This is a genomic window from Jannaschia sp. 2305UL9-9, from assembly GCF_041403465.1.
Classification (GTDB): Bacteria; Pseudomonadota; Alphaproteobacteria; order Rhodobacterales; family Rhodobacteraceae; genus Jannaschia.
In genome coordinates this window covers 1,468,157-1,578,165 of sequence record NZ_JBGEHM010000001.1, presented here as the reverse complement: position 1 = coordinate 1,578,165, position 110,009 = coordinate 1,468,157, and the positions used below count along the sequence as shown (strand labels likewise).

The following is a 110,009-nucleotide window of genomic DNA, read 5'->3' as shown; positions in this document are numbered from 1 at the left end:
TCTGCACCTGCGGCGGATCGGCAACCCGCGTCAGCTGGCCCTGATCCTCAACCAGATTCCCGGTGTTGTCGAAAATGGCCTGTTCCTCGATATCTGTGACGTGGTCGTCGTCGGCGCGTCCGACGGATCGGTCGAGGTGCGCGACATCAACAACGGGTCGGTCACGCGCGAGCAGATCGACATCCGCGATGACGACAACATTTTCGTGAATGTCAGCGAATAACTGGCGGTGCGACGGTCACCTGCGTGCACGCACCATTCCGGCGCGGCCAGTCCGATACGCCCGCGTTGCGGCAAGGCCCCGCAGGACGTAAGTGTTCCCCGCAACACGCACGAGGGAGCATCAGATGGATTTCGACTATGACCTGTTTGTCATCGGCGGCGGATCGGGCGGAGTGCGTGCTGCGCGCTTGACGGCCATGGGCGGACAGAAGGTCGCATTGGCCGAGGAAAGCCGCATGGGCGGGACCTGCGTCATTCGCGGCTGCGTGCCCAAGAAACTGATGGTCTACGCGTCGGAATACCCCGAAGCCATCGAGATGGCGAAACAATACGGGTGGGATGCCTCGTCCGGCAGTTTCGACTGGTCGGCATTCCAATCGCATCTCGGGTCCGAATTGACACGGCTCGAAGGCGCCTACGAAGGCAATGCCGAGAAAGCCGGGGTGACCATCTACAAGCAGCGGGCCCGGCTTGCCGACCCGCATACGGTCGAACTGGCGGACGGCACGACGAAGACGGCCAAGCATATCCTGATCGCCACGGGTGGCCGCCCGGTACGCCCCGACATGCCGGGCGCGGAACATGGCATCGTGTCCGACGATCTGTTCGACATGCCGAAGCTGCCGGGCAGGATGCTGATCGTGGGGGCCGGTTACATCGGGTGTGAATTTGCCTGCATCTTCAACGGTCTGGGTGTCGACGTGTCGATGTACATCCGCAAGGCACAGATCCTGCGGGGCTTCGACGACGAGGCGCGCGGTCATGTCGCGGATTGCATGCAGCAGCGCGGCGTGACCCTGCATACAGGCTGTGCGCCCACGGCCATCGAAAAGCGGGGCGACAAGATCTGGGTCAAGGGATCGAACGGCCACGAGGAGGAGGTCGATACCCTCCTCTGGGCCATCGGTCGAAAGCCGAACACCGATGGTCTGGGACTGGAAGACCTGGGCGTGAAATTCTCGCGCGGCGGTGCGATCGAGGTCGACGAGTATGGCCAGACGGCGGTTCCGTCGATCTATGCGCTCGGCGACGTCATCGGCCGGGTCGAACTGACCCCCGTCGCGATCCGGGAGGCGGTCGCCTTCCACGAGACGGTGTTCAAGGGCAACCCGACCAAGATGGATTACGACCTGATCCCCTCGGCGACCTTCACCCAGCCGGAGCTTGCCTCCTGCGGTCTGACCGAGGAGCAGGCGGAGGAGCAGGAACCCTCGCTCGTCTATGCGACGGCTTTCCGCCCGATGCAGACTGCATTCGCCGGCGGGGCCGAACGGGTTCTGTTCAAGATGATCGTGTCCAAGGAAACCGACAAGGTTCTGGGCGCACACATCGTCGGGCCGTCGGCGGCCGAGATGATACAGTTCGTCGCAGTCGCCATGAAAATGGGGGCCACAAAGGCCGATTTCGACCGAACTTGCGCGGTCCATCCCTCCATGGCCGAAGAAATGGTGACTATGAAGGACCCGGTGCGCGTCCTTGCTTGAAGTCCCCGGTCCGCGGGCCAATGTTACGAGCAGCACAACAAGACCTAATTGAAAGGGACATTCCTGATGGCAGGAAATGGTGGCCCCTGGGGGGGCGGTGGCAACTCCGGTGGCGGACGAGGGCCAGACGATGGCTCTGATCGCGGCGTGAACAGACCGAATGGGGGGCGCAGGCCCGGCCAGCAGGGCGGGGGGAACATACCCGAGATCGACGACCTGGTCCGCAAGGGACAGGATCAGTTGCGCGTCCTGATGGGCGGTCGCGGCGGCGGTCCCCGTGGTCCGAACGGAACGGGCGGCGGTGGCGGCGGGTTCGAATTCAACCGCACCACCATCGGCATTGCCGCGGTCGTCGCCCTTGGCGCATGGCTTTATGCGTCGGCCTACACGGTCCGGCCCGAAGAGCGGTCGGTCGAGTTGTTCCTGGGCGAGTTTTCCTCGGTCGGACAGCCGGGTCTGAACTTCGCGCCATGGCCTTTGGTCACGGCAGAGGTTCTGCCGGTCACCACCGAGCGCACGATCGAGGTCGGCGCGAACCGCGGCAACCGCGGTGAGCAGGGCCTGATGCTGACCGGGGACGAGAATGTCATCGACATCGACTTCCAGGTCGTCTGGAACGTCGACCTGCTGGAGCCGCAGGAGTTCCTGTTCAACCTGCGCGACCCCGACGCGACGATCCGCGCCGTGGCCGAATCCGCCATGCGTGAAATCGTGGCCCGCAGCCAGCTTGCCCCGATCCTCAACCGTGACCGGGGGATCATCGCCGACGAGCTGCTGGAGCTGATCCAGTCGACGCTCGACAGCTATGACGCAGGCGTCAACATCCTGCGCGTCAACTTCGACCGGGCCGACCCCCCGCAGGAGGTGATCGACGCCTTCCGGAACGTCCAGGCCGCCGAGCAGCAGCGCGATCGCCTGCAATCCGAGGCCGATGCCTACGCCAACCGCGTGCTTGCCGGCGCCCGGGGTGAGGCGGCGCAGTTGCTGGAAGAGGCCGAAGGCTACCGCGCGCAAGTGGTCAACGAAGCGGAAGGTGAAGCCAGCCGTTTCAGCGCGGTTCTGACCGAATACGCCAATGCGCCGGAGGTGACGCGCAAGCGTCTCTATCTGGAAACCATGGAGCAGGTGTTGGGCGATGTGGACAAGATCATCGTCGACAACGGCCTTGGTGGCGGTGAAGGCGGCGGACAGGGCATCGTGCCTTACCTGCCCCTGAACGAGCTGCGCGGCGGTCGTACCACCCAAGGGGGGACAAACTGATGAAACGCTCCGCTTTCCTGCTGCCCATCGCGGCGGTCGTCCTCGTGCTGATCTTCTCGTCTATCTTCGTGGTCGACGAACGGCAGAAGGCACTGGTCCTGCAATTCGGTCGCGTGATCGACGTCAAGGAGGATCCCGGCATCGCCTTCAAACTGCCGCTGGTTCAGGATGTCGTCTTCTACGACGACCGGATCCTGTCGCGCGACGTGCAGGCGATCGAGGTCACGCCCGCGGATGATCGGCGTCTGGTCGTCGATGCCTTCGCGCGCTACCGGATCGCCAACGTCCGACAGTTCCGTGAAGCCGTCGGTACGGAGGGTATCCCGGGCGCCGAGAACCGCCTCGACCGCATTCTGACGGCCGAGTTGCGCGAAGTCCTGGGTTCGGTCTCGTCCAATGAGATCCTGTCCGAGGATCGTGCGGCCCTGATGATGCGCATTGCCACGGGGGCCCGCGCAGAAGCGTCCTCCATCGGTCTGCAGATCATCGATGTCCGCCTCAAGCGCACCGACCTGCCGCCGCAGAACCTTGACGCGACCTTTGCCCGGATGCGGGCCGAGCGCGAGCGGGAGGCCGCGGACGAGATCGCACGTGGTGAGGAAGCCGCACAGCGCATCCGTGCCCAGGCCGACCGGACGGTGGTCGAGTTGACCTCCGACGCGACCCGCGAAGCGGAGATCGTTCGCGGTGAGGCCGACGCCCGGCGCAACGCGATCTTCGCGTCGGCCTATGGTGCCGATCCGGAATTCTTCGAGTTCTACCGTTCGATGTCCGCCTACTCGCGGGCCTTGCAGGGATCCAACAGCACCATGGTGCTTTCGCCCGACTCGGAGTTCTTCAATTATCTCAAGGCGGACCGCCCGAACGAGTAGTCGCGGTTGTCAGCATACCGCCACGAAGGCCGCCCATTCCGGGCGGCCTTTTTCGTTAATGCCGTCGGCACGATCCGCACCGGACTGCGCCCGCGACAGAAGCGATCTATCGCCGTGGCGGCCTGTGATTTCGCGCACCCCCTTGGCCGTTTCGATGCGCGGCCCTACGTTCCCAAGGAAGGCATCTTCACGCTCAAGTGATTACCCATGTGTTGCGTCGCGCCTGACTGATGCAAACATGCAACGGACCAGCTGTCGGACCTGCCGGCATCCATAGGTATCTTAGGAGGGAACTCTTGTTCACTGACACATATTCCAATCGCGTTGTCGTCCTGCCTCGGTTGCTGACGGCGATGCTGCTGGGGCTGGCGATGGTGATCGTCTCCAGCCTTTCGGCGGTGGCACAGGGACGGCCGGGGTCCTTTGCGGACCTCGTCGATCAGGTCTCGGGCGCCGTCGTCAACATCACGACGAACACATCCGTCGCGGTCGCCGGACCGGGACCGAACCGCGGCAACCCGCTCGAGGATTTCTTCGAGGAGTTCCGCGACCGCAATGCCCCGAACCAGCCTGATCGCCCCCGCCGCCGCGGCAGCGCGCTGGGCTCCGGCTTCGTCATTTCCGAGGACGGCTATATCGTCACCAACAACCACGTCATCGAAAATGCCGACGAGATCCTGATCGAGTTCTTTTCGGGCAATGAGCTGCCTGCAGAGCTGATCGGCACCGATCCGAACACGGATATCGCCCTGTTGAAGGTCGAGAGCGACAGCCCGCTGCCCTATGTTCCGTTCGGCGACAGCAGCGCGATGCGCACGGGCGACTGGGTCATGGCGATGGGCAACCCGCTGGGGCAGGGGTTCTCGGTCTCGGCCGGTATCGTCTCGTCGCTCGGGCGGGAACTTCAGGGCGCCTATGACGACTACATCCAGACGGACGCGGCCATCAACCGGGGCAACTCGGGCGGTCCGCTGTTCAACATGTCCGGCGAAGTCATCGGCGTGAACACCGCGATCCTGTCGCCCAACGGCGGCTCCATCGGGATCGGCTTCGCGATGGCGTCGAACGTCGTGACAAACGTGGTCGACCAGCTGCAGGAGTTCGGTGAAACCCGCCGTGGTTGGCTGGGCGTGCGCATTCAGGACGTCGACCCCGAACTGGCCGAGGCGCTGGGCCTCGAGAACGCCAATGGCGCGCTGGTGACCGACGTGCCAGAGGGGCCGGCCAAGGAAGCAGGCATTCTGCCGCGGGATGTCATCCTGAACTTCGATGGCGTCGACATCGCCGACACCCGAGAGCTTGTTAAGACGGTCGGCAATGCCCCTGTCGAGAAAGCTGTTCGCGTGACCGTGTTCCGCGACGGTGACACGCAGACCCTTCTGGTGACCCTTGGTCGCCGCGAAGATGCACAAGCCGCCGTTCCGGCATCCGCAGAACGCCCCGAAGGGCCAAGCCAGGTCGAATTGATGGGCATGACCGTCAGCAACCTGACGGAGGCTCTGCGCGCGCAACTGGGCCTTGATGCGGATGCGACGGGTATCGTCGTCTCCGACATCGATCCGAACAGCTCTGCCTATGAAAAGGGTCTGCGCGCCGGCGACCTGATCGAAGAAGCGGGTCAGGTTCGGGTCGAAAGCGTCTCCGATCTCGAAGAGCGTCTGGCAGAGGCGCAGGACGCAGGACAGAAAAGCTTCCTTCTGCTGATCCGTCGTGGCGACGATCCCCGTTTCGTGGCCTTGGCGCTGAACGAGTAGGACAGGCCATCCTGACCTGAAGCGGGCGCCCGGACGGGCGCCCGTTTTGCATTGCGGGTCCGGTCCCCGGCCGCGGTCTTGCGTCCGGATTCTCAGTCCCGGATCCGCTTGCCTTCCGCGTTGCCGGGGTGGGTCGGATCGGGGCCCCAGATCGCCTCGTAGGTAGAGACGACCATCCCCCGCCGCTGAAACAACACGAAGGCGGCGGCCACGATGCACCACCAAACGGGCAGAACGATCCACATCCAGCGCGGGGCATTCGTCTGCCAAAGGCCCGACAGGACGGCGAGCATCGACAGGATGAGGGCGGCATATCCGCTGGCCTTGTGCATGGCCTCGAAGGCATGTCTGCGGGGCGTCATGTCGTAGTGGTCACCGCGCAGGCTGCGCTTGTCCGTCGGCCCGCCCTTCGATCCGCGAAACGCCCCCGAGGTCGCCTGCAGGATGCCAAGCCAAAGGACGGCCCATCCCAGTGATCGATGCAGCCAGACAGTTGAGGTCAGGGATTCCACCGTGACCGGTCGGCTCAGAACCAGCCATAGGCCGACGGACATCATGCAAAGCGCGCCGATCTGCGCCCCCAGATGCAGGCGCCACCAGACCCGGCTGTCCACCACCTCGGGGTATTTCTGCCGGGGCAGCACCTTGAAGAACCGTGCTGCGACAACGCCCAGCGGCACCAGAAACCCCCAAGCCACGACCATCAGCCGCCCGTGCCAGCTGAGGTGAAAGCCCAGGTCATGGGCGCGGCTGGCATCGATCGGGGTGAACAGCCACTCTAGCACGGGGGTCTCCGGGGGTTGGCGCCGGGCTGGGCGCGGTGGGGGGCGTCAGCCCTTGACGGCACCGGCGGTCATGCCGGTGATGATCTGGCGCGAGGCGACGAGGGTGAACAGGATCGGGGGCACGGCAAGCAGGGTGCCGGTCGCCATGATCACACCCCAGTCGATGTCGTATTCGGTCAGGCTGTTGACGATGGTGACGGGCACGGTGCGCGAAGCGCGGTCGGACAGGGCGTTGGCCAGCAGAAACTCGTTCCACCCGACCCGGAAGGTAAAGATCGCGGCGGCGGCCAGACCCGGCTTGATCAGCGGCAGTACCACGAGGAAAAACGTCCGGAACGGTCCCGCGCCATCCATGCGCGCGGCCTCCTCCAGCTGGATCGGAACCTGCACGATGAAGGACTGCAGGATCCAGATCACGAAGGGCAGGTTCATCGCGACATAGATCAGGATGATCCCCGCGCGTGTCCCGTCGATGCCGAACTGGAACGTCCAGATGCCGAACACTGGCACCAGCAGAACGGCGGGCGGCACCATCCGCACCATCAACGTCGTCAGCGATGTGACCCCCCGCCCCATGAACCGGAACCGCACCAGCGCATAGGCCGCCATGCACCCCAGGATCAGGGTGATCGCCGTCGACACCAGCGATATGATCAGCGAGTTGATCAGCGCCCGCCCGAAGGTCTTGTCGCAGCGGCGGACATGCTCCGGCTCATACCAGAGGAAATCGCACAGCGCGGTCTCGTAATTACTGATCGTCGGCATGAACAGCAACGACGCCGTGGGCGAGGTGATCTGCACGTTCAGCTTGAACGAATTGGCGATCATCAACACGATCGGCCCGAGCGCCATGAAGATCAGCACGACCAGCAGGGCATAGAATGCGGGGTTCTGGCGGGTGGTTGGAGCGGCCATGTCCTAGTCCTCCGCCGCTTGGCGGATGCGCGCCGCGCGGGCTTCCTGCAACTTGGTGTAGGCGAACATCAGGACCGTCAGGATCAGCAGCAGGATCAGGAGCAGGTTCGACATCGCGGCGGCATATCCCAACTCCCGGAACTCGCTGGCCGTGCGCGAAATCCGCAGGGCAAGGATCTCGGTCGACAGGCCCGGCCCGCCGTTGGTCATCACCAGGATGACTTCCAGCACCTTGAAGGCGTCGATCACCCGCAGCAGGGCTGTCACGATCAGTACTGGCAGCATGAGGGGCAACTTGATGTGCCAGATCAGCTGCCACCCCGTCGCGCCGTCGATCCGCGCGGCCTCCATCGCCGACCGTGGCAGGGACTGCAAAGCGGCCAATGACAGGATGAAGATGAAGGGCGTCCACTGCCAGATGTCGGCGATCACGATCGATGCGAATGCCCAGTTTCCGTCCGACAGCCATGGGACGGAAGGCAGGCCGATACTGTCGAGGAACCGGTTAAACGTGCCGACGGTCGGGTGATACATGTAGCGCCAGATCAGGCCGACCACGATGGGGGCGACCATCATCGGCAGGATGAACACCGTGCGCAGCAGGGTCATGCCCCGCAGTTCCCGATCCAGCAGAAGGGCCAGACCGACACCCAGAACCATCTCGATGCTGACCACCACGGTGGCAAACTTCAAGGTGACCCAGAAGCTCTCGATAAACGCCGCGTCCGACAGAAGGCCCGCGTAATTGCGCAGGCCGACCCAATCCGCCTCGCCGATGCGCTGGGACGGGTTCCAGTCGAGGAACGAGGCATAGATCATGTAGCCGATGGGGTAGAGCAGGGCGACCGCCATCACCAACGCCGCGGGGGCGAGGAACAGGTAGGGGGTCAATCTGTTCGCATTGGCGAGCATGGAGGTGGTTCCTCGAATACGGTCGGGCCCTTGGAAAACGGCGGGCCTCTGTCTTCCTCTGGCGAAGGATACTTCTGCCGGGGGCACTGGGCGGGGGCGGGCTCGATGCCCGTCCCCGTCCGCAATCCGGGCGCGCCGGTCACACCGGCGCGCAAGACCTTGTATCAGACGCGCCCCGAACTCCGGGACGCGCCTGTCGCGGGCCTATTGCCAGGCATAGTAGCCGGCCTCTTCCATCGTGGCGCGTGTCCGCTCCGCCACGCCATCGAGGGCTTCCTGAATATCCAGCCCCTCGGTCAGGACCTGGCTCATGGTCGTGCCGATATCGGCGTTGATCGAGCCCCATGTCGGAATGATCGGGCGCCAGTCGGGGTCCGCGAATTCCAGCGCCTCACCGAAGGTCGCGGAATAGGGAAACTTCTCGTTCAGCTCCGCATTCTGATAGGTCGAGAAGCGGGACGGGTTGCCCCCCTCCATCGCCACGGCCAGATCGCCCTCCTTCGAGGTCAGCCACTGCATCAGCAGGAACGCCGCCTCCTTGTTCTGTGCGTTCTTCGGAATGGCCAGTCCAAAGCCACCGGTCTGCGACCCGCGCCGCACGCCCATTGGATGCATGGCGTATCCGACGTTGCCCGCGACGGTCGACTGGGTCGGGTCCTCGAACCCGGCGGCAAAGGCGATGCTGTCCATGAACATGGCGGCCTGACCCTGCTTGAACGCCGCAGCCGCCTCGGCGGGGCCGAAGGTCGTGCCGCCCTCGGGGCCGCAATCGACGATGGTCTTCAGGGCCTCCGCTGCCGCGACACCGGCCTCGTTGTTGATGATCGGTTCCCAGTTGTCATCGAATACGCGGCCGCCAAGGGGCGCGAGGTGCAGCAGGAACGCATGGCTGGCCTGATGGCCGGACGCCGCGCGGGACGCCATGCCCCCCATGCCGGGCTCCAGCTCGGGGATCTGACAGGCGATTTCAAGCAGCTCGTCGTAGGTTTCCGGCGCCTCGATCCCGTGCTTCTCGAAGATGTCCTTGCGGTACGCGAGCACGCTGGTTTCCGACCCGAAGGGCACGCCGAAGGCCGAGCCCAACTGTCCGGGCAGATAGCCCTTGGCCCCGCCCGCCACGCCGATGTTCTGCACATAGCCGTCGATCAGGTCCGACTGGTCGTAGGCCGGGTTGGCCAGCGCCGGGTTCATGAAATAGCGCGCGAGGTTCTCCAGCTGATCGGCATAAACGTAGTCGGCCTTGGAAAAGACGACATAGGCGATCAGGTCGTAGTCTCCCTCGTCCTTTGTCAGCTCCAGTGTCTGACGCTCCCGCATGCGCAGGTATTGCAGCTGGTCGACCTCGACCTCGATCCCCGTTTCTTCGGTGAACTGGTCCAGCACGTTGATCGCCGCATCGTAATGCGGATGCGCGGGGAAGTTCACGACCAGCGTCGTGCCTTCATAGGGGGCGTAGGGGTTCGCGGCGGCGGCGCCCGCGATCAGCGTGGCGATGGCCGCGCCCGTGAACTTCCATTTGGTCAGCATTGTAGATCCCTCCCTGGGTGCTGTGTTTGTGGGCTCAGAGGCGTGCGCCGCTGGCCTTGTCGAAAAGCATGATGTCGTTGGTCAGCACGCCGAAACGGCGCGCCTCGCCTGACGGAATGCGGTCGGAACTTGCGATCTCCGCCAGCACATCCGTCTTGCCGCAGCGGGTCACCAGAACCGATTGCGCGCCGAGGTATTCCGATACGATCACCCGCAACTGAATGTCCGATCCGCCTTCCATCACGATGGACGATGGGCGGATGCCGACCTCCACGTCGCGCCCGGCGGCTTTCTCGGCGCGGCGGGCCAACTCGGGGGGCAGCGGCAGGTCGAAGCCGGCGCCTGCCACGCGGTCGCCCGTGATCTGTCCCATCAAAAAGTTCATCGTGGGTGACCCGATGAAGCCCGCGACAAACCGGTTCACCGGGTTCGCGAACAGGTCCTCGGCCGATCCCTGCTGCTGGATGACGCCCGCATTCATCACGACGATGCGGTCGCCGAGGGTCATCGCCTCGACCTGATCATGGGTGACGTAGACCATGTTCTTGTCGATCGTGTCGCGCATCTCGGCCAGTTCGGTGCGCATCTTGGCGCGCAGCTTGGCGTCGAGGTTCGACAACGGCTCATCGAACAGGAAGGTCGAGGCATCGCGCACCAGCGCGCGGCCCATGGCGACCCGTTGACGCTGTCCGCCGGACAGCTCTGCGGGCTTGCGATCCAGCAGGTGGCCGATGTTCAACATCTCGGCGACGCGCTTCACCTCGCTGTCGATCTCGGCCTTCGGGCGCCGGGCCAGCCGCATGGCAAAGGACATGTTCCGCGCGATGTTCATATGCGGGTAGAGGGCGTAATCCTGAAACACCATCGCGATGTCCCGTTCCTTCGGCTCCAACCCGCCGATGGGGCGATCGTCGAAATAGATTTCGCCCCCCGACAGGGTTTCCAGCCCGGCAAGCAGGCGCAGGGTCGTCGATTTGCCACAGCCCGAGGGGCCGACCAGAACCGTGAACTCCCCGTCGTTCAGCGTCAGGTCCAGGGGCGGCAGAACGCGCACGTCGCCGTAGGACTTCTCCACCTTGTCGAATGCAATGCGGGGCAACGTGGACCTCCCAACCTCGGTGCTGTGTCATCCTTTCCTGTGGACGACCACTTGGGAAGATGGCACGTTCGACCAACGGCGTTAACGTTAACGTTGGCATCAAGCCACTTTCATCCAGAGGAGCTATGCCGCGCACCCGGTCCGTCAACCGAACCAGCATCCAGGATGTGGCCGCCGCGGGCGGCGTGTCCCTGATGACCGTTTCCCGATCCCTGCGCGGCGTCGATGGCGTGTCGGAGGCGACACGCTCGCGTATCGTGGCCCTCGCGGCCGAGATGAACTATGTCCCCTCGTCCAGTGCGCGCGCCCTGTCGGGGTTGAACGCGAACCTGATCGGCATTTCGTTTCCAACCCTTTTCAACGACGTCTTTCCCGACATCCTAGAAGGCATGCGCCGGATCTTCGACGAAGCCGGCTATTCGTCGGTGATGGACACGACCGATTACGACAGGATGCGCGAACTGGCTTGGGCGGATCGGTTCCTGTCGTGGCGTCCGGCTGCGGTGATCCTGACCGGCGTAGACCATGACGACAGGTTGCGCAGGCGCCTGACGGCCAGCGCCGTGCCCACGCTGGAAATCTGGGATGTGACTCAGACGCCGATCGACATCTGCGTCGGTATCGACCATCGCGCCGGTGGGCTGGAACTGGGGCGCAGGATCGCGGCCCTCGGCTATCGCAGGCCGGCCTATGTCGGCGCCCCCGCGGGCCTTGATCCGCGGGCGGACCAACGCTTCGACGGCGTGGCCGAGGCGTTCCGGGATGTCGGCGGCACGGCCCCCACGCGCGTCGCAGGTGTTGGCGGCAACAGTTTCGTGGTCGGCGCGGAAGGTTTCGGCCGGATCGACCTGCGGACGCCGCCGGACGTGGTGTTCTTCCTGACCGACAACATGGCCTTCGGCGGGATGATGGCGGCGCAGAAGGCAGGTTTGCGTGTGCCCGAGGATATCGGGATCGTCGGTTTCAACGGATTGGACCTGACCACCGTCCTGCCGCGCCCGATCACCACGATGACTTCGCCGCGCCGTCAGATCGGCCTGACGGGTGCGCGGCACCTTCTGGCACGTCTGCACGGGGTATCACCGCCCAAAATTACCCGCCTCCCGTGCGAGTTCGTCCCGGGATCGACTGTCAGGGCGCAATGAACATTGACCTTTGCGCCCGATGCGCGACACTGCCGCAGCGCAGAAACAGGAGGCGCCCATGGCCACGGTCCTGACATTCGCCCAGCAGAAAGGCGGATCCGGCAAGACGACGCTTTGCGCGCATTTCGCGGTAGAGCTTGCCGCGCGCGGTCTGCGCGTCGCCCTTCTCGACAGTGATCCGCAGGGATCGCTCGGCCGCTGGTTCATGACCCGGTTCGACCGCGACTCCGGTCTCAAGGGGGATCTGACGTTTTCCACCGCATCCGCGTGGGGCGTCAGCTACGAGGCGTCGAAATATCGCGACAGCCACGATTTCGTCCTGATCGACACGCCGCCCAAGATCGACAGCGACCTGCGCCCCGCCCTCAAGGTGTCGGACATGATTATCGTGCCCGTCACGGCCAGTCAGGTCGATCTCTGGGCGACGGAAGGCGTTCTGGAAATGGCCGCCCGCGAAGGCAAGCGTCCCCTGGCGGTGCTGAACCGCGCACGGTCCGGCACGAAACTCACGCAATCGGTCAAGGCTGCGCTGTCCGAGTTGGAGGCCGACCCGGCCGAGGCGGTCATCGCGAACCGCGTGGCTTATGCCGAGGCGCTGGGAGTTGGCCTGGGTGTGGCCGAGTTGAGCGGTGCAGGCGTCGCCGCGCAGGAGATCGCGGCCCTCGCGGACGAAGTCCTCGGCCTGTTGGACATCTGACGGCGGCCCCCACCCAAGGTGGCCTTGCCCCTTCTAACGCCAGATCCAGCTGTGATTTGCCAGCGCACCTTGCGCCTTTGCCAGCAGGCGGTTGCCCGGGCCGGGCCTTGGCCAAGGCCCGTGGGCCAGCCGATGCACAGCCGTTTCCGGAGGGCAGCTTTGGCCGATGACGGGGTCGAAATACCGCGGGTATTCGATCAGGGCAGCATGAACCAGCGCATCCAGCGTGGGGCGCGCGGCCTGCCTGCGTGCCGGGATGCGGCCCAGGTCGCGGGTCAGGCCCCATCCGGCATAGAACGGGGCGCCCAATGTCGTGACCGGGGTATCGCGCAGCAACGCCTCGAACCCCAGAAGCGAGGTCAGCGTCCAGACAGCCGAGGCGCGGCCGATCAGCGTCAGGGGATCCGCGTCGCTTGCGACGAGGTCCGCGTCCGGGGCCTCGATGGCCCCGTCGCGGAGGCCCGCTTCGACATCCGGGTGGGGTTTGTAGACGATGAACGCGTCCGGGTTGGCTGCGCGGGCGGCGCGCAGCAGCCCGGCGTTGTCGGGCACATCCGACGTGCCCAGCCGGATGGAGGCATCGTCGGAAACCTGTCCCGGAACCAGAAGGACCGGGCCATCCGGCAGGTCCGGCATGCCACCGGACAAATTGTATTTCGTGACCTTCGCCGCAACGACGGCCGCCCGCAGGGCCCGGGCCCGCGCCAGCCGTTCCGGGGGCAGGGCGGCGGCACGGATCACCGCATCCTCGAGGTCCGACCGTCGGGTCGGGTCGTAGTAGATGCCCTGTCGGTCGAGGACGAGGGACAGGGGGGGAACAAGCTGCGCGCCGAGGCCGCGGGATCGCAGGAAACCATCCTCCACCCGCGCGGTGATCTTCGATGCCGTGCCCGGGGCGGGCTTCCGGTCGCCATGGGTGATCACACCGACGTCTTGCCCCAATGCGTGCTGCGACGCGACATGGCCGGTCCCCCATGTCAGGTGCCGGGGGCCCGGCGTCTCGGTGTAGGTTACGCGGCCTGACAGAAAGCGTTGCACGGGCCGTCGTTTCCACAGACGAAAGCCTGACGCCGTCCACCCATCGGCATCTTCGCGCCACGCGCGGGCCCGCGCCTGCAGGATGCGAACGACATCGATCGGGTCGCAAAGGCAATCACGGTGGGGGTCGTACCATTTCGGATACAGCACCATCATGGCGGCGAACAGCTGGGCGCGCGTCAGGCGGCGCTGGCGTCGGGCCAGAGGCGCGCGCGCGTCGTCGAGACCCCAGCCGGACCATGCCGGTTGGCCGAACGTCACGGGCCGGTGGCCGTGCAGGATCGCCTCCCACCCCATTTGGCTGCTGACCGCATAGACGGCGGTCGCCCCCGCCAACAGAACCGCAGGGGGCAGGGCGCGTATCTCCAGCGTGGCGCCGTGGGTGGCGTCGGCCTCCGAATAATGACCCTGCCGAAGTCCCCGGGCCGTTTCGGGATGGGTCTTGATGAGGATACGGCTGCCCGGATTTTCCTCGCGCGCCAGCATCAGCATTTCGCGGAAGGTCGTCTCGGACGCGCCGCCGTGCCGGATCGAGGCATCTCCCCGCGTCTGATCGACGACAAGGACATAACCCGGCGCAGGCGGTTCGAGGTCGGTGCGGGTCGCGGCGTATTTCGTGACACCGCTGTGGCGCATCTCCTCCATCGCGGCGCGCGCGCGGGTCATCAGGTCGCCGTCGTCGAACGGATGCGTCGCGAGCAAGGTTTCCAGATCAGAGGGCCGTGCGCTGTCGAAATGGGCGCCTTTCCGGTCGATCAGCAGGCCAAGGGTCGCCCCGCCCGCCCGACCGGGATGAAGAGAGCGCAGGAACGCGTCCTCGAACCGCAGGATCGGGGCGCGCGTGCGCGCGGACAGCCATGCGGCGCGTGTGGCGGACGGGCCGTCCATGCCCCATGCTGCGACGTGATCGCCCGCACGGGGCAAGCCGGGTCTCAGGTCGACCCCGGCCAGCCATGCGATCCTGCGAATGCGGTTGGACAGGAAACCGCCAGAGACGAAGCGGGCGGTGATCCGCCCGCCGTCGTCGGTCACGTCACTCGATCCCGAGGGTCGCCGTCGCACCGCTCAGAGAGCCGAGAGACCCGAACAGCGCCGCGACGGACCGGTTCCACGCCACGATCGGCGCCTCGGTCACATAGACGGTATCGCCCGAACGGATGATGAAATCACGGGCGTTGAACATGCCGTTCGGCTCCGTCAGGTCCAGAACATAGACCAGCCGCTGCGTGCCGATCAGGTCATCGCGGCCCAGCACCGCCTTGGCGATCGGTTCGGGTTCGTTGCGGAACACGAAGACGCCCGTGGGGTTTGCAAGGGTCGCGTTCAGGCCGCCGACCTGGGCCAGAGCCTCGATTGCCGAGATGATCTCCGACTCGAACTCCAACCGCGTCTGCGTGCCGGTCGCACCCAGCACGGTAAAGGTGCGGCTGTCCTGTTCGATGAAGATGCGGTCGCCGTCGCGCAGCGCGATATCGAGCTGCGGGTTGCGATAGAGGTCCTGAAGATAGGCGGTTTCGGTGCGGTTGCCCCGGCTGACCGACACAAGCGCCACCTCGGTCGGGATCGACACGCCGCCCGCCGCCGCGATCATCGCGGTCAGGGTGCGGGTGGGCCGTTCGATGGGATAGACGCCTTGCGCGCTTGCGCCACCGACGACGGACACGGTGGCACCGTCACCGGCGAGGCGGCGGACGAGGACCTGCGGGTCAGGGGTCTGTTCGTCCAGACGGGCGGTGATGATCCGCCGCAGGGCCTCGGGCGTGTTGCCCGCCGCACGGATGCGGCCCGCGTAGGGAATGAAGATCATCCCCGAGGCATCGACCTGCACCTCGTCGATCAGGCTGGCCGAGGCGCCGGTGTTGGTCAGCAGGCCGTCCTCGACGTTCTCGTAGATGATCAGGCCCAGCGTATCGCCGGGGCGGATGGTGTCCGCGCCGATCGGGTTGGCGTTGCGGAACGCCGAGGAAAAACCCAAGGCCTCGGTCACGGCGGTGGCCGCGGTGACGCGATCGTTGACCGAAACGATGAACGCGTCGCCTTCCTTCAGGACGGAGCCTGCAAAGATCTCGCGTTTGTTGGGACCCGACCGGGGGAGGGTGGCGCAGGAGGCCACCACCGTCACGGCCAGAAACAAGGCGATTGCTTTCGCCCCCCTGCTTGGCTGAATGCTCACGTGTTGCCCTTTCGCTCTGCCTTCGGTGCCGCGTATCGCGGGGGTTGTCCCCCGTCTGCCGATGGTTGCCCATCGCACGGCGTTGATTGTCTTTTACAGTATCCTAACCGGACACCAATTTCAAATTCTGCCTCGGGGCCAGGTTGCCGGACCGAAGGCGGTCATAGGGGTCGAGGTCGGACAGCATCATATCGACGACCTGCCGCAACAACTGCCGTCGACCGCGCGACGAATAGAAGCCGCCCGCAACCTGACTGGTTTCCAGAAGGTAGTGGCGATAATCGCGGTAGGCCCGGCTGTCGGGCCGCTGCGGGTTGGCGAAGAACGCCTCGATCGGCTGGTCGCTGACGAACTCCGGCTTGGAATAGACGGACCGGCCCAGCGCCTTCAGCGGCAGACCGCGCCAGAGCGCCTGTTGCGCCGCAGTCGAATTGACGGTGATCGCGCTGCGCGCTTCGTTCATCAGGCCGGCGAGCTTGCCGCCGCGCAGATAATGCACCCGTCCCTCGAGCCCGTGTTCCGCGACCAGTCGCTTGATGGTGGCCTTGATCGGGGCGCGACCGTCTTCGAGGGGGTGCGCCTTGAGCACGAGGTGGTGATGCGTCGGCGCGCCCTTGGCGAACCCTTCGACGACGACCTCGAGGAATTCCGTCATGCAGGTAAAAGGCGAATGCTGCCGAAAGCTGGCATCATGGGCCAGTTGCATCAAACACAGGTGATACGGAAAGCCGCCGTGGGTGATGCGATGGGTGGCGATACGCCGTTCCAGCGCCGTCAGCGGCATCGTCACCAGTCGGCGCAGATACAGCCGGAACTCATGCAGGACCGTGACGTCGCGGTGGGGGCGATAGTTCCCGTAGGCTCCGGGTCGCGACAGCACGAACCAGTGATACAGCATTCCGTAGAAGACGTGATGCCGCATGTCGCCCCAATGGGCGGGCGCATCCGGCAGTTCGAGGTCAAGCTCTTCCAGCTCGGCCTGCATTTCCGCGACAGGCTTGTCCATCAGGCGCGAGTTGCCGTTTGATCCGCCGCGCTCGTAGCTGGTCCACCATGGCCGCAGATAGCCTTCTTCGAAAACATGGACGGTGATGTTGCGGGCATTGGCGATCTTGATCGCCTGCGCATGGATCGGACGGGTATCGCCATAGAGGACAAGATCCGTGATGCCCTTGTCCGTCATCAGCGCGGCACAGGTCGCGGGCCAGTCGTCGGCGGGCTTCTGATACGGAATGTAGCTGTCGCGGTCGAACCAGAAGGCATCGTCGCCCCGGTTGAAGCCGACGCGCCATGTCTCGCATCCCGCTGCCCGGAGAAGCCCTCCGAGGCGGTGGAAGAAGGGCCCGTGCGGCCCTTGCAGAAACAGGAATCGGCGCGTTGGGCGCATGTCACCCTCCGGGTATGATTGTTCCCGGTATGGAAACGCGGCAGGGCAAGGGAAAGGCTGCTTTGTGTCACGAATGCGGCACTTGCAGGGGGGGATGTGGCGCTTTAGCTGCAGGTATCGGCAACGACAGCAGCAAGGGGCCGGCAATGTTCACCGGAATCATCACTGACATCGGCATCATCCGTGACCTTGATCGGCGCGGCGACCTGCGCGTGCGCATCGGCACCGCCTATGATCCGCAGGGTATCGACATCGGGGCAAGCATCGCCTGCGATGGCTGTTGCCTGACGGCGGTGGATCGCGGCACGGATGGCGACGGCGGCTGGTTCGACGTGGATGTCAGCGCAGAAAGCCTCGATGTCACCGCATTGGGGCGCTGGGCCGTCGGTGGCCGGATCAATCTGGAACGGTCGCTGCGTGTCGGGGACGAACTTGGCGGGCATATCGTGTCTGGTCACGTCGATGGCGTGGCGCGCATCCTGTCGATCACGCCGGAGGGCGACTCGCAGCGGTTCACATTCGAGGCGCCCGCCGCCCTGGCGAGGTTCATCGCCCCCAAGGGGTCGGTCGCGTTGAACGGCACGTCGCTGACCGTCAACGCCGTCGACGGGGCGCGGTTCGGCGTCAACATGATCCCCCACACCCAGGAGGTGACGACCTGGGGCGATGCCGCGGTCGGTGATCCCGTCAATCTGGAGATTGATACCTTGGCCCGCTACGTCGCACGTCTGGCCGAGACGAGCGCCTGAGGCCATCCCTTGCCGCCGCGCGCGCAAACGGCCGTGTCCAGACCGACGATCACCTCCATCGAAGATGCCTTCGGTGATCGCTGCGTCGATCTGATCCTTCGGGAGGGGGCGTGGTCTTGGGTCGAATGTCGGCGCGACCCCGAGGATGCGCATGGCTGGCGACACCTGCACCCGCCCCGCGCGGGGTTTGCCGACCGGCAGGCGGCCCTCGACGATGCGTGCGGTGCCGTCGGCTGGCTGGCGTCAATTCTGGCCGCTAGACGTGGCCCCACAGCCAGGCGCCAGCCGTGATAAGCGCAATCAGCACCGGCTGATGCACCAGATAGATCAGCAGCGAATGCTGACCGGGGCGTGCGACCGCGAGGTGCCAGGGACGCTTGGGCGCAGGCCAGTGGGTCAGCCAGGTCCAGACACCTGTCGCCGTTCCCAGCCGCCCCGCCGCGACGCCCAGCAGCATGGGGGCAAGCCACGGGATCAGAGGTTCGTAATCCATCATCGGCGGCGTAACGGTGCCCAGCCCGGTCCAGATCCAGGTCGGCGCATCGAAAGCCCCCGATGACAGGCTGGGCCCGAACCACAGGATGGCGCCGGCACAGATCGCGGTGATCCACCACGGCAGGCGCAGGAACGCCAAGCTGACCACTGACGACAGCGCGATGGAATGCAGGATACCGAAGCGCACCCAGATCGTGGGCATCGCCACCCATGTCACCAGCGACACGCCCGCGGCGGCGGCGACGAGCCAGCCCAGTCGTCCGAGAAAACCGCGCCACCGGATCCCGCGCCCATGCGCCAGCCACAAAGACAGACCGGCGAGGAACAGGAAGCTGCCCGCGATGGCGCGCGCCGAGATATCCCACCAGCCGCCAAAGGTGGTGCCCGGCGGAACGAGGCCCAACACCTCGAAATCCCGTCCGAAATGAAAGATCGCCATCGCCAGCAGGGCTGCGGTGCGCGCCCAGTCCACGACGATCAGGCGCGGGCGTGCAGCGGGCGACGTCATCCGTCCCGGCCCAGTTCCACAAGGCCCAGCGATTGGGCGGACGGCGTGGAAAGGGTGCCGCTCTCCAGCCCGCGGCTCGATTGGTAGGCCTGCACCGCCTTGCGCGTCGGCACGTCATAGAAGCCGTTGATATCCCCGGTATAAAGGCCCCGGACCTTCAACGCGCGCTGGATCTGTGACACGAAATCCGGGTCGCGGTCCCGCAGGGCGCAGGGCGTCTGGAACCAGTTCTCGCCACGCGGGGTGACAATTCGCGTCGAGGTCACGGTCCGGAATCGCGCCGGGGCCAGAATGGTGCCGTCCTCGGCCAGGGTTTCGGGCGCCTCCTGGATCTGGCTCGTGACTGTTTCCAGCACGGCAGGCGTGATGCCACGGGCATAGCAGGCACCCGGCAGCGGATCCTCGGGCCCGAAGTTGCGCCGCACCTCCTGAACGGACGCGCCGGTGCAGGCCGCAAGCGCCATGGACGCCAGCGACAGGCCAAGACCCGTTCGAAGAAAATGTCTGCCCATCAGCCTCTCGATGCCGGCCGTGCCGGGGTTTCCCGACCATCGCCTGTTCGCGGGCACCCTAGCGAAGCTGTCGTCCGGCTCAATCGCCACCGTGACATCCGCGCACGGGGGGCGGGGATCGGCCCGCGGACCGTTGCACAGAGGCAACCCGGAGGCTAATCCGAATCCCGACCAATCCGCGATGGAGACGAGAAATGGCCAAGATCACCTATATCGAACATGGCGGCAAAGAGCATGTCGTCGATGTGCCCACGGGCCTGACCGTCATGGAAGGCGCGCGGGACAACAACATTCCGGGCATCGAGGCCGATTGCGGCGGGGCCTGCGCCTGTTCCACCTGCCATGTCTATGTCGCGCCCGAATGGACCGACAAGCTGCCAGCCAAGGACGCGATGGAGGAGGACATGCTCGACTTCGCCTTTCAGCCAGACGCCGAGCGGTCGCGCCTGACCTGTCAGCTGAAGGTGACGGATGCGCTGGATGGTCTGGTCGTCCAGATGCCGGAAAAACAGATATGATCCTGCGCGTCGCCTGTGCCTGTCTGGTGCTGGCGGCGCCCGCCGCGGCCTGTTCCGCCCCGCCATGGGCGGACGCGGTCGAAGGGTCCCGCGTTCAAACGGCAATCGGATCGCCCGATGGCATCTCCCATGCGTGGTATGCCGATCTGACGGATGTCTACGACCACGCCATACTTGGCGACGCATTGGAGCCAACCGTCCTGCATGTCTGGGGGGCTTCGACAATCGATACCTGCGGTGCATCGATTGCCGCCGGTCGGGGGCACGTCTTCGAGGATATCGCACCGCGCCTCGTCGATCTGACCGGTGACGGTCTACCCGAAGTGATCGCCATTCGCACCAGCGTGACCGAGGGCGGTCAGCTTGCGATCTACGGCGTCGACGCAGACGGTCTGACGCTCTTGGCCACGACTCCGTACATCGGGCGCAGCCGCCGTTGGCTCGCCCCTGCGGCGGTTGCCGATCTGGACGACGACGGGCGGGTCGAGGTCGCCTATGTCGACCGTCCCCATCTGGCCAAGGTCCTGCGCATCTGGCGATTCGACACCGATGCCTTGACCGAGGTCGCCGCGATCAGCGGCGTGACCAATCATCGGATCGGAGAGGACTTCATCTCCGGCGGCCTGCGTGTCTGTGACGGGGCCCCCGAGATCATCGTCGCCTCGGCCGATTGGCAACGGATGATGGCCCTGACCTTCGATGGCGTGACAATCGACGCGGTGGATATCGGACCATGGAGCCCCGCCCGAGCCGAGGCCGCGCTGGCATGCGCAGACTGATCCTCGCAGGACTGTTCGGGGCGCTTGGCGGCGTGGTGCAGGCAGAGACGCCGTTGACACCCGATGCGCTGCTCGATCGTCTTGTCGGTGGTGCGGCAACCTTCACCAACCCCACGAGCGGTCGTCTGCTAGGAATGGAGTTCTTTCCAAGCCGGCAGCGCAGCTTCTGGCAAGGTCAGGATGGGGAATGCAGCTGGGGCGATGTCACGGTCGACGAGACGACGATCTGTTTCCGGTATGACGAGGCGCCTGACCGCCTGCATTGCTGGTTGCCTTTCACGGACGGCGACCAGATTGCCTATCGGTCCGTCGATACGGGCGAGGTGCAGACGATCGCGCCACGGCGACAGGTTGATTTTGCCTGCACTGACGACCTGACCTCGTAACAAAAACCCCCGGCGCGCATTTCTGCGGGCCGGGGGTTTGTCGCGCGGGTCTTTGGCGGGGGGAGGAGCCGCGTCAGGCCTGCGCGGGGAACGGCATCAGGGCGGGGGGGAGGACCCCGATGCCGGTCCTGTCAGGTGATCACTCGTCGTCCTGGCTCTCGGCGTCGATGCGGGCGAAGATGTCGGCACCGTAGGCCGCGTTCGCCTCCACGACGGTCGCGCCGTTCAGGCCGCGCAGGTCGTTGTTCGAATCGTAGTCGGCGTTGAAATGGGTGAAGGCCTCGCCTACCGCGCCGCTACGGGTGGAGACGGTGACGCCGTCGAACTCGGCCGCGCCGATGGCGACCTGCTGATTGTTGGAATCGATGTCCTGATTGAAGTGCGCGGCGGCGGCGGCGGCACCGGCGCCAACCTGGGCGGATGCGGCACCGGTCAGGGCGGCGGAGGCGATCAGGGCGGAGATGAGGAGCGTTTTCATGGGTCGTGTCCTTTGTGTGCGGCGCCGCGCGGTTCGGCGGCTGGCCTTGTGGGTTCGATGCGGCGGGGCGGTGTGCCCTGCTGATGGACAGGAGATGTCACTTCGAACGCTGCGCTTCAATGAACGAAGCCGTGATGCGTTCGGGATAAGCGCGCGCATATGCACACCACATCCGCCGGCCCGCACCGCCCTCACATCCCCGCGACGCCACCTCACGCGGGCGTGAAAACGGGCGGGAAACTGAAATGAAGAGGGGGTGTGAACAGGGGAACAGTCTTGAGGGTGTTGTTTAGGCGACGTGTCGTCGCAAAGAAAAAAGAGGGGACTTTCGCCCCCTCCCCTGTGTGAACACCTAACGCTTGGTCAATACTACAGCGCGCGCCAACCGATATCGCGGCGGCAGAAACCGTCGGACCAGTCGACCGCATCGACCATGGCATAGGCCTCGGCATGCGCGGCAGCCAGCGTATCGCCCCGCGCCGTCACGCCGAGAACCCGGCCCCCGGCGGCGACGATCCGGCCATCTGCCTCGGCGGTGCCGGCGTGAAACACCATGCGGCGGCTGTCACGCGGCAAACCGTCAAGCCCCCCGATCTCCGTTCCCTTGGCGTAGGCACCGGGATACCCCTTGGCCGCCATCACGACGCAAAGCGCATGATCCGCAGCCCAATGGACCTGTGCAGTGTCCAATCGTCCCTCGGCACAGGCCAGCAACAGGTCCAGCACCTGCCCCCCGAGACGCATCATCAGGCATTGGCATTCCGGATCGCCGAACCGCACGTTGTATTCCACCAGACTGGGCGCACCATCGTCGATCATCAGGCCGACGAACAGGACGCCCTGGAACGGAGTGCCGCGCCGGGCCATTTCCGCCATCGTCGGGCGCACGATCTGCGACAGGGCACGCTCCTCGACCTGCGGGGTCATGACGGGGGCGGGCGAATAGGCCCCCATGCCACCGGTATTGGGCCCCTGATCGCCGTCACCGACCCGCTTGTGGTCCTGCGCGGTGCCGAGGGGCAGGACCGTCTCGCCGTCCACAAGACAGAAGAAGGAGGCTTCCTCGCCGGACAGGAAGGCTTCGATGACCACTTCGGCGCGTCCGTGGGTGCCGTCGAAGATATCCTCCAGCGCGGCCTCGGCGTCGGCGCGGGTTTCGGCGACGGTGACGCCTTTGCCCGCGGCAAGACCATCGGCCTTGATCACGATGGGCAACGGCTGTTCACGCAGGTAGGCGCGCGCGGCGGCCACGTCGTCAAACCGGCCATAGGCCGCGGTCGGTGCGCCCACGGCGGCGCAAACCTCCTTCGTGAAGGATTTCGACGCTTCGAGGCGCGCCGCCTCGGCCGAAGGGCCGAACACCATGATACCGGCGTCCCGCAGGGCGTCGGCGACGCCTGCGGCAAGGGGGGCCTCTGGCCCGACGATGGCGAAATCGATGCTTTCGTCACAGGCAAAGGCGGCCACGGCGGCCCCGTCCAGAATGTCGAGATCCGCGCATTCCGCGATCTGCGCGATGCCTGCGTTGCCGGGGGCCACGATCAGGCGGTCGCATTTGGGGTTCTGCAGGACGGCCCAGGCGATGGCATGTTCGCGTCCACCCGATCCGAGGATGAGGATATTCATGGCGGTGCCCCCCTGTGACCTTGTGCCGGGGCGGTTTAGGCGGCGACGCGGCGGGGCACAAGATGCGGGCCTTATGGCGGCTGGTCCCCGTGCGCCCGGCCCGCTACTACGGTGGCATGATGGATCTGATCGATGACGAGGGCCCGACACGGGGCCGCAACGAAGCCGAATACACGGTATCGCAGCTGTCCAACGAGGTGAAGCGCACGTTGGAGGGGACGTTCGGCCGCATTCGCGTGAAGGGTGAGATCGGCCGCATCTTTCGCGCGCGCTCGGGTCACCTCTACTACGACGTCAAGGACGACCGGAACGTTCTGGCCTGCACGACGTGGAAGGGGCAGATCTCGCAATTGTCCGTCACCCCGGAAGAGGGGATGGAGGTCGTCGTCACCGGCAAGCTGTCGGGCTTCGGCGCGCAATCGAAATACAACCTGAACGTCGACGCGATGGAGGTGGCGGGCGCCGGTGCCCTGATGGCGATGCTGGAAAAGCGCCGCACGCAACTGGCCGCCGAAGGGTTGTTCGAGGCGTCGCGCAAGAAGCCGTTGCCGTTCCTGCCCGAGGTCATCGGCGTCATCACGTCCCCGCAGGGCGCGGTCATCCGCGATATCCTTCACCGCTTGGCGGACCGGTTTCCGCGCAATGTCCTGATCTGGCCGGTGGCCGTACAGGGGCGCGCCTGTGCGGGCGAGGTGGCGAACGCCATCCGGGGCTTCAACGCGATGGCCCCGGGCGGTGCGATCCCGCGTCCCGATCTGCTGATCGTGGCGCGCGGGGGCGGGTCGATCGAGGATCTGTGGGGCTTCAACGAGGAGGCCGTTGTCCGCGCCGCTGCCGACAGCCGCATTCCCCTGATCTCGGCCGTGGGGCACGAAACGGATACGACGTTGATCGACCATGCGTCCGATCACCGCGCGCCCACACCCACCGCCGCCGCCGAACGCGCGGTGCCGGTGCGGGCGGAATTGCTGGCCGCCGTGGCCGCGATGGGCACGCGACAGGCCCGCGCGGCCGAAGCGCACGTGCGCCGCAGGCAGCAGCGATTGGCCGACCTGTCGCGCGGCCTGCCACGCCCCGACACCTTGTTGCAGCGCCCGCGCGACCGGGTAGGGGGGCTGTCCGCCCGCTTGCCTGTGGCCTTGCAGGCGCGCAGCCAGATGGCCCGTGCGCAGCTGTCCGCGATTGCGGGGCGGCTGACCATCGGCGACCGGATGGGCGCAGAGCGGCAGCGCCTGACCGCCTTGGCGGCCCGGCTGGATGGCGGTTTGATCGCACGGCAACGGCGCGCCAGCGCCGACCTTGCGGCCCTTGGTGGCAGCTTCGACCGCCTGACCACCCGTGGCGTGGTACAGCCGCGCCGCGATCTGTCGCGCCTGGTCGCGCGTCTGACGCCCGCCACCCTGGTGCGTCGCACGGCGCGGGATCGCGACCGGTTGGCCACGACCTTGCGCGGGCTGTCCGCGATCGCCGTATCGGCCCAAAACGCGCGCGCGGCGCGCCTGACGGCCCTCGATCGTCTGCGCGAATCGCTGGGCTATGAACGCACGTTGGAGCGCGGCTTTGCCGTCGTGCGCAGCGGCGATCAGGTCATCACGGGTTCGGCCGAGGCCCGCGCCGCCCGACAGGTGACGATCCAGTTCGCGGGCGACGTTCGGGTCGAGGCGATCACCGGCGGCGGACCCGCGCCGAAGCGCCAGAAAACACCACCGCAAAAGCCTACAAAGGATCAGGGCAGCCTGTTCTGACGCCCCTTCTTTGTTCCTCTAAATATCCAAATCCGTCGCCCGCCTCAGACGCCGAGGTCGGGCAGGGGGCAGTCCAGCGCGGCTTCGTCCACGCCGGAAGTCACGAGGTCATCGGTCGAAAGCGCGCCGACGACGCGGGCGTGAAAGGCACCGTCATCCATCTCGATGAAGTGCCAGCATTGCGGGGCAGGATCATCGTCGTAGACGAAGCAGATGTCGTCATCGCGGTTGGCGAACCAGATGCCGCGCTGACACTGACCTCCTTCGAACGCCCAGATGACGCGCTTGTCCGTGAAATACTGCTCCGCGCCGAAGGGTTCGCCGTAGCGATCGAAATGCAGGGTCTTGCCGTGCACCATCTGCTCGAACTCCTGCGGGGTGACGACACGTTCGGCGGCGGCGGGCAGGGCGCCGCACAGCATCAGGATCAGGGGCAGGCTCAGACTCGGGCGCATGTGATCTCTCCTTCGGCGCCACCCTTGCCGGGGGCGTCGTCACTGTCCACCCCTTGCCCGAGGGCATGCACCAGAGGATGCATGATCCGCCGCCACCACCATGGCCAGAGGGCAAAGGTCACCATGACCGGCAGGGAATAGGGCAGCTGTGGCTGGCCCGCTTCGATGCGCAGCTCCTCCCACCCGCGGGTCGGGTGGGCATGGTGGTCGGAATGGCGCGGGGCGTGCAGCGTCAGCAAGTTGGTCACCACATGCGGCGCGTTCCACGAATGCTGCGGGCCGACGGGTTCCCATCTGTCACCGGCACGCGCGCGCCGCATCCCGTAGTGCAGGACGTAGTCGGTCACGAGCAGCTGGCTCTGCGCCAGAAGGCAGAGCGCGACATAGGCGGCAAGCCCCGCCCAGCCCAGCGTCAGCCACGCGACCCCCATCGCAAGTCCGCCACCGCCGACATACACCCAATAGGGGTTGCGCCGGTCCCAGCCGGATCGGCCGCGCGCCCGTTGGCGGCGTTTTTCCAGGGCAAGGCCCTTCCAGAACGAATGGTGCCAGGCGCGGAAGCAGAACCTCCACCAGCTTTCGCCAAAGCGGGCGGTATTGGGGTCCTCGGGCGTGGCCACGAGGCTGTGGTGGATGCCGGGATGCGCCGTCGTCTGATGACCGAACAGCAGGGTGATATACGTCCAGCGGCCCAGCGCGCGCCGGATACGGCCCGGCGCGTGGATCAACTCATGCGCGTTGGAGTTCATGATCTGGCCGAAGAACAGCCCGGCGGCCGCGAAATAGGCGATCCAGTTCAGGACCGGCCCGCCCTGTGGCAAGGCCCAGACCGAAAGCGCGAGCAGGGGGAAATGCACGATGGCCAGCCCATTGGTGATCGCCCGTGCCTGCCGGTCGGTCGGCGCGCGGTCGCCCGCGGGCATCACCTGGTCCAGCGCCGCGACGACCAGCGCCATCCAGACGAAGCTGAGGACATCCCATGCGCCATCAAGGACGGCGCCCGCAATCAGCAGGGCAACCGACAGGCCGAGGGCTGCGACGTAGGCGAGGATGGGGGGCATCGGGTCTCCGGCCAGTGGGTGTGGAATGCTGCGGGGGCGCGATTCGCGCCGTTGGACACTCTTGCCATGTTCTCGGGCAAAACGATGGCGGGCGTTGTGCCGCAGGCGGGCATCCGCCCGGACGCCGATCGGAAACCTGTGCCGACGCATGACGGCAGCGCCTGTTCCGATCCGGGCTCATCCCCGCTCGCCCGGACTTGCCCCGCGGGGGCGGGCTGCGCAAACAGGGTGGACGAGGTCGCAATCGCGCCTGTTCGGTCGGGTCACGCCGGGTATCATGGACGCAATGCAGGGGGGGGACCGCGATGCTGGACGAGACCAAGGGCAAGGGCGTGTGGAAATCCGGCAAGGGGCGTGGGCGCGCCACACCCAAGGGTCGGCAATACGACGACACCGCCCTGGCCGAGGTGCGCGCCCTGCTGGGCGACCGCCCGCGCCGCCGCGACCTGCTGATCGAGTTTCTGCACCTGATTCAGGACACCTACGGCCATCAGTCCGCCGCCCACTTGCGGGCCCTTGCCGAAGAGATGCGCCTGTCGATGGCCGAGGTCTGGGAAGTGGCGACCTTCTACGCCCATTTCGACCCGCTGCGCGAAGACGACCCAGTCCCCCCCGATCTGACCATCCGGGTCTGCGACAGCCTGTCTTGCGAGTTGGCCGGGTCAGAGGCGCTGATCACGGCACTGGACAAAGGCATGGACCCCGCGCGCGTTCGGGTGTTGCGGGCGCCCTGCATGGGCCGCTGCGACACCGCGCCCGCGCTGGAGATCGGGCACCGTCACGTCGATTATGCCACCCCCGACGCGGTTGCACGGGTACTGGCAGACGGCGATTTTCACCCCGTCATCCCCGCCTACGAGACATTCGACGACTACCGCGAAGACGGCGGTTACGACGTGCTGACCAGCTTGCGTGCAACCGGTGACTGGGCCGAGGTGCAGGACCGGATCGCGGCCAGCGGGCTGCGCGGGCTTGGCGGGGCCGGGTTTCCTTCGGGCAGGAAATGGGGCTTCGTGCGCGGCAATTCCGGCCCCCGCCTGATGGCGGTGAATGGCGACGAAGGCGAGCCGGGGACGTTCAAGGATCGCTACTACCTCGAACGGTCGCCGCACCTGTTCCTCGAAGGGATGCTGATTGCCGCCTGGGCGGTCGAGGCGAAGCGTATCTATCTGTATATGCGCGACGAATACCCGGCGGTATTGCATATTCTGGCGACCGAAATCGCCGTGCTGGAGGGGGCGGGCCTGATCCCGCCCGGGTATGTCGACCTGCGGCGCGGGGCCGGGGCCTACATCTGCGGCGAGGAATCCGCGATGATCGAAAGCATCGAGGGCAAGCGGGGCATCCCGCGCCATCGTCCGCCCTATGTCGCGCAGGTCGGCCTGTTCGGACGGCCCACGCTGGTCCACAACATCGAGACATGCCACTGGATCGCGCGCATCTGCCGCGAGGGGCCCGAGATCCTGTCCTCGGTCGAACGCAACGGGCGCGTCGGCCTGCGAAGCTATTCGGTGTCGGGCCGCGTAGCGCAGCCGGGGGTCTACCTGCTGCCCGCCGGATCGACGATCACGGATATCATCGCGGCCGCCGGCGGGATGGCCGCCGGGCATGTGTTCAAGGCCTATCAGCCGGGCGGACCGTCATCCGGGCTGTTGCCAGCCACGCTCGATGATGTGCCTCTGGATTTCGACACCCTGCAGCCGCACGGGACGTTCATCGGGTCCGCTGCCGTCGTCGTCCTGTCCGATCAGGACAGGGCGCGCGATGCGGCGCTGAACATGCTGCGGTTCTTCGAGGCCGAAAGCTGCGGCCAGTGCACGCCCTGCAGGGTCGGATGCGAGAAGGCGGTCAAATTGATGCAGGCCGACGCGTGGGACACCAACCTGCTGGAGGAGGTGAGCCAGGCCATGGTCGACGCGTCGATCTGCGGGTTGGGTCAGGCGGCCCCAAATGCGATCCGCATGACCATCCGGCATTTCGGGGAAGAGATCGGTGCGGGCGACCATTGAGGGCAAAGCCGGCCGCACCGGGCGGGATCCGGATATTTGAAGAAACAAAGAAACATGAAGGTGGCCCCGCCTCCGGGCCGATCCGAGTGCTGACCGACTGGGCGCGGGGCCTTCTTCGTTCCACGGTCATCGGCATCCCTGCCTGTACCGCCCGGTCAGGATAACGACCGATTGGTTAACAAAGGGTTGGAGCCTTCTTTGTTCCTTCAAATATCCAATCCCGACCGCCCCGCCGGACGCGTCAATTGCGATAGGCAGCGCACCGGCATCCGGCGCGCTGAACCGCCCGGCAGACGTCGGCCGCGGCGCGCTGGCTGCCTGCCGCAATGCGCAGCATGTGATAATTGCGGTTGCCCGGACCCCGCCGTGCGACGGGCACGATTTCCAGTTTCGATTGTGGTGCTGCTGCGCGGCAGGCCCCTGGCAGGCTGGCATAGGCCGCCTGGGCGGATCGCGGCGTGTCGCCGAACCCGACCTGTGCCCCCCATGCCGCAAAGCGTGGTTCTGGCGGTGGCGGCGGCGCCAGAGGAGAGACGCGCCGCTTCGCCGCCATCGCCACGCAAGCATCCTTGAACGGGGTCGCGCCGTCGAGGGCGAATGTCAGGCCGGTGGGCGGGCTGTCCCGCCACGTCTGTGCCGTGTGGCCCGTGATGATGCGCACGTAGTCGATGGTTTCGCGGGCCAATCCGCCCGTGCGGGCCTGCCAGCCTTCGGCTCGCCGCTCGCCACCGTTGTACCCGATGGCGGCCATTCCGACGTTGCCGTAGCGGCGGGTCATTTCGCCGAGGTATTCGGCAGAGCGGGCAATGGCCTCGGCGGGGTTGAACGGGTCCGACAGGCGGCGCAGACGCGCGGTGCTGTCGATGAATTGGGCAATGCCCTTTGCATTCGCCGGGCTGACGGCATTTGGATCGAACCGGCTTTCCTGCCACAGAAGGCGGGCGAAGTAGCCGGGGGGCAGGCCGTGCAGCCGCGCCTCGGCTTCGATCTGTGCGCAGACATCGGCGGCAAACGTCGCCGCGCGGATGCAATGACGTGGGGCGTCGATACCGTCGGAACAGGAAATCACAGCCGGTGGATCGGCCCGCAGGGGCGAGGCCAGCAAACACAAAAGGAAAACGACGCGCAACATGCGTCGGACGGTCAGGCGCAGGCGGGGCGCTGTCAACCGGCGCCTTGGAAACAATGCCGAAAGCCAGCGCCCGAAAGGTCGCGCGGGGGGCGGCGCGCCCTTTCGCCCGCCGCGATGGCATACTAGGTGAGGGACGAAAGGGGAGGCGCCATGTCGTTCTTCAAGAAGCTCAAGGATCGCCTGACGCGGTCATCCTCTCGCCTCGAAGAGGGGCTGGACGCGATCGTGGAAGAAGGAGCAGAGGCCGAAACGCCCAAGGCACCGCCTGCGCCCGACCCTGCGGTGCTGCCCCCCGAAGAGACCCCGCCGTCCGTCGAAACGGCACCCGATCCGGCACCTGTCCGCGCGCCGGCCCCCGAAACGCCTGCGGCCCCCGATCCCGCGCCCGCCGCACCCGCACGTCCGGGTCTGATGGGCCGCTTGATGGGGCGTGGCCCCACGCCGGATGCCCCGCGCCGCGTTCTGGATGATGAGATGCTGGAGCAGTTGGAGGAGCTGTTGATCGCCTCCGACATGGGCGTCGATACCGCCCTGCGCGTGACGGCCAATTTGGCTGAAGGGCGCATGGGGCGCCGCCTGTCCGTGCCCGAGATCAAGGGCCTTCTGGCGACCGAGATCGCCCGCATCATGGAACCTGTGGCCCGTCCGATGCCGCTGACACGCCAACGGCCTCAGGTCGTCCTCGTTGTTGGTGTCAACGGGTCCGGCAAGACGACGACGATCGGCAAGCTCGCCTCGCAGTTCCGCGCCGCCGGCAAGTCGGTCGTGATCGCGGCTGGCGATACCTTTCGCGCCGCCGCCGTGGAACAATTGCAGGTCTGGGGCACGCGCGCCGGCGTTCCGGTCATGACCGCGCCCGAAGGCTCCGACCCGGCAAGCCTTGCCTTCGACGCCATGAAACGGGCCGAGGCCGATGGCGCGGACCTGCTGTTGATCGACACGGCAGGCCGGTTGCAGAACCGTGCCGACCTGATGGAAGAACTGTCCAAGATCGTCCGTGTCATCCGCAAGAAGGACCCGAGCGCGCCGCACAATACACTTTTGGTGCTGGATGCCACGACGGGCCAGAATGCCCTGAACCAGGTCGAAGTCTTCCAGAAACTGTCTGATGTCTCGGGCCTCGTGATGACCAAGCTGGACGGGACGGCCAAGGGCGGCGTGCTGGTGGCGCTGGCCGACCGCTTCGGCCTGCCGATCCATGCGATCGGCGTGGGTGAGCAGATCGAGGATCTGGATGCCTTCGACCCCGAGGATTTTGCCGCCGCACTGGTTGGCGTGCGTGAATAGTCGTCCGGGCCTGGTCCGCGCCCCTTGCCCGACCACTGGCGCATTGCAGGCGCGGGTGATGCCGCACCTGCGATGGATGGCTCCATGATCAGCGGTCTGCTCGTCCTCGGGCCCGATCTGCATCCCGTCGACGAGGAGGAACGTGACGCATTCCTTTGCGCGGCCGGAAGCCTGCCGCGCGAAACCTGTCCTGCCGGGTTCCGGGGACATTCCGCCGTCTGGGCGCGCGACAACGACCTGCTGGTCGGACAGGCCGCCCTCGTCGTCCTGACCGACGAAAGCCTGCGGGCCCGATTGGTGCCGCGGGCCCTGCAGGGCGTGGCCGTGGGCGCGATCGATGCCTTGGCCGTGCGGGCCGAATACCGTGAAACGGGGCTGGAGGAACGGATGGTGCGACGGCTGATCCGCGATTTCGCGCGCGGCGACGAAGCCCTTGTCTTCGTGGGGGCGGCCCATGCGCCGGTCCTCGCCTCTACCCTTGAAACACTCGACGCGGTGGACGGGGTGCTGGGATGACGTGGTTGACCGCGATCGAGGGGACGCAGACGGGGCACCATCTTGCCATGGTCCTGGCGCTGTCGGCGGCGCTGCTGCATGCATTCTTCGGGGCCCTGCAAAAGGGCCGCTACGACCCCTGGACCTCGCGCGCGATCATCGATTGCAGCCTGCTGGTCCTGTCGGCACCGATCGCCCTGTTCGTCGTGCCCTGGCCGCCCCTTGACCTGTGGTGGGTGTTCGCCGGGATGGTCGTGATCCATTTCATCTACAAGGTGCTGATGGCGATGACCTATCAGCGCGGGGCCTACACCGTCGTCTACCCCGTCGTGCGCGGCACCGGGCCCCTGTTCACCGTGCTCGGGGCGGGCCTGATCTTCGGCGAGCATTTCACCGGCGTGCAATGGGCGGGCGTGGGCCTGCTGATGGCCGGTCTGTTCGGGCTGTCGGCCTATAACATGGCCAAGGTGACGGTCGCGCGCGAGACGCTCGTGCCCGCCCTTGGTCTGGCCGTCGCGGCGGGTCTGTCGGTTGCGGTCTATACCACGTGGGATGCCTGGGGCATTCGTGCGGTCGAGAACCCGTTCACCTTTCTTGCGTGGTTCTTCTTTCTGACCGCCTTCGACTTTCCCGTGATCGCGGCGGTGCGACGCCGCTGGCCGCGCCCGGATGCGGCGATGGTGCGTCTGGGCCTCTTCGGGGCCCTCATCGCGTTCGGATCCTTCGGCTGCGTGATGATGGCGACACGATTGGACAGCGTGGGCGAGGCCGCGATCCTGCGCGAGACGTCGACCGTCTTTGCGGCGCTGATAGGATGGCTTTGGCTGAAGGAGCCCGTCGGCCCACGCCGGATCATGTTGATGTCCCTGATCGCGCTTGGTGCGGTAGTGGTGGAAATCGGCGGCTGACGTTGTTACCTGCCCTTCCAGATCAGGAGGCACCGCCCATGTCCGAGAAAACGATTGCCCCATGGGTCAAGTCCACCCTGGAGCTTGGGCCCGTTCTGGGCTTCTTTGTCGGCTACCTGTGGCTGAAGGACGAAGTCTATGTCGTGAACGGCACGGAATACGGCGGCTTCATCGCCGTGACCGCGTTGTTCATTCCCGTCATCCTCGCCTCAATGGCGATCCTCTGGTGGCTGACGGGCAAGCTGTCGCCGATGCAGGTTCTGACCGCGGTGCTGGTCGTGGTGTTCGGCGGGCTGACCGTCTGGCTGAACGACGAGCGGTTCCTGAAGATCAAGCCCACCATCGTGAACCTGCTGCTGGGGGGGGCATTGTTCGCGGGCCTATGGCGCGGGCGCAGTTTCCTGTCGATCCTGCTCAGCGAAGCGATGCCGCTGGATGATGCCGGCTGGATGATCCTGACACGGCGACTGGCGTGGTTTTTCGTGGCCTCCGCCGTCGCGAACGAGATCGTCTGGAGGTTCTTCTCGACCGAGTTCTGGGTGACGTTCGAGACGTTCTTCCTGCCCGGTTCGATGTTTGCCTTCTTCATCAGCCAGGCAGGTCTCATCTCGCGCCATACCATCGCGACCGACGAGGAAAGCTGACGCCGCCAAGGGCGGCGTCTTGGCCTTACCGTTTCGGCGGCTTGGTATAGGGCTTGCCGCCGGGAGCTTTCGTCGGTTTCGAGATACCACGACCACGCTGCCCGCCCTTGCGCAGGGACACGGATGTGTCGGCCCGCATCGCGGCCTTGCGTTCGCTTTTCGACTGACGCTGTTCCGTCTTGCCCTTTGCTGCCAGACGATCGCCGCGCGGTGCACGGTCGTCGTCGCTGCGGCGACGGGGATTGGCATCGTCCTTCGGGCCCCGGCGGGGGCCACCCTGCGCGGGGCGGTCGCCGGGTTTGCCGCGCGGCGGGCGCTGGTCGTCGTTGCGGGTAAAGGGGGGCTTGGCGGTGCGCGGCTTGCCCGCCGTTGCCGACCGGTCACCGCGCGGGGCGCGGGGCGCACGGTCGTCGTCCTGTCGATTGCGCGGCTTGCCACCCTTGGGTCGGTCGGTGGGGCCGTCATCGCGGGCCGGGCGCGCGTCGCGCCGGGGGCCACCGGGTGCATCGCCCCTGGGGGCCTTGCGGCTGGGCTGAGGCTCGGCCATGTCGCGGCGGCTTTCGGCGAAGGTGCCGTCGAAGATCGTCTCAAGCTGATCGCGCAGGACGCGGGGCTTGATCTCCTCGACCTCGTCGGGCGCAAGCGTGCCCAACTGGAACGGGCCATAGCTGACGCGGATCAGGCGGTTCACATAGAGGCCCACCACCTCGGCGGCGCGGCGGATTTCACGATTGCGCCCCTCGCGCAGGCCGACAGTCAACCAGGCGTTCGCGCCCTGCTGACGGTCGAAGGTGACCTGCATGCCCTGGAATCTCTCGCCATCGACCTCGACACCATCGCGCAGCTTCTGCAGCGCGGCCTCGTCGGGGCGACCGTTGACGCGCACGCGGTAGCGGCGCAGCCATCCGGTCTCGGGCAGTTCCAGCCGACGCTTCAGGTCGCCGTCGTTGGTCAGCAGCAGCAACCCCTCGGAGGTCAGGTCAAGACGCCCGATGGACAGCACCCGGCCAAGCCGGTCGCGCAGGGCATCGAACACCGTCTCGCGGTCCTTCTCGTCGCGCTCCGTCGTCACGAGGCCGGCTGGCTTGTGATACATCCAGACGCGGGTGTCGTCCTTTTGCGGCAGGGGTTTGCCATCGACCGTGATCCTGTCCCCCGGTAGCACGTTGGTGGCGGGCGACGAAATCGTGCGTCCGTTCACCGTGACCCGCAGGTCGGCGATCATGGTTTCGGCGTCTCGTCGCGAAGCGAGGCCCGCGCGGGCGATCACTTTGGCAAGCCGGTCACCGGCGGGGGTATCTGTGCTGTCGGTCATAAGGGGCACCTATCGGCAAAGGCGGTCCGTGGGAAGCGGCTTGCGCACCGCATGGCGCGCGGGGCAGGGAGGGGGCCATGTTCCGGTCCTTCATGCCCCTTGCCCTGTCCGAGGCCCGCGCCGCCGCCGCCCGCGGCGAGGTGCCGGTGGGTGCCGTCGTGTCGCGGGGGGCGACGGTGCTGTCGCAGGCCGGCAACCGCACGAAGGAGTTGTCGGATCCCACGGCGCACGCCGAGATACTGGCCATCCGCGCCGCCTGCGCCGCGATCGGGTCCGACAGGCTGGAAGGCTGCGCCTTGTGGGTGACGCTGGAACCCTGTGCGATGTGCGCCCAAGCCATCAGTCATGCGCGGCTGGCCCGCCTGCATTTCGGCGCGGCGGACCCCAAATCGGGCGGAGTGCTGTCCGGGGCGCGCATCTTCACGCATCCGCAAACGCACCATCGTCCCGAAATCCATGACGGCATCGACGCCGACGCCTGCGCTGCGCTGTTGCGCACGTTCTTTGCCGCACGGCGTTAGCGCGTGACGGCACAGGTCCCGAATGTCGTGATGATCGTGCCGGCGGGGCATTCGCCAAAGCGGTAGTCGCCCCGGTATGCCGTGGCCCGTTCGGACGCATCGCCGTATTGCCCGCCGATCACCTGGCCGGTCACGCGGGGCGCACGCTGATAGTATGTGGGTTGTGTCGCGACGCCCGATCCGACGTTCGAGTCGGACGCCGGTGCCAGATCGATGGCCTTGTTGTCGCTGACGACGCCTTCGTTGAACTGTCGCACGGCTTCGGCTCGGGGGCTGCCAACGGGGGCGACCTGCGCGGCCAACGGCGCAGCGACGAGGGTCATCGCGATCGTAGCGGTCATGAGGCGGGGGAACATGGGTCTCTCCTGCAACTGGGGTCGGCTGATGCCGATTGCAGTCAGAACGCGCATGTTAAGGAAAAGTTCACCATGGGGTGACGGCCCAGCGTGGGGGGGGCCGGGTTGCCGGGGCACGAGGCTCCGGCAACGAAAAGCTCAGTTGTCGCTTTCGGCGGCAATGCTGGCCAGGATCATCTGAGCCTTGGAGCCATGTGTGCTCCGGTCGCTCTTGGTGGTGATCAGTTGGGTCGCGGTTGCGCTGGAGGCGTCGGCAGACTCCGCGGCCGAGACAGCAGGGACAAGCCCGGCAGTCACGGATACGGAGAGAGCGGCGACCAGCAGGGCGGAATTCACGAACTTGGTCATGTCACGTTCCTCTCTGTCTGCGGTTGCCGTCTGGGATGGCAAAGAAACCATCGAAGATCGGATGCCCGAGATGGGCGAAGGCGGCGGCGTCATGCCCCGTTCCATGGAGGGGATATGGTCCTCTTCCTGATCAACCTCAATGCACGGGTGCGTGAATGGCGGCGTATTTTTGTGCGTTTTTGCAACGCCCATCAGGCAACCGCGCACCGCCCTCGCAAAAACGCGATCAGATCGCACGGCTGCGCAGGCAATCTTTCAGCGATACCGGTCCTGCCACGTGGGAAGGGAGCTTTCGGCCGTCGCCGCATGGACGCCCCGTGCAATCGCGCGCGACAGACAGGCGGCCGCCGCATGCCCAAGCCGCAGGCCATCCCACACGGGGTCCGGCAGATCCCGTTTTCCCGTGGCCGCCGCAAAGATCAGATCCCCGTCCATCGGGGTATGACTGGGCTGGATGGCGCGGGCCATGCCGTCATGCGCAGCCGTCGCAAGGCGCGTTGCCTGTGCCTGCGTCAGCCGCGCATCCGTCGCGACGATGGCAATCGTCGTCGCCTCATGCGGGCCGGAGGTTCCGAACGGCTCCCAATCCGGTGGCAAGAGGCCCGGCGGGGCGCCGCCGAACTCCGACGCCAGTTCCCACGGCGCGGCAAAGAACCGTCCCGCGTCGTCGCAGACCCGGCCGAGGGCGTTGACCGCGACCAGGGCACCAACCGTGATCCCGTTGTCGAGAACGCAACTCGCCGATCCCAGGCCACCGCACAGGTCCATCGTCGTCGCGCCGTATCCGGCACCGTGGCTGCCGATATCGAATGTCGGACCGGCGGCGGACAGGGCCGCGCGGCCCAAGGCGGCATAGGGATTGGCCGTCCAGGTCTTGTCACCGCCATTCAGCAGGTCGAACAGGATCGCCCCCGGCACGATCGGCACGCGCTGATCGCCGACTGCGAACCCCCGGCCCATCGCGCGCAAGCCGTCGGTCACCCCGGATGCCGCATCCAGACCAAAGGCCGATCCGCCCGACAGGACCAGCGCGTCGACCTCCTGCACCGTCTTGTCAGGGGCCAGCAGGTCGGTTTCACGCGTGCCGGGGGCCCCGCCCATGACATGCACCCCCGCCGTGAACGGGGCATCCGCCAAGAGCACCGTCGCGCCGGACCGCAGGGTGGCATCATGGGCATTTCCGACCCGCAGGCCCGCGACATCGGTGATCAGGTTGCGGGCGCCCGGCGTCATGGTGTCGCCCGCGTGATCTGTCCGACATAGCGGCCGATCCGCCGCAGGCGCTTGTCGGTATCGAAGCGCCCCGTCACCAGCGCGCCGGGCAGGACAAGGATCACCGTGTCCGACACTGCCTCGGCCGCGATTTCCACGGCAGTATCCGCGTCGAAGTAACCGCGCAGACGGCGCGCGTGGGGGGACTGCACGACCTCGACGTGATCGAGATCAGGGGCAAGGCCCGTCCGTTCGGCGGCGTCGAGAAGATGGGCAAAGGCCAGCTGCTGGCTGGCGAAGGCGCCGGCCAGAACCTCGATCTCGGCTTCCAGCCTCATGTCGCAGCCGCCGCGATCCGGGCCGCGGCGTTGACGGCACGGCCCTGACCACGGATCGCGCCCGCCGCCCAGGCGATCGCGGTACCTTGCCTTGCGCCGGGGACAACCCGGTCGGGCGCCTTGCGTGCCGCGACCTGCAACCGGACGCCAGCCTGATCGATCTTCATTGCGTTTCCTTTCCTGCGCGGCCTCGCGACATCGCCTCAGATGCAGCGGCCGCCGTCAACCTCCAACCCTACACCGGTGATCATCGACGCCTCGTCCGAGCACAGGAACGTCGCCGCGGCACCCATGTCCTGCGGGGTCGAAAAGCGGCCGATGGGGATCGAGGCGAGGAACCTGCCACGGATCTCGGGGGTGTCCTCACCCATGAAGCTGGTCAGTAGGGGTGTCTCCCCTGCGACCGGGTTCAGGCAGTTGACGCGCACGCCGTCCGGCGCAAGCTCCACCGCCATGGCTTTCGTTGCCGTGATCATCCAGCCCTTGGAGGCATTGTACCAGTTCAGCCTCGGGCGCGGCGACACCCCCGCGGTCGAGGCGATGTTCAGGATTGCCCCGCGTCTGTCGGCCTTCATGATCGGAACGATGTGCCGGGCCGACAGGAAGACGGACTTGGCATTGACCGACAGGACGCGGTCGAACTCCTCCTCGGTGACGTCCTCCATGGCTTTCGGCAGGTGCGTGATGCCGGCGTTGTTCACGAGGATGTCGATACCGCCCATCATGTCCATGGCCTGCGCCGTCAGGCGGGCCCAGTCGGCGTTGCTGGACACGTCCACCTGCGCCGACAGGCCGGTAACGCTGGCCGCGACCTCGGCTGCGCCGTCCCCGTTCAGGTCGGCCACGAGGACACGCGCGCCTTCGGCGGCAAAAGCCTCGACGATGCCCTTGCCGAAGCCCGAGGCCCCGCCCGTCACGATCGCCGTCTTTCCCGCCAGTCTCATGCCCTGTCCTCCCTTTCGACAGCGGCAGGATGCCCAGAAGGGTCCGTGGGGGCCAGAGCAATTTGGACGAATCGACAGGCGTGATAGACTGCGATCCAAATAGGGAGGGTCGTGACATGGATCTTGGAAGCATCGCGCGGGAACTGGTCGCAGGATGCCGCGAGGGGCGGGAGGCCGAGAACCTCGGCAAACTCTATTCCGAACACGCGGTCAGCGTTGAGGGTGCCGATTTCGGCGGCACCGGGCGGGAGGCCGTCGGGTTGGAGGCCATTCGCGGCAAGCACGCATGGTGGGACGCGAATTTCGAGGTCCTGTCCGCCACGGTATCCGATCCCATGCTGCATGGGGATGACCGGTTTGCCGTGCTGTTCGGGGCGCGCACCCGCAACCGGGAAACCGGAGCGGAGGAAGAGATGACCGAGGTCGCCGTCTACCACGTCGCGGACGGCAGGATCGTGCGGGAGGAATTCTTCTACGCGCCCGAATGACGCACGCGCGCATCAGCCATGATGCGCGGCCACCGTCTTGAGCTGGCTGAAACCATAGAGCGCTTCGAAGCCTTTCTCCCGCCCGTGGCCGGACTTTCCGACACCGCCAAACGGAAGCTCCACCCCGCCACCGGCACCGTAGTTGTTGAGAAAGACCTGCCCCGCGCGCAGATCGCGGGCCAGCCGCATCTGACGTGCGCCGTCCCGCGTCCAGACACCTGCCACAAGGCCGTAGTCGGTGCCATTGGCGATGGCGACGGCCTCTTCCTCGGAGGTGAAGGGGATGACGACCTGCACCGGGCCGAAGATCTCGGCCCGGGCGAGGGGGTGATCGCCCGTCGCCCCGGTCAGCAGGGTCGGCGCCACGAAATGCCCCCCCGTTCCGGCCACCTGTCCCTCGGCGGCCACGGTCAGGTCGCCCGCGCGGGCAAGGAACCCTTCCACGATCTCGCGCTGCCGGGCCGAGATGAGGGGCCCGAGGTCCAGATCCTCCTGCGCGGGTCCGACGCGCAGGTCGCGGTAGCGGGCGGCCATGCGCGACACGACCGCGTCGTGGATGTCTGCGTGAACCAGGATACGGGACGCGGCGGAACACGTCTGACCCGCGTTCTGGATCCCCGCGTTCACGAGGAAGGGCAGCGCCTCTTCGAGGTCGGCGTCGTCGAACACCAGTTGCGGGGATTTGCCGCCCAGTTCCAGCGTCACCGGAACGACGTTCGTGGCGGCGGCCTGTTGCACCCGCACGCCCGTTGCGACGGATCCGGTGAAACTGATGTGATGCACGCCGGGGTGGGCTGTCAGGGCGGCGCCCGCCTCGTCCCCCAGTCCGGGAACGACGTTCAGCGCACCTGCGGGCAGGCCCGCCTCCTGCGCGATGCGGGCAAAGGCGAGGGCGGTCAGACAGGCTTCCTCGGCGGGTTTCAGAACGCCGGCATTGCCCATGGCCAGTGCCGCGCCGACGGACCGGCCGATGATCTGCATCGGGTAGTTCCACGGCACGATATGGCCGGTGACGCCATGCGGCTGTCGCAGGGTATAGACGGTATAGCCGTCGAGATAGGGGATCGTCGTGCCATGTACCTTGTCCGCCGCGCCGCCGTAGAATTCGAGATACCGCGCGAGGGCAACGGCATCGGCACGCGCCTGTGTTAAAGGCTTGCCGACATCCGTCGCCTCCAGCAGGGCGAGGTCATCGACACGCGCCAGCACCATCTGGCCCATGCGGGCCAGGATGCGCCCGCGTTCCAGTGCCGTCATGCGCCCCCATGGACCGTCAAGCGCGGCCTGTGCGGCTGTCACGGCCGCATCGATGTCACCGGCGGTGCCGCGCGCGATCCGGCCGATGGTCTGACCGGTCGACGGATCCTCGACAGGCAGCGTCGCGCCCCCCCGTCGCCAGACGCCATCGATCAGCATTTCCTCGGTGTCGAACCATGCGGTCATGTCTCTGTCCTGCCTTTTCTGCCGGGTGGCGGGGGCTGCGTGGCGGACAGCCACGCGGCCGGGATCGTCGGGGCCGCGGCGATCAGGCTGCGGGTATAGGTGTCTTCGGGCCTATCGAAGACCTGTTCGACCGGCCCGCTTTCGACGATGCGCCCATCGCGCATGACGAGCACGCGATCGCAGATGGCACGCACCACCGTCAGGTCGTGGCTGATGAACAGATAGGACAGGCCAAGCCGGTCCTGCAGATCGTCCAGCAGCGCGAGTATCCGGGCACGCACGCGCACGTCGAGGGCACTGACGGCCTCATCGAGGACCAGAACATCCGGTCGGGTGATCAAGGCACGGGCGATCGCGATGCGCTGTCTTTGCCCGCCCGAAAATTCGTGGGGGTATCGGGTCAGGTCGTCTGCCGACAGGCCGACCTGTTCCAGCGCCTGCGCGGCACGCGCCCCGGCATCGGCGGGCCGGCCGGTCAGGTGGAAGGGCTCCAGCAGGATACGACGAATGGACCAGCGGGGGTTGAAGCTGCCATAGGGGTCCTGGAACACGACGGAGATGGCGGCCCTGTCGGCACGGGTCATATCGGTCCCGCCGGGGGCGCCACGGAAAACGATCTGCCCGCCCTGCAATCCTTCCAGCCCGAGAAGGGCGCGCGTCAGGGTCGACTTGCCACAGCCGCTTTCCCCGACAAGGCCAAGGCTTTCGCCCTTGTGCAACGTCAGATCCACATCGCTGACCGCGGTTTTCGCACCATAACGGCGTGTCACGGCCCTGGCCTGCAGGATCGGGGTATCACCGCTCGGGCGGGGCAGGCGGGGGGGCGGTTGCGTGGCTGTCAGAAGGTCGGCTGTATAGGGGTGCACGTGGGCACGGAACAGGGTTTCGGTCATCCCTTCCTCGACGATCTGCCCCGCACGCATCACCGCCACATGATCAGCCATGCGCGCCACGACCCCGAGGTCATGGGTGATCAGCAAGAGGGCCATTCCGGTTTCATCCACGAGGTCGCGTAGCAGGGCGAGGATGCCCGCCTGTGTCGTCACGTCCAGCGCCGTCGTCGGCTCATCCGCGATCAGCACATCGGGCCGCAGGGCAAGCGCCATGGCGATGCAGACCCGCTGACGCTGTCCGCCCGACAACTGGTGTGGATACCGATCCAGCGACAGCGCGCCCAGCCCGACGCGGTTCAGGCAATCGCGCGCGATGTCCCGCGCTTCGGCCGCGCGGGTGCCGCGCAGGCGCAGCGTTTCGGATACCTGCGCGCCGATGGTCTGCACCGGGTTGAGTGCGGTCATAGGCTCCTGAAAGATCATTGCGACCCGCTGCCCGCGAATGGCGAGCCACTCCCCCTCGGTCAGCCCCATCAGGTCCCGGTCCCCGGCGAGGACCGCGCCATTCGGCTGCGCCCCCTGCGGCAGCAGGCCGATCATCGCGAGGGCGGTCATCGACTTGCCGGACCCGCTTTCCCCGACAAGCGCGGTCACGCGCCCGGCGGGCACATCCAGCACGACATTCCGAAGGACCGGGGTGCCGTGGATCGACAGGGACAGATCCTGCACGCGCAGCCCGGACCCGGTCATGCCCGCCCCCGCAGGCGCGGGTCCAGTCGGTCGCGCAGACCGTCGCCCAGAAGGTTGAGGCCCAGCACCATCGCGACGATGGCCAGTCCGGGCAGGATGGCAAGCTGCGGTTCGGAATAGATCATCGTCTGCGCGTCCGACAACATGCGGCCCCAGCTTGCGGTGGGCGGCTGGGCGCCCAGCCCGACGTAGGACAGGGCTGCCTCGGCCAGGATGCCCAGGCTGAACTGGATCGTGGCCTGCACGATCAGCAGGTTGGCAATGTTCGGCAGGATGTGTTCGGCCGAAATGCGGGCAGGGGTCTTGCCCGCCACCCGCGCCGCCATGACATAGTCCAGTGTCCAGAGCGGCAGGGCCCCGCCCCGCGCCACGCGGGCAAAGACGGGAATGTTGAAGATGCCGATGGCAAGAATCGCATTGACCGCCGAAGGGCCGAATACGGCGGTGATCAGGATCGCGATCACGAGGGATGGAAAGGCAAAGATCAGGTCGTTGCCCCGCATGATGACCTCGTCCAGCCAGCTTGCGCGCCGCGCGGCCGCCGCAAGGCCCAGCGGCACGCCGATGGTGATGCCGATTCCCACCGCCACCAGGGCCACGGCGATCGACGTGCGCGCGCCCTGCATCAGCATCGAGGCCATATCGCGCCCGAAATGATCGGTCCCGAGGGGATGTTGCAGCGACATGCCCAGAAGGCGCCGGGAAATATCCAGCCGCGTGATATCATGCGGCACCCAGATCAGGGACAGCAGGGCCGCCATCGCGAACAGCGCGGTCAGGACCGACCCGATCAGCAGCGCCGGCCTCATCCCTTGCGCAGCCTCGGGTCGGCGAAGGTATAGGCCAACTCCACGAGGAAGGTGACGCAGATCACCGCGAACACCAGAAGCATCGTCACGGATTGCACCACCATCAGGTCGCGCTGTGTGATGCCCTGAAAGATCAGGCGGCCAAGGCCCGGCAGAAAGAACACGTTCTCGATGATGATGGCGCCGGCCAGCAGAAAGCTGAATTGCAACCCGAGGATCGTAAGGACGGGGATCGCGGCGTTTCGGAAGGCATGCCGCACCACCACCGCGCGACGCGACAGCCCCTTGGCGCGGGCGGTGCGGATGTAATCCTGATCCAGCGTGTCCAGCACGGCAGAGCGCAGGACACGCGCAAGGATCGAGGCCTGCGGCAGGGCAAGGGCGATGGCAGGCAGGGTCAGCGCCCTGATCGCCGCCAACGGGTCGGACCAGCCGGGAAACCCGCCGGCGGACACCCAGCGCAGTTTGACCGCAAAGAGGAACACGAGCAGCATCGCGAACCAGAAGTTCGGGATGGCGATGCCCAGCTGCGTGGCCCCCATCACGCCCCAATCGGCAAGGCCCCCCCGCCGTGCCGCGGCCAAAAGGCCCACGGGAATGGCGATCGCGACGGTCAGGATCAGCGCATAGGCGGCCAGCGGACCGGACACGCCGATCCGGTCACGTACGAGGTCGGCCACCGGCACGCGGTAGGTGTAGGATTGTCCGAAATCACCGGTCAGCATTCCGCCGACCCATGCCGCATAGCGCTGGATCAATCCGCCCTCCAACCCCAGTTCCGCGCGCAGGGCGGCGATCGTGTCGGGTTGTGCATTCAGGCCCAGCATGAACGCTGCCGGATCGCCCGGCACCGCCTGCAACATCACGAAGATCACCACGCTTGCGACCACGAGGGACAGGGACAGGGACAGGCCCCGAGACAGGAGCGTTCGGATCATGCGCGCAGGCTAGCCGCGCCTTGCGGCGGGGGAAAGGGGCAGCCGCGCTGACCCAGGACGGGATCACGCCTTGGCGCATCGCGGTCGCGCGCATGCCGCAGCGTCATACAAGTGTTATGCGTCTGTCACCGGCAGGTCATGCGCCCGCCGTTGTTTGCGCGGGAACCATACTGTTCGGGGGAACACCATGATCCGCACTCTTCTGCTGACGGCCAGCGCCGCGGCACTTGCAACCGCAGCGCAGGCCGACGGCTTCAACCGCATCGCCAGCTTTGCCGTCACCGACAACCTGCCCGAAGGCACGGAGATCGCGACCGAGACGGCGCCGGAAATCGTCGCGGCTTCGGGTGAGACCCTCGTCTATACCGACAGCCCGCTGGGCGCGCTGGGCTTCGTCGACATCTCGGACCCTGCCAACCCGCAGGCCCTTGGCGCGATAATGCTGGACGGAGAGCCGACGTCGGTCGCAACGGTCGGGGCCTATGCCCTCGTCGGGGTCAACACCTCCGAAAGCTACACCGATCCATCGGGTTTCCTTCTGGAGGTCAACGTTGCCGACCGGGCCGAGGTCGATCGCTGTGACCTGCCCGGACAGCCCGACGCGGTCGCCGTCGCACCGGATGGGTCCTTCCTTGCCGTGGCCATCGAGAACGAGCGTGACGAGGATCTGAACGACGGCGTCATCCCGCAGATGCCCGCCGGATCGGTCGTCATGGTCGACCTGACGGACGACGGCCTGATCGACTGCGACACGCTGCGCGTGGCCGATGTGACCGGTCTTGCCGACGTCGCGCCATCCGACCCGGAGCCGGAGTTCGTGTCGATCAACGGGGAAGGCGAAGTCGTCGTCACCCTTCAGGAAAACAACCATATCGTCGTTCTCGACCGCGCCGGTGCCGTGCTGTCGCATTTCTCGGCCGGGTCGGTCGACCTCGACGGGATCGATGTGCTGGACGAGCGTGGCGCGCTTCTGTTCGATGGCTCGCAACAGGGGCGCCTGCGTGAACCGGACGCCGTCGCCTGGATCGACGACACGCATTTCGCCACCGCCAACGAAGGCGACTACAACGGCGGCTCGCGCGGTTGGACGATCTTTGCGCAGGATGGAACGGTCGTCTGGGATTCGGGCACCTCGTTCGAACATGCCATCGTCGAGATCGGGCATTATCCCGACCGCCGGTCCGATGCCAAAGGCGTGGAGCCGGAGAGCGTCGCCTTTGCCGACGTGAACGGCACGCCCACGGTCTTCGTCGGGGCGGAGCGTGCATCGGTGGTCGGCGTCTACGACGTGACCGACCCGACCGCGCCCATTCTGACACAATTGCTGCCTTCGGGCGTCGGACCGGAGGGGTTCGCGGTCCTTGAGGGCGGCAACCTGCTGGTAACGGCAAACGAAGGCGACCTTGTCGAAGATGGCGGCGCCCGTGCGCACCTGATGATGTATGCCTTTCAGGACGGCACGCCGGTCTATCCGCACCTGACCTCCGCCGGGACGGACGAGCTGATCGGATGGGGCGCCATCTCGGGGATGGTGGCGGACGGCGGCGTGATCCGCGCAGTCTCCGACAGCTTCTACGGCCTGCAGCCGCGCATCTTCACCATCGACGCTTCGCAGGTGCCCGCACGCATTACCGGTGCCATCGATGTGACGCGCGGCGGATACCCGGCGCAGAAGCTGGACCTCGAGGGCATCGCGCTGGACGGCGAGGGGGGCTATTGGCTCGCCTCCGAGGGGCGCACCGACCACGTCACGCCCCACGCCCTGTATCACGTCAACGCAGAAGGCGGGATCGAGGCCGAGATCGGCCTGCCCGCCGAGTTGATGGCGGTGGAGCGCCGCTTTGGCATGGAAGGTGTGACCCGTGTGGGCGACACCCTTTGGATCGCCATGCAGCGGGAATGGGCAGACGATGCCGACAACACCGTCAAGCTGGTCAGCTACAACACCGAGAGCGGGGAGTGGGGTGCCGTATCCTACCCGTTGGAGCCCGCCGAGACCGGCTGGGTCGGCCTGTCCGAGATCGTGGCCCACGACGGATACCTCTATATCGTGGAGCGCGACAATCAGCTGGGCCAGATGGCACGGGTCAAACAGATCACCCGCGTCGCGCTGGACGGATTGCAGCCGGCACCCCTTGGTGGCGAGTTGCCCATGGTCGAAAAACAGGTTGTCCGCGATCTGTTGCCGGACCTGACCGCCACCGGTGGTTACGTCCTCGACAAGGTCGAGGGACTTGCAATCACCGCCGACGGTCGCGCCTTCGTGTCGACGGACAACGACGGTGTCGATGACCACTCGGGCGAGACGATGTTCTTCGAGGTCACGCTCAATCCATAACCAAAAGCCCTTTTCTTAAAGACATTTCATAGGTTCGCGACCCGGCAGGTTCCCCCCCTCGCCGGGTCGTTTTTTGTCCTGCGGTGCTCTGACCGGGGTGTCATCGGTCCCCGGGCGTTATCCGAGGGACAGGACGAACCTGCGCTGTTCCGGGGTGTCGGGGACCGGGCGGCCCCGTGCCGCGGACACGATTTTCAACGCGGCCTCGGGCGTATGCCCCCTGTCGACAAGCACCGCGCAGGCCGTGATGCCCGACCGACCTATGCCCGCCTTGCAATGCACGAAAACCGCGTCTCCTGCGTCAAGGCGACCGCCGATCAACGATTGCAGCCAAGTCACCTGATCAGCGCTGGGAAGGCCGAAATCGCGGATGGGCGCAGCCACGAATGCCATGCCCCGCGCGGCACAATGTGCCTCTTCCCGCTCAAGGCCCAAGGTCTGCACGTCCTCTGGCGTCAACAGGGAGATTACCGTGGTGATGCCATCGTCGGCCAGCGCGTGCACCGCGTCGGACAAAGCGCCGGGATCCGGGCAGGGGCCGATGAACAACTGCCCGGGTCCGCGTGTCGGGATGCCGAATGCCCCGCGTACCATGATCAATCCTGCGATCGCAGGATGCGCGCCGGGCGTGCCGCAAGCGGACGCCACGCGAATGCGAGCCCTGCCAGCAGCGTGGCCAAGGCCCCGCCCAGCACGATGATCAGGGCAGAGCGCCATTCGAACGCATAGGGTGCCTCCATCACGAAGGTCAGAACGCCCCAGCCGGCCAAGGCCCCGCCCGCGATCGCCACGATTCCGGCGGCGGCCCCCAGCATGGCCGAACGGATGGCAAAGCTGGTCAGGATGGTCGCCCGCGTCGCGCCAAGGGTCTTGAGGACCGATGCCTCGAACACGCGCCCCCGTTCGCCCGCCGCCGCAGCGCCGATCAGGACAACGAACCCCGTAAGCAGGGTTGCACCCGCCCCCCACGAGGTTGCGGCGGCCAGCGCGGACAGCGCCTCGGTGACGAGGTCGATGGCATCGCGCACCCGGATGGCGGTGATGTTCGGGGCATCGCCCGCAACATCGCGCAGGATCGCCCCTTCGGAGGCGGCATCGGCGTAGACCGTGGACAGCCATGTATGCGGGGCACCGGTCAAGGCCGCGGCGTTGTAGACCAGCACGAAGCCGATCCCGCCAGACGAGAAATCGACCTCCCGGAAGGATGTCACCGTCGCGGTGATGTCGCGCCCCAGAACATTCAGGGTGATCTCGTCGCCGAGTTCGACGCCCAGTTCCTCGGCCTCTTCCCGGGCAAAGCTGACCTGGGGCGGGCCGTCATATCCCTCGGGCCACCATTCGCCGGCGACGACGCGCGTGCCGCCGGGCAGGGCATCCGCAAAGCTGACCCGGCGGTCGCCGCGCGTCACCCAATGGTCGAAGTCTGCGGCGGGACGCCCGGCGATGCTGCGCACGACGCCTCCCAGCATGGGTGCGGTATCGACGCGGGTGACGGCGGGGTCGTTTTCGACCCGGTCGAGAAAGCCGGGAAGCTGGTCGGGCTGAATATCCACGAAGAAATAGCTCGGCGCCACCTGCGGCAGGTCGCGGTCGATCGCGGCGCGCATGTTGGCGTCGATCTGGCCCACGGCCGCAAGGACCGTCAGGCCGAGGCCAAGCGACAGGACGACGGCCGTCGCCTCGCCGCCCGGTCCGCCGACCGCGCCCAAGGCCAGCCGCAGCGCCGGACGCCCGCGCACCAGCGCCGTGCGTGCCAGCCGCCGCGATAATGCACGCACGCCCCAGGCCGCCAGCACGAGGACGGCGAGGGCGACGAGGATCCCCCCGGCCGCATAGAGCGCCAGCATGGGGATGCCGGACAAGGCCGCCGACAGGCCGATCAGCGACAGGGCAGACAGGGCCAGCGCCACGAGATAGCGCTTGCGCGGCCAGCCCCGCATCGGGCCGGAGGCATCGCGGAACAGCGACGCCGCCCGCACCTGTTCGGTGCGCGCCAGCGGCCAGAGCGTGAAGATCAGCGCCGTAAGTGCGCCGTAGACCGCCGCCTCGACCAAGGGGCCGGGATGCACGCCCAGTGCGACCGGGACCGGCAGTTGCGCCTGAATGAACGGCGCCGCGATCAGCGGGATGATCCCCCCCAGAATCAGTCCGATGATGATCCCCACGAGTGCCAGCGCCCCGATCTGCATCAGGTAGGCGGCAAAGATCGTGCGCCCCTCGGCCCCTACGGTTTTCAGGGTCGCGATGACCGGTGTCTTGCGGTCGAGATAGGCCCGGACGGCGGCAGACACGCCGACCCCGCCGACCGCAAGCCCGGCCAGTCCCACGAGGACGAGGAAGCTGCCGATCCGGTCGACGAAGCGCGCGATCTGCGGGGATGCGTTGCGCCGGTCGCGCCAGCGGGCGCCTGCATCCGCGAAGGCCGTCTCGACCTGAACCTCCAGTGCATCGAGCTGTGCATCCGTGGTCTCGGGCGGCAGGACGAGGCGATAATCCGTTTCGAACAAGGTGCCTTCGGTCAACAGGCCGGACCCATCCAGTGCGTCCGTCCGCACGATCGTCCGCGGGCCCAACCCGAACCCCGCCGCGCCCGCATCGGGTTCCCGCAGCAGACGGGCGGTGATCGTGAAGGCCTTGGTACCCAGCCACAGATCATCCCCAACCGACAGGCCAAGCCGGTCGGCCAGAACCGGGTGCACGATGATACCATCCCCGGCGAGGGCCTCGTCCAGCGGTATGTCGGGGTCGAGTTCGACGGCACCGGTCAGCGGATACAGGTCATCGACCGCCTTCACCTGTGTCAGGGCGCGATCCGCCTGCGCATCATTGCCTGTTGCCGCCATGGATCGGAAATCGACGACCGGGGAAACGGTGTCGGCGATGGATTCCAGCAGCGCGCGTTCCTCGTCGGTAGCAAAGCGAAAGCCGAACTCAACTTCGGCATCGCCGCCCAGAATGACGCGGCCTTCCCGCTGCAACCCGTCGGTGATCGACACCCGGACGGACCCCACGGCGGCAATGGCCGCGACACCAAGGGCCAGACAGGCAAGGAAGATACGGAACCCCGCAAGGCCGCCACGCAACTCTCGCCCGGCGATGCGGGCCGCTTGTGTCAGCCAGGTCATGCGGACCACTCCGTCTTGCGGGGCAGGGACTGCTGCCTCCGCTGATCTGCCGAGGGGCAAGAGATCGGATTGGCGCGTTCGCGACATACGGGCATCCGCATCATTCGGCCGCCTCGGAGGTGCGGCGCGTTTCGCTGTCCAGATGGCCATCGACCAGGCGGATCGTGCGGTCGCAGCGGGCGGCCAGCTCGGGGGAATGCGTCACGAGGATCAGCGTCGCGCCATGGCGGTCGCGCAGACCGAACAGCAGGTCCATGATCGTCTCACCGGTCGATTGGTCGAGGTTTCCCGTCGGCTCGTCCGCCAACAGGATATCCGGGCGCGGTGCGGCGGCGCGGGCGAGCGCCACGCGTTGCTGCTCCCCGCCCGACATCTGGGCCGGGTAATGGCCCGCGCGATGCTCCAGCCCAACGGCGGCCAGTTCCGCCTGCGCGCGGTCGAAGGCATCGGACACGCCCGCCAGTTCCAGCGGCGTCGCGACGTTTTCGAGGGCGGTCATCGTCGGGATCAGGTGGAAGGATTGGAACACCACCCCCATATGTTCCCTGCGAAAGCGGGCCAATGCGTCTTCGTCCATCGTCGTCAGGTCGCGGCCCAGTGCCTCGACCGCGCCGGAGGTGGCACGTTCAAGCCCGCCCATCAGCATCAGGAGAGATGATTTGCCACTTCCCGACGGTCCGACCAGCCCCACGGTCTCTTTTTCGGCCACCTCGAGCGATATGCCGTGGAGGATATCGACCATGCCGGCATTGCCCTGCAGGGACAGCGATACATCGCGAAGCGACAGGACCATGCGAAACCTCATTCGTGGGATGTGCAGCTTGGCATATGGGGCAATTGGAAAAATGAACAAGTCGGTTCAGCTTGCCTTTGTCGCCGCCATGGTCGGCACCGGCGCCATGGCACAGACGGTGACGGTGGTTGCCTTGGGCGACTCGCTGACTGCGGGCTATGGCCTGCCGGACGGGCAGGGGTTCGTGCCGCAGTTGCAGGCATGGCTCGATGCGCAGGGCGTCGATGCCGAAATCGTGAACGCGGGCGTTTCGGGTGACACGACCGCAGGCGGTCTGGCACGGCTGGATTGGGCCCTGTCGGACGACGTCGATGCGATGATCGTCGCCCTCGGGGGGAACGACCTGTTGCGCGGGTTGCCGCCCGCGTCCAGCCGCGCCAACCTCGATGCGATCCTCGGCGAGGTATCGGGCGAACGGGGGTTGCCCGTCCTTCTGGTCGGGTTGGAAGCGCCGGGGAACTATGGTCCCGCCTTCAAGGCCGCGTTCGACGCGATGTATCCGGAATTGGCCGAAGAGTATGGCGCCTTGCACGAAGTCAGCTTCCTTGGCCCCCTTCTGGCCGGTGTCGATATGGCGACGGCCCGCAGCCTCTACATGCAGTCGGACGGGATCCACCCCAACCGCGATGGCGTTGCGGTCATCGTCGAGGCCTTGGGCCCGCGGGTGGCGGATCTGGTCGAAATGGCCGACCCATAACAAAAACCCCCGGCGCGCATTTCTGCGGGCCGGGGGTCTGTCGCGCGGGTCTTTGGCGGGGGGAGGAGCCGCTTCAGGCCTGCGCAGGGGGCGGCATCAGGACGGGGGGAGGACCCCGATACCGGTCCTGTCAGACGATCACTCGTCGTCCTGGCTCTCGGCGTCGATGCGGGCGAAAATGTCGGCGCCATAACCTGCGGTGCCGTCAGCGACGGTCGCGCCGTTCAGGCCGCGCTTTTCGTTGTTCGAGTCGTAGTCGGCGTTGAAGTGGGTGAAGGCCTCGCCCACCGCGCCGCTGCGGGTGGAGACGGTGACGCCGTCGAACTCGGCCGCGCCGATGGCGACCTGCTCGTTGTTGGAGTCGATGTCCTGATTGAAGTGCGCGGCGGCTGCTGCGGCACCGGCGCCAACCTGGGCGGATGCGGCACCGGTCAGGGCGGCGGAGGCGATCAGGGCGGAGATGAGGAGCGTTTTCATGGGTCTTGTCCTTTGTGTGCGGCACCGCGCGGTCTGGCGGCTGGCCTTGTGGGTTTGATGCGGCGGGGCGGTGTGCCCTGCTGATGAACATGAGATGTCACTTCGGGCGCTGCGCTTCAATGAACGAAGCCGTGATAAGTTCGCGATAAACGCGCGTATATGCACATCACGCCCGCCGGCTCGCACCGCCCTCACATCCGCGCGACGCTGCCTCACGCGGGCGTGAAAACGGGCGGGAAACTGCAATGATGAGGGGATGATTGCGCTGTGGTCGAACCGTGGCACCGGACCGAAGCCCGGAAATTTCCTGACACCCGGTCCCTATCCCGTCGTTCCGGCAAACCCGCGGGCCGCAGCCTTGTCTGCCCGGTCGACATCGGCCACACCAATCGGTGCACGTCGAAGGAGGAGGAAATGACCCACATTCTGGCGATCGATCAGGGCACCACGTCCAGCCGGGCGATCCTTTTCGATGGTTCGATGCGCATCGTCGCCTCGGCCCAACAGGAATTCACGCAGTTCTTTCCAAACAGCGGGTGGGTGGAACACGACGCGGAGGAGATCTGGTCCACCGTCGAGCCGACATGCCGAACCGCGATGTCAGATCACGATGTGACAGCAGCGGACATTGCCGGGATCGGAATCACCAACCAACGGGAAACGACCCTGATCTGGGACCGCAGGACAGGGGACCCCATTCACCACGCCATCGTCTGGCAGGACCGGCGGACCGCCGCCTTCTGCCGTGACCTGATCGCTGAAGGCCATGAGCCGATGGTGACGGCGCGCACCGGCCTGCTGCTCGATCCCTATTTCTCCGCGACCAAGTTGCGGTGGCTGCTCGACAATGTCGACGGCGCGCGGGCGCGGGCCGAGGCGGGGGACCTGCTGTTCGGGACGATGGACAGCTATCTGATCTGGAAGATGACGGAGGGGCGGTCGCATGTGACCGATGCGACGAACGCGGCGCGAACGATGCTCTACAACATCCACGACGGCTGTTGGGACGAGGAAATCTGCGGCCTGCTCGACATACCGATGGGTCTGCTTCCGGAGGTTCGGGACTGTGCCGCCGACTTCGGCACGACGAACATCCTCGGGGGATCGACCCCGATCCTTGGCGTCGCGGGGGATCAGCAGGCGGCGACCGTCGGGCAGGCGTGTTTCGGCAAGGGCATGCTCAAGTCGACCTATGGCACGGGGTGTTTTGCCCTGCTCAACACCGGCGATACGCCCGTGACCTCCGGGAACCGCTTGCTCGGGACCATCGCGTATCAGTTGGAAGGCAAGCCGACCTACGCATTAGAGGGGTCTATCTTCATTGCCGGGGCGGTCGTCCAATGGCTGCGCGATGGGCTGGGCATCATCGGATCGGCGGCAGAGACGCAGGCGCTTGCCGAACAGGCGGATCCGACACAATCCCTGTATCTCGTGCCCGCGTTCACGGGGCTTGGGGCGCCGCATTGGGATGCGGATGCGCGGGGGGCCATCTATGGCCTGACCCGTGGATCCGGCCCGGCGGAATTTGCGCGCGCGGCGCTTGAATCCGTCGGCTACCAGACCCGCGACCTTCTGGAGGCGATGACCTCCGACATGGGCGGGTTGGGCGAGACGGTGCTGCGCGTCGATGGCGGGATGAGCGCGTCGGACTGGGCGATGCAGTTCCTGTCCGACATTCTCGGGGCACCGGTGGACCGGCCGAAGGTCACGGAAACCACGGCGCTTGGTGCGGCCTGGTTGGCGGGCATGCGTGCCGGCGTCTATCCCGATCAGGACGGGTTCGCCGACACCTGGGCGTTGCAGCGTCGTTTCGAAGCAGAAATGCCGGCGGAGGAGCGGGACCGCCGTTATGCCGGATGGACGGATGCGGTGGGCCGCACCCTGACCCGGCAGTAGGTCCCGCGCAAAAGGCGCGGGGTTCAGCGCACGAGGCGTCCCGGCAGGTCCTTGAGCGAGGCCGCACCGATCTGCATCATGTTCGCCGTCATGTCCGCGCGCAGGATATGCACGAGGTGATCGACCCCGCGACGTCCGAAGGCGGCGAGGGCGAAATACCATGCCTTTCCGAGGAACACGAAATCCGCCCCAAGAGCGAGGGCCCGCAGGATGTCGAGGCCGCCCTGAACGCCAGAGCAATAGTAGATGGGAACGCGCCCGCCGACCGCCGCCACGACGGGGGGCAGGCAATCGATGGCGGCAGGTCCGCCTTCGAACTGTCGACCCGAATGGTTCGAAACCCAGATCGCATCTGCGCCAAGATCGATCAGACGGGTGGCGTCCTCTGCCTCGGCGATGCCCTTGATGACCAGCTTGCCATCCCATTCCTCGCGCAGCGCGCGGATGTAATCGTCGTCCGGGAACCCCCGGATCAGGCGGCCGGCATGGGTGAAGGCCTCGGCCCCCTTGGCCGCGGGCGTATAGCTGTTGGGGAATTTCATGGTTGGCTGGCCGTGGCGCAGGATCCCCATTGCCCATGTCGGGCAGGACATGATGGACGCGATGATCTTGGGCGTCATGACCGGCGGCATCGACACATGGGCGCGCCGTTGGCGTTCGCGGCGGCTTTCGCCCGGCACGTCCACGGTCACGACAAGCGTGTTCCAGCCCGCCGCCTTGATCCGGCCAAGCATGTCACGGCGGATCTCCGGGTCCCGGACGGGGTAGTGCTGAAACCAGCCCATGTCGCCTGCAATTGCGCCCGTATCCTCGGGGGCGGCGGCCGCGACGGTGGATTGCCCGTAAGGCATGCGGTGATGCGCGGCGGCCGCGGCAAGGATGCGTTCGGCATTGGGCCACAGAAGCCCCGCCATGCCGACGGGTGCGACCCCGAAGGGTTGCGCATAGGTTGTTCCGAGTGTCGTGCGGCTTAGGTCCGGCTCGAACTCTCCGCGCAGGATCGCGGGCATGAAGCGGATGTCATCCAGACGTTCCCGATTGTGGGAGACGCCCTTTTCGGCGCCAGTTCCGCTGTCGAGGTATTCGAAAGCGAAATGCGGCATTCGCGACCGTGCCCTGCGGCGCAGATCTGACAGGGCGGGGTGGGTGACGTCGAGTTCCATACAAGTGCTTTCGTTGGTGCAGGTCGTGTGGACGGGGCCCGCACCGTCCGGACGGGCCCCGAGGGGTAGCAGGGCCGTCATCTGACCTTGAGGGTGATCTTTCCGATATGATCCCCGGCTTCCATGCGGGCATGCGCGGCATGCGCCTCGGCAAGGGGGAAGGTCTGATCCATCACGGGGGCGACCGTGCCGGCATCCAGCAGGGGCCAGACGCGGTCGCGCAGGGCCTGTGCGATACGCGACTTCGCAAGGTCCGATTGCGGACGCAGGGTGGACCCGGTGATTGTCAGTCGCCGCATCATCAAGGGCGCAAAGTTGACCGCGACCTTGGGGCCCTGCAGGAAGGCGATCTGCACCAGTCGTCCCTCATCGGCCAGCGCCTTGAGGTTCCGGGGCAGGTAGTCGCCCCCGACCATGTCGAGGATCACGTCGGCACCGCCCACGGCGCGCATGCGGTCGACGAAATCTTCCTCGCGATAGTTGATGGCCTCGGCGCCCAGTTCGGAACAGGTCCGCAACTTGGCGACATTGCTGGCCGTCGCGAAGACGCGTGCGCCGTGGGCGCGGGCCAGTTGGATCGCCATCGTCCCAATCCCGGAGGAGCCGCCGTGCACGAGAAAGCGTTCGCCCGCCTGCAACCGTCCGCGTTCGAAGACGTTGGTCCAGACGGTGAAGGCGGTTTCGCACAGCGCAGCGGCCTGCGCCATCGACATGCCTTCTGGAATGCGCAGGGCATGGTCGGCGGGCGTCACGGCATATTCGGCATAGCCGCCGCCCGGCAGCAGGGCACACACCCGATCACCTACGGCCCAGCGGCTGACCCCCGGACCGACCGCGGCGACGGTGCCCGCGCATTCGAGACCCGGCAGGTCGGATGCGCCCTTTGGCGGTGCGTATGCACCGGCCCGCTGCAATGCGTCGGGGCGGTTCACGCCGGCATGGTCCACCGCGATCAGAATCTGTCCCGGACCGGGGCGGGGCACCGGGCGGCGCACCCGCCTGAGCACGTCCGGCCCCCCGGCCTGGGTGATTTCGACTGCGTTCATCGTCTCGGGCAGATCGACCATTTGGCCCCTCGGTCATCGTATCGCGCGCACACTAGCCCCCCCGAGGTCGCAGGGCCAGCACGTGTTTCGAAATGAAGGACCGATCCGAATTATTCTTGCGGCACAGCGTGTTCAGGACGGATCACGCCAAAGACCGGGCAGGTCGTTGCGCGGCGAAGACGTGGGTGCACGAATGCGGTCCAGCAGGATGTTCGGACCAGCCATCAGCCGGCTGAACAGGGGCGACTTGCGGGCCTGAGCCTTGAATTTCTCGATCTGCATGACGTTGTCGATGCGCCGGTCGAGGAACGACCATGTTTCGCGAAAACCCTCCGACTGATCGCCCAGCCAATAGAGCACGGTGGCGGAATAGACGCCGGACAGCGTCGCCCGCTTGGTGTACCAGTTCACGTCGTCGGATGTGTCGCCCAGTGTCGTCCAGATGGCATCCGCTGTGCCCCAGACCGCGCGGGCCCCATCGGCCGCATGAATCGGCAGGGCAAACAGCGTCGTGCCCCGGCGCACGGCCTCGCGGTCTTCGGCGGCGATTTCGAGGCGCGTGCGGACGGCATGGGCCACCTTGTCCCGGAACCGCATTTCGCCAAGGTCCTGCGCGTTCAGCCTTTCGATCATGCGGGCGTCGCCCCGCATGTGAAAGGCCATGGCCAGGTCGACGGCACCGCGCGGAAAGGCGGCACGCGCCTGTGCGGGGGTGACACCCGCATCGGCGATGGCGGCACGGAAAGCCGTTTCCGACCAACCGTCGAAGGGCACGTGGGACAGGGCGGCGTCGATAAGGCGGTCCTTGAGGTCGGGCATCACGGGCTCCTCGGGTGCGGGGCGAACGGGTATGGCGATACTGGACAAGATAGGGGCAGATGGCTATAGGGCCACTTCCTGCACGGATTTATCCGACAACTCCAACTTAGAAAGGTGGTGAAAACCACATGCAGGTCAGCGTTCGCGACAACAATGTCGATCAGGCCCTCCGGGCCCTGAAAAAGAAGCTGCAGCGCGAGGGTGTGTTTCGTGAGATGAAGCTCAAGCAACATTTCGAGAAACCCTCCGAGAAGAAGGCGCGGCAGAAGGCCGAAGCGATTCGGCGTGCCCGCAAGCTCGCTCGCAAGAAGGCTCAGCGCGAAGGGATGATGTAAGTCGCCCTCGGCTCAGGCCAGAAATATCAAACCCCCGGCGCCTCGCGGTGCCGGGGGTTTTTCGTTGCGGGGTGTGACCCCGAAATCAGGCGCGATCAGCTGTCGAACACGAGGCCGTCGTCCGCCACGCGGGCCACCCCGGGGCGCGACGGCGAATGTTCGTCGACCGTGTCGTCGAAGACCTTGCGCTCCGTCACGCCGGGAACCTTGCCGAAATCACGCATGATCCTTTCCGGGAACCATGCACGCCGCACGGATGAGAAGCCCAGTTCCCGCAGAATGCCGGATACGGACTGACCGCATGTCGCCTTGCTGGCCGGTCCGTGGGCCTGAACCAGCGACAAGGCGCGCTCTGCCATCTCGGGGGAAACGATGATGTCCTGAATGACCATGTGGTAGGTCGGGCGCGCATGATAGTCGATGTAGAAGTCGAGCATCGTCGGCGTGATCCCGAACAGGACGTCCCCGCGCTCCGGCACGGTCGGATGATGCCAGGTTCCTGCGGGATCGAAGATCACCCGCTGGCTGCCCGATACCATCAGGGCGGAATGGCCGCCCGCACCCGATCGGTTGCTGATCGCGGTCATCAGCGTCAGCTTCGGCGCATCGTCGGCGGCAAAGGCCCTGCGCTGCACCTCTTCCATCGGATCGTAGATGTTGTCTGCTGCGCAGGCCGCAAGAAGCGGCAGCGCCAGGATCATCAACAGCCTGCGCAACATGGGGCGTCAGGTCCGGAAGATCGCCAGGAACACCAGCAGGGCGATGATAACGATTACCGCCCATTTCGTCACGGTCACGAAACCGTTGAAAGTGTTTTCCTGCTCGGTGATGTCCATGCTGCCAAGCTTGTGATCGTCGGCCATGTCGGTGTCCTCGGTCGGTGGAATGTCGCGCTGTCCTTAGCGCGGGGGCGCGGCGCTGTCACGGCCTTCCGGGGGGCGACCCGTCGCGCGGATTGCCGCGCCGGCGTTTCCCGGCTGTCAGGTGTCGGCCCCGGGCGCGGCGTCGTCCTCTGCCTCCTCCAGCGCGCGGGCAAGGCGGAACCCGATGCGTGTCGGCTCGGGCTGGTTCTCGGGCCGGGGCACCGCGCGCAGGATGACGTTGATCTGACTGACGTGCTGCAACTGCTGACAGCGTTGCCCATGGGTGTCGCGGCCCGAAAAGGTGACAAGGTCCGGTGCGCTGAATCCGATCCCCTCGATCCGCAGAACGCCGGCGGCGCCGCCGGTGAACCCCATCGCAACCTCCTGTCCGTCCTCCAGCGTTTCCTCGAACGCCTTGAGGTACAGGACGATGCGTTGATAGGCCCACTCCGCGGGGCTTTTGGTCGCCGGCGACCGCTTTGCCACGGATTTCGGGATCGCCGGCGTCGGATCGCATCCGCCCGCGCGCAATTCCGCGGCGCGGGGCAGGGCGGCGGCTTCCATCGCTTCGGCAGAGGTCTGTATCTCGGTCATGGGGAGAGACTAGGCCCTTGGCCGGGGGGACGCCAGCCGGATCGGGTCATGCCGCCCGAAACGACCAGACGCCGTCATCGTGGGTTTCACGGATGGCCCGCCCGGTCAGGTAGAGGTGCTGCAGGTGCGCTATCGCCTCGAAGAACGCGAGGCCATAGATCTGATCGGTAATCCTGCGCTTGAACAGCGGTGCGAAACATTCCCCGCCCGTGCGCGGCTCGGCGATATGCGCTTCGAGGCGGTTCAGGGCCGTGACGTGGTTCTGTTTCAGCGACGCAAGCCGTGTCGGCAGACCCAGGTAGGGCGTCTTGTGACCGGGCAGGATCAGTTGATCGGGCCGGGCAAGGGGGGCAAGCCTGTCGCAGGACGCAAGCCAGTCGCCGACGGGATCCGCGTTCGCCTCGGACGGGTAGAGGCCAAGGTTGGGCGAGATGCCGGGAAGCAGCTGATCACCGCCGAGCACCAGATTTCCCCCGACCTCGAACAGGACGGCGTGTTCCGCCGCATGCCCGTCACCCCGTGCCACGGTCCAGTCGCGCCCGCCAAGGGCAATGCGGTCGCCCTCCTGAATGCGCGTGAAGCCGACGGGCAGGGGGCTGACCATGTCCGCGAAGTTGAACGGCCGCTCGGTGGCACGACGTGCCAGAACGTCGGCATCCATGCCCCAGACACGACAGTATTCCAGCGTCTCCGGTGTCGGCACCTCCTGTTCGTCGAGCACCAGCATACGCGCCATCAGCCACGCGGTCCGCGTCGTCAGAAGCTCCGTGCCCTGCGATTGCAGCCAGCCGGCCATGCCGACGTGATCGGGGTGATGGTGCGTGACCAGAAGGCGGGTGATGGGCAGATTGCCCAAGGGCCCCCTGCGCAGTTGCGACAGGATGTCCCGGCTCTTGCGGCTGTCGAACCCGGTGTCGACCATGGCCCAACCGTCCGCTTCGCGCAGGAAGTAGATGTTCACATGGTCCAGCGCCATAGGCAGCGGCAGCCGCGCCCAGAGCACGCCGTCCGCGACTTCCGTGACCTCACCGGCCGGGGGCGGTCCGTCCCACGGAAAGGTCAAGCCGGCATAGCCATCGGGGATGTCGAGGTCCTTCATGGCGGGCGACTTTCTGCATCAGGGCGAATGTGTTCGGCTCGGGCCGCGCTGGCGCGGCCCGGGCCATGTCCTATGCCGCGATGACGTCGGACGAAACCGCATAAAGCGCCTCGGCCCCTGAACGGGCCTTGGCCATCTCGGCCATCGCCTCGGGCAGCAGGCGCGCGGTGGCGACGCGGGCGACGGGCGCGCGGCTGGTGTCCGCCTCGGCCGCCCGCAGGTGATAGGCCGCGCCGAGGACGCGGGCGAACGCCGCCAGATAGGGGACAGCCCCCGCGAAACGGTCCTGCATGTCCTGCGCCACGAGCCATTCCGTCAGATCGCGCAGCGCGGCTATGGCGGCATCGAGACCCTCGTGGTTCGTGCCCGACAGATCATCGAGGATCGCAAAAGCGGCGGCCCCGCCATCCATCAGCTTGCGACCGACGAGGTCCATCGCCTGAATGCCATTGGTCCCTTCGTAGATCGCGGTCACGCGAACGTCGCGCAGGTACTGCGCGGCCCCTGTTTCCTCGACGAAGCCCATGCCGCCGTGCATCTGAACGCCGTCGTTTGCGACCTTGATCCCGGTATCGGTTCCGAATGCCTTGGCGATCGGCGTCAGGAAGGCGCCGCGCGCCTGCCATGCCGCGTCCCCGGTCGCCTTCGCCATGTCCAGCGCGACGGCGCAATCCATCGCGATGGACCGTGCGGCGAATACGTCGACCTTCATGTCAAGCGCCATGCGGCGCACGTCGGCGTGGTCGAGGATGCTGCCCGTGCCGGCATCGCCGAGGGCCGTCTTGCCCTGCTTGCGGTCCAATGCGTAGGCCACGGCGTGCTGCATCGCGGCCTCGGCGACGGACAGGCCCTGAACGCCGACACCAAGCCGGGCGTTGTTCATCATGGTGAACATCGCGGCCATGCCCTTGTGCGGCTCTCCCACCAGCCAGCCGGTCGCCCCGTCGTATTGCATCACCGCAGTGGGTGAGCCGTGCAGCCCCAGCTTGTGTTCAAGCGATACGACCTTGAGCGTGTTCGCAACACCGGGGTTGCCGGCCTCGTCCGGCAGGCGCTTTGGCACCATGAACAGGCTGATGCCCCGCGTCCCCGGCGCGCCGTCCGGCAGGCGGGCCAGAACCAGATGGCAGATGTTCTCGGCAAAGTCGCTGTCGCCCCAGCTGATGTAGATCTTCTGCCCCGTGATCGCATAGGTGCCGTCGCCGTTGTCCTCGGCCTTGGTGCGCAGGGCCCCGACGTCGGATCCGGCCTGCGGCTCCGTCAGGTTCATGGTGCCGCACCATTCGCCGGAAATCAGCTTGGGGATGTACAGATCCTGCAGCGCCGGGCTGGCATGTGCCTCCAACGCCTCGATCTGGCCCTGCGTCATCAGCGGGTTCAGTTGCAGCGCAAGGCAGCCGGACCCGATCATCTCGTTGACGGCCATCGTCAGGGTGATCGGCAGGCCCATGCCACCATGTTCGGGGTCGGCCGACATCCCGATCCAGCCGCCGTCCGCAATCGCGCGGAACCCGTCGCCGAAACCGGGCGAGGTGCGCACCACGCCGTTTTCCAGATGCGCGGGATGCAGGTCGCCCTCGCGGTTCAGGGGGGCAAGGACATCGGTGCACATGCGCCCCGCTTCGGTCAGGATCGCATCGACCGTTTCGGGCGTCGCCTCGGCGAACGTCTCGGTTGCGGCAACGCGATCAAAGCCCACGACGTGATCGAGAACGAAACGAAGTTCGGCAACAGGCGCACGGTATGGCATCGAAGACCTCCCAATCTGGAATGCTTGGCGCTAGGAAGCGCCTATCCAGCCAATCTAGGGGGATGGGCCCCGTGCCAGCAACCGGAACACGACGTCACACCCTTACGCTGCCCGCGCCCGACGGCGTGGCCGCGGCGGCGCGCCTGCTGGTGCAAGGCGGGCTCGTCGCCTTTCCGACGGAAACCGTCTACGGGCTGGGCGCCGATGCGACGAACGGGGCGGCGGTGGCCGCGATCTATGCGGCGAAGGGGCGCCCGTCGTTCAACCCCCTCATCGTCCATGTGCCGGACATCGCCGCGCTGGACGGTATCGCGACATTGGGGCCGGAGGCGCGGGCGCTGGCGGCCGCGTTCTGGCCCGGCCCCCTGACGATGGTCCTGCCACTTGCCGCACAGGCGCCCTTGTCATCGCTCGTGACTGCCGGTTTGCAGACGGTCGCCGTGCGCATTCCGGGAACCGAACTGGCCCGTGACCTGCTGCGCGCGGTGGGGCGGCCGGTCGCGGCACCGTCGGCGAACCCGTCCGGCCGGGTCAGTGCCACGCGGGCCGACCACGTCCTGTCGGGCCTGTCCGGTCGGATCGATGCGGTTCTGGACGGGGGGCCGTGTTCCGTCGGAGTGGAATCGACGATCCTGCGGCCCGACCCGTCTGTCCTGCTGCGCGAGGGGGGCGTTCCGGCCGAAGCGATTGAGGCGGTTCTTGGCAGACGTCTTTCGCGCGACACGACGCCCGGCCGGGTGCAGGCACCGGGGCAGTTGGCCTCGCACTATGCGCCGGGTGCGCGGGTGCGTCTGAACCGCGCGGCGCGCGCGGCGGATGGTGTCATGCTGGGGTTCGGTCCCGTCGCGGGGGATCTGTCGCTGTCCGCGCAGGGGGATCTGGCCGAGGCGGCGGCGAACCTTTTCGCCCTGCTGATCGAGGCCGACGCGACCGCGCGGGACCGCGGCCTGCCCCATATCGATGTGGCCCCGATCCCGGACGTGGGTCTTGGGCGCGCGATCAACGACAGGCTGGCCCGCGCGGCGGCGCCCCGTCCCGATCAGGCGTGACCGAACTGTTGCGACAGGCCGAAGGTCGCGACCCCCATACCCGACATGGCGGCATGCCATCGCTGCGGCGACGGGGTGTCGAACACCATCTGGCCGTCTGATGCCGTCGTGAGCCAGCGGCCGTCCTGTACCTCGCGCTCCAACTGGCAGGGGCCCCACCCGCAGTATCCGAGCGCGACAAAGGCCCGATCCGGCCCCCGGCTTGCGCCCATATCCCGCAGGATCCCCCGCTCGGCCGTGAGGGAGATCTCATCGCTGACCACATGGGTGTGTTTCGGCAGATGGTATTCGCAGGAATGAAGCACGAAGGCACGGTCGATATCCGCCGGTCCTCCGACGTGCAGGGGAACGGAGGGGCGGATCGGCGGCAGGGGCAGCCCGTATTCCGCAAGCAGCTGGCGCAATGTCATGTTCATTGCCGGACGATTGATCAGAAGGCCGATCGCGCCTGCCGGGGAATGGGCGCAGATCAGGATCACGGCCTTGCGAAATGCACGCTCGGTGATCGAGGGCATGGCCACGAGGCAGTTCCCCGCAAGACTCTGGTCGTGATTGTCAATCCGCATTGTCAAAACATATGACAATAGTGGCTTACATTCAACCAAGGCGCCGGGCACGGGCGCCATTCCGCGGACATGCGTGCGCACAAATGATGCCGTAGGCGTGATTTTGCTTGATCGGCGCATCTGTGTAGCTGTCCGGGCATGCTGATCATGTTTTTCCGAATCCTCTGGCGTGCCGTCGCCTTTTGCCTGCTGATCGCTGGTCTGACGTTCGCGACCGGGCAACTTGCGCTGGCACAGTCACCGTCGCAGGTGAACGAGGTCATTTCGGTCGAGGTCGTGCCGGGCGGGGTGGATGAAGACGGCCGCCATATCGCGGGTCTGCGGTTCGATCTGCGCGCGGGGTGGAAAACCTACTGGCGCAGCGCGGGGTCGGCGGGCATCGCGCCGCGGTTCGACTGGTCCGCATCCGACAACATCGAGACCGTGACCCCCGTCTGGCCACGACCCGCCGTATTCCATCAGGCGGGGCAGCGGGCCATCGGATACGATCAGGACTTCGTCCTGCCCCTTGTCATCGTGCCGCAGGTCGAGGGCCAGCCGATCCGTTTGTCCGGGACGCTGGACCTGGGCGTCTGCGCCGATATCTGCCTTCCGGCCCGGCTGTCGGTTGCCGCCGACCTGACCGACGACGCGCCGCCCGATCCCTCCGTGCGCACGGCCCTTGCGGATCAACCAATCCATCTGGACCTGAACGCCCGCTGCGCCCTGCGCCCGACGGAAGATGGGGCCGTCCTGACCGGCGTGTTGGATGTGCCCCCCCTCAAAGGCCCCGAGATCGTCGTGTTCGAGGTTCCCGATGCGCGCCTCTGGGTCACGGATGCTTCTGTCCTGCGGCGGGGCGAGCAGCTGGTCGCGCAATCGCGCCTGATGATCGGCGGCGGGCAACAGGTTGATATCAATCGCGATCAGATCCGCATCACCGTGATCGGCCGGACGACGGCCATCGAGACCACCGGTTGCAAGGCGCGTCAATCTGCGGCGGAATATCGCTGATTTCCCGGATGCCCTTGATAAGGGGGGCAAAGAACGCCAATTTACAGCAGGAGCCGGGAGGGTCTTATGCCGCAGACGAACACAGCACTTGGAAAACTGGCCGATGTCCTCAAGGACAAGCTGTCGGAAGTCCTTGGCGCGCTGGCGCCGGAGCCTGATGCGATCCCGATTCCCGTCCGCAACGACCCGCGCGTTCGCCGCCGCTGACGGACGGCATATCGCGCCAGTCGCGGTGACCTTGTCTGTTCAGGAAATGGCCTGTCGCAGCAGCGGACCTGCGACATCGACCTTCTTGGGTTTCTTCCTGAGGCTTTTCAGCAGATCCGCCAATTCCGGCTCATCCACCAGCGATGCGGCTTCGCCTACGTCGAACCATTTGCGCGTCCGCTCGCCCTTTTCCTTCCACTTCGATTTCTCTTCCTCGACGATCATCGGATAGACCCGGACACGGCAGAGAACCGATTTCTTCTTATCCAGCGCTTTCATGTAGCTGTAGGTGCCGAAGACCTCGCGGGAAATCACGCCTTTGACGCCTGCTTCCTCCAAAGCTTCGATGGCGGCAGCGGCCCATGGCTTGACGTCTTTCATGGTCCAGCCCTTGGGCACGACCCAGCGACCCGTATCACGGGTGGTGACCATCAGAACCTGAACGGTTCCATCTTTCCACCGCAGCGGCATCGCTGCGATCTGCTGTCTTGCAGTCTGCATCTGGTCCTCGCGGCGGACGATTGGCGCGTTGGGCGCGCGGTCTTTGCCACGTCCTGTTTTGTAGGACGATAACATAGGTGAGAATCGCAGGCAATTCGACCGCTAAGACCCTAAAAGTTTTCGTGACAGGCTGCCGATGTCGGGATGGACCTGCGGTTGCGGCAGGCCGGTCAGTGTTCCGTTCTGATACCCCAGTGCGATATGGGCATATTCCACACCCGCTGCGCGGGCCGTCTGCAGATCAACGACCGAGTCTCCGACATACAGCACGTCACCAACCGGCACGTTCAGCGCGTCGATCACGTGCAACAATGGATCGGGGTGCGGTTTTCGGACAGGCAACGTGTCCCCGCAGGCGACGGCTGCAAAGGGCCCGAGGTCGAGCTTGCGCAGAAGGGTCTCGGTCGGCGCGGTCGGCTTGTTGGTGCAAAGCCCGAGGTGCACCCCGCGCCCCGCCAGATCGGCAAGCAGGGCACGGACGCCATCGAAGATCGCGACCCCGGTCACGGGATCGGCATCGTAGATCTGCCGGAATAGGGCCAGCGCCGCGTCGGTTGACGGACCCCCGGCCCAGTCAAGGCAGCGGTCGACGAGGGTCGGCACGCCGTTGCCGACGAAACCCGTCACTGTGCGCAAGTCCGGCTCCGGCAGGTTCAGGCCCCGCAACATCGCGCAGGCGGCGCGGTGCAGGCTGGGCGCGCTGTCGACGAGGGTGCCGTCCAGATCGAAGATCACGGCCCTGTGGCTCATGGGCATGTGGCACCTGACTCGGCCCAGGCGATGATCGCGTCAGACAAGGATGCCGGCGTGCCCGGGGCCGGTGCCCGCCCCGGCCCCGGGGACCAGCCCCAGACGACCAGCGGATCATGGACGACATGGTCCGCCACTTCGATCAGCGTCCGCCCGCCGTTTCGGGCGGGGTCGCGCAATTGTTCGCAGATTTCGCGCGGGGACCGCAGGGCCCACTGCATCTCGACGGGCGCAAGGGCCCAGCCTTCGGCCCCCGGTGCGCCGCCGGGCAGGGGGGAATTGACGGTTCCGTGACATGTGCCACAGGGGATCGTCTCGATGCCCATCCTGCTCTCGCCTCCGACAATGCGAAATCCATGCGGGATGGCGGCGCCGTCCGACCCCGTCCAGAGGGGGATGCCATCCGCGCCCACGTGACAGTTCGCGCATCGTGGGTGGCTGAGAACCTCGTGGATCGGGGCGAAATCCTGTGCGGCTGCGGGTGCCGTTGCCAGAAGGATGGCGCTTGCGATGAGGCCCCTCATGCGAAGGCAACCGAACGGTTGAAGGGCATCTGCCGCAGGCGCTGTCCCGTTGCGGCGAAGACCGCGTTGCCGAGGGCCGGGGCCGCTGCGGGCAGGCCCGGTTCCCCCGCGCCCCGGATGTCCCCGCCCAACCCGAGGGCCCGGGTGGTCACGGTCGGTGCCTGCCAGAGGCGCAGGCTCTGATAGGTATGGAAATTCGTCTGATGCGGGGTTCCTTCGGGAAAGGTGATCTCGGCCCCGATGGCATGGCCGATCCCGAACAGGGCGGCACCCGACAGCTGTGCATCGATGTTCACCGGGTCCAGCACCCGGCCCAGGTCCGCCGCAATCCACAGGTTGTCGATCACGATGCCGCCGGCCGTGTTGCGCACCTCGGCGATCTGCGCGACCGGCACGCCGAAGGCAAAGGTCAGCGCCACACCGAACCGGCCGTCCGGTCCATTCCACGATGCCATGTCCGCGACCTCCTCCAACACGCGGCGAGCGCGGGGCTCCTCCAGCAGGCGCAGGCGTTCCTCGACCGGGTCGGCCCCGGCCTTTGCGATCAACTCGTCCATGAGGGTTTCCAGAAAGAACCCGTTGAAGGAGGCCCCGACGGAGCGCCAGCTGCTGACCGGCACGAGGGACGGCACCCGGTAGCCCGTGACGCGCCGATCCGGCAGGACATAGGGCGCGTCCCATGCGGCCGCGACGATCGTCACGTCCGGACCGACCGCGGGCATGCGCGCGCGGGACAGTTGACTGCTGACGACGGATTGGGCCGCGATGGACAGGTCGAGGCTGCGCACGCGGCCCGCTTCGGTCGTGCCGCGCCCACGGGCCCGCGCCATGGGCCGGTAGAAGCCGTGCGTCATGTCCTGTTCCCGCGACTGCGTCAGGCGAACCGGCTGGCCGGGTCGCTGCATCGCGATTTCGGTCGCCTGCCGGACCCATTCGTCCTCGAACCGGTGGCCGAAGCTGCCGCCTGCGGGCAGGGCATTGATCTCGATCTGCGCCTTGTCCTGCCCCGTGATCCCGGCAAGGGTGCCGAGCAGGAACAGGGGCGCCTGCGTTGCTGTCCAGACCTGCGTTCTGTCTGGCGTGTACAGAACCGTCGCATTCGCCGGTTCCAGTGGGGCATGGCTGAGGTATGGCACGCCATAGTCGGCGGTGAACGCCTGTCCGGTCGCGGTGGTGACATCACCGATGTCGGCAAGTCGGCTGTCGCGAAAGTCGTCGTTGTCCAGCGCCGCGTCATGCGCCGCGGCCATCTGTGCGTCCGTAGGGCCTGCACCGCCCCAGTCGGCGACAATCGCGCGCGCGGCCTTCATCGCGCGCCAGTCGTTGTCGGCCAGAACGGCGACCCCGTCGCTGATCGGCACGATGTCGATCACGCCACGCATGGCCCGCGCGGCAGTCGTTTCAAGCGTTCCGGCCCCGGCGCCGCGCGTCGGGTTGGTCACGGGGGTGGCATGGATCATGTCGGGCAGGACCATGTCGCTGCCATAGCGGAATCGCCCGAGGGACTTGTCTGCCATGTCCGTGCGCAGGTGCGCCCGACCAAGGCGACGCCACTGCGACGGGTCGCGCAGGGGCACGTCCTGAACCACTTCGATACCCGCAAGATCCGGGATCAGTTCGGCATAGCCAAGGGTTGCCCCCGGGGCGATGACCTGACCGTTCTCGGTGCGCAGGTCGTCAACCGACAGGCCAAGACGGCTGGCCGCCGCCGCCTTGATCGTCTCGCGCGCCGATGCGCCCGCCGCGCGCAACCTGTCGTAGGCATCGGGCACGGTGGTGGACCCCCCGGTCAGGTGCAGGTTCAGCGCACGCCCCGCAACGTCCGATATGCCCATGGCGCCCCGCGCCACGATGCCGTCCCCGCTTGCCGCGACCGGCATCCATTCGACAGCGGCCTTGCTGTTGTAATAGGCGCCCGACGCCGGCCCTGGCGCGGTCCGCACGGTGGCCGGATCGACGTCCAGTTCCTCGGCCAGAAGATGCGCCTGTATGGACGTGGCCCCCTGACCGACATCGGCGCGCGGGGTGATCAGGGTCACGCCGTCCGCGTCCAGCAGGACATGGGGCGTGATCGCCGCCTTGTCCGGGCCGAGACCCCGCAGGAGCGGGTTTGCAGGGCCCCGCCGGTATGCGGCCACGCCAAAGACGATGCCGGCCCCGGCCGCCAGCGTTCCGATCAGGACAGTGCGCCGCGACGGGCCGGTCATGTCAGGTCCCCATCCGCGATGGCCCGTCGCAGGGCCGCGCGAATGCGTGGGTAGGTCGCGCAGCGGCACAGGTTCGACGACATGGAGGCATCGATCTCGTCATCCGTCGGGTTCGGGTTGGTGGCCAGCAGGCTTGCGGCCTGCATGATCTGGCCCGACTGGCAGTATCCGCATTGCGCCACCTGTTCGGCGATCCATGCGGCCTGCACGGGGTGCGGCGCCTCCGGCGTGCCCAGCCCCTCGATGGTGGTGACATCCGCGCCGTCGACTTCGGCCGCCGTGATCTGGCAGGCGCGCACGGCGAGGCCGTCCAGATGCACGGTGCAGGCCCCGCAATGGCCGATGCCACAGCCGTACTTCGGCCCGAGATAGCCCAGTTCATCCCGCAGCAGCCACAACAGCGGCATATCCCCTTCGACCGTGATTTCGTGCGGGGTTCCGTCGACCGTGATCTGCATCGGGTTCCTCTCTGCTGGGTCTCGACATAGATCGCGGCTCACTTTGGGTAAACACGCATGCGCCACCCCGTGCCGCAACGTTTGCGCGGTGCGGTCCCCGTCCATTGCAACACTTGTCCGCTTGGGGCAGGCTTTCGGGATGAAGAATGCCCCCAGCGCGGAAACCTGCGCCGCCTTTGCCCGTGACGGCGCCGTCGTCCTGCGCGGCCTGTTCGCCGATCATGTCGCGGCCTTGCGCGCGGGCGTCGCCGCGAACCTTGCCGCGCCGGGCCCTCATGCGGCGGAGAACACGGTCGACGGCGAGGCGGGACGCTTCTTCGACGACTACGTGAACTGGCACCGCATTCCCGCATTCGAGGCCGCCGCCCGCGATCCGCGCATCGCCGGGGCGGCCGCGGCCCTGATGGCATCCGATCGGGTCCAGCTGTTTCATGACCATGTTCTGGTGAAGGAACCCGGCACATCGCGCCCGACCCCGTGGCATCAGGACGGGCCCTACTATTTCGTCTGCGGTCGTCAGACGGTCAGCTTCTGGGTGCCCCTCGACCCGGTAGAGGAGGCGACCCTGCGCCTCGTGGCGGGGTCCCATCTGTGGGACAAACCGGTCCTGCCAACGAGGTGGTTGTCGGAGGAGGCTTTCTTTCCCGGCGATTACCGCCCCGTGCCCGACCCCGATGCGGAAGGGATGACGGTTCTGGAATGGCCGATGGCCCCCGGTGATGCGGTGGCGTTCAGCTTCGACACCCTTCACGGCGCCCGCGGGAACGAGGCCCGAAGCCGTCGGCGCGCCTTTTCCCTGCGGTTTGTCGGGGATGACGCGCGCGTGGTCGCACGCCCGGGCGCCACGTCCCCGCCCTTTCCGGGGCATGGCATGGCACCGGGCGACAGGTTGCGCGAAGACTGGTTTCCGACGGTCTGGCCGGTTCCCGTGGCCAAGACCGCCAACGGCTGAGCGGAGGGCGCGGGAAATGCAGGGACGTGGGTTTCGGGCGGCCGCCCTACTGATCGTCGGCGGCGCCTTTCTGCTTTGGATCATCCTCGGGGGCTAGGACGGCCCCCGGAATCCGGGATTGAGTGCGCGGAAAAATGCACTAGATGTTCGTTTGTGTTCGTTTTGAGGTAAGTCATGCGAGAGACCTACGACCTTTTCGTGATCGGCGGCGGGATCAACGGTTGCGGCATCGCCCGTGATGCATCCGGTCGGGGGTTGTCCGTCGGTCTGGCCGAGATGGGCGATCTGGCGGGCGCCACCTCGTCCTCCTCGACCAAGCTGTTCCATGGCGGATTGCGCTATCTCGAATACTGGGAGGTGCGGCTGGTGCGCGAGGCGCTGCGCGAACGGGACGTTCTGTTGCGCAACATGCCGCATATCAGCTGGCCCATGCGCTTTGTGCTCCCCCTGTCCCCCGACATGCGGTTCGAGGGCGGGACGCCGACGTCGAACCTTCTTGGGACCGTGATGCCGTGGCTGCGCGGCAAACGGCCTGACTGGCTGATCCGGGCAGGTCTGCTGATGTATGACAGCCTCGCCAGATCCAAGCTGCTGCCCGGCACCAGGACGATCTCGCTCGACGGAACGCCCGAGGGCGCGCCCCTCGAGGATCGTTTTCACAAGGCGTTCGAATATTCCGACGGCTGGGTCGAGGATTCACGCCTGGTCGTGCTGAATGCCCGCGATGCGGCGGCGCGGGGCACCGATATCCACGTGCGCACCCGCGTCGTCAGCGCGGAACGGGACGGTCAGGAATGGTCGATCACCCTGGCCGGTGAACGCACCGGCACCGTGCGTGCCCGGATGCTGGTCAATGCCGCCGGGCCTTGGGTCGGGGATGTCATTCAGGGCGTCGTGCGGTCGAACGCCAAGGAAGGCGTGCGGCTGGTGCGCGGATCGCACATCGTCACGCGGCGCCTATTCGATCATGACAAGAGCTATTTCTTCCAAGGGGCGGATGGCCGGATCATCTTCGCGATCCCCTATGAATACGACTATACCCTGATCGGCACGACGGATGCGGAGCATCACGATGCCGACGCGAAACCCGTCTGCACCCCGGAAGAACGTGACTACCTGCTGACCTTCGCCAATGGCTATTTCAAGCAGGACCTGTCCCCCGCAGACGTCGTCTGGACCTATTCGGGGGTGCGCCCCCTCTACGACGACGGGGCAAGCTCGGCCACGGCGGCCACACGCGATTACGTCCTCAAGGTGGATGCGACGGGCGGTGCCCCGGTGCTGAACATCTTCGGCGGCAAGATCACGACGTTCCGCAAGCTGGCCAATGCCGCGATGGACAAGATCGGCGACCATCTGACCGTGACCGCCCCGTGGACCCATGATGCGCCGCTTCCGGGCGGTGATTTCCCCGTCGGTGGCCAGCCGGAGCAGGTCGCGGCCCTGAGGGCACGTTATCCGTTCCTGACGGAGCATTGGGCCCTGCGCCTCGTGCGCGCCTACGGAACCGAAGCATCCGCGATACTGGGCGATGCGTCGGATGCCGCCTGCCTTGGCACCGATTTCGGGGCAACCCTGACGGGGGCGGAGGTCGCATGGCTGATGGACCGCGAATGGGCCCGCACCGCCGAGGATGTATTATGGCGGCGCTCCAAGCTCGGCCTCAGGTTCGACGCCGAGCAGGTCGCGGCGTTGGACGCCTGGATGGCCGACCGAAGGGCACCCGCCTGACGGTCGACCGGGTTCGTGCCTCAGGCGTCTTTCGGAATGATCGCGCCGGGATACTGGACAACCTTCGCTGCCATGTCGTGCCCTGCGCGCAGGGCCTTGCCCTCGGGCTGTCCGGAAAGGATGGCCGCAAGATAGGCCCCGTTGAAGCTGTCGCCTGCGCTGGTCGTATCGACGACCTTGGGCGCAGGGGCGCATCCCTCGGGGGCCGTGCCGTTCAGCGCAAGCGGCCCGGCAGGTCCGCGTTTGAGTGCGCCCGAGGTACAGCCCGCCTGCAACAGGCGCTCCAATGTGCTCGCCTCGTCGTCGCCGAACAGCACGTCCATATCCTCGATCGAGGGCAGGGCAATATCGGTGACGCGCCACATGGCGGCGACGGCATCGGCCGCCGTCGCGGCGTCCTCCCACAGGGCCGGGCGATAGTTGCTGTCGAAGGCCACGCGGCCGGGGGCGGATGCCAACGCCTCTATCAGCGCCTCGCGGCCAGCGGGCGGCAGGATCGCCAGCGTGATGCCGGACAGGAACAGGATCGCGTGGTTCGAGGTGGCGATCGCCTCGGCGCCGTCGTCGAACATCGCCCGCGCCGCGGATTGCGCGCGCCAGTAATGGAACGACCGCTCGCCCGCGTCATCGGTCGTGACGGAGTAGAGGCCGATCTGGCGCGCCGGATCGCGCCGGATCATCCCGGTGCCGATGCCCTCGTCCGCAGCGGCCTCGAGAAGGCCGGTCGACAGGGGATCGTGCCCGATGGCCGTGAAGTAGTCGACGCGCAGGCCGGGATCGGCCCGGCGCGCATAGACGGCGGTGTTGTAGCTGTCGCCTGCGAACCCGAGGGCAAAGCCCTCGTCCGAGCGGCGAAGCTCTCCCATGACTTCACCGATACACAGAAGGCCGTCAGTTGACATAAAGCAGTCCTTGGAATTGTGCGCGCAGCCGGGTTGTCTCGGGCGCGATGGTCGCAGGGTCATCGCGCAGGGCGCGGGCAAGTAGCGACATAATGACAGGGGCATCCCCCGGCGTCACCCCTCGTCGGGCCATTTCCGGCGTGCCGATCCGCAGGCCGTTCATGTCACCGGCAACGGGTGGTCGCGGCAGGCCGATACCACAGGTCAGAAAGCCTGCTGTCTCCAGCCGCAGGGCCATCGCCTGCCCGCCACCGAAGGGCGCGGCATCCAGCGCGAACTGATGGCTGTCGGTCACGCCCTTCGATGTTTCGAACAGGGGCAACCCCTCGCTCCGCGCGGCATTGGCGAGGGCGGTGGCAAGGGCCTGCATCGCCTCGGCATAGGCCGGGCCATGGCTGCGCCAGTCCTGCAAGGTCACGCCCAATGCGGCGGTCTTGGCCACGTCGAAATTGGCGGTCATGCCGGGGAAGGCCACGGCATCCAGTGCCTCGGCCACCCGCGCCTCGTTCGTGACGATCAACCCGCCAGCCGGGCCACCCAGCGACTTGTAGGTCGACATCGTCATGACATGCGCACCCAGCGTCAGGGGGTTGGCCCAGGCCCGGCCCGCGATCATGCCGCACAGGTGCGCGGCATCGAACATCAGCGTGGCACCCACTTCATCCGCGATCGCGCGCACCTCGGCCACCGGATGGGCGAACAGGTTGAGCGATGCGCCAAGCGTGATGATCTTCGGGCGCACCCTGAGGGCGAGGTCGCGAAGCGCGTCGACATCGACCGTGTAGCCATCGGCATCCACCGGCGCGGGATGGATGTCGAACCCGTACAACCCCGCACAGCCCGCGGCGTGGTGGGTCACATGGCCCCCGATGGACGCCGGCGGCGCGATGATCGCATCGCCGGGTTTGGCCAGCGCCATGAAGGTGAACAGGTTTGCAAGTGCGCCCGACGGCACGCGCACCTCGGCGAAGGTCGCGTCGAAGACGGCGCTGGCCAGCCGGGCGGTGATGACCTCGATCTCCTCGACCGCCTGCAGGCCCATCTCGTATTTCTCGCCCGGTTGGCCCAGCGACGGGCGGGACCCGATACCCGACGACAGCAGCGCCTCGGCCCTCGGGTTCATGACATTGGTGGCAGGGTTCAGGTTGAAGGTCCGCAGGTCATGGATCGCCCGCGTTTCCTCGGCCAGGGCCTCGATCCGCAGGGCGGGATCGGCGGGCAGGGGCAGGGCGTCGACGCGGGCACTTGCGGCTTCGGACAGCCAGGGGCGGGGGGCAAGATCGGTCATGGGCGAACTCCGGGAAACAGATGCCGAAGGTGTCGATCAGGCGGGGGTTGCGGTCAACGCCAAGGGGTCTGAAACTGAGGATCAGAAAACCTGAGGCTTTGCCCATGCCCGTCGCACCCCCGCCGCCATCCGATCTGCCGCTCAACGGTCTGCGCGCCGTCGAGGCGGCGGCACGCCTTGGCGGCTTTGCCGCGGCCGCAGCCGATCTGGGCGTGACGCCCGGCGCGGTGGCGGCCCATGTCAAGGGGATCGAGGCGTTGCTGGGGGCGCCCCTGTTCATACGGGATGCGCGTGGCGTGCGCCTGACCGAGGTCGGTGCCCGGTGTCTTCCGTCACTGACGGCGGCATTCGATGCGCTGGGCGCGGCGGGTCATGTCCTGCGGTCCGAGGCGGCGCCCATGCGCCTGTCCCTCGCCTGTCTGCCGGCAATCGCCCAACTCTGGGTTCAACCAAGACAGGACGCGTTGCTGGCGGCCTTTCCCGGTCTGTCCCTGTCGATCACGGCGCTGGAACAGCCGCCGGCCACGAAACGGCATGGGTTCGACGTGACGCTGTTTTTCGGACCGGGACAGGATTGGCTGATGCCTGTCGCTGCACCCGGTCGGGTCGAGGGCCCGTGCCTCGCCGATGCCGTCTGGTCCGGGGACTGGACGACATGGCGGGCGGGGGCGGGCCCCGCGTTCCAGGACCGCCCGACCGGGCCGGTTCATTCGCTCTATGCGCTTGCTATCGAAGATGCGCTTGCGGGCCGGGGCGTCGCGATGGGACGCTTGTCCCTTGTCGCGGGCCTTCTGTCGCAAGGACGGCTTGTCGAGGTTGGTCCGCGCGTCGCCTTCGACCAGATGATGATTGCGCGGGCCGTGCACCCCGGTCGGACGGCCCGGGCGGTCGCAGGCTGGTTGCAGCGGGAGCTTTCCTGAAAAAGGCGTATCCAACGCGATGCGCCCACGTTATCCAAGGGGCGCAGGTTGCACATTTTTTGACCACCCCGAGGTAACATGACGTCCATACTGGTTTTCGGAGACAGCAACTCCCACGGGACGGTGCCGCTTTCCCGGCTGGGACAGCTGGACCGGTATCCGGTGGACGCGCGTTGGCCGGCGGTCATGGCCCGTGTCCTGCAGGCACGGGCGCCCGGAACCGAGGTCGTGACCGAGGGGCATCCCGGCCGCACGACGGTGCATCCCGATCCGATCGACGGGGCGCACAAGAACGGGCTGGCCGCCTTGCCGGCCCTGCTGGAAAGCCATCGTCCGCTGGACCTCGTCATAATCATGCTGGGGACCAACGACTGCAAGGCGCGTTTCGGTCTGCGCGGCTGGGACATCGCCGCGGGCATCGGCAAGCTGGCACAGGTGGTGCAGGCCTCGACCGCCGGACCGGACGGGGCGGCGCCCGACGTGATGCTGGTGGCGCCCGTCCCGGTGGAGGAGGCAGGCGTGCTGGCCGAGATGTTCCAGGGCGGACCGATCCGGTCGCGGGCCATCGCCCCCGCCCTGCGCGACGAGGCGGCCCGTCTTGGGTGTGGGTTCTTCGACGCGGGGCGGATCACGGCGGTCGATGCGCTGGACGGCGTGCATCTGACCGCCGAAGGACAAAGGGCGCTGGGGCAGGCAATGGCCGATGCCGTGATCGCCCGTCAGGAGGGACGTTGATGCAGAACACGACAGGCGCAGGCCGCCCGGCCGACCGTGGCGCGGCACCGCGGGGCGATCTGCCCCGCCATGCGCGCGGCACAGGCGACGCAGACATGACGGGAGGCGTGTGATGTCGGCGGTCGTCATCCTCGGGGTGTTCGTGGCCGACGTGTCCTTTCGCGCAGACCGGCTGCCCCGGATGGGCGAGACGATCCTCGGACAGGAATTCTCGCTTGGGCCGGGTGGCAAGGGATCGAACCAGGCGGTTGCAGCGGGGCGCGCGGGCGGCGACGTCACCTTCGTGTCCCGACTGGGCGAGGATACCTTCGGCCAGATCGCGTTGGACGTATGGTCCGAGGCAGGCGTGACCCCCGCGTTGACGCGCGGCGGCGATACCGGCGCCGCGTTCATCTTTCTGGACGCCGCAAGTGGCGAGAACGCGGTCATCGTGGCGCCCGGTGTGGCGGGCACGCTGTCGGTCGACGACGTTGACGCCCGCGCCGATCTGATCGGTGGTGCCCGCGTGTTCGTCACCCAGCTGGAACAGCCGATGGATGCCGCCTTTCGCGCCCTGCAGGTGGCGCGAGACGGTGGGGCGATCACGATCCTGAACCCGGCACCCGCCGCTGATGTGCCAGAAGAAATGCTGGCGCTGTGCGATTACGTGACCCCGAACGAGACGGAGGCCGAGAGTCTGTCCGGCATTGCCGTTCACGACCTGACCTCCGCCCGCGCGGCGGCGGATGCCTTGCTGTCGATGGGCGTCGGCACCGTGCTGATGACCCTTGGGGCGGAGGGGGCGCTGCTGCATTCGGCGGATCGGTCGCTGCACGTGCCAGCCTTGTCCGCGGGCCCGGTGGTTGCGACGGTGGGCGCAGGCGATGCCTTCAACGGCGGCTTTGCCACGGCCCTGTCCGAGGGGGCCTCGGCCGAAGACGCGGTGCGCTTTGCCACGGCGGTCGCCGCGCTTTCGGTCACCCGGGACGGCGCGGCCGCGTCCATGCCGCATCGGCAGGAGATCGATGCCCTCTTGCAGTCTGGCGCCGCGTAGCGCCGGACAAATTGCCGGGGGCCTGACGCCGACGCAGGCGTCAGGCGTTTTCCGTCCGGTTCAGGGACCGTCGTCCTCCTCCAGCAGGATGCGGGCCGCGTCGCCTTCGAGGTCTTCGTATTGGCGGTGTCGCAGGGTCCAGAGACAGGCCAGAAGGCCGACTGCGCCAAGCGCGAGCGAGACGGGGATCAGGATCACGAGAACGTTCATCGGGCCGCCCTCAGCCGTAGCGCGTTTAGAACCACGAGGATCGATGACGTCGACATCGCGATCGCGGCCATCAGCGGCGTGGCAAATCCTGCAAGGGCCAGTGGCACGCTGATGGCGTTGTAGGTCGCGGCAAGGCCGAAGTTCTCGAGCATCCGGCGGCGTGCCTGTCGCGCCACGGACAAGGCGACACCGACCATCGCCAGATCGCCCCCGAGCAGGACGGCGTCCGATGCCGCCCGCGCCGCATCCAGCGCCGAGGCCGGCGAGATGGAGACATGGGCCGCCGCCAAGGCACCGGCGTCGTTCAGCCCATCACCCACCATCAGGACACGCTGACCTGCGCGTGCGCGGTCCGCCAGCAGGTCCATCTTGTCCTGAGGCGTCGTTTCGGCGCGCCAATCGTCGATGCCGAGGTCCGCCGCGATCCGGCGCACCGGGCCTGCGCGGTCGCCGGACAGCAGGGTGACCGGCAGATGCGCCGCCCGCGCATGATCGATCAGGGCCCGCGCACCGGGGCGCAGAGTCTCCTCGGGGGTCAGGGTCATGGCAGGACGGTCCGGCAGGCCAAGTTCGGTGCCGGTCGGCCCGCGGCCCAGACGCACGGTCCTGTCGTTCCAGATGGCCGTGATGCCATCACCTGCAATTTCGCAGACATCGGTCAGGGTGGCCGGCTGCGTTCCGTCAAGGGCAAGGGCGACCGCACGGGCGACGGGGTGGTCCGACGATTGTGCCAGCGCCAGGGCGACGCTTGCGGCCTCATCGTCCAGATGGTCGAGGTGCAGGCTGCCCGTGGTCAGCGTCCCGGTCTTGTCGAGGACTATGGCATCGACCTCGGCCAGCCGTTCCAGCGCGGTCGAGGATTTCAGCAGCATGCCACCGCGAAACAGCCGGGACGACGCCGCAACCGAGACCGCGGGCACGGCCAGCCCCAAGGCGCAGGGACAGGTGATGATCAGCGTGGCGACAGCCACAAGCAGGGCCTTGTGCGCGTCGCCCGTCGCGATGAACCAGCCGAGGAACCCGGCGGCGGCCAACCCGTGCACCAGCGGCGCATAGATGCGCGCGGCCCGGTCGGCCAGCGCCACATGGCGGTTGCGCGCGCCTTCGGCGACGGACACGGCGCGGGCCATGCGGCGCAGGCTGGTGTCTTCGCCCACGGCGGTGGCGCGCAAGGTAAGGGGCGCGGTCAGCACCGTCTCACCGGCGGCGACGGCGGTGCCGGGCGTGGCGGACAATGGCAGGCTTTCGCCCGTGATCAGCGATCGGTCGAGGTCGGCGCGACCCTCCACGACCTCGGCGTCGACGGGCACGCGGGCACCGGGCAGGACACGGATGATGTCGCCTATGGCCAGTGTCGCGGTGGGAACCACCACGGTCCCGGTCTCGGTCACCAATGTTGCGCGCGGCACCTCCAGCGCGGTCAACGCGGCGGCAGCCGAGCGGGCGGCCCGGCGTGTGCGGTGGTCGAGGTAGCGCCCGATCAGCAGGAACAGCGTCAGCGACAGCGCCGCGTCGAACCAGGCATCGGGGCCGTGGACCCAGGCTTCGTGCACCGACATGCCAGCGGCCAGAAGGATGGCAAGACTGATCGGCACATCCATGTTGACCCGCATGGCGCGCAGGGCGGTCAGGGCAGAGGCGAAGAAGGGCCGCCCCGAATACGCCAGCGCGGGCAGGGCGATGGCGGCCGATAGCCAATGGAACAGGGCGCGTGTCGCCTCCTCCGCGCCGGACCAGACGGCGACGGACAGGATCATCACGTTCATCATCGCAAAGGCGGCAACGCCGATGCGCGTCAGAAGGGCACGGCCCTCGGTATCCTTGTCGGAGGCGAGGACGTCCTGATCCATCTCCCGCGCGTCGAACCCCTCGTCGGCCAAGGCGGCGATCAGAGGGGCGGCGTCGGTCAGGGTCGTCACCCGCACCTGCTTGTCGCCAAGGTTGACGCGCGCGGCGGCGACGCCGGGCAGGGCGGACAGGGTGCGTTCCACCGTGCCCATGCACCCGGCACAGCGCATTCCCGGCACCGACAGGATGAAGGTCCGCGGATCCGGCGCGCCGGTGGTCCGCTGATGCGGATCGGCGAAGGCGGTCATCTCACCGTCTCCAGCTTGAGGCGCCGACGATAGGTGTCGTCGCCGCGCGTCGCCACGAGGCGCAGGTCCCAGTTGCCGGGGTTCAGGTCGGCGGGCGCATGCCAGATCTGTCCGTCGAACGACCATTCGGGCGTGATGTCGTCGGCGACGTTGGTGGCACGGCCCAGAACGCCGGACAGGTCCGCGTCGCCGATGGGGGCGCCGCTGCGGTCGAGCAGCGTCAGTTGCAGGTCGCGGTCGACCAGATGCACTTCGGCGGTCCAGCCCAGTGCCTGCTGGGCCGCGCGGTCGTCGTCGAAATGCTGCGAGGCGACGTAGGAGTTCTTGGTCTCCAACCCCGGAAACGTCTGCACCGCGTTGTAGGCAAGCGTCAGGTTGGCGGTGATGATCGCACCGAAGCCGATGGTGAAGATGCCAAGAACCTTGCGACCGGTAAGGGTAGTCATTGTGCGGCCTCCTTGCCGAAAAAGAGCGTGTCGGAATAGGCGCGTTCCTCGGATATCAGATCCTCGACCCAGAAGCGCAGATCGGTGCGGTCGTCCGAGGCTGCCGCGTCCTGCGGGCGCGCGGACACGTAGACCCGTTGCAGGAAGGTGCTGTCGGGCGGCACCTGAACGATCAGGTCGTCGCGCCCCTCCAGGGCAATGCGCAGCGTCTCGTCGGATTTCAACGACAGGTGGAAGTCCCGCGCTTCGCCATGCTTGTTGCGTAGGCGGATATCATAGGCGTTGCGGATCGTGCCGTCCGACAGGGTCACGAACTGCGGGTTGCGCACGGGGGCGACGGTCATGTCGATCTCGGGGCGGATGAACAGGCCCACGATCAGCGCGATGCCGACGGCCGCCCAAAGCGCGGTGTAGATGATCGTCCGCTTGCGCAGGATGTGTTTCCACGCGGGCTGCGGAACCCAGCCCTTGATGTCGGCCCGTGTCAGGATTGGCATCGGCGCGGCGTTGGGTGCGGGGGCAGGCGCGCCCTCCGCGGCCATCGTCACCGCGTCGCCCGTGGCCTGCGTGCCGATCGGGTTGACGGCCAGACGTTCGGCCAGAGACTCCGGCGGGCGGTCCGACAGGGCGAGATAGTCGATCAGACCGCGTGGCTTGCCGATCTTGGCCATCACGTCGTCGCAGGCGTCGATGCACAGCGCACAGGTGATGCAGGCCATCTGCTGGCCCTCGCGGATGTCGATGCCCATCGGGCAGACGTTGACGCAGGCCATGCAGTCGATGCAGTCGCCCTCGGCTTTGTCGTGCTTGCGGCCGCGCGGTTCCCCGCGCCAGTCGCGGTAGCCGACGGTCAGGGTGCCCTCATCGACCATCGCGCCCTGAATGCGCGGCCAGGGGCACATGTAGATGCAGACCTGTTCGCGCGCGAACCCGCCCAGAAGGACCGTCGTGAAGGTCAGGACCGCGATGGTGGCATAGGCCACGAAGGGTGCTTGGCCGGTCACCAGGGTCTGCGCCAGCGTTGGCGCATCCGCGAAATAGAACACCCAGGCCCCGCCGGTGGCCAACCCGATCAGGGCCCAGACCATCCACTTGCCGATCCGCAGGCGCCACTTGCGGGCGTCCCACTTGGCTTTCCAAAGGCGGACACGGGCGTTGCGGTCGCCTTCGATCCAGCGTTCGGTCAGGATGAACAGGTCGGTCCAGACCGTCTGCGGACAGGTATATCCGCACCAGACCCGGCCCAGCGCCGAGGTGAAAAGGAACAGGCCAAGCCCCGCCATGATCAGCAATCCAGCCACGAAGTAGAATTCGTGCGGCCAGATCTCGATCCAGAAGAAGTAGAAACGCCGGTTCGCCAGGTCGACGAGGACCGCCTGATCCGGCAGGTTGGGCCCCCGGTCCCAGCGTATCCAGGGCACGAGGTAGTAGATGCCCAGCGTCAGCCCCATGATCCACCATTTCAGCGTGCGGAAGGTGCCGCTGACACGGCGGGGAAAGACGGGTTCACGTGCGGCGAAGAGCGGAGGGGAATCGGTCATGTCGGTCCTCGGGCATGGGGGAGGGAAACCATGCGTTTGGCGACTTGTGTCACCTTTGCCCGTCGGGCCTCATTGATCTGCGTCAACCACTGCCTTTTTGACGCAGCGTCCGCGCCGCCTACGTCCTTGCGCAGCGCAGCTCGAAAGGACGCAGACGATGGCACGAACCGACCGACCAGGCGGGCGCCTCATGGATCGCCCCGAATACCGCAGCAAGCCCAAGCCCCTGACCCGCGGGCCCGACACGATCGTGACGGACGCGGTCGCGGCGATGTCCGACAAGAACTATGGCTGTGTCATCGTCGTCGACGCCGAAGAAAAGGTGATCGGCGTGGCGACCGAGCGCGACATCATGAACAAGGTGGTCGGCAAGGGGCTGGACCCGAAGACGACGCCGCTGTCCGCGATCATGACCGAGAATCCCCGCCTCGCGCGGGAAGACGACGACATGCTCGACTGGTTGCGGATGATGTCGAACGAACGGTTCCGGCGCCTGCCCGTCGTCGATGGCGAGGGACGCATCAAGGCCGTATTCACCCAGGGCGATTTCGTCAGCTACACCTGGCCCGACTTGCTGGGCCAGATGGGCGCAATCCTCAAGGCCCAGACGGCGGGCAACTTCCACTACATCCTGATCGGGGGTGGCATCCTGCTCTATACGCTGGCGATGATCGTCGTGCTTTCGATGATCTGACACGCAAACGGCACCCCCGGGGGGGTGCCGTTCGGACGGCTGGGGTCCCTCAACCCCGCTGTCATCCCGCTTGCGTCTGGACCGCGCGCGGGAACCCATTTGGGCGGTCGACCTATTCGCCGACCTGGCGCTCGCCGCCGCCCAGGCCGTGAACATAGGCCGCGACGGCACGCACCTGCGCCTCGCCCAGACGTTCTTCCCACGGGGGCATCACGCCGAAACGGGAATTGGTGATGGTCTCGGTCACCTCCTCCTTGGAACTGCCATAGAGCCAGATCGCATCCGTCAGGTTCGGCGCGCCGACATCGCGCCCGCCAAGGCCGTTGTCGCCATGACAGCTGGCGCAATTGTCGAGGAACAGCTCCTCGCCGCCGGCGGGTGCTTCGGCCAGACCGGCAAGGCTGCGCACATGGGTGACCAGCGTGGCGATCTCCTCGTCCTCCAGCATCTCGCCGAAGGCGGGCATTTCGGACCAGCGCGCGTCGAAATCATCCTCGTTCCGGATACCGTGGCGCACGGTATAGGCGATGTCGGTGATCTGACCGCCCCAGAGCCAGTCGTCGTCCAGCAGGTTCGGATAGCCCGCCGCCTGAACGCCCGCCGCACCGGCGCCGTGGCACTGAGAGCAGTTGTTGCGGAACACCGAGGCGCCGGCGGAGACGGCGAAGCGGTGCAGTTCCTCGTTTTCCTCCAACACGGCAAGGTCGATCCCCACGAGGCTTTCGCGCAGATCGGCGTTGGCAAGGGATGCGGCCTCGATCTCGGCGGCGACGTCGCCGCGCGTGGACCACCCGAGGATGCCGGACGTTGCCCCCGACACCATCGGCCAGGCCGGGAACAGGATCACGTAGATGATACCCCAGACGATCGTGGCGTAGAAGGTCCACAGCCACCAGCGCGGCAGGGGTGTGTTCAGCTCCTCGATGCCGTCCCAGCTGTGGCCGGTGGTCTCCGTGCCGGTCGCTTCGTCGACGCGTTTCTTGTCGCTCATGTCCGTCCCTCCGATGCGAGGTCTGCCGCGCCGACGCAGCTGCAACCGGGGCAGGCGCCCGTGCAGGTCATGGGCGCGCCGCGTTCGCGCAGCGGCACCATCGCCGCGTCGTCGTGAAGCGCGCGTGATCCCGGGCGGAACACGAACAGCGCCATGCCGATGAAAAAGGTGAAAAGCGCCAGCAAGGCCCAGCTGTCGGCGAATTCACGCAAGATGGTATAGAGGTCCATGTCTCTGTCTCCCTCAGCGGCTTGCATCAGGCTCGAACGTGGAGAAATCCACCATCGTGCCAAGGATTTGCAGGTAGGACACCAGCGCATCCATCTCGGTCAGCGCCTCCAACCCGTCGAAGTTGCGCACCTGCGTGCCGGGATAGCGTTCCAGCAGGCCGTCGATGTCCCCGAAGGGGTCGACCTGGACACGGATGTCCGCGCTGGCCAGCTGCACCATCTCGTCGGTGTAGGGCACGCCGACCAGCTGGTGCGTGGCGACCAGCGGTTCGATCATGCTGGTGTCCAGACGCGTATCCGCGAGGAAGGCGTATTTCGGCATCACCGATTCCGGCACCACGCTTTGCGGGTCCATCAGGTGATCGACGTGCCATTCGTCCGAATACCTGCCGCCGACACGGGCGAGGTCCGGCCCGGTCCGCTTGGACCCCCATTGGAACGGGTGGTCGTACATCGACTCGGCGGCCAGCGAATAGTGGCCGTAGCGCTCCACCTCGTCGCGCATCGGGCGGATCATCTGCGAATGGCAGACATAGCACCCCTCCCGGATGTAGATATCGCGCCCGGCCAGCTCCAGCGGGGAGTAGGGGCGCACGCCCTCCACTTCCTCGATGGTGTTCTCCAGCCAGAACAGTGGCGCGATTTCCACGATGCCGCCGATCGACACCACCAGCAGCGAACCGACGAGCAGGAGCGTCGCGTTCCGCTCCAGCCGCTGGTGGAAGGTGATCGTCTCCGTTTCCGGAGGCAGCTCGTTCGGCACCTTGCCCTCGGACACGCCTTCGGCAGCGGTGACCACCTTGGGGTCGGCCTTGGGGTCATAGTTCGGGTCGCGGGGGTCCGGACTTGTCTTGTCTTGATCGGTCATGGATCGTTACTCCGCAGGTGTTGCGATTGCGGCGGGCTTGGGCGCGCGGATGGTCATCCACATGTTCCAGACCATCACCAGGGCACCCGACAGGAACAGGACCCCGCCCAGGCCGCGCACGACATACATCGGGAACTTGGCGTCGACGGTGTCGGCGAAGGAGTTCACGAGGAAGCCGTTGGCATCCACTTCGCGCCACATCAGGCCTTCCATGATGCCGGTCACCCACATGGAGGCGGCGTAGAAGACGATCCCGATCGTGGCCAACCAGAAGTGCAGGTTGATGGCGGGCATGGAATACATCTCCTTCTTGCCCCAGAGTTTCGGTGTCAGGAAATACAACGCGCCGAAGGTGATCAGGCCGTTCCAGCCAAGCGCACCGGAGTGCACGTGCCCGATCGTCCAGTCGGTGTAGTGCGACAGCGAGTTGACCGCGCGGATCGACATCATCGGGCCTTCGAAGGTCGACATGCCGTAGAAGGCGAGCGAGGCCACGAACATCCGGATGATCGGGTCGGTGCGGATCTTGTCCCACGCGCCTTCCAGCGTCATCAGGCCGTTGATCATGCCGCCCCAGCTGGGCATCCACAGGATGATCGAGAACACCATGCCGAGGGTCGAGGCCCAGTCAGGCAGCGCGGTGTAGTGCAGGTGGTGCGGACCGGCCCAGATGTACAGGAAGATCAGCGCCCAGAAGTGGATGATCGACAGCTTGTAGGAATAGACCGGGCGGCCGGCCTGCTTGGGCACGAAGTAGTACATCATCCCGAGGAAACCGGCGGTCAGGAAGAAGCCCACCGCGTTGTGGCCATACCACCACTGCGTCATGGCATCCTGCACGCCCGCGAAGACCTGAACCGACTTGGACCCGAGGAGGGACACGGGGATCGACAGGTTGTTGACGATATGCAGCATCGCGACCGTGACGATGAACGCGAGGAAGAACCAGTTGGCCACGTAGATGTGGCGTTCCTTGCGGGTCATGATCGTGCCGAGGAAGACCACGAGGTAGGCGACCCAGACAATGGTCAGCCAGATGTCCACGTACCACTCGGGCTCGGCGTATTCCTTGGACTGGGTTGCGCCTAGCAGATAGCCGGTCGCGGCCAGAACGATGAACAGGTTGTAGCCCCAGAACACGAACCACGCGAGGTTGCCGCCAAACAGGCGGGCCGAGGACGTGCGCTGCACGATATAGAAGGACGTGGCGATCAGGGCGTTGCCCCCGAACGCGAAAATCACCGCCGAGGTGTGCAATGGCCGCAGGCGTCCGAAGTTTGCATAGGGTTGCGCCCATTCGATGTTGAGTGCCGGAAAGGCCAGCTGAAAGGCGATGATCACGCCGACCAGAAAGCCGGCGATGCCCCAGAATGCCGTGGCGATCACGCCATAGCGGACGGGGCCGTCCATATAGCCGGTCGGCGTGGCAAGGGCGGGGGCCACCCCTTCCTCCATGCCTCGCAGGGTGTAGAGAAACATGCCGCCCGCAACCACCATCACGATGGCCGCGTGCACCTTGTAAGCGATGTCGTGTCCGAGGCTGGCCAGCAGGGCCGCCACAAGGCCGATCAGGCCCAGGATCACGAGTTTGAGATAGTCCATCAGGGTCGTCCTCCGTCCAGATAGGACGGCAGATTCGGACCGTCCCTTGCGGTCGGTCTAAGGATGCCGCCCTGGGGCGACCTTGATTTGGGTCAAGGGCGGGACATTGGTTTTTCGGAATGTCCGCTTGCGCAGGTCGAAAACGCGGCAGGCGTCGATGGACGCCCCGGGCGGTGTTCAAGGTGATCCGCCTGTGCGCGCGGCTGCATCACGCATGGTCCATGCCCGCCGCCGCCAGGGCAACTTGCGGGCACCCGCGCCGACGTCCGGCTGCCGCAGGCGTATGACAGGTCGGAACGCAGTCCGGCCGCGTGCCTGTCGATCAGCTCAGGAAGGTGCCGTCGTCGTCGTCCCCCGCCTCGGTCAGGAGGGCGGCAAGATCGGGGCATTCGATCCCGCGTGCGCCCACGAGGCTGATCACGCCATCCTTGCGCAGGGCGGTGATCTGACGGCTGACCGTCTCGATGGTCAGGCCGAGGTAGGAGGCCATGGCATCGCGTGTCAGTGGCAGTTCCGCGTGCAGGGGATAGGCGTCGTTCGCGGCCCGGCGCAGGATGATCGACAACAGGGTGGCGACCTTTTCGCGCGCGGTCTTGCGGCCCAGCAGCAGCATCCATTCGCGTGCGGCGTCCAATTCGTCCAGCGACATCTCCAGCAGGCGTTCGGCCACGTGGGGCGTTTCGCGCAGCAAGTGCTCGAAGTCGGAGCGGTTGAACATGCACATGGTCACATCCGTCGCGGCGACGACCTCATAGGGGGCGGTCCTGCGCCCGGGACGGCCAAGAAAGTCGGATGGCATCAAAAGGCCGACCATCTGCGTGCGCCCGTCTTCCAGCGACCGTGTCAGCGTCGCGCAACCGGTCACGAGCGATGCCACGAAGGGCAGGTCGTCGCCCTCCATCGCGATGGTCTGCCCGGCTTTCCAGCTGCGATAGCTCTTCATTGTCTCGAGGCGATCCAGCTCCTCCCCTTCGCAACTGGCACAAACGGCACGGTGGCGAATCGGACAGGCGGAACAGCCTTCGGATGCGAGGGATAGGTCGATGCGGGTCATGGTTCGTTATTTCACGCCGGTTGACCTGCATCAAGGAAACAGCACGCGGAAGATCACAACTGTGACAGCATGACAGATCATGCCTTTCTTGCCCGCCACGGTTTGTTCGATGCACGCGCGCCGCGCTACACGAGCTATCCTTCGGCGCCGCACTTCACCGACGCGGTCGGCCCCGCGGTGATGCAACAGTGGTTGCGCGATATTCCTGCGAAATCTGATATTTCGCTGTACCTGCACATCCCGTTTTGCAGGCGCCTTTGCTGGTTCTGCGCCTGCCGCACGCAAGGCACCAAAAGCGATGCGCCGTTGCAGCCCTATCTTCAGGCTTTGATGCAGGAGGCGGCGATGGTGGCCGATCTGTTGCCGCCGGATGTCAGGGTGACGACATTGCACCTGGGCGGGGGGACGCCGACGATCTTGCCCCCCGTTCTCATCGACCAGTTGTTCGGCACCCTGCGGGACTTGTTCGCCTTTCAACCCGACGCGGAGGTGTCGGTCGAAGTCGATCCGACCATGCTGGACGAGGCGCGGCTTGATGCCCTTGCGAAGGGGGGTGTGACGCGGGCCAGCATCGGCGTTCAGGATTTCGACGAGACGGTGCAGGCCGCCATCGGGCGCCCGCAGAGCGTCGCCCAGACGGTCGCCGCCGTCGACGGGCTGCGCGCGCGGGGGATTGCCGCAATCAACATCGACCTGTTGTACGGGTTGCCGCATCAGACCTCGATCAGCCTGGGCCGGACGCTGGAACAGGCACTCGCGTTGCAGCCGGACCGGGTGGCCCTGTTCGGTTATGCCCACGTGCCCTGGGCGTCCAAGCGTCAGGTCATGATAAAGGAGGCGGATCTGCCCGATGGGCGCAGACGTCTCGGCCTGTTCGACCAGGCCGCCGCGCGGTTCGTCACGGACGGGTTCGTTCCGGTCGGGATCGACCATTTCGCGCGTCCGGGCGATCCGTTGGCCATTGCCGCCACGCAAGGTCGGCTGCGGCGATCCTTTCAGGGCTACACCACGGATGTGGCACCCTCCCTCGTGGGACTGGGGGCCTCCGCCATCAGTTGCCTGCCGCAAGGCTATGCCCAGAACGCCGTGCGTACCGCCGACTGGCAGGAGCGGGTGCGCGGCGGAAAGCTGGCGACGCACAAGGGCCATGCCTTCGTCGAAGACGACCGCATCGAGGCCGCGATGATCGAAAGCCTGCTGTGCGGGTTTCGAATTGCACCCGAAGAGTTCGGTGAACATCGGGCACGCGTGGCTGCGGCAGTGCGGCGGTTGGCGCGCGCCTGGCCCGAAGCCGTCGATGTCGGGGGGGATGGGGTTCTGACCATTCCGGACCGCGCGCGTCCGATGGCGCGCATGATCGCCATGGGGCTTGATGCCTATGCCGTCCCCGAAGGACGCCACAGTGTCGCAATCTGATTTCGTGGCGAAAAAGGGGCGGGGCGGGATATCTGCGCACGACGATCATCTGGTCGACGCAGGAAACCGATGCTCCTTCCTCAGCCGATGGTGGTGCCGGCGCCATGGGATCCCATGGCGCCGTTAACAGGCAGACCATTTAACACACTATGCACCATCACCGGACCTGCAGAGAAAGGAGCATGGCAGATCCTGTGAGTGATCTTGAAACACCATACGGAATTTGAGCGGGCAAGCCAGTGAGCATCAGGCTAGCATCCTATCCGAAAGGATAAGTGCGCCCGACAGGTGCCGCAACGGAATGCCCGGTTCTGGATGGCACGGGACGCATGGCGCCCTTCGAAAAGGGTGATACCGGTGTCTCTGCACCAGCGGGGGGCGGATCCGCGGCATCGAATCGACCACATCAGCCATCCACCGAAACCACCGATCAGATCGACAGTTGTTCCCTTGCCCGCCACGGGGCACCTTGCCGTGTAAATGGCAGGGGGGTGCACGGCGATGACCACGACCACGGGATTTTACTGGGACGAGCGATGCTTCTGGCATGCCGGGGCCCATTACGCGCAACTGGCCGCCGTCGGGGGACTTGTGCAGCCGATGGTATCGGGCGGATTGCCGGAAGCCCCCGAAACCAAGCGTCGCCTGAAGAACCTGATGGATGTGACCGGCTTGTCGACTGAACTGGCGATGTCACGCGCACCGGCGGCAACGCGCGCCGACCTGCTGCGCATCCATCCGGCATCCTATCTGGACCGGTTCGAGGCGATGTCCGACGCCGGCGGGGGCGAGTTGGGACTACGCACGCCGTTCGGGCCCGATGGCTACGACATCGCGGCGCAGTCCGCGGGCCTCGTGATGGCCGCGGTGGCCAGCGTTCTGGCGGGCACGCATCGCAACGCCTATGCCCTGTCGCGTCCGCCCGGGCATCACTGTCTGCCGGATTGGCCGAACGGGTTCTGTCTGTTGAACAATATCGCCATCGCGATCGAGGCGGCAAAGGCACGCGACCCCGACCTGCGCGTTGCCGTTGTCGACTGGGATGTTCATCACGGCAACGGGACTGAGGCGATCTTCTACGATCGCGACGATGTTCTGACCATCTCGGTTCATCAGGACCGCTGTTATCCGATCGACACCGGCGATGTGTCGGCGATGGGGCGGGGCGCGGGGCAGGGGGCAAACATGAACCTGCCCCTGCCGCCCGGCTGTGGTCACGTGGCCTATCTGGATGTGATGCAGCGCCTCGTGATTCCGCGCCTCGCGGCCTTCGATCCGGACCTCGTGATCGTTGCCTGCGGGTTTGACGCGTCGAACTACGACCCGCTGGCCCGCATGATGTGCAGCCCCGAAACCTTTCGCCAGATGACGAAGGCGATCATGGATCTGACCGGCGGACGCATGGTCGCCGCGCATGAGGGCGGCTATTCCGAAGTCTATGTGCCGTTCTGCGGCCACGCCATGCTGGAGGAGATGTCAGGCTCCGCCATTCGCGCGCCTGACCCGCTGGCCGCGCGGAACGCAGGGCAGCAGCCCGATGCCCGTGGCGAGGCGTTTCACAGGGGGGTGGTCGATGACCTCGTGGCGCATTTCCGCGCCGCTGGTCAGATCTGAGTCCGTGCGGCGATGGCCTGTCCGCAGGCCACGCCCGAGGCCCAGGCCCATTGAAAGTTGTATCCACCCAGCCAACCCGTGACATCGACTGCCTCGCCGACCGCGTAAAGGCCGGGGACCGCCCGCACCTCCATGGTTTTCGAGGACAGCGCACCGGTGTCGATCCCGCCCGCCGTCACCTCGGCCTTGGCGTAACCTTCGGTGCCCGACGGGTGGAACGTCAGCGCCGTCAGTTCCATGGCAACGCGGTCGACCTCCGCGTCCGAAACATTGCCCAGTTCCGTCGCAAGGCCAATGCGCGCCGCCAGTGCGTCGGCAAGACGTGTCGGCAGATGTTCCGTCAGTGCTGCCTTCAGGTGAGCGCGGGGCATGCGCCTGCGCGCATCCCGCAACAGATGCGCGGCGTTCGGCAGGACATTCAGGGACACCGGCTGCCCCGGTGACCAATAGGAGGAGACCTGAAGGATTGCAGGCCCCGACAAGCCCTTGTGCGTGAACAGGGCGGCCTCTTCGAACGTGGCGCCCCCCGCCGTGGCGATCGCCGGGCAGGCGACACCCGAAATGGCGCGGAACGGCATTTCCGCCTCGGGCAGGGTCAGGGGCACGAGGGCCGGGCGCGGCGTGACGACATTCACGCCGAAGCGCCGCGCGATGTCATAGGCGATTCCGGTGGCGCCCATCTTGGGGATCGACGGTCCCCCCGTGGCCACGACCAGCACGGGCGCGCGGGCGCCCGCAACGGTATAGAGGCCGTCAGCGTGACCGATTTCGCCTGCGGGGGTGTTCAGCCGTATGTCGACCCCACCCTTTTCGCATTCCGCCAGAAGCATCGCGACGATCTGACGGGCGGAGCCGTCGCAGAACAATTGCCCCAGCGTCTTCTCGTGCCACGCGATCTTGTGATCCTCGACCAATGCCAGGAAATCCCATTGGGTGTATCGCGACAGGGCCGATTTGGCGAAATGGGGGTTTTCGGACAGGAAACACTCGGCCTCGGTGCCCGTATTCGTGAAGTTGCAGCGTCCGCCGCCCGAGATCAGGATCTTCTTTCCCGGCCTGTCCGCATGATCGATGACCAGAACGCGTGCACCGGCCTGACCCGCCGTCGCCGCAGCCATGAGGCCCGCGCCACCGGCCCCCAGAATGATCGCATCGTAATCCATGGCGCCGTCTATCACGGGCGGCAGGGGGGGCAAGACTTGTGCCCGCGCCACCCTGCGGCCTACCACGACGTCCAAGGCATACCCCAATGGAGGCGATGATGACCCTGTCTGTTTACCTGTCCGGAGAAATCCATACCGATTGGCGTGACGAGATCATGGAAGGCTGCCGCGCGGCCGGGCTCGATGTGGTGTTTTCCTCGCCCGTTCTGGATCACGCGGCATCCGACGATTGCGGCGTGGCGATCATGGGGGCCGAGGCAAGCAAGTTCTGGCACGACCACAAGGGCGCCAAGCTCAATGCGATCCGCACCCGCAAGGGGATCGAGGAGGCCGATGTCGTCGTCGTTCGGTTCGGCGACAAGTACAAGCAGTGGAACGCCGCCTTCGATGCGGGGCAGGCCGCCGCGATGGGCACATCCCTCATCGTGATGCACGGGGACGATCATCAGCACGCCCTGAAGGAGGTCGACGCAGCTGCGCTGGCTGTCGTGCAGACATCCGAACAGGTCGTCCAAATTCTGACCTACGTGCAGCGCGGCACCCTGCCGGGCTGATCATCAGGGTGTCGCGATCTGTCGGACGCCCGGTTGATCGGGCGCCCGACCCGTGCGGACCGCGACCACCCGAGAGCGCGCTTTCGCTGACGCCTGTCCGCAAACCTGCATCGCAATGGGCGAAGATCACGGCCTGCCCATTTTCAGGAACTGGGCCGTATCGACCCGGCGAAGGCTGTCGGTCTGACTGCGCTGCGACCGCAGGTGTGGAAATCGTACATTCATACCAGTTGCCAGGTGTCATTCGAATTGCCCCAAAATGCGCCATGCACGGCCCGTCAAACTCAGCCTTGCATTGTCTGACTTCTTTTGTCAGGAATAGGCCAAGAGCCTAGCCAACCGTCGGATCCCTCCGGTCGGTCAGCCCGGACAGCCCCCTGCTCATGGCGGGTCAGGGGAGCGGTATGGAGGGCAAGATGAGAACGAACCGGACCACGTCACGCCAGGATGAACCAGCCTTCACGCCGCTGCCCGCAGAGGTCTGTGTCGGCGCGCTGTCGCAAATGATCTTCGAGGGCCAGGCCCCGTCGGAGTCGCGGGTCGAGATGATCCTTGATCGTTTGGCGGGGGTGGGGCGTTGAACATGTCGAGTCCCACTCCGCAGGTCGAAGGGGCCGAACGGGTCCACCGCGCCGAGGATATCCTGAGCGGCGCAACCACGGCCAAGATCGTTCTGGGCAACCAGACCTATACCCTGCGCCTGACCCGCGCCGGCAAGCTGATCCTGACGAAATGACCATCCACGATCCGCTTTCGCCGGCGTCGCAATCCACCGGCAATCCCGGCGGTGCGACCGTGGCGGACCTGCGGGCGCTGGACAGCCTGCAATCGCTGATCGTGCTGATGTTCCGCGACTGGTGCGACGGCCCCGATGGCCAGCAGCGTGTCACGCAGGTGTTTCAGGGCGCGCTGGGGCGTTTGCCCGGGGACACCGGTCTTGCCGCGTGGATCGAGATGATGGCCATCCTGTCGGACGACGTGCGCCGCCCCGTCATGCGACACGCCCTGACGTGTCGCTGCGTCGGCGCGGACGAGGCCGTCATCGCGCAGGTGCTATCCCTTGCCGGGCAGGGCGAGCGGGAGGAGGCCATGCTGGTCCTGTCGCTGCTGGTGTCCGGTGACCGGTTGCTGATGGCGGTCAACGCGGCGGAACGCGCCGGGCTGGCCTGCATGCGGATCAACCTTCGCGCCCCCCACGTCGCAGGGGTTACGCCCCCCGCGACCACACGACTTCACTAAGGAAAGAGAGACCCAAGATGAAACTTCTGACGACGACCGCCTGCTGCGCCTTGCTGGCAACGCCTCTGCTGGCAGATGGACATTCTGCCGTGCTGGAGACCTACGCCGACATCGCGGCGGCCGCCTACGGCGACAGCCTGACGACGGCGCAAACGTTGCAGGCGGCGGTCGATGCCTTCGTGGCCGACCCCTCGGCCGAGGGGCTGGAGACCGCGAAGGCCGCCTGGCTCGCGTCCCGTGTTCCCTACCAGCAGACCGAGGTCTACCGCTTCGGCAACCCGATCGTCGACGATTGGGAAGGCAAGGTGAATGCCTGGCCGCTGGATGAGGGTCTGATCGATTACGTCAGCGCCGAAGGCTCCGCCCCGGCCGAGGGCTATGCCGACAACCCGGCTGCGGGTCTGAACGTCGTGGCCAACGCGACCTTCACGCTGTCGGGCGAGGAGGTCGACGCCAGCGAGATCACGCCCGCCCTTCTTGAAGGTGTCCTGCACGAAGCGGGCGGCGCCGAGGCGAATGTCGCCACCGGCTACCACGCGATCGAGTTCCTTCTCTGGGGGCAGGATATCGGTGCCTACGACGAGACCGCGGGGCAACGTCCATGGACGGATTACGCGCTGGGCGATGATTGCACGAACGACAATTGCGATCGGCGCGGCGCCTATCTTCAGGCCGCGACGGACCTGCTGGTCAGCGATCTGGAGTTCATGGCCAGCGCATGGGCCGAAGGTGGCGAAGCACGCGCCGAGGTTCTGGCGGACGAAGCCGGCCTGCAGCGCATCCTGACCGGCATGGGCAGCCTGTCCTACGGGGAACAGGCCGGTGAGCGGATGCAGCTTGGCCTTCTGCTGAACGACCCCGAGGAAGAGCATTCGTGCTTTTCGGACAACACGCACAACGATCACTTCTATGACGCACTCGGCATTCGCAATGTCTACAACGGCGCCTATGTCGGTCTTGACGGCACCGTGACGTCGGGTGCGTCGCTGCGCGATATGGTTGCGGCGGCCGATCAGTCCGTCGCCGATGCGCTGGGCGCGGCCCTCGACGCGACGCAGTTCGAGATGATGGAGCTGAAGGTCGCGGCCGAAAGCGGCCTGAAGTACGACATGATGCTCAACCCGGCAAACGATGCCGGTGGGGCGCTTGTCCAGGCGGCGATCGACGGCCTTGTCGCGCAAACGCGCGAGATCGAGCGTGCCGTCGCCGTTCTGGGCGTGTCCGAGTTGGCCTTCGAAGGCTCGGACAGCCTCGACAACCCGGATGCCGTCTTCGAGTAAGCGGCCCCGCCTGACCCATCGCCCCTGGCCGCAGGTCGGGGGCGAACCTACCGTGAAAGAGGTTTCGCACCATGTCCAAGACCCCGAGTCCCTGCATCGGCGTATGCAAGTTCAAGCGTCAAGGTCCCGCAGGGGATCACTGCATCGGGTGTTCGATGACCAAGACCCAGAAGAAAATCGCCAAGGGCCTGAAGAAGGGCCCGGCAATGGCCGATTTCGTGGCCCTCGTGCAGGCGCAGCAGCAGGTCATGGGCCGGTACCTGCATTGGCGGGCCGCCTATCTGAAGCGATGCCTCAAGAAAGGCGTCCCGGCACCGAAATCCGTCAGGAAGGTGGGCTGAACCCACCCGTCCCGAATGGGTTACGCAAGATGCGCACGCAGGATCCAGGCGAACTTGTCGTGGATACGGCCACGTTCGATGGCAAGATCCTCGGTGCGCACGTCACCATGCTTTGCCGCCACCTCTGACAGGCCCGCGAGCGTGGCCCCGATCGTTTCCTGTGCCTCGGCCAGATGACGGATCATCTCCTTGTCGGTGGCGCCTTCGTTGCCCTCTTCGACCTTGGAGCGTGACAGATGGGTCGCAAGCTTGCCTTCCGCCGTCTCGCCGATGGCCCGGATCCGTTCCGCTAGGTCATCCTGACCGACGAAATGGTCCTCGTAGATTTCTTGAAACAGGGCGTGCAGCGGACCAAAGGACATGCCCGTCACGTTCCAGTGAAAGTTCTGCGCCAGCATTGTCGTGACGACCGTTTCGGCAACGGCCTGATTCAGGGCTGCGGCGATCTCGGTCGTGGCGTCGGGGGACAGGTCGGTTGCGGTCTGGGCCATGGGACTCTCCAATGAAACTACGGTGCCTGGCTTGCGATCCATTCGCTGGCTGACGCCTAGGTAACGCCGCCCCGTCCAAAATCCAACATGTTTTTAGAATAGTTCTAGTCTTGCGCGTCCCGAGGCATGCAATCGACCAATCCACGCAAGAGGAGCCGCACGATCGGAACCGCCGATGGACGCAGGCGCCGGGTCAGCAGAAAGCGCTGGCTGTCGACGTCCCGCGAATCGTATGCGCGCACCAGGGCCTGCAACCATGCCTCGTCGAACGACAGGTCCGGCGCGCCCGGTCGCCAGAACACCATGCGCCGGTCCGCGGCCCCCTGAAGCGCACGCACCAGCGCGATCACGTAATCCTCGGCCCCTGCATCCGGTGCCAGAACGGCGCAGGCCTCGACGGCGTGGCGGGGCGTTGCGCGGCATTCCAGCGCCGCCAGCCGGATCAGGCCGATGACGGGGGAGGGCGCGGGATGGGGGACGCTGACGTGTTTCAGGGCAGGGACCATTTTCCACCTTCGGATCGTCTTCGGGGTTGATGCCTGACTAATATAGTCGGATTATCCGGGCCATGACACCCCGTTTTCGCAAATTGATCATCGGCGCCCTGTGTTTGCCGCTTGCGTGGCCCGCCATTGCGCAGCCGGTCGGTGACCCGCATCTGAACGTCGTCCCCCGAACCGAGGTGGAAGCCGCGCGCGTCGCCCGGATCACGCAACCTGCCACCCGGTTCGACGCCCCCGAACGGTTCGAGGCTAATCAGGGCGGCGCGGGAACCGTGCGTCGCCGTGACGATGCACAGGCCTTCAGCCTGCCGCAGGGAAACCTCGATTTCGAGCAGCAGGGCACTTTCGCCGTCGGCAATGGCCTGTTCGAGCGGCTATGGGTCACCGCGCCCGCGTCGACGATCGCATCGGACGGACTTGGCCCGATGTTCAACGCGCGCTCCTGTCAGGATTGCCATATCAAGGACGGTCGTGGCCATGCACCGGCCCACGGCGATGATACGGCGCTGTCGCTGGTGGTGCGTCTTGGTCAGCCGCGCGTGCCCGTCGATGACCTGAACCGATACCTCGGTGCGGGGCCCGACCCGGTCTACGGACATCAATTTTCCGACGCGTCGATCGCGGGAATCCCGGCAGAGGGGCGCGTATCTGTCGATTGGATTGATGCGCAGGTCGTCGCCCTGGCCGGGGGGCAGAACGTCGCCCTGCGCAGGCCCGAGTGGACACTGTCGGACCTTGCCTACGGCGACCTTGCGGAGACAACCGCGATCAGTCCGCGCGTGGCGCCGCAGATGATCGGGCTCGGCCTGATCGAGGCGATACCTGCCGCGGATATCATGGCGGCCGCGGATCCGGATGACGCGGACGGTGATGGCATTTCCGGCCGCGCGCATATCGTGTGGTCGCCGGAATACGACAGGCCGATGCTCGGGCGTTTCGGTGTGCGCGCGACAACCCCCACGTTGCGTCAGCAGGCGGCGGATGCCTTCAACGCCGATATCGGCATCGCCTCGCCTCTGCGGCCCGATGCGGCGGGGGATTGCACCGATGCGCAGACCCTGTGCCGCACCGCCCTCGACGGGAATGATGCGGGGCAGGGCGGAACCGAGGTATCGGGCGAAAGCCTCGACCTCGTGACATTCTACAGTGCCAACCTTGCCGTGCCGAAACGTGCCGGCGTCGACACGCCAGAGGTCTTGCGCGGCAAGGAAATGTTCGCGCAGGCCCGGTGCGCCGCCTGTCACACGCCGAAGTTCGTCACCCACCGTCTGGTCGATCGCCCCGAGGACAGTTTTCAGCTGATCTGGCCCTATTCCGATTTCCTGCTGCATGACATGGGGCCGGGGCTGGCGGATGACCTGCCGGCCGGGCAGGCCACGGGTGCGGAATGGCGGACGCCGCCGCTTTGGGGGCTTGGCCTGACGGAGCAGGTTTCGGGCCACCGGCAATTCCTACATGATGGTCGCGCCCGCACCCTGACCGAGGCGATCCTGTGGCACGGAGGCGAGGGGCAGGCCGCCCGCGATGCCTTTGCCGCCATGCCGCCCGTCGACCGCGATGCCCTTGTCGCATTCCTGGAGTCCCTATGAGAGTTTTCAAGATTGGTGCCCTGCTTCTGCTTGGCCTGACGACAACCGCCGGCGCCGGCGCCGACGTCGACGCCGCGCTCGACACCCATGTCCTGCCCGGGTGGGAGCGGTTCGCAGCGGCGACCGAGACATTGGCCGGGGCCGAATGTTCGCCCGATGCCCTGCGCCCGGCCTTTGCGGATGCCACCCGTGCATGGGCGGCGGTTTCCCATCTGAACATCGGGCCCGCCGCGGTCGAAGGCCGCGCGCGCATCATCCTGTTCTGGCCCGAGGAACGGAACGCCACGGCGCGGGGTTTGCGCCTGTTGATCCAGCAGGGACCGGACGCATGGACGCCGGACCTGATTTCGCGCGCCTCGGCCGCCGCGCGCGGATTGGCGGGGCTGGAGCGTTTGATCTGGGAAGAGGACGGCGCCCCCTGTGACCTGACCCGCGCCTTGGCCGACGACCTTTCCGGGATGGCGGCGGACATCCGGGACGGCTGGACCGAGGAGTTTGCCGACCTGATGCGAACGGCTGGTGAGGCGGGGAACACGCGTTTTCTTGCCGAAGACGAAGCCATGGCAACCTTCTATACTGCCCTGTTGACCGGGCTGGAATTCACGGCCGAGTACCGGCTTGCCCGCCCGATGGGCACCTTCGACGCGCCGCAGCCCATGCGTGCGCAGCTGTATCGGTCGGAGTTGTCGCAGGAGATCATCGTCGCCTCGCTCCGGTCCCTGCGCGAGCTGGCCCGTGTTCTCGTCGAGGCCCCGCGAACGATGGCATCGCTCGACCGTGCGGTCGCATTGGCCGAGGCGCTGGACGATGCGGGGTTGCAGGGTGTCGCAGATCCGATGGGGCGCTTCCGCGTCGAGGCATTGCAAAGCGCCGTGCGTGACGCCCACATGATTGCCGCCGTCGAAATCGGAAGTCTTCTGAACGTCACCGTCGGGTTCAATTCCGGGGACGGCGACTGATGCTGTCGCGTCGCGGTTTCCTCGCCTCCGTCGCCGCAAGCGCGGTGCCCGTGTCGGGCTGGGCGGGCGCGGGCAATCCTGCATTCATCGCGGCGGGCAAATCCGCCGACGGAACCTTCGTGCTCTGTGGCCTGACCCATGCCGGCACGATCGCGTTCCGCATTCCCTTGCCCAGTCGCGGGCACGCGGCAGCGGCCCATCCGGTCCGCGCCGAGGCCGTCGCCTTCGCGCGCAGGCCGGGGCGCTTCGCCTTCGTCATCGACTGCGCTACGGGGGCCGTCCTGCGCCAGCTGACCCCCCCGGACGGTCATCATTTCTATGGTCACGGTGCCTTTCTGGATGGCGGACGCATCCTCGTGACAACGGAGAACGCCTTCGAGAGCGGTCAGGGACGGCTGGGCATCTGGGATGTGACCGAGGGCTATCGCCGCATCGATCAGATCGCGTCCGGCGGGATCGGCCCGCATGAGGTCGTTCGCCTTCCGGGGACCGAGGTTCTTGCGGTGGCAAACGGAGGGATCCGCACGCATCCGGATCATGGCCGTGACAAGCTGAACCTCGATACGATGCGTCCGAACCTGTCGCTGGTGTCGGAAGGCCGCATCGTCGATCAGCTCGAGTTGTCGGACCCCAAGCTGTCGATCCGCCATATCGCGGCGCGGTCCGATGGAACGGTGGCGATCGGGGTGCAGTCCGAACATGCCGTCCCGCGCCCGACACCGATGATCGTCACCTACCGCAGGTCCGGAGATGCGGTGTCCCTTGGCGAGGAATTCTCGATGGAGACGCAGGGTTACGTCGGCTCGGTCGCGTGGTCCGGGGACGGAACGCGCATTGCGGCGACATGCCCGCGGGGCGCCTGCGCGATGATCTGGGATGGCGCGCAATTCTCGCGCTTCGATCGGTCGGAGGTTTGCGGGGTCGCGCCGTTCCGGGCGGACCTTGCCTTTACCGACGGGCTCGGCGGGTTTTTCCGCGGCACGGAGGCCGGACGCCTGCCGGTTCAATGGGACAACCACCTCGTCGAGGTCACGACCTAGCCCGGGCACCGCGATCCTCGCCTTCCGTCCTTTCAGCCCCATGTTCCCCCGCAGGACAGGCGGAGCGGACCTTGAGACAGAAAGACGAGGATAGCGGCGCGACGGTGCCGACGGGGCGGGTTGGCCGATTGGCGCGGTTCGGCGGAATGGCGTCGGGCATCGCGGGTGGCGTGGCCGTCGGCGGGTTGCGGGCGCTGTCGCGGGGACGCCGCCCGGATATGGGGCAGCTTCTGCTGACACCCGCCAATACGCGACGCCTGACCGATGGCCTGTCGCACCTCAGGGGGGCGGCATTGAAGCTTGGGCAGATGCTGTCGATGGATACCGGTCTGGTCTTGCCCGACGAGGTGTCGGCCATCATGAGCCGGATGCGCGATGACGCGCGTCACATGCCCCCCAAGCAGCTGCGTGATACGTTGGATGCCGAATGGGGCAGGGGCTGGTACAGCCGCTTTGCCCGCTTTGACGTGCGGCCCTTTGCGGCCGCCTCGATCGGGCAGGTCCATCGCGCCGTGACCCATGACGGTCAGGCGCTTGCGATCAAGGTTCAGTATCCGGGCGTGCGCGACAGTATCGACAGCGATGTCGACAACATGGCCGCCCTGTTGCGCCTGCCCGGGATCCTGCCGCGCGACATGGACGTGGCCCCCCTGCTGGCCGAGGCGAAACGGCAGCTTCATGCCGAAGCCGACTATCTGGCCGAGGCACGACATCTGGAACACTTCGGGACATTCCTGAAGGGGTCCGAAACCTTCGTCCTGCCAAAATTGCATCGCCCGCTTTGCACCCCGCAGGTCCTTGCGATGACATACGTCGAAGGCGACCCGCTGGAGGCGTTGACCGATGCGCCGCAGGACACCCGTGACCGTGTCGCCGCCGCGTTGATCGACCTTGTCCTGTGCGAATTGTTCGTCTTCGGGGCGATGCAGACCGATCCGAACCTTGCCAATTATCGATATGACCCACGGACGCAGCGCATCGTCCTGCTGGATTTCGGTGCGGTGCAGCCCATCGCCCCGGGCCTGTCGGCGGGTTTCCGAGATCTTGCCCGCGTGGCACTGAACGGCGGGGCGCAGGACACGCGGGCTGCGATGTTGCGGATCGGGTATTTCGGGTCGGACACGGCCCCCCACCATCAGGACCTGATCCAGTCGATGTTCGAGATGGCCATGGCCCCCCTGCGCCAGGAGACGCCGTTCGATTTTGGTCAAAGCGATCTTTTGGAGCGGCTGCGCGACATGGGGTTGGCCATCGGCACCGATCGGGAGCTTGCCCATGTGCCACCGGCGGCGACGCTGTTCCTGCATCGCAAGATCGGGGGGATGTACCTGATGGCGGCGAAACTGCGCGCCCGCGTCGCCCTGCGCCCGATGGTCGAGGCCTATTGCACCGGGGACAGCCTGCCGCGTTGACCGGCGGGCTGTCGGCATCATGTCGACGACAAACGGCAAGAGATGGATTGCAATGACAGGTTGGAACGCGACACGGGCGGAGGGGTTGGAAAGGCTGGCGGCCTTCGGCCCCCGGATGGGACGGCGCTATGCAAATGGACGCAACACGGACCACGGGCCGGGGCGTCATACGGCGGTGTCGACCCTGTCGCCCTATATCCGGCGCAGGCTGCTGCTGGAGTCGGAGGTCGTGGAAGCGGCCCTTGCCGCACACGGCCCGGAGGCTGCCGAGGTGTTCGTGCAGGAAGTCATCTGGCGGGGATACTTCAAGGGGTGGCTGGAGCGTCGGCCACAGGTCTGGACGAACTACGTCGACGGGGTGCAGGCCGATCTCGCGGTTCTGGACCGTGACCGCCGCCTACGACGGGACGTGACCCGCGCCATGCAGGGCGAGACAGGCATAGCCTGCTTCGACGCATGGGCCGAGGAACTGGTGCAGACCGGCTACCTGCACAATCACGCGCGCATGTGGTTCGCCTCGATCTGGATCTTCACCCTTGGCCTGCCGTGGCACATGGGGGCCGATTTCTTCTATCGTCACCTTCTGGACGGGGATGCGGCGTCGAACACACTGGGATGGCGTTGGGTTGCGGGGCTGCACACGCGCGGCAAGCCCTATCCCGCGCGGGCCGACAATATCGCCCGCTTTACCGACGGGCGTTTCACGCCGGACCATGCGGACCTTGCCGAAGTGACGGACGGGTTGGAGAGGACGGAGCCGGAAGGCCTGCCGTCCGTCATGCCCATACGCAGCATGACCGCACTACAGGCGGGCGAGCCCAGTGCCCTGTTGATCACGGACGAGGATTGCCGGGTCGAGGATTTCGACATCGCGGACATGGATATCCGCACCGCCGCCACGTTGTCCGCCAGTCATCTGCGGTCGCCCCTGCCGGTGGCCGATCACGTATCGAGGTTCGAGGAGGGTGCCTTGGCGGATGCGGCCGGGCGGGCCGGTGTCGCGACGGTTCCCCTGCGCGCCGATGAACCCGAAGCCCTCGCAAGTTGGGCGGCGGGGGCGGGCGCCCGTCAGATCGTCACCCCCTTTGTGACACGTGGACCGCTGCGCGACTGGCTGGATCGGGCGTCTCCTGCCCTGCAGGCGCATGGCATTGCCCTGTGCGAATGGCGCAGGGATTGGGATGACGCAATCTGGCCCCACGCGACCGCGGGCTTCTTCAAGGTCAAGAAGAAGATCCCCGGCATCCTTGAACAGACAATCGCGCCGCGATGACGGGCGCCGCCACTGAAAGGAATTTTTCATGCGCAACGACCTGACCATCTACGACAAGGTCGCGGACCAGTGGTGGTCGGACGACCTGCGCTGGGTGCGGACGTTGAAGAACCTCGTTCCGGGCAGGCTGGCGTGGTTCGACCGTCATATCGATTGGAACGGAAAGCACGTTCTGGACCTTGGCTGCGCAGGTGGCTTCATGGCCGAGGCCCTGGCCGCGCGTGGTGCCACGGTGGCGGGGATCGACCCGGCCGCCGAAGCCATCGAAGCCGCGCGGCGACACGCAAGGGATATGGGCCATGCGATCCGCTACGATGTCGGTGTGGGCGAGGCCTTGCCCTACGGGAGCGCCGCATTCGATGCCGTGGTCTGCGTCGATGTTCTGGAACACGTCGCCGATCTGCCCAAGGTCCTGGCCGAGGTGACACGCGTCCTGCGCCCGGGTGGCACCTTCCTGTTCGACACCATCAATCGCAACCCGCTGGCCCGGTTTGCCACCATCACGATTGCAGAGGACGTGCTGCGCCTGTTGCCGCGCGGCACGCATGATCCGGCGATGTTCATCAAACCGCACGAGTTGCGCGATGGCTTGAAGGCGGCGGGTCTTATGCCCGGCGCGACGACGGGTCTTGGCCCCCGTGGATTGACCAGGCGGTTCGACATGACCTTTGGCCCCCTGCCGTTGACGGCGATCCTTTATATGGGGATCGCGCGGAAACCGACCGGCGCGGATGCGGGCGCGCACAGTGACGGTCCACAGCTCAATGTATGAAATCGCGACCCAAGGGGCCTGCGCCAGCCGTCTTCGGCAAAGCGGTCGCGCTTGAAGAGGGTATTCTACGCCTGATGCGGGCGACCACGAACGCCTTGGGCGTCATGTTGCAGCAGGGGTTTGTGCCAAAGGCGCGGTTCAGCTGCCCGGCAAGCTCCGCCTGCATTATCGGCGCGCCGTTCCGATCAAAGGTTCCGCCGTTCGGATCCCCCCGTGTCACCGAGGCCGCATAGGCTTGGGCAAGCTCGATACGATGGTGCATGGATCGATCTGCAAAGCGCGGAATCCCCGCTGTTGAAAGCGATCAGGCTTGGTTCGTGCCCCTCAGGCATTCCCGAACCGATCCAAACAGGCCCCGGCTACGAAACCTTCACTTTACGGCGCGCGGTCCATGCATAGGGTTGGCCCACCTTGGGAGCCGGAGCATTTGGCATGACGACCGATTGCAACGTGCTTTTCATCGTGATCGATCAACTGAGGGCGGATTGTGTCGACGGGCGTTGGCGGCCCATGTCGACCTTCCGAACATTCGCGCATTGGCGCGCGATGCCGTCAGTTTCCGAAACCACTATTCGGTGGCGAACCCCTGCGGGCCGTCACGGGCCTCGTTGCTGACCGGTCAATATGCGATGAACCACCGTGCGGTTCGCAACGGAACACCGCTTCGGCATGACGTTCCGAACATCGCGACGGAAATGCGCAAGGTAGGGTATCTGCCGATGCTGTGGGGCTACACGGACACGGCACAGGACCCGCGTGTCCATCACCCGCGCGATCCGGCGGTGCGCACGTTCGAGCATCCGATGGTAGGCTTTCATGAGATGCAGAAAATGCGGTTGGAGGAGTCGCTGCCGTGACAATCCCACCTGATGGCGCAGGGCTACAGGTTCGATACCTACGACGAGGTCTATCGTCCCGCGCCGGATGCGGACGGAAAGCGGCGACTGGACGGGCCCGCGATCTATGCCGCAGAACACAGCGATACCGCGTTCCTGACCAACCGTTTTCTGCAACAGATCCCGGCCTATGCCGGACGCGGCTGGTTTGCCCATCTTACCTACATTCGCCCGCACCCTCCGCTGGTTGCGCCCGAACCGTACAATCGCATGTACGACCCCACAAAACTGCCCCCGCCCGCGCGATTGGGCACGCCGGATCACGAGGCGGCCCTGCATCCGTTCTTCGGCCCGGCACTGGAGGCCACGAAGGCGGCTGATTTCGTGGAGGGGTTTGCTTACCTCGTGGCGGACGATCAGACGGTCGGAACCCTGCGCGCCGTCTATCTTGGTCTGGCGACCGAGGTGGATCATCACATCGGTCGCGTGGTGAAGTTCCTTCACAACAGCGGACAGCATGACAACACGCTTCTGGTGCTGACGGCGGATCACGGTGAGATGCTCGGGGATCGACACGCCTGGGGCAAGCATACCGTGTATGATGCGGCGTTCCGCGTGCCCTTGGTCGTTCGCGTGCCGGGGAACGTGGAACAGGCCGGTCGCGTGATCCGTGAACCGACAGAATCGGTCGATATCATGCCCACGATTCTGGAATGGATCGGGCAGGAGATCCCGAATTCGGTGGATGGGCGGTCTCTGCTGCCCATGTTGCACGGGGCCACCCCGTTGGACTGGCGACAGTTTTCCTATTCCGAACTGGATTTTGCGGATCCTCTGAAACCGACGGCATGGCAGCGCACGCTGGGCACCGGCCCAAGCGACAGCAATCTGGCCATCCTGCGGGACGATCGTTTTACCTTGGTGGAGTTTGCCGCCGATCTGCCGCCCCTTCTGTTCGACCGGGAAGGGCAGGGAGAGTTCGCCGATGTGGCAGGGGACGCGAACCATGCGGCGGACCTTGCCCGCCTGTGTCGTGCGATGTTGCGCCACCGCACGCATGCAGAATGCCGACCATACCCTGTCCCTGGACAAGATCACGCGGGACGGCCCCCGCCGTGCGCCCCGAGTCTGAACCGGTCGATCAGCACCGCGCGACGGGGGCCAACAAGGTGTCGCACCCATTGAGCGGCCCTTTGGCGCGGCCACGGTTGGCTGACGACGCGGGGCCAGCGGGCCTTTGACCTTGGTCAAGGCAATCGTTGAGCGAACCGTCTAACCTGAAATCAGGCTGTCCGGGGCATCCGGCCCAATTGCTTCGGAAATTTGCGGAGCGACCGCCGCTATCGACCGCTGGCGTCTATTGCGGCGTCGGCATCACACCTGGGGAACTGAGAACGCAGCACGACGTCAAAGAGAATTTTTAGAACGAGGTAGGATGGATGATCCGTTGGTTGACACTGTCGTGTCTGGTTTTCCTGTTTTCCGCGGCCTTCGGCACTTCGGCCGAAGCAGGTCGACGACAGTATAGCGACACCGACTGGAACGTCATTCTGCTGGACAATTGCGGCATGCCTGTGCCGTCTGCCCGATCCGGGGAACCTTCGGTCGAATGGTTTGCCCAGGCAGGTGATCGAAAACTGAAATTCGTTCTCGATCCCGGTGACGTGGGGCGGTGCAGCTCCGACTCCCGCCGTCGCCACGGTGCGCCGTATTGGGAACGTGCCGAACTGCGGCAGCTCAAGATGATGTCGTATGACGCTCCGTTCGAAATCCGGTTTTCGGCGCAGTTTCTCGAGGGGTTCACGAACGGGCGCGAGACCTTCTTTCAGCTGCATGGTTGGACCCATGCCTGCACGGCGGCCCCTCTGGTCATGCTGAAATCACACCACGGGTCCTTGCGGCTGGAGCTTTTGCAAGGTGTCGTGGAAAACGGGTCGCCCTTGGGCGGCGCACCCTATCGGGGCCAGTTGCGCCCGGTCTCGATGGAGCGGCTGCTGATCCGCGATCTTGTCGGAGCGGAGCACGTATTCCGGTCGCGGCTTTCCATGAAAGGCGGGTATGGGGTGTTCTCCCTATGGATCGACGACAGGTTGATGGTCGACGAGGTCCCGTTCACCTATCAGTCCTGCGTCACGCCCCGCATCAAGCTGGGCATCTATCGACCGGGTGGGGATGCGAACCGACGGTCGGTTCTGCTGATCGATGATGTGTGGGTCCGCTCCGGTGCGCTTGACGAATAGCCTAAGGGCCGGCCGGAAGGCCCGGCAGCGGTTCGCGCAGGACGTCTCAATTCGATCCCGCCTCCTGCGCGGTCGCGCCTGTCGCGGGGCGAAACAGCAGAATGGCCGATCCAACGGCTGCCGCGATGCAGGATGCGGCGAGGACGGCAAGCTTCACATCGCCCAGAACGGTGCCTTCGAACGCCGCCGATGCGATGAAGATCGACATCGTGAAGCCGACACCGCACAGGCAGGCGGCGCCGAAAAGCTGTCTCCAGTTCGTCCCGTCGGGCAGGGTGGCCAGACCCGTGCGCAGACCGATCCAGACGAACAGGCAGATCCCCAGCGGCTTGCCGACCACCAGCCCGATGATCACGCCCAGCACGGCAGGATTTGCCAAGGCCAACCCGCCCGCAAGAACGATGCCGGTGTTGAAAAAGGCGAACAGCGGCAGGATCAGGAAGTTGGACCAGTTCTCGAGACGATGCTGAAGGTGGAAGCCCGGCTCTCGCAGGCGTTCGACCGCGGCGTCGAGGCGTGCCATGGCGCGGGCGCCGATCTCTTCGTTGCCGATCTCGCGGCGGATTACCTCGCCCGCATGCAGGGCGACGCCTTCGATGTCGGCGCTGCGACGTGACGGGATGAACGCGGCGGTCAGGACACCTGCGAGGGTCGCATGCAGACCGCTCTGGAACACGAAGTACCACAGGACCACGCCGCAGATCAGGTAGGGAAGCCGCGCATAGATGCGGGAGACATTCAGCCCCGCCATGACGGCAAGAACGGCAAGCGCCCAGAGCGCCGCACCCAGATCGAAGCCGTGACCATAGAAAAGGGCAATGACGAGGATCGCGCCAAGGTCGTCGGCAATCGCAAGGGCCGACACGAAAATCTTGAGCGACGCGGGCACGCGACTGCCGAGCAGGGCAAGAATGCCCAGCGTGAAGGCGATGTCGGTGGCCATGGGGATGCCCCAGCCATGCGCCTCGTCCCCGCCGACATTGATGACGGTGTACAGAAGGGCAGGCACGAGCATGCCGCCGATCGCGCCGAGAATGGGCAGGATCGCCTTGCCCGGTGTGCTCAGCTCACCGGCCACGATCTCCCGCTTGATTTCGATGCCGACCAACAGGAAGAACAGCGCCATCAGCCCGTCGTTGACCCAATGCGACAGGCTGAGGTTCAAGGCCCAGTCGCCCGCGTTCAGCCCGATGTCGAGATGGGCCAGATGGTCATACCACTCTGCCAGTCCGACGTTCACGACCAGAAGGGCGGCCAGCGTTGCAAGGACCAGGACAAGACCGGCCGATGCGGCCCAGTGGAAGAATTCGTCCGAGGCCTGACGCAATCGAAGACCTAAGGGACGGGTAATCGCCTCGCCGATGCTGGTGGCATCCCACGTACCGTCATAGGCGCGTCCGCCAATGAACAGCGCAGGCTCCTGCAGGATATCGGACGCCTCCCACGATGCATGATGACGTGCGAGCATGGCTTGCGTGCGCTCGGACGCGAGATCGGCCTCGAAGATCGCCATGTCGAGGCCGATACCCTCTGCCAGCGCGCGCACGGTCTGATCTGAAAGGGCATCCGTGGCGCCCATCAGCGCCTCGTGCATTTCGGCAAACTGCCCTTGCCAGTACGCCGCGATCACCCCCCGGGCCGAGGTGTCCGTGGCGTCGCCCTGCGTCGCGGCGGGCTTGAGCCGCACGGCGATACAGGACACGCCGTCGCCGGGACGCGTCGCCGACCTGCCGAGTATATCGCGCACGCGCCGTGTTCGGCGATCCGCATAATCGACGAAGAAAACGACCGGCACACCCCCGGGCGAACCATCGACGATGATGTCCTCGGATGGGTCGAGCGGGGGGTGCAGCTGCCCTGCCATCATGGCGATCCTTTGCGGTTTTCGTCAGGCGGGAACCGCCGGGGCGGCCTTCTTCTCCGAGCGGCGGAAAAATACGTAGTAGAGCACCGGCGCCGCGATCATCGTCAGCAGCGACGCAAAGGCGAGACCGCCCATGATCGTCACGGCCATCGACTTGAAGAAGGCATCGCCCAGAAGCGGCAGCATCCCGAGGATCGTCGTCGCCGCGGCCAGGAACACCGGACGCAGACGCGAGGTCGATGCCTCGACGATCGCGTCGGTCAGCGGCATGTCAGGGCGCGCCTCGCGCGTCAGGTCGATTTCCTCGACCAGAACGATCCCGTTCTTGATCAGCATGCCCGACAGCGACAGCAGGCCAAGCAGGGCCGTGAAGGTGAAGGGAACGCCCGCGCCCAGCAGGCCGAGGCTGACGCCGTTGACGGACATCGGCACCAGCAGCCAGATGATCAGGGGCTGACGCAGCGCATTGAAGAGCAGGACGGAGATCAGGACCATGATGATGATGCTCATGGGAAGCTGACCCGCGAGGGACGCCTGCGCGTCGGTCGAGCTTTCGAGTTCGCCCCCCCATTCCATTCCGTAGCCTTCGGGAATCTGCATCGCCTCGATCGGTGCGCGCACATCGGCAAGCACCTCTGTCGCGGTCATCGAACGTGGAATATCGGCGGCTACGGTGATGACGTCGCGGCGGTCGCGACGCTGTAGCAGGGTGTCCTGTCCTTCGAAGGCAAATCCGTCGATCACCTGCGCCATGGGGACGAAACCGCCGCCGCTTTCGGAATAGACGAGATGGTCGAGCAGGGAGAGATCGGAACCGGCCGGGGTTCGGATCACGATGGGGATCTGCCGGTCCCCTTCGCGGAACGTGCCAGCCTGCATGCCATCGGTGGCATAGAGCAGCGTCTCGGTCACCTGAGATCGCGAAATACCCGAATCCTGTGCGCGATCCTCGGCATAGATCGGGCGCAGCACCAGCTCGCGCTCGCGCCAATCGTGACGCAGGGATAGAACATTGTCCGAGCTGTCGCGCATGATGCCGATCGCTTGGTCCGCGAGGTCGCGCAGCACGTCGGGGTCCGACCCGGTAAAGCGCACCTCGATCGGCGCGCCGCCGCCCGGACCGAAGGCGAGGCGTTTTGCGCGGAACTCGCCATCCGGCAGGGCTTCGGCCGCGAAACTCTCCAGCGCGACCATCTCCGCCTCGATCACTTCGAGGGATTCCGTGCGGACGATCAGGTGGCCATAGGACGGGTTCGGGTCTTCGCTGCTGTAGGTCAGCATGAAACGCGCGGCGCCGTCCCCGGCGAATGCCGTCACCGCTGTCACGGCCTCGCGGTCTGCAAGCCATTCCTCAAGCACGGCAAGGTCGTCAGCCGTCTGGGTGATCGATGCGCCTTGCGGCAGCTTGTAATGCGCAAAATAGAGGGGCGTGTTGCTGTCGGGGAAGAACTGCTGCTTGATCTGACCGAAGAGGGCATAGCACACGACCGTCGTTCCGATCAGGACGGCGATCACCGGCCAGCGCAGTTTCAGGCACAAGCGCAGGACGTTGGCATACCCGCGGAAAAGTGCACCGTCATAGGCTGGCGCACCACCTGCGGAACCTTGGCGAAAGACGTAGTGGCCCAGCAACGGCGTCACGGTGATCGCCAGTATCCACGACAGCATCAGCGATATGCCGATGACCGCAAAAAGCGAGAACAGGAACTCGCCCGTCGAATCCGGACTGGTCCCGATACCGGCGAACGCCATGATCCCGATGACGGTCGCGCCGAGCAGGGGGATCTGCGTCTTCTTGGCCGTCTCCGAGGCGGCTTCGCGGGACGATCTGCCACCCAGCATGGCGATCTGCATGCCTTCGGCAACCACGATGGCGTTGTCGACCAGCATCCCCATCGCGATGATCAGGGCGCCGAGGGAAATCCGCTCCATCTCGATCGAGGCAAGTGCCATGAACAGAAGGGTTCCGACGACCGTGAGGAACAGGGTGGAGCCGACCACGAGGGCCGCGCGCCACCCCATGAACAGTGCAAGGACGACAACGACGATCGCGACCGATGTCGCAAGGTTCACGAGGAAGGCGTTGGATGCCTCGTCGACGACGACGTGCTGTCGGTAGATCGGTTCCACGGACACGCCGAGGGGCAGGCTGTCCTGCAGAAGGGCGAGCTGCGCATCGACACGTTCGCCGACCTCCACGATGTTTTCCGTCGCGACGCCCGCAACGCCCAGGGTAAAGGCCTCCACGCCATTGTGGCGCACGATGAGGTCTGGCGAAACTTCCCGCCCACGGGTGACGTCCGCGAAATCGGACAGCGTGATGACCTGTCCGCCGACGCCGAGGCTGAGCGCCGAGATCGCGGAAACGGTGTTCGATCCCTCCGGCCGCTGAACGAGGGTTCGGCCCTCATCGCTGCGGATCGCGCCCCCGTCGACAACCTCGTCCGCGCCTTGGATCGCGCCAAGGATGGCCGCGGGCGGGATGCCCATGGTGGCCGAAAGGGCAGGGTCCGGTTCGACGTAGATGACCTCACCCGGCAGGCCGGAAAGCGCCACGTCGGACACCCCGTCGACGGCAAGCAGTTCGCGCCGCAGGAACGTCGACAGGTTGACGATCTCCGCGTCCGAGAAACCGGGCGCGGAAACGGCATAGTAGATCCCGTAGACATCGCCGAAACTGTCGTTGACGAACGGGGAAGACGTGCCCGCAGGCAAGGCCGCATTGTTCACGCGATTGCGCAGCTTGGTCCAGATTTCCGGCAGTTCCGTGCCGTCGTACTGATCCTTCATGTCGACGGTGATCAGGGACAGACCGGGCTGGTTCATCGACCTGATCTGGTCGACTTCGGCCATCTTCTGAATTTCGGATTCGATCGGGTCCGACACCTCCAGCGCCACTTCGGCGGCGGATGCGCCGGGGTACTGGGTGACGACGACGGCCGTCTTGATCGTAAAGGCCGGATCCTCCAGCCGCCCGAGCGACGCAAAGCCCCAAAGACCGCCCAGCAGACAGGCAAGGATCACGATCCAGGTGTAGATGGGCCGATCGATGGAGATGCGTGCGATGTCCATGACGGTCAGTTCCCGAAGCCGGTGAAACGGCGGACGGTCTGTCCGTCTTCGAGCGATGACATGCCTGCCGCGACGATTTCCTGCCCGCGTTCGAGGCCGGAAATCACCTGAACCGCACCGTTGTCCGTCGGTTCGATTTCGACCGGAACGCGGGTGACGGTGCCTTCATCGGTGCCCACCGGCTCGAAGATCATGACGCTCGTCTGCGAGTCGTCCCCGACCATCACGGCAGAGGCCGGTATCTCGATCGTCATCTCGTCCGAGCCAAGGATCGCCGTCACCTCGGCCGATGATCCGGGCAGGATCACGAAGCCTTCGGGCGGCGTCATGCCAAGCGTGATGCTGTAGGTCTGACCCACCTGCGCGGTTTCGGCGTTGTATTCCCGCACTTCCAGGGGAAAGGTCCCCTCCAGCCCCGGAAACTCGGCGGTCAGGGCGATTTCGGCATCCTGCCCGGCCCGCTGAAACAGGGTTTCCGGCACGTCGATCTCGATGCGCAGGTCGGACATGTCGTGAAGGCGCGCAATCGGCTCTCCTGCGGCGACGGTCGAAAAGTTCGCGACGAGGCGGGCCGACACCAATGCCTCGAAAGGCGCATGCAGAACCGCGTTCTTCAGGTTCCTTTCGGCATTCCGCACGGCAAGGTCCGCAATTTCCTTGTCGGTTTGCGCATCCTCCACGGATGTAGCACTGATCGTGGTTCCCTGAAGCTGCTGATACCGGTCGAGCAATCGCGTGACCTGAGCATCCTGTGCCAAAGCCTCGTCCAGCGCGATTTCGAACGGTTCCTCGTCCAGCCGCGCGATCGTGGCACCGGCGGGCAGGCGTTCGCCCTCCTCGACCGGAAACTCGACGATCTGTCCGCCGACCTGAAACGCAAGGCTGACGGTTTCGCGCGCGACGACGCGCCCGAAGAAAACCCGTCGCAGACCGTCTTCCGCGACGGTCACCTGATGTAATTTGACAAATGGGCTGTCTGCCTGCGCGGCCGATGCCAGCATCAGAACCGCAACCGCAAGACAGCCTCCGATCAACCCCGAGCGTCCTGTCTGACCTTTGATGACGTGTCTCATGCGGGAAACCCTTTTGCGGAGATGATCTCGAAACGGTGCGGCCACTTGGCACATGGAACGCGTGTTGTCCAAGCTTTCGAGGTCCGAAGACTGCCCCTGATCGCGGCCAAACTGCTCGATTGGGCGGCCAAACGGCGTGAATTGCTACGGTTGTGTCGGATAGCGGGCAATTGAAGAACGGGCCACGCGGTCACCGCGCGGACGCTGCCGTGATCTTGATCTGGCTGGCTCAATGCCTCTTCTGTCCGTCTGTCCGCGCCATGGGGCGAACCGCGCAGGTTCTGCGAGGTTGCCCGTGGCATGTAAAATCACATTGGCGTTGGCCGGGGCGGCGAGGGTAAGGCCCGCCTTCATCTCGGGCATGGCGCGTGCGCGAGATGCCA

Annotated in this window: 109 protein-coding genes and 1 pseudogene (1 of these 110 cut by a window edge); 49 read left to right on the top strand and 61 right to left on the bottom strand. The window is 66.2% G+C overall.

Annotated elements, in window-relative coordinates; genetic code table 11:
* The 5 genes from rpiA to V6N07_RS07740 form a co-directional block, all read left to right on the top strand.
* Window positions 1-223, top strand: partial view of a ribose-5-phosphate isomerase RpiA gene (gene rpiA, locus V6N07_RS07760; RefSeq protein WP_371155324.1) — the 3' portion only. 566 nt of this gene lie to the left of the window's left edge; the window shows 223 of its 789 coding nt (coding positions 567-789); the start codon falls outside the window, past its left edge; the stop codon is at window positions 221-223.
* 124 nt (window positions 224-347) lie between these two features.
* Window positions 348-1,706, top strand: a complete 1,359-nt coding sequence (gene gorA, locus V6N07_RS07755; RefSeq protein ID WP_371155323.1) for a glutathione-disulfide reductase — start codon at window positions 348-350, stop codon at window positions 1,704-1,706.
* A 66-nt stretch (window positions 1,707-1,772) separates the two neighbouring features.
* Window positions 1,773-2,966, top strand: a complete 1,194-nt coding sequence (hflK, locus tag V6N07_RS07750) for an FtsH protease activity modulator HflK (protein WP_371155321.1) — start codon at window positions 1,773-1,775, stop codon at window positions 2,964-2,966.
* Window positions 2,966-3,838 carry a protease modulator HflC gene (hflC, locus tag V6N07_RS07745; RefSeq protein WP_371155319.1) on the top strand — a complete coding sequence of 291 codons (873 nt, stop codon included), beginning with the start codon at window positions 2,966-2,968 and terminating at the stop codon, window positions 3,836-3,838. The genes hflK and hflC overlap by 1 nt, the downstream gene beginning before the upstream one ends.
* Window positions 3,839-4,191: 353 nt before the next feature.
* Window positions 4,192-5,592: a Do family serine endopeptidase gene (locus V6N07_RS07740; RefSeq protein ID WP_371155406.1), complete on the top strand. Its 1,401-nt coding sequence runs from the start codon at window positions 4,192-4,194 to the stop codon at window positions 5,590-5,592.
* Between the two features lie 92 nt (window positions 5,593-5,684).
* On the opposite strand, the gene V6N07_RS07735 is transcribed toward V6N07_RS07740, so the two are convergent.
* The 5 genes from V6N07_RS07735 to V6N07_RS07715 all read right to left on the bottom strand — a co-directional run bounded on the left by V6N07_RS07735 (window position 5,685) and on the right by V6N07_RS07715 (window position 10,830).
* Window positions 5,685-6,377, bottom strand: coding sequence for a cytochrome b561 domain-containing protein (locus V6N07_RS07735; RefSeq protein ID WP_371155317.1), 693 nt, complete (start codon window positions 6,375-6,377; stop codon window positions 5,685-5,687).
* A 45-nt stretch (window positions 6,378-6,422) separates the two neighbouring features.
* Complete coding sequence (locus V6N07_RS07730; protein WP_371155315.1) at window positions 6,423-7,292, bottom strand: carbohydrate ABC transporter permease; 870 nt, start codon at window positions 7,290-7,292, stop codon at window positions 6,423-6,425.
* A gap of 3 nt (window positions 7,293-7,295) precedes the next feature.
* Window positions 7,296-8,204 (bottom strand): carbohydrate ABC transporter permease, encoded by a 909-nt coding sequence (locus V6N07_RS07725; protein WP_371155313.1) that lies wholly within the window; start codon window positions 8,202-8,204, stop codon window positions 7,296-7,298.
* 204 nt (window positions 8,205-8,408) lie between these two features.
* On the bottom strand, window positions 8,409-9,731 hold the full coding sequence (locus V6N07_RS07720; protein ID WP_371155311.1) for an extracellular solute-binding protein: 1,323 nt from the start codon (window positions 9,729-9,731) through the stop codon (window positions 8,409-8,411).
* Window positions 9,732-9,765: 34 nt separating this feature from the next.
* Window positions 9,766-10,830 (bottom strand): ABC transporter ATP-binding protein, encoded by a 1,065-nt coding sequence (locus V6N07_RS07715; RefSeq protein WP_371155309.1) that lies wholly within the window; start codon window positions 10,828-10,830, stop codon window positions 9,766-9,768.
* 125 nt (window positions 10,831-10,955) lie between these two features.
* Between V6N07_RS07715 and V6N07_RS07710 the strand changes: the two genes are divergently transcribed.
* Together V6N07_RS07710 and parA are read left to right on the top strand one after the other, a co-directional pair.
* Window positions 10,956-11,975: a LacI family DNA-binding transcriptional regulator gene (locus tag V6N07_RS07710; RefSeq protein ID WP_371155308.1), complete on the top strand. Its 1,020-nt coding sequence runs from the start codon at window positions 10,956-10,958 to the stop codon at window positions 11,973-11,975.
* Between the two features lie 19 nt (window positions 11,976-11,994).
* Window positions 11,995-12,672, top strand: coding sequence for a ParA family partition ATPase (gene parA / locus V6N07_RS07705; RefSeq protein WP_371155306.1), 678 nt, complete (start codon window positions 11,995-11,997; stop codon window positions 12,670-12,672).
* Between the two features lie 33 nt (window positions 12,673-12,705).
* Here parA and V6N07_RS07700 read toward each other — a convergent pair whose 3' ends face one another.
* The 3 genes from V6N07_RS07700 to V6N07_RS07690 form a co-directional block, all read right to left on the bottom strand.
* Entirely contained in the window at window positions 12,706-14,742 is a 2,037-nt protein-coding gene (locus tag V6N07_RS07700; RefSeq protein ID WP_371155304.1) for a capsular polysaccharide biosynthesis protein, read from the bottom strand.
* Window position 14,743: 1 nt separating this feature from the next.
* The gene (locus V6N07_RS07695; protein ID WP_371155302.1) at window positions 14,744-15,883 is read right to left on the bottom strand and encodes a polysaccharide biosynthesis/export family protein; all 1,140 of its coding nucleotides are present in this window, start codon (window positions 15,881-15,883) and stop codon (window positions 14,744-14,746) included.
* A gap of 103 nt (window positions 15,884-15,986) precedes the next feature.
* Window positions 15,987-17,270 carry a capsule biosynthesis protein gene (locus V6N07_RS07690; protein ID WP_371155301.1) on the bottom strand — a complete coding sequence of 428 codons (1,284 nt, stop codon included), beginning with the start codon at window positions 17,268-17,270 and terminating at the stop codon, window positions 15,987-15,989.
* Window positions 17,271-17,416: 146 nt separating this feature from the next.
* On the opposite strand from V6N07_RS07690, the gene V6N07_RS07685 reads away from it, so the two are divergent.
* Together V6N07_RS07685 and V6N07_RS07680 are read left to right on the top strand one after the other, a co-directional pair.
* Window positions 17,417-18,019 (top strand): riboflavin synthase, encoded by a 603-nt coding sequence (locus V6N07_RS07685; RefSeq protein ID WP_371155299.1) that lies wholly within the window; start codon window positions 17,417-17,419, stop codon window positions 18,017-18,019.
* A 33-nt stretch (window positions 18,020-18,052) separates the two neighbouring features.
* Window positions 18,053-18,310 carry a hypothetical protein gene (locus V6N07_RS07680; protein WP_371155298.1) on the top strand — a complete coding sequence of 86 codons (258 nt, stop codon included), beginning with the start codon at window positions 18,053-18,055 and terminating at the stop codon, window positions 18,308-18,310.
* Here V6N07_RS07680 and V6N07_RS07675 read toward each other — a convergent pair.
* Complete coding sequence (locus V6N07_RS07675) at window positions 18,276-19,022, bottom strand: DUF1624 domain-containing protein (RefSeq protein WP_371155296.1); 747 nt, start codon at window positions 19,020-19,022, stop codon at window positions 18,276-18,278. The genes V6N07_RS07680 and V6N07_RS07675 overlap by 35 nt on opposite strands.
* Window positions 19,019-19,534 carry a peptidoglycan-binding protein gene (locus tag V6N07_RS07670; RefSeq protein ID WP_371155294.1) on the bottom strand — a complete coding sequence of 172 codons (516 nt, stop codon included), beginning with the start codon at window positions 19,532-19,534 and terminating at the stop codon, window positions 19,019-19,021. Before V6N07_RS07670 ends, V6N07_RS07675 begins: the two co-directional genes overlap by 4 nt.
* 194 nt (window positions 19,535-19,728) lie before the next feature.
* Here V6N07_RS07670 and V6N07_RS07665 point away from each other — a divergent pair, with 194 nt between their 5' ends.
* From V6N07_RS07665 to V6N07_RS07655, 3 genes are read left to right on the top strand one after another with little or no spacing between them, the layout of a single operon-like run.
* On the top strand, window positions 19,729-20,052 hold the full coding sequence (locus V6N07_RS07665; protein ID WP_371155292.1) for a 2Fe-2S iron-sulfur cluster-binding protein: 324 nt from the start codon (window positions 19,729-19,731) through the stop codon (window positions 20,050-20,052).
* Complete coding sequence (locus V6N07_RS07660; protein WP_371155290.1) at window positions 20,049-20,831, top strand: FG-GAP repeat domain-containing protein; 783 nt, start codon at window positions 20,049-20,051, stop codon at window positions 20,829-20,831. Before V6N07_RS07665 ends, V6N07_RS07660 begins: the two co-directional genes overlap by 4 nt.
* Window positions 20,819-21,217, top strand: coding sequence for a hypothetical protein (locus V6N07_RS07655; protein WP_371155288.1), 399 nt, complete (start codon window positions 20,819-20,821; stop codon window positions 21,215-21,217). Before V6N07_RS07660 ends, V6N07_RS07655 begins: the two co-directional genes overlap by 13 nt.
* A 139-nt stretch (window positions 21,218-21,356) precedes the next feature.
* Here the strand turns inward: V6N07_RS07655 and V6N07_RS07650 are convergent, their stop codons facing one another.
* Entirely contained in the window at window positions 21,357-21,695 is a 339-nt protein-coding gene (locus tag V6N07_RS07650) for a hypothetical protein (RefSeq protein ID WP_371155286.1), read from the bottom strand.
* 369 nt (window positions 21,696-22,064) lie between these two features.
* Window positions 22,065-23,321 carry a phosphoribosylamine--glycine ligase gene (purD, locus tag V6N07_RS07645; RefSeq protein WP_371155284.1) on the bottom strand — a complete coding sequence of 419 codons (1,257 nt, stop codon included), beginning with the start codon at window positions 23,319-23,321 and terminating at the stop codon, window positions 22,065-22,067.
* Between the two features lie 116 nt (window positions 23,322-23,437).
* On the opposite strand from purD, the gene xseA reads away from it, so the two are divergent.
* A complete protein-coding gene (gene xseA, locus V6N07_RS07640; RefSeq protein ID WP_371155404.1) occupies window positions 23,438-25,066 on the top strand; it encodes an exodeoxyribonuclease VII large subunit in 1,629 nt (542 codons plus the stop codon).
* Between the two features lie 44 nt (window positions 25,067-25,110).
* Here the strand turns inward: xseA and V6N07_RS07635 are convergent, their stop codons facing one another.
* Together V6N07_RS07635 and V6N07_RS07630 are read right to left on the bottom strand one after the other, a co-directional pair.
* A complete protein-coding gene (locus tag V6N07_RS07635) occupies window positions 25,111-25,521 on the bottom strand; it encodes a hypothetical protein (RefSeq protein WP_371155282.1) in 411 nt (136 codons plus the stop codon).
* Window positions 25,506-26,582, bottom strand: coding sequence for an alkane 1-monooxygenase (locus V6N07_RS07630; RefSeq protein ID WP_371155280.1), 1,077 nt, complete (start codon window positions 26,580-26,582; stop codon window positions 25,506-25,508). The genes V6N07_RS07635 and V6N07_RS07630 overlap by 16 nt, the downstream gene beginning before the upstream one ends.
* Before the next feature lie 305 nt (window positions 26,583-26,887).
* Here V6N07_RS07630 and V6N07_RS07625 point away from each other — a divergent pair, with 305 nt between their 5' ends.
* Window positions 26,888-28,591 (top strand): NAD(P)H-dependent oxidoreductase subunit E, encoded by a 1,704-nt coding sequence (locus V6N07_RS07625; RefSeq protein ID WP_371155279.1) that lies wholly within the window; start codon window positions 26,888-26,890, stop codon window positions 28,589-28,591.
* Between the two features lie 241 nt (window positions 28,592-28,832).
* Here V6N07_RS07625 and V6N07_RS07620 read toward each other — a convergent pair whose 3' ends face one another.
* Window positions 28,833-29,723, bottom strand: a complete 891-nt coding sequence (locus V6N07_RS07620; protein WP_371155277.1) for a lytic transglycosylase domain-containing protein — start codon at window positions 29,721-29,723, stop codon at window positions 28,833-28,835.
* A 150-nt stretch (window positions 29,724-29,873) separates the two neighbouring features.
* On the opposite strand from V6N07_RS07620, the gene ftsY reads away from it, so the two are divergent.
* The 4 genes from ftsY to V6N07_RS07600 all read left to right on the top strand — a co-directional run bounded on the left by ftsY (window position 29,874) and on the right by V6N07_RS07600 (window position 33,057).
* Complete coding sequence (gene ftsY, locus V6N07_RS07615) at window positions 29,874-31,010, top strand: signal recognition particle-docking protein FtsY (RefSeq protein WP_371155275.1); 1,137 nt, start codon at window positions 29,874-29,876, stop codon at window positions 31,008-31,010.
* Window positions 31,011-31,094: 84 nt separating this feature from the next.
* A complete protein-coding gene (locus V6N07_RS07610) occupies window positions 31,095-31,526 on the top strand; it encodes a hypothetical protein (RefSeq protein ID WP_371155274.1) in 432 nt (143 codons plus the stop codon).
* A complete protein-coding gene (locus V6N07_RS07605; protein WP_371155272.1) occupies window positions 31,523-32,413 on the top strand; it encodes an EamA family transporter in 891 nt (296 codons plus the stop codon). Before V6N07_RS07610 ends, V6N07_RS07605 begins: the two co-directional genes overlap by 4 nt.
* Before the next feature lie 38 nt (window positions 32,414-32,451).
* Window positions 32,452-33,057, top strand: coding sequence for an inner membrane-spanning protein YciB (locus V6N07_RS07600; RefSeq protein ID WP_371155270.1), 606 nt, complete (start codon window positions 32,452-32,454; stop codon window positions 33,055-33,057).
* A gap of 25 nt (window positions 33,058-33,082) precedes the next feature.
* On the opposite strand, the gene V6N07_RS07595 is transcribed toward V6N07_RS07600, so the two are convergent.
* Entirely contained in the window at window positions 33,083-34,372 is a 1,290-nt protein-coding gene (locus V6N07_RS07595) for a pseudouridine synthase (protein ID WP_371155268.1), read from the bottom strand.
* A 77-nt stretch (window positions 34,373-34,449) separates the two neighbouring features.
* On the opposite strand from V6N07_RS07595, the gene V6N07_RS07590 reads away from it, so the two are divergent.
* Window positions 34,450-34,893 carry a nucleoside deaminase gene (locus tag V6N07_RS07590; protein WP_371155266.1) on the top strand — a complete coding sequence of 148 codons (444 nt, stop codon included), beginning with the start codon at window positions 34,450-34,452 and terminating at the stop codon, window positions 34,891-34,893.
* Here the strand turns inward: V6N07_RS07590 and V6N07_RS07585 are convergent.
* The 6 genes from V6N07_RS07585 to V6N07_RS07560 all read right to left on the bottom strand — a co-directional run bounded on the left by V6N07_RS07585 (window position 34,890) and on the right by V6N07_RS07560 (window position 38,091).
* Window positions 34,890-35,249: a hypothetical protein gene (locus V6N07_RS07585; RefSeq protein WP_371155264.1), complete on the bottom strand. Its 360-nt coding sequence runs from the start codon at window positions 35,247-35,249 to the stop codon at window positions 34,890-34,892. The genes V6N07_RS07590 and V6N07_RS07585 overlap by 4 nt on opposite strands.
* A gap of 138 nt (window positions 35,250-35,387) precedes the next feature.
* Window positions 35,388-35,597 (bottom strand): hypothetical protein, encoded by a 210-nt coding sequence (locus tag V6N07_RS07580; RefSeq protein WP_371155263.1) that lies wholly within the window; start codon window positions 35,595-35,597, stop codon window positions 35,388-35,390.
* Window positions 35,598-35,852: 255 nt separating this feature from the next.
* A complete protein-coding gene (locus V6N07_RS07575) occupies window positions 35,853-36,830 on the bottom strand; it encodes a P1 family peptidase (protein ID WP_371155261.1) in 978 nt (325 codons plus the stop codon).
* The gene (locus tag V6N07_RS07570) at window positions 36,827-37,147 is read right to left on the bottom strand and encodes a hypothetical protein (RefSeq protein ID WP_371155259.1); all 321 of its coding nucleotides are present in this window, start codon (window positions 37,145-37,147) and stop codon (window positions 36,827-36,829) included. The genes V6N07_RS07575 and V6N07_RS07570 overlap by 4 nt, the downstream gene beginning before the upstream one ends.
* Window positions 37,144-37,314: a hypothetical protein gene (locus V6N07_RS07565; RefSeq protein ID WP_371155257.1), complete on the bottom strand. Its 171-nt coding sequence runs from the start codon at window positions 37,312-37,314 to the stop codon at window positions 37,144-37,146. Before V6N07_RS07565 ends, V6N07_RS07570 begins: the two co-directional genes overlap by 4 nt.
* Before the next feature lie 36 nt (window positions 37,315-37,350).
* Window positions 37,351-38,091 carry a glucose 1-dehydrogenase gene (locus V6N07_RS07560; protein ID WP_371155256.1) on the bottom strand — a complete coding sequence of 247 codons (741 nt, stop codon included), beginning with the start codon at window positions 38,089-38,091 and terminating at the stop codon, window positions 37,351-37,353.
* 116 nt (window positions 38,092-38,207) lie between these two features.
* On the opposite strand from V6N07_RS07560, the gene V6N07_RS07555 reads away from it, so the two are divergent.
* Complete coding sequence (locus tag V6N07_RS07555) at window positions 38,208-38,579, top strand: SnoaL-like domain-containing protein (RefSeq protein WP_371155254.1); 372 nt, start codon at window positions 38,208-38,210, stop codon at window positions 38,577-38,579.
* Between the two features lie 12 nt (window positions 38,580-38,591).
* Here the strand turns inward: V6N07_RS07555 and V6N07_RS07550 are convergent, their stop codons facing one another.
* The 4 genes from V6N07_RS07550 to V6N07_RS07535 are packed head-to-tail and all read right to left on the bottom strand — an operon-like array spanning window position 38,592 to window position 43,352.
* Window positions 38,592-40,022 carry an aldehyde dehydrogenase family protein gene (locus tag V6N07_RS07550; RefSeq protein WP_371155253.1) on the bottom strand — a complete coding sequence of 477 codons (1,431 nt, stop codon included), beginning with the start codon at window positions 40,020-40,022 and terminating at the stop codon, window positions 38,592-38,594.
* Window positions 40,019-41,605 carry a dipeptide ABC transporter ATP-binding protein gene (locus V6N07_RS07545; protein WP_371155252.1) on the bottom strand — a complete coding sequence of 529 codons (1,587 nt, stop codon included), beginning with the start codon at window positions 41,603-41,605 and terminating at the stop codon, window positions 40,019-40,021. Before V6N07_RS07545 ends, V6N07_RS07550 begins: the two co-directional genes overlap by 4 nt.
* Entirely contained in the window at window positions 41,602-42,414 is an 813-nt protein-coding gene (locus V6N07_RS07540) for an ABC transporter permease (RefSeq protein WP_371155250.1), read from the bottom strand. The genes V6N07_RS07545 and V6N07_RS07540 overlap by 4 nt, the downstream gene beginning before the upstream one ends.
* Entirely contained in the window at window positions 42,411-43,352 is a 942-nt protein-coding gene (locus V6N07_RS07535) for an ABC transporter permease (protein WP_371155248.1), read from the bottom strand. Before V6N07_RS07535 ends, V6N07_RS07540 begins: the two co-directional genes overlap by 4 nt.
* Before the next feature lie 187 nt (window positions 43,353-43,539).
* Between V6N07_RS07535 and V6N07_RS07530 the strand changes: the two genes are divergently transcribed.
* Window positions 43,540-45,690, top strand: coding sequence for an esterase-like activity of phytase family protein (locus V6N07_RS07530; protein ID WP_371155246.1), 2,151 nt, complete (start codon window positions 43,540-43,542; stop codon window positions 45,688-45,690).
* A 117-nt stretch (window positions 45,691-45,807) separates the two neighbouring features.
* On the opposite strand, the gene V6N07_RS07525 is transcribed toward V6N07_RS07530, so the two are convergent.
* From V6N07_RS07525 to V6N07_RS07515, 3 genes are all read right to left on the bottom strand, one after another.
* On the bottom strand, window positions 45,808-46,284 hold the full coding sequence (locus tag V6N07_RS07525) for a hypothetical protein (protein WP_371155244.1): 477 nt from the start codon (window positions 46,282-46,284) through the stop codon (window positions 45,808-45,810).
* Between the two features lie 2 nt (window positions 46,285-46,286).
* Window positions 46,287-48,815: an ABC transporter permease gene (locus V6N07_RS07520; RefSeq protein ID WP_371155242.1), complete on the bottom strand. Its 2,529-nt coding sequence runs from the start codon at window positions 48,813-48,815 to the stop codon at window positions 46,287-46,289.
* A 100-nt stretch (window positions 48,816-48,915) separates the two neighbouring features.
* Window positions 48,916-49,608, bottom strand: coding sequence for an ABC transporter ATP-binding protein (locus V6N07_RS07515; protein WP_371155240.1), 693 nt, complete (start codon window positions 49,606-49,608; stop codon window positions 48,916-48,918).
* Window positions 49,609-49,660: 52 nt separating this feature from the next.
* Here V6N07_RS07515 and V6N07_RS07510 point away from each other — a divergent pair, with 52 nt between their 5' ends.
* On the top strand, window positions 49,661-50,305 hold the full coding sequence (locus V6N07_RS07510; RefSeq protein WP_371155238.1) for an arylesterase: 645 nt from the start codon (window positions 49,661-49,663) through the stop codon (window positions 50,303-50,305).
* Window positions 50,306-50,443: 138 nt separating this feature from the next.
* On the opposite strand, the gene V6N07_RS07505 is transcribed toward V6N07_RS07510, so the two are convergent.
* The gene (locus tag V6N07_RS07505; protein ID WP_371155236.1) at window positions 50,444-50,782 is read right to left on the bottom strand and encodes a hypothetical protein; all 339 of its coding nucleotides are present in this window, start codon (window positions 50,780-50,782) and stop codon (window positions 50,444-50,446) included.
* Between the two features lie 414 nt (window positions 50,783-51,196).
* Between V6N07_RS07505 and glpK the strand changes: the two genes are divergently transcribed.
* Window positions 51,197-52,678, top strand: a complete 1,482-nt coding sequence (glpK, locus tag V6N07_RS07500; protein ID WP_371155235.1) for a glycerol kinase GlpK — start codon at window positions 51,197-51,199, stop codon at window positions 52,676-52,678.
* A gap of 23 nt (window positions 52,679-52,701) precedes the next feature.
* Here the strand turns inward: glpK and V6N07_RS07495 are convergent, their stop codons facing one another.
* From V6N07_RS07495 to V6N07_RS07485, 3 genes are all read right to left on the bottom strand, one after another.
* The gene (locus V6N07_RS07495) at window positions 52,702-53,922 is read right to left on the bottom strand and encodes an alpha-hydroxy acid oxidase (protein WP_371155234.1); all 1,221 of its coding nucleotides are present in this window, start codon (window positions 53,920-53,922) and stop codon (window positions 52,702-52,704) included.
* Window positions 53,919-54,908 carry an NAD(P)H-quinone oxidoreductase gene (locus V6N07_RS07490; RefSeq protein ID WP_371155233.1) on the bottom strand — a complete coding sequence of 330 codons (990 nt, stop codon included), beginning with the start codon at window positions 54,906-54,908 and terminating at the stop codon, window positions 53,919-53,921. Before V6N07_RS07490 ends, V6N07_RS07495 begins: the two co-directional genes overlap by 4 nt.
* Window positions 54,909-55,019: 111 nt before the next feature.
* A complete protein-coding gene (locus V6N07_RS07485) occupies window positions 55,020-55,706 on the bottom strand; it encodes a COQ9 family protein (protein WP_371155232.1) in 687 nt (228 codons plus the stop codon).
* Window positions 55,707-55,834: 128 nt separating this feature from the next.
* Here V6N07_RS07485 and rpsU point away from each other — a divergent pair, with 128 nt between their 5' ends.
* On the top strand, window positions 55,835-56,041 hold the full coding sequence (rpsU, locus tag V6N07_RS07480) for a 30S ribosomal protein S21 (protein ID WP_109564695.1): 207 nt from the start codon (window positions 55,835-55,837) through the stop codon (window positions 56,039-56,041).
* Window positions 56,042-56,136: 95 nt separating this feature from the next.
* Here the strand turns inward: rpsU and V6N07_RS07475 are convergent, their stop codons facing one another.
* The 5 genes from V6N07_RS07475 to V6N07_RS07455 form a co-directional block, all read right to left on the bottom strand.
* Complete coding sequence (locus V6N07_RS07475) at window positions 56,137-56,760, bottom strand: hypothetical protein (protein WP_371155231.1); 624 nt, start codon at window positions 56,758-56,760, stop codon at window positions 56,137-56,139.
* 6 nt (window positions 56,761-56,766) lie between these two features.
* Window positions 56,767-56,904 (bottom strand): aa3-type cytochrome c oxidase subunit IV, encoded by a 138-nt coding sequence (locus V6N07_RS07470; protein WP_371155229.1) that lies wholly within the window; start codon window positions 56,902-56,904, stop codon window positions 56,767-56,769.
* Between the two features lie 117 nt (window positions 56,905-57,021).
* Window positions 57,022-57,498 (bottom strand): hypothetical protein, encoded by a 477-nt coding sequence (locus tag V6N07_RS07465; RefSeq protein WP_371155228.1) that lies wholly within the window; start codon window positions 57,496-57,498, stop codon window positions 57,022-57,024.
* 46 nt (window positions 57,499-57,544) lie between these two features.
* Window positions 57,545-58,597 carry an MBL fold metallo-hydrolase gene (locus V6N07_RS07460; RefSeq protein ID WP_371155227.1) on the bottom strand — a complete coding sequence of 351 codons (1,053 nt, stop codon included), beginning with the start codon at window positions 58,595-58,597 and terminating at the stop codon, window positions 57,545-57,547.
* Window positions 58,598-58,667: 70 nt separating this feature from the next.
* Window positions 58,668-60,347, bottom strand: a complete 1,680-nt coding sequence (locus tag V6N07_RS07455) for an acyl-CoA dehydrogenase (protein WP_371155226.1) — start codon at window positions 60,345-60,347, stop codon at window positions 58,668-58,670.
* A 62-nt stretch (window positions 60,348-60,409) separates the two neighbouring features.
* Between V6N07_RS07455 and V6N07_RS07450 the strand changes: the two genes are divergently transcribed.
* Window positions 60,410-61,396, top strand: coding sequence for an L-threonylcarbamoyladenylate synthase (locus V6N07_RS07450; RefSeq protein ID WP_371155225.1), 987 nt, complete (start codon window positions 60,410-60,412; stop codon window positions 61,394-61,396).
* Here V6N07_RS07450 and V6N07_RS07445 read toward each other — a convergent pair.
* Window positions 61,387-61,962: a YqgE/AlgH family protein gene (locus tag V6N07_RS07445; RefSeq protein WP_371155224.1), complete on the bottom strand. Its 576-nt coding sequence runs from the start codon at window positions 61,960-61,962 to the stop codon at window positions 61,387-61,389. The genes V6N07_RS07450 and V6N07_RS07445 overlap by 10 nt on opposite strands.
* A 138-nt stretch (window positions 61,963-62,100) precedes the next feature.
* Here V6N07_RS07445 and V6N07_RS07440 point away from each other — a divergent pair, with 138 nt between their 5' ends.
* Together V6N07_RS07440 and V6N07_RS07435 are read left to right on the top strand one after the other, a co-directional pair.
* A complete protein-coding gene (locus tag V6N07_RS07440; protein ID WP_371155222.1) occupies window positions 62,101-62,955 on the top strand; it encodes a protein-disulfide reductase DsbD domain-containing protein in 855 nt (284 codons plus the stop codon).
* 66 nt (window positions 62,956-63,021) lie between these two features.
* On the top strand, window positions 63,022-63,162 hold the full coding sequence (locus V6N07_RS07435) for a hypothetical protein (protein WP_371155221.1): 141 nt from the start codon (window positions 63,022-63,024) through the stop codon (window positions 63,160-63,162).
* Window positions 63,163-63,201: 39 nt separating this feature from the next.
* On the opposite strand, the gene V6N07_RS07430 is transcribed toward V6N07_RS07435, so the two are convergent.
* From V6N07_RS07430 to V6N07_RS07410, 5 genes are all read right to left on the bottom strand, one after another.
* Complete coding sequence (locus tag V6N07_RS07430; RefSeq protein WP_371155220.1) at window positions 63,202-63,663, bottom strand: NUDIX hydrolase; 462 nt, start codon at window positions 63,661-63,663, stop codon at window positions 63,202-63,204.
* A gap of 102 nt (window positions 63,664-63,765) precedes the next feature.
* Complete coding sequence (gph, locus tag V6N07_RS07425; RefSeq protein ID WP_371155219.1) at window positions 63,766-64,413, bottom strand: phosphoglycolate phosphatase; 648 nt, start codon at window positions 64,411-64,413, stop codon at window positions 63,766-63,768.
* Window positions 64,410-64,937 (bottom strand): hypothetical protein, encoded by a 528-nt coding sequence (locus tag V6N07_RS07420; RefSeq protein ID WP_371155218.1) that lies wholly within the window; start codon window positions 64,935-64,937, stop codon window positions 64,410-64,412. Before V6N07_RS07420 ends, gph begins: the two co-directional genes overlap by 4 nt.
* Window positions 64,934-67,144 (bottom strand): molybdopterin cofactor-binding domain-containing protein, encoded by a 2,211-nt coding sequence (locus tag V6N07_RS07415; protein WP_371155217.1) that lies wholly within the window; start codon window positions 67,142-67,144, stop codon window positions 64,934-64,936. Before V6N07_RS07415 ends, V6N07_RS07420 begins: the two co-directional genes overlap by 4 nt.
* On the bottom strand, window positions 67,141-67,602 hold the full coding sequence (locus V6N07_RS07410; RefSeq protein WP_371155215.1) for a (2Fe-2S)-binding protein: 462 nt from the start codon (window positions 67,600-67,602) through the stop codon (window positions 67,141-67,143). Before V6N07_RS07410 ends, V6N07_RS07415 begins: the two co-directional genes overlap by 4 nt.
* Window positions 67,603-67,741: 139 nt before the next feature.
* Here V6N07_RS07410 and V6N07_RS07405 point away from each other — a divergent pair, with 139 nt between their 5' ends.
* Together V6N07_RS07405 and glpD are read left to right on the top strand one after the other, a co-directional pair.
* Window positions 67,742-68,554, top strand: coding sequence for a phytanoyl-CoA dioxygenase family protein (locus V6N07_RS07405; RefSeq protein WP_371155214.1), 813 nt, complete (start codon window positions 67,742-67,744; stop codon window positions 68,552-68,554).
* 174 nt (window positions 68,555-68,728) lie between these two features.
* Window positions 68,729-70,285, top strand: a complete 1,557-nt coding sequence (gene glpD, locus V6N07_RS07400) for a glycerol-3-phosphate dehydrogenase (RefSeq protein ID WP_371155212.1) — start codon at window positions 68,729-68,731, stop codon at window positions 70,283-70,285.
* 20 nt (window positions 70,286-70,305) lie between these two features.
* Here glpD and V6N07_RS07395 read toward each other — a convergent pair whose 3' ends face one another.
* Both V6N07_RS07395 and glyA read right to left on the bottom strand, forming a co-directional pair.
* Window positions 70,306-71,187, bottom strand: coding sequence for a sugar kinase (locus V6N07_RS07395; protein ID WP_371155211.1), 882 nt, complete (start codon window positions 71,185-71,187; stop codon window positions 70,306-70,308).
* Window positions 71,177-72,475 carry a serine hydroxymethyltransferase gene (glyA, locus tag V6N07_RS07390; protein WP_371155209.1) on the bottom strand — a complete coding sequence of 433 codons (1,299 nt, stop codon included), beginning with the start codon at window positions 72,473-72,475 and terminating at the stop codon, window positions 71,177-71,179. The genes V6N07_RS07395 and glyA overlap by 11 nt, the downstream gene beginning before the upstream one ends.
* Window positions 72,476-72,579: 104 nt before the next feature.
* Between glyA and V6N07_RS07385 the strand changes: the two genes are divergently transcribed.
* From V6N07_RS07385 to V6N07_RS07375, 3 genes are all read left to right on the top strand, one after another.
* The gene (locus tag V6N07_RS07385; protein ID WP_371155207.1) at window positions 72,580-73,395 is read left to right on the top strand and encodes a LysR family transcriptional regulator; all 816 of its coding nucleotides are present in this window, start codon (window positions 72,580-72,582) and stop codon (window positions 73,393-73,395) included.
* A gap of 78 nt (window positions 73,396-73,473) precedes the next feature.
* Complete coding sequence (locus tag V6N07_RS07380) at window positions 73,474-74,130, top strand: SGNH/GDSL hydrolase family protein (RefSeq protein ID WP_371155206.1); 657 nt, start codon at window positions 73,474-73,476, stop codon at window positions 74,128-74,130.
* A gap of 112 nt (window positions 74,131-74,242) precedes the next feature.
* The gene (locus V6N07_RS07375) at window positions 74,243-75,163 is read left to right on the top strand and encodes a ribokinase (RefSeq protein ID WP_371155204.1); all 921 of its coding nucleotides are present in this window, start codon (window positions 74,243-74,245) and stop codon (window positions 75,161-75,163) included.
* A 60-nt stretch (window positions 75,164-75,223) separates the two neighbouring features.
* Here the strand turns inward: V6N07_RS07375 and ccoS are convergent, their stop codons facing one another.
* The 4 genes from ccoS to ccoG are packed head-to-tail and all read right to left on the bottom strand — an operon-like array spanning window position 75,224 to window position 79,456.
* Window positions 75,224-75,373, bottom strand: coding sequence for a cbb3-type cytochrome oxidase assembly protein CcoS (gene ccoS / locus V6N07_RS07370; protein ID WP_371155203.1), 150 nt, complete (start codon window positions 75,371-75,373; stop codon window positions 75,224-75,226).
* Window positions 75,370-77,469: a heavy metal translocating P-type ATPase gene (locus tag V6N07_RS07365; protein WP_371155201.1), complete on the bottom strand. Its 2,100-nt coding sequence runs from the start codon at window positions 77,467-77,469 to the stop codon at window positions 75,370-75,372. The genes ccoS and V6N07_RS07365 overlap by 4 nt, the downstream gene beginning before the upstream one ends.
* Entirely contained in the window at window positions 77,466-77,915 is a 450-nt protein-coding gene (locus V6N07_RS07360) for a FixH family protein (protein WP_371155199.1), read from the bottom strand. Before V6N07_RS07360 ends, V6N07_RS07365 begins: the two co-directional genes overlap by 4 nt.
* On the bottom strand, window positions 77,912-79,456 hold the full coding sequence (ccoG, locus tag V6N07_RS07355; protein ID WP_371155197.1) for a cytochrome c oxidase accessory protein CcoG: 1,545 nt from the start codon (window positions 79,454-79,456) through the stop codon (window positions 77,912-77,914). The genes V6N07_RS07360 and ccoG overlap by 4 nt, the downstream gene beginning before the upstream one ends.
* 157 nt (window positions 79,457-79,613) lie before the next feature.
* On the opposite strand from ccoG, the gene V6N07_RS07350 reads away from it, so the two are divergent.
* Window positions 79,614-80,150 carry a cyclic nucleotide-binding/CBS domain-containing protein gene (locus tag V6N07_RS07350; protein ID WP_371155195.1) on the top strand — a complete coding sequence of 179 codons (537 nt, stop codon included), beginning with the start codon at window positions 79,614-79,616 and terminating at the stop codon, window positions 80,148-80,150.
* 112 nt (window positions 80,151-80,262) lie between these two features.
* Here V6N07_RS07350 and ccoP read toward each other — a convergent pair whose 3' ends face one another.
* The 5 genes from ccoP to fnrL form a co-directional block, all read right to left on the bottom strand.
* Entirely contained in the window at window positions 80,263-81,141 is an 879-nt protein-coding gene (gene ccoP / locus V6N07_RS07345) for a cytochrome-c oxidase, cbb3-type subunit III (protein WP_371155193.1), read from the bottom strand.
* Window positions 81,138-81,371: a cbb3-type cytochrome c oxidase subunit 3 gene (locus tag V6N07_RS07340; RefSeq protein WP_371155191.1), complete on the bottom strand. Its 234-nt coding sequence runs from the start codon at window positions 81,369-81,371 to the stop codon at window positions 81,138-81,140. Before V6N07_RS07340 ends, ccoP begins: the two co-directional genes overlap by 4 nt.
* Window positions 81,372-81,384: 13 nt before the next feature.
* On the bottom strand, window positions 81,385-82,239 hold the full coding sequence (ccoO, locus tag V6N07_RS07335) for a cytochrome-c oxidase, cbb3-type subunit II (protein WP_371155189.1): 855 nt from the start codon (window positions 82,237-82,239) through the stop codon (window positions 81,385-81,387).
* Between the two features lie 6 nt (window positions 82,240-82,245).
* Window positions 82,246-83,841, bottom strand: coding sequence for a cytochrome-c oxidase, cbb3-type subunit I (gene ccoN / locus V6N07_RS07330; RefSeq protein WP_371155187.1), 1,596 nt, complete (start codon window positions 83,839-83,841; stop codon window positions 82,246-82,248).
* 322 nt (window positions 83,842-84,163) lie between these two features.
* On the bottom strand, window positions 84,164-84,895 hold the full coding sequence (fnrL, locus tag V6N07_RS07325; protein WP_371155186.1) for a transcriptional regulator FnrL: 732 nt from the start codon (window positions 84,893-84,895) through the stop codon (window positions 84,164-84,166).
* A gap of 69 nt (window positions 84,896-84,964) precedes the next feature.
* Here fnrL and hemN point away from each other — a divergent pair, with 69 nt between their 5' ends.
* Window positions 84,965-86,311, top strand: coding sequence for an oxygen-independent coproporphyrinogen III oxidase (hemN, locus tag V6N07_RS07320; RefSeq protein WP_371155184.1), 1,347 nt, complete (start codon window positions 84,965-84,967; stop codon window positions 86,309-86,311).
* A 501-nt stretch (window positions 86,312-86,812) separates the two neighbouring features.
* Window positions 86,813-87,925, top strand: a complete 1,113-nt coding sequence (locus tag V6N07_RS07315) for a class II histone deacetylase (RefSeq protein WP_371155182.1) — start codon at window positions 86,813-86,815, stop codon at window positions 87,923-87,925.
* On the opposite strand, the gene V6N07_RS07310 is transcribed toward V6N07_RS07315, so the two are convergent.
* Window positions 87,916-89,088: an NAD(P)/FAD-dependent oxidoreductase gene (locus tag V6N07_RS07310; protein ID WP_371155403.1), complete on the bottom strand. Its 1,173-nt coding sequence runs from the start codon at window positions 89,086-89,088 to the stop codon at window positions 87,916-87,918. The genes V6N07_RS07315 and V6N07_RS07310 overlap by 10 nt on opposite strands.
* 98 nt (window positions 89,089-89,186) lie before the next feature.
* Between V6N07_RS07310 and V6N07_RS07305 the strand changes: the two genes are divergently transcribed.
* The 6 genes from V6N07_RS07305 (at window position 89,187) to V6N07_RS07280 (ending at window position 92,502) form a co-directional block, all read left to right on the top strand.
* Complete coding sequence (locus V6N07_RS07305; RefSeq protein ID WP_371155180.1) at window positions 89,187-89,642, top strand: YtoQ family protein; 456 nt, start codon at window positions 89,187-89,189, stop codon at window positions 89,640-89,642.
* A gap of 416 nt (window positions 89,643-90,058) precedes the next feature.
* Entirely contained in the window at window positions 90,059-90,223 is a 165-nt protein-coding gene (locus tag V6N07_RS07300; protein ID WP_371155178.1) for a hypothetical protein, read from the top strand.
* Window positions 90,224-90,225: 2 nt separating this feature from the next.
* A complete protein-coding gene (hemP, locus tag V6N07_RS07295) occupies window positions 90,226-90,378 on the top strand; it encodes a hemin uptake protein HemP (RefSeq protein ID WP_371155176.1) in 153 nt (50 codons plus the stop codon).
* Window positions 90,375-90,881, top strand: a complete 507-nt coding sequence (locus V6N07_RS07290; protein WP_371155174.1) for a hypothetical protein — start codon at window positions 90,375-90,377, stop codon at window positions 90,879-90,881. The genes hemP and V6N07_RS07290 overlap by 4 nt, the downstream gene beginning before the upstream one ends.
* Before the next feature lie 17 nt (window positions 90,882-90,898).
* Window positions 90,899-92,161, top strand: a complete 1,263-nt coding sequence (locus V6N07_RS07285; protein ID WP_371155172.1) for an imelysin family protein — start codon at window positions 90,899-90,901, stop codon at window positions 92,159-92,161.
* Window positions 92,162-92,316: 155 nt separating this feature from the next.
* Entirely contained in the window at window positions 92,317-92,502 is a 186-nt protein-coding gene (locus tag V6N07_RS07280; RefSeq protein WP_371155171.1) for a hypothetical protein, read from the top strand.
* A 20-nt stretch (window positions 92,503-92,522) separates the two neighbouring features.
* Here the strand turns inward: V6N07_RS07280 and V6N07_RS07275 are convergent, their stop codons facing one another.
* Together V6N07_RS07275 and V6N07_RS07270 are read right to left on the bottom strand one after the other, a co-directional pair.
* Window positions 92,523-92,993, bottom strand: coding sequence for a Dps family protein (locus V6N07_RS07275; protein WP_371155169.1), 471 nt, complete (start codon window positions 92,991-92,993; stop codon window positions 92,523-92,525).
* A 104-nt stretch (window positions 92,994-93,097) separates the two neighbouring features.
* The gene (locus tag V6N07_RS07270; protein WP_371155167.1) at window positions 93,098-93,499 is read right to left on the bottom strand and encodes a hypothetical protein; all 402 of its coding nucleotides are present in this window, start codon (window positions 93,497-93,499) and stop codon (window positions 93,098-93,100) included.
* A gap of 62 nt (window positions 93,500-93,561) precedes the next feature.
* Between V6N07_RS07270 and V6N07_RS07265 the strand changes: the two genes are divergently transcribed.
* From V6N07_RS07265 to V6N07_RS07230, 8 genes and pseudogenes are all read left to right on the top strand, one after another.
* The gene (locus tag V6N07_RS07265; RefSeq protein ID WP_371155166.1) at window positions 93,562-95,085 is read left to right on the top strand and encodes a di-heme oxidoredictase family protein; all 1,524 of its coding nucleotides are present in this window, start codon (window positions 93,562-93,564) and stop codon (window positions 95,083-95,085) included.
* Window positions 95,082-96,044: an imelysin family protein gene (locus V6N07_RS07260; RefSeq protein ID WP_371155164.1), complete on the top strand. Its 963-nt coding sequence runs from the start codon at window positions 95,082-95,084 to the stop codon at window positions 96,042-96,044. Before V6N07_RS07265 ends, V6N07_RS07260 begins: the two co-directional genes overlap by 4 nt.
* Window positions 96,044-97,084, top strand: coding sequence for a DUF1513 domain-containing protein (locus V6N07_RS07255; RefSeq protein ID WP_371155162.1), 1,041 nt, complete (start codon window positions 96,044-96,046; stop codon window positions 97,082-97,084). Before V6N07_RS07260 ends, V6N07_RS07255 begins: the two co-directional genes overlap by 1 nt.
* Before the next feature lie 71 nt (window positions 97,085-97,155).
* Complete coding sequence (locus V6N07_RS07250) at window positions 97,156-98,496, top strand: ABC1 kinase family protein (protein WP_371155160.1); 1,341 nt, start codon at window positions 97,156-97,158, stop codon at window positions 98,494-98,496.
* A 52-nt stretch (window positions 98,497-98,548) separates the two neighbouring features.
* Window positions 98,549-99,769 (top strand): FAD-binding domain-containing protein, encoded by a 1,221-nt coding sequence (locus V6N07_RS07245; protein WP_371155159.1) that lies wholly within the window; start codon window positions 98,549-98,551, stop codon window positions 99,767-99,769.
* A gap of 28 nt (window positions 99,770-99,797) precedes the next feature.
* A complete protein-coding gene (gene ubiG / locus V6N07_RS07240; protein WP_371155157.1) occupies window positions 99,798-100,541 on the top strand; it encodes a bifunctional 2-polyprenyl-6-hydroxyphenol methylase/3-demethylubiquinol 3-O-methyltransferase UbiG in 744 nt (247 codons plus the stop codon).
* Between the two features lie 432 nt (window positions 100,542-100,973).
* Window positions 100,974-102,509, top strand: a pseudogene (locus V6N07_RS07235) (sulfatase-like hydrolase/transferase).
* Window positions 102,510-102,816: 307 nt separating this feature from the next.
* Entirely contained in the window at window positions 102,817-103,617 is an 801-nt protein-coding gene (locus tag V6N07_RS07230) for a hypothetical protein (protein ID WP_371155156.1), read from the top strand.
* Window positions 103,618-103,663: 46 nt separating this feature from the next.
* On the opposite strand, the gene nhaA is transcribed toward V6N07_RS07230, so the two are convergent.
* From nhaA to V6N07_RS07215, 3 genes are read right to left on the bottom strand one after another with little or no spacing between them, the layout of a single operon-like run.
* On the bottom strand, window positions 103,664-105,481 hold the full coding sequence (gene nhaA / locus V6N07_RS07225; RefSeq protein WP_371155154.1) for a Na+/H+ antiporter NhaA: 1,818 nt from the start codon (window positions 105,479-105,481) through the stop codon (window positions 103,664-103,666).
* A gap of 24 nt (window positions 105,482-105,505) precedes the next feature.
* Window positions 105,506-108,553, bottom strand: a complete 3,048-nt coding sequence (locus V6N07_RS07220; RefSeq protein ID WP_371155152.1) for an efflux RND transporter permease subunit — start codon at window positions 108,551-108,553, stop codon at window positions 105,506-105,508.
* Between the two features lie 5 nt (window positions 108,554-108,558).
* The gene (locus V6N07_RS07215) at window positions 108,559-109,626 is read right to left on the bottom strand and encodes an efflux RND transporter periplasmic adaptor subunit (protein WP_371155150.1); all 1,068 of its coding nucleotides are present in this window, start codon (window positions 109,624-109,626) and stop codon (window positions 108,559-108,561) included.
* Between the last annotated feature and the right edge of the window lie 383 nt (window positions 109,627-110,009).

What these genes read in the sequence shown, in the direction of transcription:
- ccoS (WP_371155203.1), bottom strand. Translation starts at nt 75,373, where the DNA reads ATGAACGTTCTCGTGATCCTGATCCCCGTCTCGCTCGCGCTTGGCGCA.
- parA (WP_371155306.1), top strand. Translation starts at nt 11,995, where the DNA reads ATGCGCGACACTGCCGCAGCGCAGAAACAGGAGGCGCCCATGGCCACG.
- V6N07_RS07585 (WP_371155264.1), bottom strand. Translation starts at nt 35,249, where the DNA reads ATGTTCCCCCGCCTCATGACCGCTACGATCGCGATGACCCTCGTCGCT.
- V6N07_RS07740 (WP_371155406.1), top strand. Translation starts at nt 4,192, where the DNA reads ATGCTGCTGGGGCTGGCGATGGTGATCGTCTCCAGCCTTTCGGCGGTG.
- V6N07_RS07670 (WP_371155294.1), bottom strand. Translation starts at nt 19,534, where the DNA reads ATGGGCAGACATTTTCTTCGAACGGGTCTTGGCCTGTCGCTGGCGTCC.
- V6N07_RS07420 (WP_371155218.1), bottom strand. Translation starts at nt 64,937, where the DNA reads ATGAGGGGCCTCATCGCAAGCGCCATCCTTCTGGCAACGGCACCCGCA.
- V6N07_RS07430 (WP_371155220.1), bottom strand. Translation starts at nt 63,663, where the DNA reads ATGCAGACTGCAAGACAGCAGATCGCAGCGATGCCGCTGCGGTGGAAA.
- V6N07_RS07495 (WP_371155234.1), bottom strand. Translation starts at nt 53,922, where the DNA reads ATGACGGCCCTGCTACCCCTCGGGGCCCGTCCGGACGGTGCGGGCCCC.
- V6N07_RS07660 (WP_371155290.1), top strand. Translation starts at nt 20,049, where the DNA reads ATGATCCTGCGCGTCGCCTGTGCCTGTCTGGTGCTGGCGGCGCCCGCC.
- V6N07_RS07435 (WP_371155221.1), top strand. Translation starts at nt 63,022, where the DNA reads ATGCCGCAGACGAACACAGCACTTGGAAAACTGGCCGATGTCCTCAAG.
- ccoP (WP_371155193.1), bottom strand. Translation starts at nt 81,141, where the DNA reads ATGAGCGACAAGAAACGCGTCGACGAAGCGACCGGCACGGAGACCACC.
- V6N07_RS07605 (WP_371155272.1), top strand. Translation starts at nt 31,523, where the DNA reads ATGACGTGGTTGACCGCGATCGAGGGGACGCAGACGGGGCACCATCTT.
- ccoO (WP_371155189.1), bottom strand. Translation starts at nt 82,239, where the DNA reads ATGACCGATCAAGACAAGACAAGTCCGGACCCCCGCGACCCGAACTAT.
- V6N07_RS07630 (WP_371155280.1), bottom strand. Translation starts at nt 26,582, where the DNA reads ATGCCCCCCATCCTCGCCTACGTCGCAGCCCTCGGCCTGTCGGTTGCC.
- V6N07_RS07445 (WP_371155224.1), bottom strand. Translation starts at nt 61,962, where the DNA reads ATGCGGATTGACAATCACGACCAGAGTCTTGCGGGGAACTGCCTCGTG.
- V6N07_RS07625 (WP_371155279.1), top strand. Translation starts at nt 26,888, where the DNA reads ATGCTGGACGAGACCAAGGGCAAGGGCGTGTGGAAATCCGGCAAGGGG.
- V6N07_RS07595 (WP_371155268.1), bottom strand. Translation starts at nt 34,372, where the DNA reads ATGACCGACAGCACAGATACCCCCGCCGGTGACCGGCTTGCCAAAGTG.
- V6N07_RS07535 (WP_371155248.1), bottom strand. Translation starts at nt 43,352, where the DNA reads ATGATCCGAACGCTCCTGTCTCGGGGCCTGTCCCTGTCCCTGTCCCTC.
- V6N07_RS07395 (WP_371155211.1), bottom strand. Translation starts at nt 71,187, where the DNA reads ATGTCAACTGACGGCCTTCTGTGTATCGGTGAAGTCATGGGAGAGCTT.
- V6N07_RS07220 (WP_371155152.1), bottom strand. Translation starts at nt 108,553, where the DNA reads ATGGACATCGCACGCATCTCCATCGATCGGCCCATCTACACCTGGATC.
- purD (WP_371155284.1), bottom strand. Translation starts at nt 23,321, where the DNA reads ATGAATATCCTCATCCTCGGATCGGGTGGACGCGAACATGCCATCGCC.
- V6N07_RS07465 (WP_371155228.1), bottom strand. Translation starts at nt 57,498, where the DNA reads ATGACCGAGATACAGACCTCTGCCGAAGCGATGGAAGCCGCCGCCCTG.
- V6N07_RS07635 (WP_371155282.1), bottom strand. Translation starts at nt 25,521, where the DNA reads ATGCGCCCGAGTCTGAGCCTGCCCCTGATCCTGATGCTGTGCGGCGCC.
- V6N07_RS07675 (WP_371155296.1), bottom strand. Translation starts at nt 19,022, where the DNA reads ATGACGTCGCCCGCTGCACGCCCGCGCCTGATCGTCGTGGACTGGGCG.
- V6N07_RS07730 (WP_371155315.1), bottom strand. Translation starts at nt 7,292, where the DNA reads ATGGCCGCTCCAACCACCCGCCAGAACCCCGCATTCTATGCCCTGCTG.
- V6N07_RS07450 (WP_371155225.1), top strand. Translation starts at nt 60,410, where the DNA reads ATGGGCCCCGTGCCAGCAACCGGAACACGACGTCACACCCTTACGCTG.
- V6N07_RS07685 (WP_371155299.1), top strand. Translation starts at nt 17,417, where the DNA reads ATGTTCACCGGAATCATCACTGACATCGGCATCATCCGTGACCTTGAT.
- V6N07_RS07515 (WP_371155240.1), bottom strand. Translation starts at nt 49,608, where the DNA reads ATGGTCCTGTCGCTTCGCGATGTATCGCTGTCCCTGCAGGGCAATGCC.
- V6N07_RS07360 (WP_371155199.1), bottom strand. Translation starts at nt 77,915, where the DNA reads ATGACTACCCTTACCGGTCGCAAGGTTCTTGGCATCTTCACCATCGGC.
- hemN (WP_371155184.1), top strand. Translation starts at nt 84,965, where the DNA reads ATGACAGATCATGCCTTTCTTGCCCGCCACGGTTTGTTCGATGCACGC.
- gorA (WP_371155323.1), top strand. Translation starts at nt 348, where the DNA reads ATGGATTTCGACTATGACCTGTTTGTCATCGGCGGCGGATCGGGCGGA.
- V6N07_RS07365 (WP_371155201.1), bottom strand. Translation starts at nt 77,469, where the DNA reads ATGACCGCCTTCGCCGATCCGCATCAGCGGACCACCGGCGCGCCGGAT.
- V6N07_RS07610 (WP_371155274.1), top strand. Translation starts at nt 31,095, where the DNA reads ATGATCAGCGGTCTGCTCGTCCTCGGGCCCGATCTGCATCCCGTCGAC.
- V6N07_RS07655 (WP_371155288.1), top strand. Translation starts at nt 20,819, where the DNA reads ATGCGCAGACTGATCCTCGCAGGACTGTTCGGGGCGCTTGGCGGCGTG.
- V6N07_RS07485 (WP_371155232.1), bottom strand. Translation starts at nt 55,706, where the DNA reads ATGCCCGACCTCAAGGACCGCCTTATCGACGCCGCCCTGTCCCACGTG.
- V6N07_RS07690 (WP_371155301.1), bottom strand. Translation starts at nt 17,270, where the DNA reads ATGCGCCCAACGCGCCGATTCCTGTTTCTGCAAGGGCCGCACGGGCCC.
- V6N07_RS07650 (WP_371155286.1), bottom strand. Translation starts at nt 21,695, where the DNA reads ATGAAAACGCTCCTCATCTCCGCCCTGATCGCCTCCGCCGCCCTGACC.
- V6N07_RS07565 (WP_371155257.1), bottom strand. Translation starts at nt 37,314, where the DNA reads ATGAAGATCGATCAGGCTGGCGTCCGGTTGCAGGTCGCGGCACGCAAG.
- V6N07_RS07665 (WP_371155292.1), top strand. Translation starts at nt 19,729, where the DNA reads ATGGCCAAGATCACCTATATCGAACATGGCGGCAAAGAGCATGTCGTC.
- V6N07_RS07470 (WP_371155229.1), bottom strand. Translation starts at nt 56,904, where the DNA reads ATGGCCGACGATCACAAGCTTGGCAGCATGGACATCACCGAGCAGGAA.
- V6N07_RS07260 (WP_371155164.1), top strand. Translation starts at nt 95,082, where the DNA reads ATGAGAGTTTTCAAGATTGGTGCCCTGCTTCTGCTTGGCCTGACGACA.
- V6N07_RS07285 (WP_371155172.1), top strand. Translation starts at nt 90,899, where the DNA reads ATGAAACTTCTGACGACGACCGCCTGCTGCGCCTTGCTGGCAACGCCT.
- V6N07_RS07575 (WP_371155261.1), bottom strand. Translation starts at nt 36,830, where the DNA reads ATGACGCCGGGCGCCCGCAACCTGATCACCGATGTCGCGGGCCTGCGG.
- V6N07_RS07410 (WP_371155215.1), bottom strand. Translation starts at nt 67,602, where the DNA reads ATGCAGATCACGGTCGACGGAACCCCGCACGAAATCACGGTCGAAGGG.
- V6N07_RS07540 (WP_371155250.1), bottom strand. Translation starts at nt 42,414, where the DNA reads ATGAGGCCGGCGCTGCTGATCGGGTCGGTCCTGACCGCGCTGTTCGCG.
- hflC (WP_371155319.1), top strand. Translation starts at nt 2,966, where the DNA reads ATGAAACGCTCCGCTTTCCTGCTGCCCATCGCGGCGGTCGTCCTCGTG.
- V6N07_RS07550 (WP_371155253.1), bottom strand. Translation starts at nt 40,022, where the DNA reads ATGACCGCATGGTTCGACACCGAGGAAATGCTGATCGATGGCGTCTGG.
- V6N07_RS07265 (WP_371155166.1), top strand. Translation starts at nt 93,562, where the DNA reads ATGACACCCCGTTTTCGCAAATTGATCATCGGCGCCCTGTGTTTGCCG.
- glpD (WP_371155212.1), top strand. Translation starts at nt 68,729, where the DNA reads ATGCGAGAGACCTACGACCTTTTCGTGATCGGCGGCGGGATCAACGGT.
- V6N07_RS07725 (WP_371155313.1), bottom strand. Translation starts at nt 8,204, where the DNA reads ATGCTCGCCAATGCGAACAGATTGACCCCCTACCTGTTCCTCGCCCCC.
- nhaA (WP_371155154.1), bottom strand. Translation starts at nt 105,481, where the DNA reads ATGGCAGGGCAGCTGCACCCCCCGCTCGACCCATCCGAGGACATCATC.
- V6N07_RS07255 (WP_371155162.1), top strand. Translation starts at nt 96,044, where the DNA reads ATGCTGTCGCGTCGCGGTTTCCTCGCCTCCGTCGCCGCAAGCGCGGTG.
- ccoG (WP_371155197.1), bottom strand. Translation starts at nt 79,456, where the DNA reads ATGACCGATTCCCCTCCGCTCTTCGCCGCACGTGAACCCGTCTTTCCC.
- V6N07_RS07305 (WP_371155180.1), top strand. Translation starts at nt 89,187, where the DNA reads ATGACCCTGTCTGTTTACCTGTCCGGAGAAATCCATACCGATTGGCGT.
- V6N07_RS07475 (WP_371155231.1), bottom strand. Translation starts at nt 56,760, where the DNA reads ATGTTGCGCAGGCTGTTGATGATCCTGGCGCTGCCGCTTCTTGCGGCC.
- V6N07_RS07510 (WP_371155238.1), top strand. Translation starts at nt 49,661, where the DNA reads ATGAACAAGTCGGTTCAGCTTGCCTTTGTCGCCGCCATGGTCGGCACC.
- V6N07_RS07520 (WP_371155242.1), bottom strand. Translation starts at nt 48,815, where the DNA reads ATGACCTGGCTGACACAAGCGGCCCGCATCGCCGGGCGAGAGTTGCGT.
- V6N07_RS07570 (WP_371155259.1), bottom strand. Translation starts at nt 37,147, where the DNA reads ATGAGGCTGGAAGCCGAGATCGAGGTTCTGGCCGGCGCCTTCGCCAGC.
- V6N07_RS07300 (WP_371155178.1), top strand. Translation starts at nt 90,059, where the DNA reads ATGAGAACGAACCGGACCACGTCACGCCAGGATGAACCAGCCTTCACG.
- V6N07_RS07440 (WP_371155222.1), top strand. Translation starts at nt 62,101, where the DNA reads ATGCTGATCATGTTTTTCCGAATCCTCTGGCGTGCCGTCGCCTTTTGC.
- V6N07_RS07530 (WP_371155246.1), top strand. Translation starts at nt 43,540, where the DNA reads ATGATCCGCACTCTTCTGCTGACGGCCAGCGCCGCGGCACTTGCAACC.
- ccoN (WP_371155187.1), bottom strand. Translation starts at nt 83,841, where the DNA reads ATGGACTATCTCAAACTCGTGATCCTGGGCCTGATCGGCCTTGTGGCG.
- V6N07_RS07720 (WP_371155311.1), bottom strand. Translation starts at nt 9,731, where the DNA reads ATGCTGACCAAATGGAAGTTCACGGGCGCGGCCATCGCCACGCTGATC.
- fnrL (WP_371155186.1), bottom strand. Translation starts at nt 84,895, where the DNA reads ATGACCCGCATCGACCTATCCCTCGCATCCGAAGGCTGTTCCGCCTGT.
- V6N07_RS07560 (WP_371155256.1), bottom strand. Translation starts at nt 38,091, where the DNA reads ATGAGACTGGCGGGAAAGACGGCGATCGTGACGGGCGGGGCCTCGGGC.
- V6N07_RS07270 (WP_371155167.1), bottom strand. Translation starts at nt 93,499, where the DNA reads ATGGTCCCTGCCCTGAAACACGTCAGCGTCCCCCATCCCGCGCCCTCC.
- ftsY (WP_371155275.1), top strand. Translation starts at nt 29,874, where the DNA reads ATGTCGTTCTTCAAGAAGCTCAAGGATCGCCTGACGCGGTCATCCTCT.
- V6N07_RS07310 (WP_371155403.1), bottom strand. Translation starts at nt 89,088, where the DNA reads ATGGATTACGATGCGATCATTCTGGGGGCCGGTGGCGCGGGCCTCATG.
- V6N07_RS07490 (WP_371155233.1), bottom strand. Translation starts at nt 54,908, where the DNA reads ATGGTCGATCTGCCCGAGACGATGAACGCAGTCGAAATCACCCAGGCC.
- V6N07_RS07455 (WP_371155226.1), bottom strand. Translation starts at nt 60,347, where the DNA reads ATGCCATACCGTGCGCCTGTTGCCGAACTTCGTTTCGTTCTCGATCAC.
- ubiG (WP_371155157.1), top strand. Translation starts at nt 99,798, where the DNA reads ATGCGCAACGACCTGACCATCTACGACAAGGTCGCGGACCAGTGGTGG.
- rpsU (WP_109564695.1), top strand. Translation starts at nt 55,835, where the DNA reads ATGCAGGTCAGCGTTCGCGACAACAATGTCGATCAGGCCCTCCGGGCC.
- glyA (WP_371155209.1), bottom strand. Translation starts at nt 72,475, where the DNA reads ATGACCGATCTTGCCCCCCGCCCCTGGCTGTCCGAAGCCGCAAGTGCC.
- V6N07_RS07230 (WP_371155156.1), top strand. Translation starts at nt 102,817, where the DNA reads ATGATCCGTTGGTTGACACTGTCGTGTCTGGTTTTCCTGTTTTCCGCG.
- hflK (WP_371155321.1), top strand. Translation starts at nt 1,773, where the DNA reads ATGGCAGGAAATGGTGGCCCCTGGGGGGGCGGTGGCAACTCCGGTGGC.
- V6N07_RS07340 (WP_371155191.1), bottom strand. Translation starts at nt 81,371, where the DNA reads ATGGACCTCTATACCATCTTGCGTGAATTCGCCGACAGCTGGGCCTTG.
- V6N07_RS07380 (WP_371155206.1), top strand. Translation starts at nt 73,474, where the DNA reads ATGACGTCCATACTGGTTTTCGGAGACAGCAACTCCCACGGGACGGTG.
- V6N07_RS07290 (WP_371155174.1), top strand. Translation starts at nt 90,375, where the DNA reads ATGACCATCCACGATCCGCTTTCGCCGGCGTCGCAATCCACCGGCAAT.
- V6N07_RS07555 (WP_371155254.1), top strand. Translation starts at nt 38,208, where the DNA reads ATGGATCTTGGAAGCATCGCGCGGGAACTGGTCGCAGGATGCCGCGAG.
- V6N07_RS07600 (WP_371155270.1), top strand. Translation starts at nt 32,452, where the DNA reads ATGTCCGAGAAAACGATTGCCCCATGGGTCAAGTCCACCCTGGAGCTT.
- V6N07_RS07350 (WP_371155195.1), top strand. Translation starts at nt 79,614, where the DNA reads ATGGCACGAACCGACCGACCAGGCGGGCGCCTCATGGATCGCCCCGAA.
- glpK (WP_371155235.1), top strand. Translation starts at nt 51,197, where the DNA reads ATGACCCACATTCTGGCGATCGATCAGGGCACCACGTCCAGCCGGGCG.
- hemP (WP_371155176.1), top strand. Translation starts at nt 90,226, where the DNA reads ATGTCGAGTCCCACTCCGCAGGTCGAAGGGGCCGAACGGGTCCACCGC.
- V6N07_RS07460 (WP_371155227.1), bottom strand. Translation starts at nt 58,597, where the DNA reads ATGAAGGACCTCGACATCCCCGATGGCTATGCCGGCTTGACCTTTCCG.
- xseA (WP_371155404.1), top strand. Translation starts at nt 23,438, where the DNA reads ATGATGGATCTGATCGATGACGAGGGCCCGACACGGGGCCGCAACGAA.
- V6N07_RS07545 (WP_371155252.1), bottom strand. Translation starts at nt 41,605, where the DNA reads ATGACCGGGTCCGGGCTGCGCGTGCAGGATCTGTCCCTGTCGATCCAC.
- V6N07_RS07415 (WP_371155217.1), bottom strand. Translation starts at nt 67,144, where the DNA reads ATGACCGGCCCGTCGCGGCGCACTGTCCTGATCGGAACGCTGGCGGCC.
- V6N07_RS07505 (WP_371155236.1), bottom strand. Translation starts at nt 50,782, where the DNA reads ATGAAAACGCTCCTCATCTCCGCCCTGATCGCCTCCGCCGCCCTGACC.
- V6N07_RS07245 (WP_371155159.1), top strand. Translation starts at nt 98,549, where the DNA reads ATGACAGGTTGGAACGCGACACGGGCGGAGGGGTTGGAAAGGCTGGCG.
- V6N07_RS07620 (WP_371155277.1), bottom strand. Translation starts at nt 29,723, where the DNA reads ATGTTGCGCGTCGTTTTCCTTTTGTGTTTGCTGGCCTCGCCCCTGCGG.
- gph (WP_371155219.1), bottom strand. Translation starts at nt 64,413, where the DNA reads ATGAGCCACAGGGCCGTGATCTTCGATCTGGACGGCACCCTCGTCGAC.
- V6N07_RS07385 (WP_371155207.1), top strand. Translation starts at nt 72,580, where the DNA reads ATGCCCGTCGCACCCCCGCCGCCATCCGATCTGCCGCTCAACGGTCTG.
- V6N07_RS07275 (WP_371155169.1), bottom strand. Translation starts at nt 92,993, where the DNA reads ATGGCCCAGACCGCAACCGACCTGTCCCCCGACGCCACGACCGAGATC.
- V6N07_RS07525 (WP_371155244.1), bottom strand. Translation starts at nt 46,284, where the DNA reads ATGGTACGCGGGGCATTCGGCATCCCGACACGCGGACCCGGGCAGTTG.
- V6N07_RS07590 (WP_371155266.1), top strand. Translation starts at nt 34,450, where the DNA reads ATGTTCCGGTCCTTCATGCCCCTTGCCCTGTCCGAGGCCCGCGCCGCC.
- V6N07_RS07710 (WP_371155308.1), top strand. Translation starts at nt 10,956, where the DNA reads ATGCCGCGCACCCGGTCCGTCAACCGAACCAGCATCCAGGATGTGGCC.
- V6N07_RS07215 (WP_371155150.1), bottom strand. Translation starts at nt 109,626, where the DNA reads ATGAGACACGTCATCAAAGGTCAGACAGGACGCTCGGGGTTGATCGGA.
- V6N07_RS07315 (WP_371155182.1), top strand. Translation starts at nt 86,813, where the DNA reads ATGACCACGACCACGGGATTTTACTGGGACGAGCGATGCTTCTGGCAT.
- V6N07_RS07405 (WP_371155214.1), top strand. Translation starts at nt 67,742, where the DNA reads ATGAAGAATGCCCCCAGCGCGGAAACCTGCGCCGCCTTTGCCCGTGAC.
- V6N07_RS07375 (WP_371155204.1), top strand. Translation starts at nt 74,243, where the DNA reads ATGTCGGCGGTCGTCATCCTCGGGGTGTTCGTGGCCGACGTGTCCTTT.
- V6N07_RS07280 (WP_371155171.1), top strand. Translation starts at nt 92,317, where the DNA reads ATGACCAAGACCCAGAAGAAAATCGCCAAGGGCCTGAAGAAGGGCCCG.
- V6N07_RS07580 (WP_371155263.1), bottom strand. Translation starts at nt 35,597, where the DNA reads ATGACCAAGTTCGTGAATTCCGCCCTGCTGGTCGCCGCTCTCTCCGTA.